The sequence below is a fragment of the Streptomyces sp. NPDC057302 genome (assembly GCF_042667685.1).
In the GTDB taxonomy this organism is placed as follows: Bacteria; Actinomycetota; Actinomycetes; order Streptomycetales; family Streptomycetaceae; genus Streptomyces.
Genome location: NZ_JBHUZJ010000029.1, coordinates 1 through 98,455 on the forward strand (window position 1 = coordinate 1; position 98,455 = coordinate 98,455).

The 98,455-nt window shown below is 70.3% G+C and carries 76 protein-coding genes; 32 read left to right on the forward strand and 44 right to left on the reverse strand.

Going from position 1 to position 98,455, the window contains the following annotated elements; genetic code table 11:
* Positions 1 to 168 precede the first annotated feature (168 nt).
* Both ACFUPX_RS20995 and ACFUPX_RS21000 read left to right on the forward strand, forming a co-directional pair.
* The gene (locus ACFUPX_RS20995; protein WP_383324435.1) at positions 169 to 1,395 is read left to right on the forward strand and encodes a thiolase family protein; all 1,227 of its coding nucleotides are present in this window, start codon (positions 169 to 171) and stop codon (positions 1,393 to 1,395) included.
* Positions 1,392 to 3,533: a 3-hydroxyacyl-CoA dehydrogenase NAD-binding domain-containing protein gene (locus ACFUPX_RS21000; protein WP_383324438.1), complete on the forward strand. Its 2,142-nt coding sequence runs from the start codon at positions 1,392 to 1,394 to the stop codon at positions 3,531 to 3,533. Before ACFUPX_RS20995 ends, ACFUPX_RS21000 begins: the two co-directional genes overlap by 4 nt.
* An 86-nt stretch (positions 3,534 to 3,619) precedes the next feature.
* Here ACFUPX_RS21000 and ACFUPX_RS21005 read toward each other — a convergent pair whose 3' ends face one another.
* Positions 3,620 to 4,750, reverse strand: a complete 1,131-nt coding sequence (locus tag ACFUPX_RS21005) for a hypothetical protein (protein ID WP_383324441.1) — start codon at positions 4,748 to 4,750, stop codon at positions 3,620 to 3,622.
* Positions 4,751 to 4,862: 112 nt separating this feature from the next.
* Here ACFUPX_RS21005 and ACFUPX_RS21010 point away from each other — a divergent pair, with 112 nt between their 5' ends.
* On the forward strand, positions 4,863 to 5,252 hold the full coding sequence (locus ACFUPX_RS21010) for an NTP pyrophosphohydrolase (protein WP_383324444.1): 390 nt from the start codon (positions 4,863 to 4,865) through the stop codon (positions 5,250 to 5,252).
* On the opposite strand, the gene ACFUPX_RS21015 is transcribed toward ACFUPX_RS21010, so the two are convergent.
* The 13 genes from ACFUPX_RS21015 to ngcE all read right to left on the reverse strand — a co-directional run bounded on the left by ACFUPX_RS21015 (position 5,228) and on the right by ngcE (position 22,145).
* A complete protein-coding gene (locus ACFUPX_RS21015; protein WP_383324447.1) occupies positions 5,228 to 6,718 on the reverse strand; it encodes an ArnT family glycosyltransferase in 1,491 nt (496 codons plus the stop codon). The genes ACFUPX_RS21010 and ACFUPX_RS21015 overlap by 25 nt on opposite strands.
* 5 nt (positions 6,719 to 6,723) lie before the next feature.
* Entirely contained in the window at positions 6,724 to 8,226 is a 1,503-nt protein-coding gene (locus tag ACFUPX_RS21020) for an amino acid permease (protein WP_383324450.1), read from the reverse strand.
* Positions 8,227 to 8,371: 145 nt separating this feature from the next.
* Positions 8,372 to 10,306, reverse strand: coding sequence for a 1-deoxy-D-xylulose-5-phosphate synthase (gene dxs / locus ACFUPX_RS21025; RefSeq protein WP_383324453.1), 1,935 nt, complete (start codon positions 10,304 to 10,306; stop codon positions 8,372 to 8,374).
* Between the two features lie 213 nt (positions 10,307 to 10,519).
* Positions 10,520 to 11,803, reverse strand: coding sequence for a sugar ABC transporter permease (locus ACFUPX_RS21030; protein ID WP_383324456.1), 1,284 nt, complete (start codon positions 11,801 to 11,803; stop codon positions 10,520 to 10,522).
* Positions 11,800 to 12,579, reverse strand: a complete 780-nt coding sequence (locus tag ACFUPX_RS21035; RefSeq protein WP_383324459.1) for an ATP-binding cassette domain-containing protein — start codon at positions 12,577 to 12,579, stop codon at positions 11,800 to 11,802. Before ACFUPX_RS21035 ends, ACFUPX_RS21030 begins: the two co-directional genes overlap by 4 nt.
* Positions 12,580 to 12,772: 193 nt before the next feature.
* Entirely contained in the window at positions 12,773 to 13,858 is a 1,086-nt protein-coding gene (locus ACFUPX_RS21040) for a substrate-binding domain-containing protein (RefSeq protein ID WP_383324462.1), read from the reverse strand.
* Between the two features lie 120 nt (positions 13,859 to 13,978).
* Positions 13,979 to 15,178 carry an ROK family transcriptional regulator gene (locus ACFUPX_RS21045; protein WP_383324465.1) on the reverse strand — a complete coding sequence of 400 codons (1,200 nt, stop codon included), beginning with the start codon at positions 15,176 to 15,178 and terminating at the stop codon, positions 13,979 to 13,981.
* 208 nt (positions 15,179 to 15,386) lie between these two features.
* Entirely contained in the window at positions 15,387 to 16,271 is an 885-nt protein-coding gene (locus ACFUPX_RS21050; protein WP_383324468.1) for a carbohydrate ABC transporter permease, read from the reverse strand.
* Positions 16,271 to 17,149, reverse strand: coding sequence for a carbohydrate ABC transporter permease (locus tag ACFUPX_RS21055; RefSeq protein WP_383324471.1), 879 nt, complete (start codon positions 17,147 to 17,149; stop codon positions 16,271 to 16,273). The genes ACFUPX_RS21050 and ACFUPX_RS21055 overlap by 1 nt, the downstream gene beginning before the upstream one ends.
* A 129-nt stretch (positions 17,150 to 17,278) precedes the next feature.
* Positions 17,279 to 18,541 carry an ABC transporter substrate-binding protein gene (locus tag ACFUPX_RS21060; protein ID WP_383324474.1) on the reverse strand — a complete coding sequence of 421 codons (1,263 nt, stop codon included), beginning with the start codon at positions 18,539 to 18,541 and terminating at the stop codon, positions 17,279 to 17,281.
* Between the two features lie 150 nt (positions 18,542 to 18,691).
* The gene (locus ACFUPX_RS21065; RefSeq protein ID WP_383324477.1) at positions 18,692 to 19,585 is read right to left on the reverse strand and encodes a carbohydrate ABC transporter permease; all 894 of its coding nucleotides are present in this window, start codon (positions 19,583 to 19,585) and stop codon (positions 18,692 to 18,694) included.
* A 21-nt stretch (positions 19,586 to 19,606) separates the two neighbouring features.
* Positions 19,607 to 20,521: a carbohydrate ABC transporter permease gene (locus ACFUPX_RS21070; protein WP_383324639.1), complete on the reverse strand. Its 915-nt coding sequence runs from the start codon at positions 20,519 to 20,521 to the stop codon at positions 19,607 to 19,609.
* Between the two features lie 190 nt (positions 20,522 to 20,711).
* Positions 20,712 to 22,145, reverse strand: a complete 1,434-nt coding sequence (gene ngcE, locus ACFUPX_RS21075) for an N-acetylglucosamine/diacetylchitobiose ABC transporter substrate-binding protein (protein ID WP_383324480.1) — start codon at positions 22,143 to 22,145, stop codon at positions 20,712 to 20,714.
* A gap of 553 nt (positions 22,146 to 22,698) precedes the next feature.
* Here ngcE and ACFUPX_RS21080 point away from each other — a divergent pair.
* Both ACFUPX_RS21080 and ACFUPX_RS21085 read left to right on the forward strand, forming a co-directional pair.
* Positions 22,699 to 26,571 (forward strand): GH92 family glycosyl hydrolase, encoded by a 3,873-nt coding sequence (locus ACFUPX_RS21080; protein WP_383324483.1) that lies wholly within the window; start codon positions 22,699 to 22,701, stop codon positions 26,569 to 26,571.
* 68 nt (positions 26,572 to 26,639) lie between these two features.
* Positions 26,640 to 27,002: a hypothetical protein gene (locus ACFUPX_RS21085; RefSeq protein ID WP_383324486.1), complete on the forward strand. Its 363-nt coding sequence runs from the start codon at positions 26,640 to 26,642 to the stop codon at positions 27,000 to 27,002.
* Here ACFUPX_RS21085 and ACFUPX_RS21090 read toward each other — a convergent pair.
* Together ACFUPX_RS21090 and ACFUPX_RS21095 are read right to left on the reverse strand one after the other, a co-directional pair.
* Positions 26,999 to 28,645, reverse strand: coding sequence for a M1 family metallopeptidase (locus tag ACFUPX_RS21090; protein ID WP_383324489.1), 1,647 nt, complete (start codon positions 28,643 to 28,645; stop codon positions 26,999 to 27,001). The two genes, ACFUPX_RS21085 and ACFUPX_RS21090, sit on opposite strands and share 4 nt — an antisense overlap.
* 127 nt (positions 28,646 to 28,772) lie before the next feature.
* Entirely contained in the window at positions 28,773 to 30,830 is a 2,058-nt protein-coding gene (locus tag ACFUPX_RS21095; RefSeq protein ID WP_383324492.1) for a trypsin-like serine peptidase, read from the reverse strand.
* Positions 30,831 to 31,005: 175 nt separating this feature from the next.
* On the opposite strand from ACFUPX_RS21095, the gene ACFUPX_RS21100 reads away from it, so the two are divergent.
* A complete protein-coding gene (locus tag ACFUPX_RS21100; RefSeq protein ID WP_383324495.1) occupies positions 31,006 to 31,722 on the forward strand; it encodes a hypothetical protein in 717 nt (238 codons plus the stop codon).
* Here the strand turns inward: ACFUPX_RS21100 and ACFUPX_RS21105 are convergent.
* On the reverse strand, positions 31,661 to 32,140 hold the full coding sequence (locus ACFUPX_RS21105) for an ATP-binding protein (RefSeq protein WP_383324498.1): 480 nt from the start codon (positions 32,138 to 32,140) through the stop codon (positions 31,661 to 31,663). The two genes, ACFUPX_RS21100 and ACFUPX_RS21105, sit on opposite strands and share 62 nt — an antisense overlap.
* Positions 32,141 to 32,252: 112 nt before the next feature.
* On the opposite strand from ACFUPX_RS21105, the gene ACFUPX_RS21110 reads away from it, so the two are divergent.
* Genes ACFUPX_RS21110 through ACFUPX_RS21135 form a run of 6 tightly spaced genes read left to right on the forward strand, consistent with a single transcriptional unit; the run spans position 32,253 to position 38,442 of the window.
* The gene (locus ACFUPX_RS21110; RefSeq protein ID WP_383324501.1) at positions 32,253 to 33,080 is read left to right on the forward strand and encodes a Scr1 family TA system antitoxin-like transcriptional regulator; all 828 of its coding nucleotides are present in this window, start codon (positions 32,253 to 32,255) and stop codon (positions 33,078 to 33,080) included.
* Entirely contained in the window at positions 33,077 to 33,331 is a 255-nt protein-coding gene (locus ACFUPX_RS21115; RefSeq protein WP_383324504.1) for a DUF397 domain-containing protein, read from the forward strand. The genes ACFUPX_RS21110 and ACFUPX_RS21115 overlap by 4 nt, the downstream gene beginning before the upstream one ends.
* Positions 33,332 to 33,337: 6 nt before the next feature.
* Positions 33,338 to 34,006, forward strand: coding sequence for a DUF7019 family protein (locus tag ACFUPX_RS21120; protein WP_383324507.1), 669 nt, complete (start codon positions 33,338 to 33,340; stop codon positions 34,004 to 34,006).
* Complete coding sequence (locus ACFUPX_RS21125; RefSeq protein WP_383324510.1) at positions 34,007 to 35,968, forward strand: HEAT repeat domain-containing protein; 1,962 nt, start codon at positions 34,007 to 34,009, stop codon at positions 35,966 to 35,968.
* Entirely contained in the window at positions 35,928 to 36,770 is an 843-nt protein-coding gene (locus ACFUPX_RS21130) for a mycofactocin-coupled SDR family oxidoreductase (protein WP_383324513.1), read from the forward strand. The genes ACFUPX_RS21125 and ACFUPX_RS21130 overlap by 41 nt, the downstream gene beginning before the upstream one ends.
* A 25-nt stretch (positions 36,771 to 36,795) precedes the next feature.
* Positions 36,796 to 38,442, forward strand: a complete 1,647-nt coding sequence (locus ACFUPX_RS21135; RefSeq protein ID WP_383324516.1) for an amidohydrolase — start codon at positions 36,796 to 36,798, stop codon at positions 38,440 to 38,442.
* A 6-nt stretch (positions 38,443 to 38,448) separates the two neighbouring features.
* On the opposite strand, the gene ACFUPX_RS21140 is transcribed toward ACFUPX_RS21135, so the two are convergent.
* The gene (locus tag ACFUPX_RS21140) at positions 38,449 to 41,358 is read right to left on the reverse strand and encodes a BTAD domain-containing putative transcriptional regulator (RefSeq protein WP_383324518.1); all 2,910 of its coding nucleotides are present in this window, start codon (positions 41,356 to 41,358) and stop codon (positions 38,449 to 38,451) included.
* Positions 41,359 to 41,534: 176 nt separating this feature from the next.
* Here ACFUPX_RS21140 and ACFUPX_RS21145 point away from each other — a divergent pair, with 176 nt between their 5' ends.
* Complete coding sequence (locus ACFUPX_RS21145) at positions 41,535 to 41,882, forward strand: hypothetical protein (protein WP_383324521.1); 348 nt, start codon at positions 41,535 to 41,537, stop codon at positions 41,880 to 41,882.
* Between the two features lie 102 nt (positions 41,883 to 41,984).
* The gene (locus ACFUPX_RS21150; protein WP_383324524.1) at positions 41,985 to 42,374 is read left to right on the forward strand and encodes a VOC family protein; all 390 of its coding nucleotides are present in this window, start codon (positions 41,985 to 41,987) and stop codon (positions 42,372 to 42,374) included.
* 1 nt (position 42,375) lies between these two features.
* Here ACFUPX_RS21150 and ACFUPX_RS21155 read toward each other — a convergent pair whose 3' ends face one another.
* The 5 genes from ACFUPX_RS21155 to ACFUPX_RS21175 all read right to left on the reverse strand — a co-directional run bounded on the left by ACFUPX_RS21155 (position 42,376) and on the right by ACFUPX_RS21175 (position 53,454).
* Positions 42,376 to 43,953, reverse strand: coding sequence for an ABC transporter substrate-binding protein (locus ACFUPX_RS21155; RefSeq protein ID WP_383324527.1), 1,578 nt, complete (start codon positions 43,951 to 43,953; stop codon positions 42,376 to 42,378).
* Positions 43,950 to 46,094, reverse strand: coding sequence for an ATP-binding protein (locus ACFUPX_RS21160; protein ID WP_383324530.1), 2,145 nt, complete (start codon positions 46,092 to 46,094; stop codon positions 43,950 to 43,952). The genes ACFUPX_RS21155 and ACFUPX_RS21160 overlap by 4 nt, the downstream gene beginning before the upstream one ends.
* Before the next feature lie 176 nt (positions 46,095 to 46,270).
* Positions 46,271 to 49,447 (reverse strand): NACHT domain-containing protein, encoded by a 3,177-nt coding sequence (locus ACFUPX_RS21165; RefSeq protein ID WP_383324533.1) that lies wholly within the window; start codon positions 49,445 to 49,447, stop codon positions 46,271 to 46,273.
* A gap of 114 nt (positions 49,448 to 49,561) precedes the next feature.
* The gene (acnA, locus tag ACFUPX_RS21170; RefSeq protein WP_383324536.1) at positions 49,562 to 52,303 is read right to left on the reverse strand and encodes an aconitate hydratase AcnA; all 2,742 of its coding nucleotides are present in this window, start codon (positions 52,301 to 52,303) and stop codon (positions 49,562 to 49,564) included.
* A 134-nt stretch (positions 52,304 to 52,437) separates the two neighbouring features.
* Positions 52,438 to 53,454, reverse strand: coding sequence for a LacI family DNA-binding transcriptional regulator (locus ACFUPX_RS21175; RefSeq protein WP_383324539.1), 1,017 nt, complete (start codon positions 53,452 to 53,454; stop codon positions 52,438 to 52,440).
* Positions 53,455 to 53,573: 119 nt separating this feature from the next.
* Between ACFUPX_RS21175 and ACFUPX_RS21180 the strand changes: the two genes are divergently transcribed.
* Positions 53,574 to 55,475: an amidohydrolase gene (locus ACFUPX_RS21180; RefSeq protein WP_383324542.1), complete on the forward strand. Its 1,902-nt coding sequence runs from the start codon at positions 53,574 to 53,576 to the stop codon at positions 55,473 to 55,475.
* A gap of 121 nt (positions 55,476 to 55,596) precedes the next feature.
* The gene (locus ACFUPX_RS21185; protein ID WP_383324545.1) at positions 55,597 to 57,126 is read left to right on the forward strand and encodes a helix-turn-helix domain-containing protein; all 1,530 of its coding nucleotides are present in this window, start codon (positions 55,597 to 55,599) and stop codon (positions 57,124 to 57,126) included.
* Between the two features lie 14 nt (positions 57,127 to 57,140).
* On the opposite strand, the gene ACFUPX_RS21190 is transcribed toward ACFUPX_RS21185, so the two are convergent.
* From ACFUPX_RS21190 to ACFUPX_RS21200, 3 genes are read right to left on the reverse strand one after another with little or no spacing between them, the layout of a single operon-like run.
* Entirely contained in the window at positions 57,141 to 58,004 is an 864-nt protein-coding gene (locus tag ACFUPX_RS21190) for an alpha/beta fold hydrolase (RefSeq protein WP_383324548.1), read from the reverse strand.
* A 49-nt stretch (positions 58,005 to 58,053) separates the two neighbouring features.
* Complete coding sequence (locus tag ACFUPX_RS21195) at positions 58,054 to 58,452, reverse strand: RidA family protein (RefSeq protein ID WP_383324551.1); 399 nt, start codon at positions 58,450 to 58,452, stop codon at positions 58,054 to 58,056.
* Entirely contained in the window at positions 58,449 to 59,687 is a 1,239-nt protein-coding gene (locus ACFUPX_RS21200) for an acyl-CoA dehydrogenase family protein (protein ID WP_383324554.1), read from the reverse strand. The genes ACFUPX_RS21195 and ACFUPX_RS21200 overlap by 4 nt, the downstream gene beginning before the upstream one ends.
* A gap of 103 nt (positions 59,688 to 59,790) precedes the next feature.
* Between ACFUPX_RS21200 and ACFUPX_RS21205 the strand changes: the two genes are divergently transcribed.
* Together ACFUPX_RS21205 and ACFUPX_RS21210 are read left to right on the forward strand one after the other, a co-directional pair.
* Positions 59,791 to 61,431 (forward strand): AMP-binding protein, encoded by a 1,641-nt coding sequence (locus ACFUPX_RS21205; RefSeq protein ID WP_383324557.1) that lies wholly within the window; start codon positions 59,791 to 59,793, stop codon positions 61,429 to 61,431.
* A 4-nt stretch (positions 61,432 to 61,435) separates the two neighbouring features.
* Complete coding sequence (locus tag ACFUPX_RS21210; protein ID WP_383324560.1) at positions 61,436 to 62,254, forward strand: PaaX family transcriptional regulator C-terminal domain-containing protein; 819 nt, start codon at positions 61,436 to 61,438, stop codon at positions 62,252 to 62,254.
* A gap of 4 nt (positions 62,255 to 62,258) precedes the next feature.
* Here ACFUPX_RS21210 and ACFUPX_RS21215 read toward each other — a convergent pair whose 3' ends face one another.
* Entirely contained in the window at positions 62,259 to 64,562 is a 2,304-nt protein-coding gene (locus tag ACFUPX_RS21215) for a bifunctional salicylyl-CoA 5-hydroxylase/oxidoreductase (RefSeq protein ID WP_383324563.1), read from the reverse strand.
* 2 nt (positions 64,563 to 64,564) lie between these two features.
* Positions 64,565 to 65,392: an enoyl-CoA hydratase family protein gene (locus tag ACFUPX_RS21220; protein ID WP_383324566.1), complete on the reverse strand. Its 828-nt coding sequence runs from the start codon at positions 65,390 to 65,392 to the stop codon at positions 64,565 to 64,567.
* A gap of 232 nt (positions 65,393 to 65,624) precedes the next feature.
* Between ACFUPX_RS21220 and ACFUPX_RS21225 the strand changes: the two genes are divergently transcribed.
* Positions 65,625 to 66,056 (forward strand): ATP-binding protein, encoded by a 432-nt coding sequence (locus tag ACFUPX_RS21225; RefSeq protein WP_383324642.1) that lies wholly within the window; start codon positions 65,625 to 65,627, stop codon positions 66,054 to 66,056.
* Here ACFUPX_RS21225 and ACFUPX_RS21230 read toward each other — a convergent pair.
* The 5 genes from ACFUPX_RS21230 to ACFUPX_RS21250 form a co-directional block, all read right to left on the reverse strand.
* Entirely contained in the window at positions 66,037 to 67,482 is a 1,446-nt protein-coding gene (locus ACFUPX_RS21230; RefSeq protein WP_383324568.1) for an amino acid permease, read from the reverse strand. The two genes, ACFUPX_RS21225 and ACFUPX_RS21230, sit on opposite strands and share 20 nt — an antisense overlap.
* Positions 67,483 to 67,594: 112 nt before the next feature.
* Positions 67,595 to 68,593 (reverse strand): ornithine carbamoyltransferase, encoded by a 999-nt coding sequence (argF, locus tag ACFUPX_RS21235; protein ID WP_383324571.1) that lies wholly within the window; start codon positions 68,591 to 68,593, stop codon positions 67,595 to 67,597.
* A gap of 81 nt (positions 68,594 to 68,674) precedes the next feature.
* Positions 68,675 to 69,901 (reverse strand): arginine deiminase, encoded by a 1,227-nt coding sequence (locus tag ACFUPX_RS21240; protein ID WP_383324574.1) that lies wholly within the window; start codon positions 69,899 to 69,901, stop codon positions 68,675 to 68,677.
* A gap of 65 nt (positions 69,902 to 69,966) precedes the next feature.
* Complete coding sequence (locus ACFUPX_RS21245) at positions 69,967 to 72,567, reverse strand: polynucleotide kinase-phosphatase (protein ID WP_383324577.1); 2,601 nt, start codon at positions 72,565 to 72,567, stop codon at positions 69,967 to 69,969.
* Positions 72,564 to 74,120, reverse strand: a complete 1,557-nt coding sequence (locus ACFUPX_RS21250) for a 3' terminal RNA ribose 2'-O-methyltransferase Hen1 (RefSeq protein ID WP_383324580.1) — start codon at positions 74,118 to 74,120, stop codon at positions 72,564 to 72,566. The genes ACFUPX_RS21245 and ACFUPX_RS21250 overlap by 4 nt, the downstream gene beginning before the upstream one ends.
* Before the next feature lie 190 nt (positions 74,121 to 74,310).
* Between ACFUPX_RS21250 and ACFUPX_RS21255 the strand changes: the two genes are divergently transcribed.
* Together ACFUPX_RS21255 and ACFUPX_RS21260 are read left to right on the forward strand one after the other, a co-directional pair.
* Positions 74,311 to 75,234 carry an LLM class F420-dependent oxidoreductase gene (locus ACFUPX_RS21255; protein ID WP_383324583.1) on the forward strand — a complete coding sequence of 308 codons (924 nt, stop codon included), beginning with the start codon at positions 74,311 to 74,313 and terminating at the stop codon, positions 75,232 to 75,234.
* A 267-nt stretch (positions 75,235 to 75,501) separates the two neighbouring features.
* Positions 75,502 to 75,723, forward strand: a complete 222-nt coding sequence (locus tag ACFUPX_RS21260) for a hypothetical protein (RefSeq protein ID WP_383324586.1) — start codon at positions 75,502 to 75,504, stop codon at positions 75,721 to 75,723.
* Between the two features lie 65 nt (positions 75,724 to 75,788).
* On the opposite strand, the gene ACFUPX_RS21265 is transcribed toward ACFUPX_RS21260, so the two are convergent.
* The 6 genes from ACFUPX_RS21265 to ACFUPX_RS21290 form a co-directional block, all read right to left on the reverse strand.
* Positions 75,789 to 76,271: a DUF6099 family protein gene (locus ACFUPX_RS21265; protein WP_383324645.1), complete on the reverse strand. Its 483-nt coding sequence runs from the start codon at positions 76,269 to 76,271 to the stop codon at positions 75,789 to 75,791.
* 195 nt (positions 76,272 to 76,466) lie between these two features.
* A complete protein-coding gene (locus ACFUPX_RS21270; protein WP_383324589.1) occupies positions 76,467 to 76,790 on the reverse strand; it encodes a nucleotide pyrophosphohydrolase in 324 nt (107 codons plus the stop codon).
* Entirely contained in the window at positions 76,787 to 77,953 is a 1,167-nt protein-coding gene (locus tag ACFUPX_RS21275; protein ID WP_383324592.1) for an AAA family ATPase, read from the reverse strand. Before ACFUPX_RS21275 ends, ACFUPX_RS21270 begins: the two co-directional genes overlap by 4 nt.
* A gap of 153 nt (positions 77,954 to 78,106) precedes the next feature.
* A complete protein-coding gene (locus ACFUPX_RS21280) occupies positions 78,107 to 78,487 on the reverse strand; it encodes a cell division protein SepF (protein WP_249587197.1) in 381 nt (126 codons plus the stop codon).
* A 118-nt stretch (positions 78,488 to 78,605) separates the two neighbouring features.
* A complete protein-coding gene (locus ACFUPX_RS21285) occupies positions 78,606 to 79,961 on the reverse strand; it encodes an enterochelin esterase domain-containing protein (protein ID WP_383324595.1) in 1,356 nt (451 codons plus the stop codon).
* 133 nt (positions 79,962 to 80,094) lie between these two features.
* Positions 80,095 to 81,258: an epoxide hydrolase family protein gene (locus tag ACFUPX_RS21290; RefSeq protein WP_383324598.1), complete on the reverse strand. Its 1,164-nt coding sequence runs from the start codon at positions 81,256 to 81,258 to the stop codon at positions 80,095 to 80,097.
* A 64-nt stretch (positions 81,259 to 81,322) separates the two neighbouring features.
* On the opposite strand from ACFUPX_RS21290, the gene ACFUPX_RS21295 reads away from it, so the two are divergent.
* From ACFUPX_RS21295 to ACFUPX_RS21310, 4 genes are all read left to right on the forward strand, one after another.
* Positions 81,323 to 82,129: an arylamine N-acetyltransferase gene (locus ACFUPX_RS21295; RefSeq protein ID WP_383324601.1), complete on the forward strand. Its 807-nt coding sequence runs from the start codon at positions 81,323 to 81,325 to the stop codon at positions 82,127 to 82,129.
* 87 nt (positions 82,130 to 82,216) lie between these two features.
* Positions 82,217 to 82,648 (forward strand): molybdopterin-binding protein, encoded by a 432-nt coding sequence (locus ACFUPX_RS21300; RefSeq protein WP_383324603.1) that lies wholly within the window; start codon positions 82,217 to 82,219, stop codon positions 82,646 to 82,648.
* Between the two features lie 78 nt (positions 82,649 to 82,726).
* Positions 82,727 to 83,527, forward strand: coding sequence for a molybdate ABC transporter substrate-binding protein (modA, locus tag ACFUPX_RS21305; protein WP_383324606.1), 801 nt, complete (start codon positions 82,727 to 82,729; stop codon positions 83,525 to 83,527).
* Positions 83,528 to 83,651: 124 nt separating this feature from the next.
* On the forward strand, positions 83,652 to 85,622 hold the full coding sequence (locus ACFUPX_RS21310) for an ABC transporter permease (RefSeq protein WP_383324608.1): 1,971 nt from the start codon (positions 83,652 to 83,654) through the stop codon (positions 85,620 to 85,622).
* A gap of 106 nt (positions 85,623 to 85,728) precedes the next feature.
* Here the strand turns inward: ACFUPX_RS21310 and ACFUPX_RS21315 are convergent, their stop codons facing one another.
* Complete coding sequence (locus ACFUPX_RS21315; protein ID WP_383324611.1) at positions 85,729 to 86,637, reverse strand: aminoglycoside phosphotransferase family protein; 909 nt, start codon at positions 86,635 to 86,637, stop codon at positions 85,729 to 85,731.
* A gap of 128 nt (positions 86,638 to 86,765) precedes the next feature.
* Here ACFUPX_RS21315 and ACFUPX_RS21320 point away from each other — a divergent pair, with 128 nt between their 5' ends.
* Both ACFUPX_RS21320 and ACFUPX_RS21325 read left to right on the forward strand, forming a co-directional pair.
* Positions 86,766 to 87,629 (forward strand): MEDS domain-containing protein, encoded by an 864-nt coding sequence (locus tag ACFUPX_RS21320; protein WP_383324614.1) that lies wholly within the window; start codon positions 86,766 to 86,768, stop codon positions 87,627 to 87,629.
* Between the two features lie 8 nt (positions 87,630 to 87,637).
* A complete protein-coding gene (locus ACFUPX_RS21325) occupies positions 87,638 to 88,165 on the forward strand; it encodes an ATP-binding protein (RefSeq protein WP_383324617.1) in 528 nt (175 codons plus the stop codon).
* Positions 88,166 to 88,236: 71 nt separating this feature from the next.
* On the opposite strand, the gene ACFUPX_RS21330 is transcribed toward ACFUPX_RS21325, so the two are convergent.
* Positions 88,237 to 89,325, reverse strand: coding sequence for a LacI family DNA-binding transcriptional regulator (locus ACFUPX_RS21330; protein ID WP_383324648.1), 1,089 nt, complete (start codon positions 89,323 to 89,325; stop codon positions 88,237 to 88,239).
* A 404-nt stretch (positions 89,326 to 89,729) separates the two neighbouring features.
* Between ACFUPX_RS21330 and ACFUPX_RS21335 the strand changes: the two genes are divergently transcribed.
* From ACFUPX_RS21335 to ACFUPX_RS21350, 4 genes are all read left to right on the forward strand, one after another.
* Positions 89,730 to 91,544 carry a coagulation factor 5/8 type domain-containing protein gene (locus ACFUPX_RS21335; RefSeq protein ID WP_383324620.1) on the forward strand — a complete coding sequence of 605 codons (1,815 nt, stop codon included), beginning with the start codon at positions 89,730 to 89,732 and terminating at the stop codon, positions 91,542 to 91,544.
* A gap of 55 nt (positions 91,545 to 91,599) precedes the next feature.
* The gene (locus ACFUPX_RS21340; RefSeq protein WP_383324623.1) at positions 91,600 to 93,510 is read left to right on the forward strand and encodes a discoidin domain-containing protein; all 1,911 of its coding nucleotides are present in this window, start codon (positions 91,600 to 91,602) and stop codon (positions 93,508 to 93,510) included.
* 227 nt (positions 93,511 to 93,737) lie between these two features.
* On the forward strand, positions 93,738 to 94,568 hold the full coding sequence (locus ACFUPX_RS21345; RefSeq protein WP_383324651.1) for a DUF1996 domain-containing protein: 831 nt from the start codon (positions 93,738 to 93,740) through the stop codon (positions 94,566 to 94,568).
* Between the two features lie 72 nt (positions 94,569 to 94,640).
* Complete coding sequence (locus tag ACFUPX_RS21350; protein ID WP_383324626.1) at positions 94,641 to 95,246, forward strand: DUF305 domain-containing protein; 606 nt, start codon at positions 94,641 to 94,643, stop codon at positions 95,244 to 95,246.
* A gap of 366 nt (positions 95,247 to 95,612) precedes the next feature.
* Here the strand turns inward: ACFUPX_RS21350 and ACFUPX_RS21355 are convergent, their stop codons facing one another.
* From ACFUPX_RS21355 to ACFUPX_RS21365, 3 genes are all read right to left on the reverse strand, one after another.
* The gene (locus ACFUPX_RS21355; RefSeq protein ID WP_383324629.1) at positions 95,613 to 96,800 is read right to left on the reverse strand and encodes a spore photoproduct lyase family protein; all 1,188 of its coding nucleotides are present in this window, start codon (positions 96,798 to 96,800) and stop codon (positions 95,613 to 95,615) included.
* A gap of 28 nt (positions 96,801 to 96,828) precedes the next feature.
* The gene (locus tag ACFUPX_RS21360) at positions 96,829 to 97,068 is read right to left on the reverse strand and encodes a DUF2945 domain-containing protein (protein ID WP_383324631.1); all 240 of its coding nucleotides are present in this window, start codon (positions 97,066 to 97,068) and stop codon (positions 96,829 to 96,831) included.
* A 99-nt stretch (positions 97,069 to 97,167) separates the two neighbouring features.
* Positions 97,168 to 98,031 carry a SigB/SigF/SigG family RNA polymerase sigma factor gene (locus tag ACFUPX_RS21365; protein WP_383324634.1) on the reverse strand — a complete coding sequence of 288 codons (864 nt, stop codon included), beginning with the start codon at positions 98,029 to 98,031 and terminating at the stop codon, positions 97,168 to 97,170.
* Positions 98,032 to 98,238: 207 nt separating this feature from the next.
* Between ACFUPX_RS21365 and ACFUPX_RS21370 the strand changes: the two genes are divergently transcribed.
* Entirely contained in the window at positions 98,239 to 98,412 is a 174-nt protein-coding gene (locus ACFUPX_RS21370) for a CsbD family protein (protein ID WP_383324637.1), read from the forward strand.
* The last annotated feature ends 43 nt before the right edge of the window (positions 98,413 to 98,455 follow it).

The following is a 98,455-nucleotide window of genomic DNA, read 5'->3' on the forward strand; positions in this document are numbered from 1 at the left end:
CTTCGACAGCCACCGGACCACCACCGCTTTTTGCGCGTCCAACGCCAAGTGTGACCTTCGCCTCCCCGAGGCAGTCCTCGGCAACCCTTGGCCGCATAGTTACCGGCAAGTAGCATGGAGCACGGAAGCGCGCCGGCAGGCGCACCCGCACCCTGGAGGAGAGCCATCGTGCCTCGTACCGTCAGGGACGTCGTCTTCGTTGATGGCGTCCGCACCCCGTTCGGCAAGGCGGGCCCGAAGGGCATCTACCACGAGACCCGTGCGGATGACCTGATCGTGAAGGCCATCCGGGAGCTGCTCCGCCGCAACCCGGCCCTCGACCCCGCCAAGATCGACGAGGTCGCCATCGCCGCGACCACGCAGATCGGCGACCAGGGCCTGACGCTGGGCCGCACCGCCGGGATCCTGGCCGGGCTTCCGCAGTCCGTGCCGGGCTACTCCATCGACCGCATGTGTGCGGGCGCGCTGACCGCCGTGACGGCGACCGCGGGCTCCATCGCGTTCGGTGCGTACGACGCCGTCATCGCCGGTGGTGTCGAGCACATGGGCCGCCACCCCATGGGCGAGGGCGTCGACCCGAACCCGCGGTTCGTGAGCGAGAAGCTCGTCGACGAGTCCGCCCTCTTCATGGGCATGACCGCCGAGAACCTGCACGACCGCTACCCGAGCATCACCAAGCAGCGTGCCGACGAGTACGCGGTGCGCTCGCAGGAGAAGGCCGCCAAGGCGTACGCCAACGGCAAGATCCAGCAGGACCTCGTGCCCGTCTCCGTACGGCGGACCAACGCGGAGGCGGGTGAGACCGGTTGGGGTCTTGCCACCGCCGACGAGCCGATGCGTCCGGGCACCACCCTGGAGAGCCTCGCCGGTCTCAAGACGCCCTTCCGTACGCACGGCCGCGTCACCGCGGGCAACGCCGCGGGCCTCAACGACGGCGCCACGGCGTCGATCATCGCCTCCGAGGACTTCGCGCGCGAGCACGACCTGCCGGTCAAGATGCGGCTGGTCTCGTACTCGTTCGCCGGTGTCGAGCCCGAGGTCATGGGCTACGGGCCCATCCCGGCCACCGAGAAGGCGCTCGCCCAGGCGGGCCTCTCCATCTCCGACATCGGTCTCTTCGAGATCAATGAGGCCTTCGCCGTGCAGGTGCTCGCCTTCCTGGAGCACTACGGCATCGCGGACGACGACACCCGCGTGAACCAGTACGGCGGCGCCATCGCCTACGGCCACCCCCTCGCCTCCTCCGGCGTGCGTCTGATGACGCAGCTGGCGCGGCAGTTCGAGGAGCAGCCGGACGTCCGCTACGGCCTGACGACGATGTGCGTCGGCTTCGGCATGGGCGCCACCGTCATCTGGGAGAACCCGAACCACAAGGACGCCGGAGGCGACAAGTGAGCAGCTCCACCAGCTCCACCACGGAGCTTCTGAAGGGCGCGGCCGAGCTGTTCCCGGACGAGGTCGTCACGCAGGCGCACGTTCGCCACCTCGACCTGCCCGCGGGCGCGGGCCGCTTCGCGCTCATCACGCTCGACAACGGCTTCGACCACACCAAGCCGACCACCTTCGGTCCCGGCTCGCTGGCGAACCTGAACACCGCCATCGACCAGGTCGAGAAGGAGGCGGCCGAGGGCACGATCGTCGGCGTCGGTGTCACCGGCAAGCCGTTCATCTTCGCCGTCGGCGCCGACCTCAAGGGCGTCGAGATCCTGGGACGCCACGAGGACGCGCTCGCCATCGGCAAGGGCGGCCACGAGGTCTTCAAGCGGCTCTCCGGGCTCGCCGTGCCGACCTTCGCGTACTACAACGGCGCGGCCATGGGCGGCGGTGTCGAGGTCGGTCTGCACTGCTCGTACCGCACCGTCTCCAAGGCGCTTCCGGCCTTCTCGCTGCCCGAGGTCTTCCTCGGTCTCGTACCGGGCTGGGGCGGCTGTGCGCTGCTCCCGAACCTGATCGGCGCCGACAAGGCCGTCTCGGTCATCATCGAGAACTCGCTGAACCAGAACCGCCAGCTCAAGGGCAAGCAGGTCTTCGAGCTCGGCATCGCCGACGCGCTCTTCGAAGGCGCCGACTTCCTCGAGCAGTCGCTGATCTGGACGGCCGACGTCCTCAACGGCTCGCTGACGGTGGAGCGCCCCGCGATCGACCGCGGCGAGGCCTGGGACGCCGCCGTGGCGCGCGGCCGTGGCATCGCGGACTCCAAGGTGCACGGCGCGGCCCCCGCCGCCTACCGCGCCCTGGAGATCATCGCGGCCGCCAAGGACGGCGACCTCCAGCAGGGCTTCGACGCCGAGGACACGGCGCTCGCCGACCTCATCATGGGCGGCGAACTGCGCAGCGGCATCTACGCGTTCAACCTCGTCCAGAAGCGCGCCAAGCGCCCCGCGGGCGCCCCGGACAAGAGCCTGGCGCGCCCGGTCACCAAGGTCGGCGTCGTCGGCGCCGGTCTGATGGCCTCGCAGCTCGCGCTGCTCTTCCTGCGCCGCCTCGAGGTGCCGGTCGTGCTGACCGACATCGACCAGGCGCGCGTGGACAAGGGCGTCGGCTACGTCCACGAGGAGATCGACAAGCTCCTCCTCAAGGGCCGTGTCAACCAGGACAAGGCGAACCGCCTGAAGGGGCTCGTCTCCGGCGTGCTCGACAAGGCCGAGGGCTTCTCCGACGCCGACTTCATCATCGAGGCCGTCTTCGAGGAGATCGGCGTCAAGCAGCAGGTGTTCGCCGAGGTCGAGGCGGTCGCTCCGGCACACGCCATCCTCGCCACCAACACCTCCTCGCTCTCGGTCTCCGAGATGGCGTCGAAGCTGAAGCACCCCGAGCGGGTCGTCGGCTTCCACTTCTTCAACCCCGTCGCGATCCTCCCGCTCCTGGAGATCGTGCGCGGCGAGCAGACGGACGACGCCTCGCTGGCCACGGCCTTCGGTGTCGCCAAGAAGCTGAAGAAGACCGCGGTCCTGGTGAAGGACGCCCCGGCGTTCGTCGTGAACCGCATCCTCACCCGCTTCATGGGCGAGATCCAGAACGTCATCGACGAGGGCACCCCGGTCGCCGTCGCCGAGAAGGCCGTCGAGCCGCTCGGTCTGCCGATGTCGCCGCTGGTGCTCCTGGAGCTGGTCGGTCCTGCCATCGGTCTGCACGTCTCCGAGACGCTCAACCGTGCCTTCCCGGAGCGCTTCACGGTCTCCCCGAACCTCGCGGCGGTCGTCAAGGCCGGCAAGCGCGGCTTCTACGTCTACGACTCCGGCAAGCCGGAGCTGGACCCCGAGGTCGCCGCTCTCCTCAAGCAGGGCGACACCGTCCTGACCGAGGAGCAGACCCGCGACCGCGTGCTGGACGCCGTGGCGCAGGAGATCGGCCTGATGCTCGACGAGGGCGTCGTCGCCGAGGCGCAGGACATCGACCTGTGCCTGATCACCGGCGCCGGCTGGCCCTTCCACCTGGGCGGCATCACGCCGTACCTGGACCGTGAGGGCGTCAGCGAGCGCGTCACCGGCAAGCGGTTCCTGGCGCCGGGCGTGGCCAGCGTGCCCGCGTAACGCCTGAACGCGTACGACGATGCCCGGCAGGCCGCGAGGTCTGCCGGGCATCGGCCGTTCGGCGGGGAGTCGTTCGGCGGGGTGTCCTACACCCGCGCCCACGCGTCGAGCGCGAGGCCCGACTCCGCCTTCTGGCGTGCGAGCCGCAGCGTGCCGTCGAGGCCGATCGTCGCCATGACCACGCGGCCCCGCGCGTCGAGCGCCAACGCCGGGGAGCCCAGGCAGGGTTCGCCCGTGGCCGCCCACCAGACGCCCGCCTTCTCGTCCTGCGTCGGATAGGCCGCTATCACCGGTCGGCCGTCCGCGCCCCGGTGCGCCAGGACCGTGCAGTCGTGGCCCTCTATCGTCGCGCGCAGCGCCGCCGTGTGGCCCGTCCCGGGAGTTCCGCCGAGGGGCAGGGTGTCCTCGGCGCGGGCGGCGTCGCAGCGGTGGGCCATGACGCCCTTGCCCCGGACGTCCGTGGCGAAGTACGTGAGGCGGTCGGGGGCGGTCTCCAGGGCCGTGCCGGAGCCGGGGGCCGGGGGCAGCGCGATGTCGTCGGCGCGCGTCAGCTCGCCGCCCTGCTTCTCCTGGGTCCAGTGCAGCGTCTTGTTCTCCGCCGGGCCGAAGACCTCAACGCGGCCGGTGGAGGTGGCCACGGCCGTGATGCCGTCCAGGACCTCGCGGACCTTGAGGTCCTTCCACCCCTCCCACTTGCCGCCCTTGCCCTCGCGCCGCAGCCGGACGCTGTTCACCGCGTCCCGTACGAAGACGTGGACCGTGCCCGCGGCGTCCACCGCGGCGGTCGGGGCGCCCAGGTGCGGGGCGCGCTCGACGAGCTTGGTGTGCGGGTTGCCGAGGGAGCGCCAGTCCATGAGCGGCCTGCCCGACTGGTATTGCACGGCGTGCACGACGTCGACCTCCGTGCCGCCGCCCTCCATGGGGAGCCCCCGCAGGGCGACGAAGTGGACGTACCCGTCGGCGCCCTGGGCCAGGGTCAGGTGGGTCAGGTGCGGTGCTGCGAAGAGCTCGGGGCCGGTCCAGTCCGGGCCTCCGGGGCGGTCCTCCGTCCAGCGCAGCAGGCCGTCGGCCGAGCGGGCGTACGCGGTGAGCCTGTCGTCCTTGCCGCGCAGCAGCCAGCGGCCGGTGGCGAGGGTGCCGCTCGCGACGTGCTCTGCGGCGGCGGCCGTCGGGCGGGAGGGCTCCCGCTGGGGCCTGGGGGCGGACCTCTGCGGCATGACTCTGCGCCGACCTTCCTACGAGCGTGCGTCTTCTCCGGCCCGCCAAGTCTACGTTTGGCGCACACCGCTCCTGTCCGGGGCTCGGCCCCCGGTGTGCCAGGGTGACGCCATGAGGACTCTTCTTGTCGTGGACGCGGCCAATGTCGTCGGCTCGGTCCCCGACGGCTGGTGGCGCGACCGGCACGGAGCCGCCGAACGGCTGCGGGACCGGCTCGTCGCGTACGCCGACGCGGGGCTCCCGGACCACCCGGGGCCGCTCGACGTGACCCTCGTGGTGGAGGGCGCGGCGCGTGGCGTGGAGTCCGTCGAGGGCGTACGGGTGGTCGCGGCGCCCGGCAGCGGGGACGACCGCATCGTGGAGCTGGTCGCCGACGAGGCCGCGGCACGGCCCTGCCTGGTCGTCACCGCCGACCGGGAGCTGCGGCGGCGCGTGGGCGAGCTGGGCGCCGAGTGTCTGGGCCCGCGCTCGGTGCGTCAGCCGGGAGCCGAGCGGGAGTAGAGCACCGCGCCGTCGACCGTCCCCACCGGCTGGTAGCCCGCCGCGAGGATGCGCCGCAGCGAGGGCACCCGCTGGGGGGCGAAGGGCTTGCCCCGGGAGTCGTCCACGATCAGCGCGGGCGGCCTCGCCGCGAGCTCGCCGCGCAAGACCGGCCAGGCGCCGTCCACCGCGTACTTCTCGCCCACCTGAGGGCCGTCACGGCCGCCGCTGTAGTTGGTCAGGAGCCCCGCCGTGAGGTAGCGGCTCGCGGGGGCGCGGTCGGCCAGCCAGTACGTCTCGGGGTGTATGCCCCACACCAGTACGCGCTCCCCCGGTGACGTGCGCGCCCGGACCTCCCCGGCGATCCGCTCGGCGTGCGCGAGCTCGGGGCGCGGGGCCAGCATCCCCCAGGCCAGGAACAGCGCGCACGCCCCGGCCGAGACCGACACGGCCGTCAGGGTGCGCTCCCGGGGCAGGATCTGGAGCGCGGCGGCGCCCAGCAGGGCCAGGGGCGGGGTGAGTTGCAGGTAGTAGTGCCCGAAGAAGTGGAAGCCGACGAGGACCGCGCCCGCCGATGAGGCGAGCCAGAGCCACAGGTCCGTCGAGCCGGTGCGGGCGATGCGCAGGACCCGTACGACCGGCGGCAGGATGCCCGCGCAGGCCGCCGCGAGGACGGCCGCGTTGGTCAGGCCCCGCAGCAGCACGTGGAGTTCGGACCCGGTGAAGGAGGCGTACGCGCCCGATCCCGTCACCGTCCAGAACAGGAACCCGGCCGGATTCGTGGCCGCGGCCACCGCGACGACAGGACCGCACAGACCGGCCGCCAGGCGCAGTGCGTCCCGTCGGGCGCCGCCCGCCTGCCAGAGCAGCCACGCCACCGGCACCAGGGCCGCTCCCCCGGTCTGCTTGGCCAGGAAGGCGCAGGCCACCGCGGCGCCCGCCGCGCCCCAGCGGCGCCGGTCGGCGCACCATATGGCGGCGGCGGTGCACGGCAGCATGAAGACCTCGAAGGTGGCCGCCTGGGCGTCCTCGGGGTTCAGGCCGACCGAGACGAGGAGGTAGAGCACGCCCGCCGTGCGGCCCGCGCCGTCGCCCCAGCGGCGCCGGGCGAGGGAGACGAGCAGGACGGCGGTCAGGAGCTGGGCCGCCACCGCGAGCACCTTCAGCGGGAGCAGCGTCGCGTCACCGAAGAGCGCGAACGCCCCCTCGTACAGCCAGGGGACGAGCGGTGGCTTGCGGTCGACGACGCTCTCGTAGAGCTCTCCCCCGTCGGCCAGCATCCTTGCCTGGACGGCGAGATAGCCCTCGTCAGGGCTCCACAGCGGCCACCGGAAGGAGGGGATCCGGGTGACGCAGGCCAGGGCGGCGAGCAGGGGGAGCAGGCGCGGCCAGTACCGCGCGGGAGGCGCCGGGGCCCGCTCCGTACGCGGGCGCGACGGCCCGAGCTCGCGTACGGAGCGTAGTGAGGCGGAGGGCTCGGCGAGCATCCTGATTACTGGACGTCACCGGTGGCGGCCTGCCTCTGCTGCTTGCCCAGCTGGCTGTGCGAGCGCCCGTAGACGAAGTAGACGACGAAGCCGAGCAGCATCCAGATGCCGAACCGCAGCCAGGTCTCGGCGGGCAGGTTCAGCATCAGCCACACCGATGCCGCCACGGACAGGATGGGCACCAGCGGCACCAGCGGGGTGCGGAAGGCGCGGGGCAGGTCCGGGCGGGTGCGGCGCAGGATGATGACGCTCAGGGCGACCACGACGAAGGCGAAGAGCGTGCCGATGTTCACCAGTTCGGCGAGTTCGTCGAGGCTGGTGAAGCCCGCGAGGATCGCGATGAGGACACCGAGCAGGATGGTCGGCCGGTGCGGCGTCCGGTACTTGGGGTGGACGTGGGAGAAGAACCGGGGCAGCAGTCCGTCGCGGCTCATCGCGAAGAACACGCGGGTCTGGCCGAGCAGCAGGATCATGCAGACGGTGGTGAGGCCGACGGCGGCGCCGAAGCTGATCACGCCGCCGTAGAAGGGATGCCCGGTGGCCTTGAAGGCGTCGGCGAGCGGGGCGTCCACGGACAGTTCGCTGTAGTGCTGCATGCCCGTGACGACGATCGATACGGCGACGTAGAGGACCGTGCAGATGAGGAGCGAGCCGAGGATGCCGCGCGGCATGTCCCGCTGGGGCATCTTGGTCTCCTCCGCGGCGGTGGCCACGATGTCGAAGCCGATGAAGGCGAAGAAGACGATGGAGGCGGCCGTGAAGATGCCGAGGACGCCGAAGTTGGTGGGCGCGTACCCGAACATCAGCTGGATGAGCGGGGAATCGATGCTGTCGCCCGCGGCCACTTCCTGCGCCTTGGGGATGAACGGCTTGTAGTTGTCCCCGTCGATGAAGAAGGCGCCCGCGATGATGACGACCAGGACGACGGCCACCTTGATGGCGACGATGACGGTGGTGACGCGGGCGGAGAGCTTCATGCCGAGGACGAGGACGACGGTGAGGATCAGCACCAGGGCGAAGGCGAGGATGTCGAAGCCGAAGCCGTCGGTGGAATCGGTCCCGGTGAGCGCTTCGGGCAGGTGCCAGCCCGCGTTGTCCATCAGCGAGCGTACGTAGCCGGACCAGCCGACGGCGACCACCGCGGTGCCGAGGGCGAATTCGAGCACCAGGTCCCAGCCGATGGTCCAGGCGGGCAGCTCGCCGAGCGAGGCGTACGAGAAGGTGTACGCCGACCCGGCCACCGGCACGGTGGAGGCGAACTCCGCGTAGCAGAGCGCCGCGAGGGCGCAGACGATGCCCGCGGCGACGAAGGCGAGCGCGGTGGCGGGCCCCGCGGTCTCCTTGGCCACCTTCCCCGTCAGGACGAAGATGCCGGTGCCGATGACGACGCCGACGCCGAAGACCGTGAGATCGAGGGCGGACAGCGACTTCTTGAGCGCGCGCTCCGGCTCCTCGGTGTCCTGGATGGACTGCTCGATGCTCTTCGTTCTGAAAAGGCTGCTTGCCACGGGCGTACCTCCACGCTTGTCGTCCCCGACATGATCGAGAGGGCGAGTACCCCATAGGCCCCGGCGCGAGCCTATTCACGCGAATGGGCCGGTTTCACCACCCGTACAGGGTGGTGAAACCGGCCCATCGGCGGTGCGCGTTGACTCAGTCGCGCGCGGGCTCCCCCGCCTCGACGGAGTCCACGGCGGCCGTGCGCTCGAAGCGCCCGTCCAGCTTGGCGACCAGGCCGGTGACCTGGCGGGCGATGTCCGGGGCGGTCAGGCCGATCTCGGCCATGATCTCCTTGCGCGAGGCGTGGTCCAGGAAGCGCGGCGGGATGCCGAAGTCGCGCAGCGGTACGTCGACGCCCGCGTCCCGCAGGGCCTGGGCGATGGCCGAGCCGACGCCGCCGGCGCGCGAGTTGTCCTCGACGGTGACGACGACGCGGTGCTGCTCGGCGAGCGGGGCGAGCGCCTCGTCGACGGGCTTGACCCAGCGGGGGTCGACGACCGTGGTCGTGATGCCCTGCTTGTTCAGGAGGTCGGCGATCTCCAGGCACATGGGGGCGAGCGCGCCCACGGAGACCAGCAGGACGTCGGGGCGGCTCATGCCCGCCTTGCGCAGGACGTCCATGCCGCCGACCTTGCCGACGGCCTTGACCGCCGGGCCGACCGCGCCCTTCGAATAGCGGACGACGGTCGGGGCGTCGTCGACCTCGACGGCCTCGCGCAGCTGGAGGCGGACCTGGTCGGCGTCGCGCGGGGCGGCGATCCGCAGGGTCGGCACGCACTGGAGGATCGACATGTCCCACATGCCGTTGTGCGAGGCGCCGTCCGTGCCGGTGACGCCCGCGCGGTCCAGGACGAAGGTGACGCCGCACTTGTGCAGGGCCACGTCCATCAGGAGCTGGTCGAAGGCACGGTTGAGGAACGTCGCGTACACGGCGAAGACCGGGTGCAGGCCGCCGGTGGCCAGGCCCGCAGCCGATGTGGCCGCGTGCTGCTCGGCGATGCCCACGTCGTAGACCCGGTCGGGGAACTCCTCGGCGAACTTCTTCAGGCCCACCGGCTGGAGCATGGCGGCGGTGATCGCGACGATGTCCTCGCGCTCGCGGCCGAGCTTGACCATCTCCTCGCCGAAGACGGACGTCCAGTCCATGCCGGAGGCCGAGATCGGCAGGCCGGTGTCCGGGTGGATGACGCCGACGGCGTGGAAGTGGTCCGCCTCGTCCTCCAGGGCGGGCTTGTAGCCGCGGCCCTTCTCGGTGATGCAGTGCACGATGACGGGGCCGCCGAAGCGTTTGGCGCGCACCAGGGCGGACTCCAGGGCCTCGATGTCGTGGCCGTCGATCGGGCCGACGTACTTCAGGCCGAGGTCCTCGAACATGCCCTGCGGGGCGATGAAGTCCTTCAGGCCCTTCTTCGCGCCGTGCAGCGTCTCGTAGAGGGGCCTGCCGACGACCGGGGTGCGCTCCAGGAGGTCCTTGCCGCGGGCCAGGAAGCGCTCGTAGCCGTCCGTGGTGCGCAGGGTCGCCAGGTGGTTCGCGAGGCCGCCGATGGTCGGGGCGTACGACCGCTCGTTGTCGTTGACGACGATCACCAGGGGGCGGTCCTTGGCGGCGGCGATGTTGTTCAGCGCCTCCCAGGCCATGCCGCCGGTGAGGGCGCCGTCACCGATGACGGCGACGACGTGGTCGTCCTTGCCCTGTACCTCGTTGGCCTTGGCGAGGCCGTCGGCCCAGCCCAGGACCGTCGAGGCGTGCGAGTTCTCGATCACGTCGTGCTCGGACTCGGCGCGCGCGGGGTAGCCGGAGAGGCCGCCCTTGGTGCGCAGCTTGGCGAAGTCCTGGCGGCCGGTGAGCAGCTTGTGCACGTAGCTCTGGTGACCGGTGTCGAAGAGGACCTTGTCCTGCGGGGACTCGAAGACGCGGTGCATGGCGATCGTGAGCTCGACCACGCCGAGGTTGGGGCCGAGGTGGCCGCCTGTCTTGGACACTGCGTCGACGAGGAAGGCGCGGATCTCGCCGGCCAGCTGGTTCAGCTCCTCCGGGCTGAGCCGGTCCAGATCGCGCGGTCCCCTGATGCGGGTCAGCAGCGGCACCCGTGCCTCCTTGCGGTAGAGCGTGCAGTAGAGCTGTTCAAGCGTTGACCGGATTGTTGCCGGGCCTGTTGAGTCTAATGTTCCGCTGCTGAAGACCGCGTCCGGGCCGTGAGTTCCGTGTCACGCGAACGGCCGTACGACGGAGGCGGACAGAGAGCTGCCCGGCACCGCTTCATTGCGGTACCGGGCAGCTCTGCTCTGGGTTCTGCCAGGTCAGGCGCGTCCTGCCGCCTTCTGGCTGCGGCGCGAGACGGAGTCGAGGACGACCGCGGCGAGGAGTACCGCACCGGTGATCATCGACTGGACCGCCTTGCTGGAGCTGCCCGACATGTACAGGCCAGTCATGATCGACTGGATGACCAGGATGCCGAGCAGCGCCGACCAGGGGGTGCCCCGGCCGCCGAAGAGGCTGGTGCCGCCGATGACCGCCGCGGCGATCGCCAGCATCAGGGTGTCACCGCCACCCAGGTTGGAGTCGGCGACGCCGGACTGGGAGGCGATGAAGAGGCCGCCCAGACCGCCGAGGAAGCCGGAGATCGTGAACACGGAGATCCGGATCCATACGACGTTGATGCCGGCCCTGCGGGCCGCCTCGACGCCACCGCCGACCGCGAAGACCTGGCGGCCGTAGTTGGTGCGGCGCAGCACGAAGCTGGCCAGGACCACGACGCCGACGAAGACGGTCAGGCCGAGCGGGAGCCCGTCTTCCTGGTTCAGGACGAAGGCGACGACGTAGGCCAGGACGGCGACGACCGCGGTCCGCAGGGTCAGCTCGCTGACCGGGCGGTGCGGCAGGTCGGCGGCCTTGCGGCGGCGGCGCTGGCTCCACTGGGAGTAGCCGTACGCGGCGACGGCGACGGTCGCGAGGCCGTAGGCGGCGGCGACGTCGGTGAAGTAGTAGTTGTTCAGGTTGTAGATGATGCCGTCGGAGAGGTTGTTCAGGCTCAGGGTGTTGCCGAGGACGTACAGCTGAAGGCCGCTCCACCCCAGGAAGCCCGCAAGGGTCACGACGAAGGCCGGGACCCCGATCTTGGCGAAGAAGAAGCCGTGCAGGGCGCCGATCGCGCCCGCGGCGGCCAGGCCGATGATGACGGCGAGGCCCTCGTTCACGTCCTGCTTGATCGCGAGCACCGAGCTGACCGCCGCGGTGAGGCCCGCGACGGAGCCGACCGACAGGTCGATCTCGCCGAGCAGCAGGACGAAGACGATGCCGGTCGCGATGAGGCCGGGGCCGACGATGTACTGCGCGATGTTGCTGAGGTTGGACGGGTCGAGGAAGCGGCCCGTCGTTATCTCGAAGATCGCCCAGATCACGATCAGACCGGTGACGACCGGTATGGAGCCGAGTTCGCCGCCCTTGATCTTGCGCTTGAACTCGGTGAGGTAACCGGCGAAACCCTGCTCACGCACGAGCAGGCGCGGGTCGACGGCCGGGATGGCGTCGGCGGCCGGGGCCTCGGCGTCCACCTTCTTCGAGGTGTTCACGGTCTCACTCACTTCGTGGCCTCCGCGTTGCGCGCCTTGCGCCGGGTCACGGCGTTCTCCGTGGCCCCGGTGATCGCGGCGATGATCTCTTCGTTGCTGGTGTCCTTGACGCTGAAGACACCGTTGTTGCGACCGAGGCGCAGGACGGCCACCTCGTCGGCGACGGCCTTGACGTCGGCCATGTTGTGGCTGATGAGGAGCACGGCGAGGCCGCGCTCGCGCAGCCGCTCCACCAGGTCGAGGACCTGGGCGGTCTGCTCGACGCCGAGCGCCGCGGTGGGCTCGTCGAGGATCACCAGCTTGGGGTTGCCGACCAGCGCACGGGCGATCGCGACGACCTGGCGCTGACCGCCGGAGAGCGAGGCGATCGGGATGCGCACGCTCGGGATGCGGATGGAGAGGGTGTCGAGGAGCTCCTTGGCACGCTTCTCCATCGCCACCTCGTCGAGGACCTTGGCGCGGCCGAGCTCACGGCCGAGGAACAGGTTGGCCACGACGTCCAGGTTGTCGCAGAGCGCGAGGTCCTGGTAGACGGTGGCGACACCAAGACCCTGGGCGTCGTGCGGGCGCGAGATGGAGACGGAGTCGCCGTCCCACTCGATGGTGCCCTCGTCGATGGGGTGGACCCCCGCGATCGTCTTGACGAGGGTGGACTTACCGGCTCCGTTGTCGCCGACCAGGGCGACCACTTGACCTGCGTGTACTTCAAGTTCGACATCGGTGAGCGCCTGGACGGCACCGAATCGCTTGGAGACGCCGCGCAACGCCAGCACGGGCGGAGCGGACATGTGAACCATCTCCTTCGTCCGCCGAGGGGGAGCGGCGGAGGGCCGTACGGGCATGGCGTACGGCGGGATGTGAGTGTGGGCTAAGGGGGGATGAAGCAGGGGTGCGAGCAGACGTACGGCGTCTTTGCCCCCGACAGCGGGGCAAGCGTGAAGAGGGCGAAGACGCCGTACGAGTCCGGTGCCTGCAACGCGGCTACTTGATGCCGGCGTCCGCGCAGGCCTTGGCGAAGTCCGGGGTGCAGATCTCGCTCGTCTTGTAGAACTTGTCCTTGACGACGGTGTCCTTGATGTCGTCCTTCGTCACGACGAAGGCCTGGACGAGCGCCGACGGGATGCCCTTGTCGCTGGGGCTGTCGAGCTTCGCCGTCACCAGCGAGTCGATCTTCTCGCCCTTGAGGAGCTTCACCGCGACCTCAGCGGTCTTCTCCGCCTCGGGCTTGTACGGCTTGTAGATCGTGAAGGCCTGCGTGCCCTTCAGGATCCGCTGGATGCCCGCGAGTTCGGCGTCCTGGCCGCCGACCGGGATCCCCTTGACCTTCGCCGACTGCAGCGCCGCGACGATGCCGCCCGCCATGCCGTCGTTGGCCGAGTAGACGGCGTCGAAGCCGTCCTTGCCCAGGGAGGTGATGGCGGTGCCCATCTTCTCGCCCGCGATCTTCGGGTCCCACTCACCCGTCTGCTCGTAGACGACCTTCTTGACCTTGCCGTCCAGGACGGAGTGCGCGCCCTTCTTGAAGAGGGCGGCGTTCGGGTCCGACTCCTTGCCGTTGATCATGACGACATTGGAGTCCTTGGCCTTGTCCCCCAGGGCGTTGATGATGCCCTGGCCCTGGAGCTTGCCGATCTTCTCGTTGTCGAAGGAGACATACGCGGAGACCGGACCCTCGGCGAGGCGGTCGTACGCCACGACCTTGATGTCCTTCTTCTTCGCCTCCTGCACCCACGCCTTGGTGGCACCGGAGTCGACCGCGTCCAGAACGATGACCTTGACGCCGGAGTCGACGAGGTCGTCGAACTGCTGCTTCTGGGTCGAGACGTTCTCGGAGGCGTTCTTGTAGTTGACCTTGCAGTCGGAGCAGAGCTCCGTGACCTTCGCCTTGATCAACGGGTAGTCGAAGGACTCGTAACGCGTGGTCTTGCTCTCGGGCAGCAACAGACCGATGGTCTTGTTGTCCTTGTCATCGCCCTTGTCACCACCGGCCTCGCCACAAGCGGCAAGGGATACGGCCATCGCGGTAGCGGTCATGGCTATCGCGGCACGACGCAGATGGGTGTTCACTGTCCAACCTCCCTGACGTGGCCGCGTCGTTGCGGCCGAGGTGGCTCGAAGTCAACTCGGCCGCCACACCATCGTCAAGGAGTAAATCCTTAACGAGATGACAACGGTGCCATGCGTTATCTAAGTGAAGGCAGGTGCGCTCGCGGGCAACGAGCCGTCCAAAAGGGTTGAATCGCCCATTTCGCTGAGTGCGAGAGCCAGTGCGCCGAGGACTTCGGCGCGACCCCCGAGGGCCCCTGGGAGGACGGACAGCTGCCGGGCGGCGCTGGGGATGGCGTACCGCCCCACGGACTCCCTGATGGGCCCCAGGACCAGCTCACCGGCCTCCGCGAGGTCGCCGCCGAGGACGACCCGGCTGGGGTTGAGGAGGTTGCACAGGTTCGCGACGCCGCTGCCGATGTGCCGGCCGACGTCGGCGATCACACGGCGGCAGCCCGGGTCGCCCTCCCGCGCGAGCGCCACCACGCGCTCCATGGTCAGCTCGGTGCCGTGGCTGGACTGGAGCAGCGGCAGCACATAGCGGGCCGCCGCGAAGGTCTCCAGGCAGCCGCGGTTGCCGCAGCGGCAGACCGGGCCCGACTCGTCCAGGGTGATGTGGCCGATCTCGCCGGCCGTGCCCCCGGGGCCGCGGTAGATCCGCCCGCTGATCACCAGACCGGCGCCGACACCGCTCGCGACCTTGATGTACGCGAGGTCCTTGACCCCGCGGCCGCTGCCCCAGACCAGCTCGCCGAGCGCGCCCAGGTTGGCGTCGTTGTCGACGTGCACGGGGACGCCGAGGCGGTCCTTGAGCTCCTCTGCGGGCTTGGTGCCCGTCCAGCCCGGCAGGATCGAGGTCGAGCCGAGGGTGCCCGACTCCACGTCGATGGGGCCCGGCACGCCGAGGCCGATGCCCGCGATCTTCGCGCGGTCCACGCCGGTGACCGCGATCAGCCTGCTGACCAGCTGCTCGGCGCGGTCGAAGCCCTGCGCGGCCGACGCGTCCACGTCCAGCGGCTCGGCCTCCTCGGCGAGCACCTGGTGGGCGAGGTTGCCGACGGCCACGCGCAGGTGCGTGTGGCCGAAGTCGACGCCGATGACGATGCCCGCGTCGCCGCTGAGCGAGACGCTGCGGGCCCTGCGGCCGCCTGCCGAGGTGGGCGTGACCTCGACCGTTCCGCCGTCCTTGAGCTCCCGGACGATGTTGGAGACCGTGGCCGCGGACAGACCCGTCGTCCTGGCGATCTCCGCCTGAGTGAGCGACCCGGCGAGCCGTACGGCACGTACGACCCGCTCGAGATTGGCCCGGTGCAGCGACGACTGCGACCCCGGAGTCTCCATTGACTCAGCCACCCTTATTCCGTATGCCGAAATGTCGAAGCAGCACCTTCGCCGCCCGTACAAGTTGTGAACTCCAAGCTCTGCTGAACGGGTTGGCGCAGTCAAGTCCTTGACCCAAATCAGCACTCCTGAGCAGCGGGACAGGCCGGGTCCAAGTGGCGAGGATGCACCCCAAACCACCCAGACCCGGCCTGAGAGGGCCGATCCGTTACTTGACCGATCCCGCGGTGAGACCCGAGACGACATGCCGCTCGATGAAGGCGAACAGCACGATGACCGGCACGATCGCCACCACGGACGCCGCGAAGAGGTAGTTCCACTCCACGGTGTAGGCGCCGATGAAGTTGTTGATGCCGACGGTCAGCGGCTGCTTGTCGGGCTCGGTGGTGAGCGTGAGGCCCATCACGAACTCGTTCCATGAGGTGATGAAAGTGAAGATCACCGCGGTGACCACGCCCGGCAGCGCGAGCGGCAGGGTCACCTTGATCATGGCGCCGAAACGGCTCGTGCCGTCCACCATGGCGGCCTCTTCGAGCTCCGGCGGGATGGAGCTGATGTAGGCCGTCAGGATCCACACCGCGAACGCGAGGTTGAACGCCGCGTTCGTGATGATCAGCGTCCAGACCGAGTTGAGCATGTCCAGCTGGTGGAACTCGCGGTAGAGACCGACCAGCAGGGCCGTGGGCTGGAACATCTGGGTGATCAGGACCAGGAGCAGGAAGGCCTTGCGTCCGCGGTAGCGCATGCGCGCCGTGTAGTACGCGGCGGGCAGCGAGACCAGGAGCACCAGGAGCGTCGCACCGCCCGCGACCAACAGGGTCACCTGGAGGTTCTGGCCGAGCTCCGACTCCTTCCAGACCTCGATGAAGTTCGACCACTCCAGGTCCGTCGGCAGATACGTCCGGTCCCGCAGCTCGCTCTTGGGACGGAGCGCGGTGATCACCATCTCCAGGTACGGAGCCAGGAAGATCGCCGCGAGGGCCCAGGCGACCACCGTGATGACCAGCGTGCGCGGCCTGAACGTGCGCTTGGGTTTGCGCTGGGGCGCGGAGCCCTTCGGGGACCCGGTGCGGGGCGCCGTCGCGGTGGCCATCAGTCCTCCTCGTTCCACCGGCTGACCTTCAGGAAGATCAGCACGAGCACGACGACCATCGCGAAGTTGACCACGGACATGGCGGCGGATTCGCCGATGTCGGTCTCCTTCAGCTTGTACATGAACACCATGGTCGTGGAGGTGTCATAGCCGGGACCGCCCTGCGTCATGGCCCAGATGATCGGGAAGGAGTTGAAGACGTTGATGAGGTTGATGACCACACCGACGAGGAACGCGGGCCGCAGCATCGGCAGCGTGATGTGCCGGTACGTCTGCCCGGGGCTCGCCCCGTCGATCCGCGAGGCCTCGTAGACCTCGCCCGGGATGGTCTGGAGACCGGCCAGCAGCGTGTACGTGGTGAAGGGCAGCGACACGAAGATCGCGACGGCCATCATCCACGGCCAGGCGGTCTCCGGTTTGCCGAGCCAGTCCTTGGAGCTGTCGATGAGGCCGAGGTCCAGCATCACGGTGTTGAGCACGCCCGCGGTCTGGTTGAGCATCCACTTGAAGCCGATGGCGGTCATCAGGACGGATGCCGCCCAGGGCGCGATGAGCGCCCAGCGGGTGACGGTGCGGCCGGGGAACTTCTGGTTGAACAGCTGGGCGAGGGCCAGCGAGAGGAGCATCGTCACGCTCACGACGACGACGGTCCACACGACCGTCCAGAGCAGGACGGCCCCGAAGTCGGTCTCGTCGAAGAGCTTCTTGTACTTGTCGGTCCCCGCGCCGCCGCGCACGATGCCGGCGATGGAGATGTTGAGGAACGAGGTGCGGATCAGCTCGACGACCGGCCAGATGACCACGGCGAGGATCAGCAGGATGACGGGCGCTATCCAGGGCAGCGGGCCTAGTCGGGCGATGCCGCTGCGACGGCTCACCGGCCTGGGTGCGCGCCCGCTCCGTCCCCGGCCGGTGTCGGCCGGGGGCGGAGGGGCCTTCAGTGACACGAGGTCTCCTAGCGAACGGGACGTACGAGAGGGACGGAACGAAGAGGCACTGCCCGACGGCTACTTGGCAGCGGCCGCGGCGTCTTCCGCCTTCTTCTGGAGGTCACCGAGGACCGACTTCGGGTCGTCGCTCGCGGCCTTGCCGCCGGTCTTCTTCATCTCGGCGGAGATGACGTCCCACGAGGTGTCGCCGAGCGGGTAGAACTTGGCGTTCGGCAGGACCTCGAAGAACGGCTCCAGGTCCTTGTGCTTGCCGTTGGTCTGCATCGTCTTGAGCGTGTCCTGGGTGACGGGCATCAGGTTGTACATCTCGTCGAACTCCAGCATCTTCTTGGAGTACGTGAAGTCCAGGAACTTCTTGACGCCTTCCTTCTCCGCGCCACCGTCCTTGAACGCCATCATCCAGTCGGCCACGCCGAGGGTGGAGTCCAGCGGGCCCGTCTTGCCGGGGATCGGCGCGACGCCGTAGTCGACCTTGCCGCCCTTGGCCATCTGGATCAGGCTCGGGTGGCCGTTGAGCATGCCGACCTTGCCGGCCGCGAAGTCCGCGAAGGCCGTCTTGCGGTCGGTGGAGGCCGGGTTGGAGTACGTGAGGCCGGGCTTGACCAGGTTCTTCTGCAGCCAGTCGAAGGTCTCGACGTTCTTGGCGCTGTCGAGCGTGTACTTGCCGCTCGCGTCGGTGTAGCCGCCGCCGTTGCCGAGCTCCCACATCATCGTCTCGCCCTGGGTCTCCTCCGGGCCGAGCGGGAGGGCGTAGGGGGTGTCGGCGGCCTTGGAGGACTTGATCTTCTTTGCGGCCGCCGCGACCTCGTCCCAGGTCTTGGGCGGCGTCTTCACGCCCGCCTTCTTGAGGACGGCCTTGTTGTAGAACATCACGCGGCTGGAGGAGACCCACGGGATGCCGTACTGCGTGCCCTTCACCTCGCCGGCCTTGGCGAAGGTGGGGATGATGTTCTCCTGCGTCTTGGGCGAGAGGACCTCGTCGGCCTTGTAGAGCAGGTCGTCGGCGACCTTGTCCGCGTAGCCGCCGGTCTGGAGCAGGTCGGGCTGGTTACCCGCCTGGATCATGTTCTTGACCTGCTTGTCGATCTCGTTCCAGTTGATGACCTGGACGTCGACCTTGTAGTCCTTGTTCTCGGCCTCGAAGTCCTTCTTCACGCCGTCCCAGTACTTCTTGGAGGCGTTCGAGGCCTTGTCGCCGTAGTCGGCGGCGACGATCTTGATGGTCTTGCCGTCGCCGCTGTCGCTGTCACCGCCGCAGGCGGTAAGTCCCATGGCCATCGCGAGCGTTGCCGCACCGGTGGCGATTACTCGATTCCTCATGCTGTTCAACCCTTCGACATCGGTGTCGACTTGAACGCGGGCAAAAGGTTCCCCCCGCGGCGCCGTGGGGCCGACATTACTCACGGCCGGAATTGGCGCAACAGGCCTAGACCACTTTCGTGGCCAAGCTGAAATCACCGGCGCTCAGGGTCACTTGAGAGCACCCGCGGTGAGGCCTGCCTGCACCTGGCGCTGGAACACCGCGTACACGACGAGCACGGGAACCATCGCGATCGTCAGACCCGCGAAGAGCGCTCCCCAGTCACCCCGGTAGCCCTGCGAGACCGCCAGCGTGGCGAGCCCCTGCGGCAGCACGTACCTGCTCTCCTCCTCGTTGTTGAGCAGCAGCGGAAGCAGGTACTGGTTCCACTGGCCGAGGAAGTTGAAGATGCCGATGCTGACCAGGCCCGGCTTGGCCATCGGCAGCATGATCTGGAAGAACGTGCGCGTGTGCGAGGCCCCGTCGACCATCGCCGCCTCCTGCACGCCGGTCGGCAGCGTGCGGAAGAAGGACGTCAGGAAGAAGACGGTGAAGGGCAGCGAGTACGCGATGTACGCGATCATCAGGCCCGGCCTGGTGTCCAGGAGACCGAAGTTCTCCATGACCGCGAAGAGCGGGACGAGGGCGAGGATGACGGGGAACATCATGCCGCCCGCGAAGAGCATGAAGATGAACCGGTTGCCCGGGAAGGTGAAGCGGGCGATCACATAGGCCGCCATCGAGCCGAGCAGCATGGTGCCGGTCAGCGAACCCGCCAGGATGATCACCGAGTTGATGGCGTACTGGCCGATGTTCGCCTCGGTCCACGCGTTGGTGAAGTTCTCCCAGTGGAAGGAGGTCGGCCAGCCCATCGGGTCGCTGAGGATCTCGACCGAGGGACGGAACGCGGTGAGGGCGACCCAGATCAGGGGACCCGCCGCGAGGACCACCCACAGGACGAGGAAGGCGTGCGAGAAGACGTTCAGGGTCGCGCCGCTCGCCGAGTCGCCCTCCCGGCGGGATGTGTCGGCGGACTCGGCGCGGGGTGCGGTGGTCGTGGTCATGATGCAGGGCTCCCGCGGTCTTTAGTATTCGATCCGGTCGCGGTTCCCGATCCTCATGACGATCAGCGAGAACGCCATGCTGAGGACGAGGAGGACGACGCCGATGGAGGTGGCATAGCCGTACTGACCGTCACGGAACCGTTCGTAGAGGAAGACCGGGGTGACCTTCAGGACGTGTTCGGGAACCATGACCAGGACGATCGCGAACGAGTCGAGTGCCTGGATGCCCATGTAGATCCAGCCGGTCCGCACGGTGTCCCAGATCAGCGGGAGCGTCACGCTGAAGAAGGTCCGCCCCCGGCCCGCGCCGTCGAGCAGCGCGGCCTCGTAGATGTCCTTGGGGATCGCGCCCATCGCGGCGGAGAAGAGCACCACGTAGAAGCCGACGAAGCTCCAGGAGAGCACGATCATCACCGCGATGAGGGCGAGCGAGCGGTCGCCGCCCAGCCAGGCGGGTCCGTCGAAGCCCACCTTGTCGAGGCCGCCGTTGATCAGACCGCTGTTGGTGTTGAAGACGCGGCCCCAGACCACGGCGATGATCGCGACGGACAGGACCTGGGGGAAGAAGTAGACGACTTTGTAGACCGATGAGCCCGCGACGCCCGCGATGGCCTGGCCCTTCCGGTGCCTGCCGCCCGACGTGATCATGTACGCGAAGAACATGCCGAGCACGAGCGTGATCACCGGGGCGACGACCGCCAGCGTGACGCTGACCTCCAGGGAGTCCCAGAAGCGCTCGTCGTCCCACATCTTGGTGAAGTTGTCGAAGCCGATGAAGTTCGCCACCGGACCGCCGGACCAGTCCGTGAACGAGTAGTAGATCGCCTGGATGAAGGGCGAAATCACGAACAGGGCGTAGAACGCGAGCGGCAGCGCCAGGAAGCCCGCGATGAAGCGGTACTTGTCGAGCGTCCGGTAGCGCCGGTCGTAGCGCACGCTCTGCGGCGTGAAGCGGGGCGGCAGCAGCACCGCCAGGAGGAACAGCAGCCCGTTCGGCGGCTTGGGCCGTCCTGCCGGGTCCGGTGCCTTCTTCGAAGGTGGTGAATCGTCCACCCGGGTGTCACTCTTCACGCCACTCCGCCCCGCCTCGTTCACGTGCCCGCGTTCTCGGTCGATCCGCCGCTGATCAGGACTTCTTGACCTTGACGACGTCAGGGTCCTTGAGGATCCGGGCCCCGGCCTTCTCCATGATGTCCATGGCCTGCTTGGTGCCGATCTGGCCCAGCATGAACTTGGCGATCATGTTGTTGAAGTCCTCGCGGAACAGCTCGTTGTACCAGTCCATGTGCTTCGCGATGACGACGTTCTTGCCGGCGGCCTTGATCGCCGCCTGCACGCTCGCCACGCCGTGCGGCATTTCCTGGCCGTCGATGGCCCCCTTGACCACCGGCAGAGCGGAGAGCTCCTTGAAGTTGTTCAGGGCGGCTTGCTTGCTGTACATCGCCCGCAGCCACTCCAGGCCGCCCTGCCGGTTCTGCGCCTTCTCGGGGACGACGTAGAACTCACCGGCCGGCGCGTTGATCGTGCCGAACGGCATCTTGTCGCCCGAGTCCAGGGACGGGCTCGGGCCGAACGACATCCCGAAGTCCTTCGGAGTGGTGTCCTTGGCCTCGTTCTCCACCCAGGAGCCGTTGGGCACGAAGACGCACTTGCCCTCCTTGGTCCAGGCGGTCTGCATCTCCGTGTGCGCCTCGGTGCCGTCGAAGCCGGTCAGGACGTACTTCTTGGCGACCAGTTCCTCCCAGGCCTCGAAGACGTCCTTGACCGCGTCGTTCTTCCAGGCGCCCGGCTCCAGGTAGTCCATGGCCGTGGTGATCTCGCGCCCGCCGCGCTGCGCGAACATCGTGTAGATGCTGAAGAACATGTACCGCGGGTGGCCGCCCGGGTAGCTCCAGCCGTGGATGCCCTTGGCCTTGGCCTTCTTGCAGACGGCCAGCATCTCGTCCCAGGTCTTGGGGTACTCGGAGTCCAGGCCCTCTTCGAGGAGCTTCTTGGAGTAGAAGGTGCCGTAGACCGTCAGCGAGATGCCGGCCTGGAAGGTGCCAGGACCACCGAAATTGCCGCTCGCCTCGACCGCAGGTTCGAGGATGTCGCGCACCTTGACGCTCGGGTCGTCCCACGACGGCGCGTCGAGCAGCTCGGTGAGGTCCGCCACCTGGTCGTTGGAGACCAGCTTGCCGGGGTTCATCTGGTCGGCGCCGGAGTTGTTGATGACGTCGGCCGTCGGCTTGCCGCGGACGATCTTCGGCTGTACCTGAGTGGCGACCTTCGTCGTCGACTTCTGGCCGGCGTCCGAGTCCGGGTACCGCTTCTTGTACATGTCGGTCACGAACTGGGCGTACTTGTCGCCGTAACCGCCGTTGAAGACGACCACGGCGAGGCCGGCGTCCTTCTTCACGCCGAGCGGATTCTTCTTCGACTTGTCGCCCTTTTCCGCCTTGTTCTCATCGCCGCCCCCGCTCGCGCAGGAACTCAGGGCGCCTACGGCCGGCACTGCGAGAAGGCTGGTGGCCGCCGCCCTCTTCATCACGTCACGACGGTTGATGCTGGTGGATCCCATGCTCAAGTCCTCGCCTTCTCCAGGACTCAGGCGGCGTGCGGGGCTCCCGACAGCTCGCCAGTGGCGAAGGGCCCGACACCGCGGGTCAGTTGAAGCTTTGGTGGTGCGTTACGTGTGCGACAACTACATGGCAAGGGCTTGCACCCGCCACTCAGGGTGCCGATAGGTATAGTCCACTTCTCGGCGGCAGAGCAAGATCGAATGCAGCTTGGGCCAGCAGTCTTTCCCGAGTTGAGACCTCGCGGAGATGTGGACTGGTTCGTTCACGGTGTTGGCAAATGCGGCCAGGGTTCTGGACAGTGTTTCCTGAGGTAATGCGGGTGTTTGGGGCCCGCCGCCTCGCCCACCGATCTTGCCTCTCCCTTCCTCGCTCCTCGTTGGACTTTCCCCAGGCTCCCCTTGGACTTTCCCCCTGGTCCCGCCGCCTCCACCGTCCCCTTCCGTCCTCCGCCGACCCTTCCAACAGCCTTGACACCACCGGCAACTTGGCGCCCTACTGGACCTTGCGCAGCGATATGACAACGTTGTCCAACTCGCAGGGAGGGGCTCGGGGATGCCGCACAGATCACGCAGACCTCGCTTCAGACACCACCGTTCGGCCGCGGTCCTCGGAGCGGCCGCGTTCACGCTCGTCGCGACAGCGCAGGGAGCCGCCGTCGCCAAACCGGATAAACCACCCAAAGCCACCGCGGAGTTCGTCTCCTCCTTCGAGGAGGGTGAGGCCCAGCCCGACTGGCTGAACACCGTGGAGACCGGCCCCGACGGAAAGAAGCGGACCGCCGGTGTCAACGGCGCGTTCAGTTCGGGCATCCCCGGCAGTGTGAACGACCACGTCACGGAGGTCCGCGCCAGCGGCGAGAACTCCGGGAGCGGCGAGGTCAAGGAGAACCTGATCGACGGGGAGCCGACCAGCAAGTGGCTCACCTTCGAGCCCACCGGCTGGGTCGAGTTCGACCTGGACGAGCCGGCCAAGGCCGTGACGTACGCGCTGACGTCGGCGAACGACCACGACGAGCGCGACCCCAAGGATTTCACCCTCAAGGGTTCCACGGACGGCAAGGACTGGAAGGTCCTCGACACCCGTAAGGGTGAAGCGTTCGACAAGCGCCACCAGACGAAGAAGTACGACTTCGAGAACGACACGGCGTACGCGCACTACCGCCTGGACGTCACCGCCAACAACGGCGCGTCCGACGCCCTCCAGCTCTCCGACGTCCAGCTCTCCGTCGGCGGCAGCGAGTCGCCCGTCCCCGAGGACATGCTCTCCCTCGTGGACCGGGGCCCCAGCGGCTCCCCCACCGCGAAGTCGGGCGCCGGGTTCACCGGAAAGCACGCACTGCGTTACGCGGGCACGCACAAGGCGGACGCACGCGGCTATTCGTACAACAAGGTCTTCGACGTGAACGTCGCGGTGCGGCGTGACACCGAGCTCTCGTACCGGGTCTTCCCGTCCATGGCGGAGGGCGACCTCGACTACGACGCCACGAACGTGTCCATGGACCTGGCCTTCACCGACGGCACCTATCTGAGTGACCTCAAGGCGATGGACCAGCACGGCTTCCAGCTGACCCCGCAGGGTCAGGGCGCCGCGAAGGGTCTCTACGTCAACCAGTGGAACAACGTGGCCTCGCGGATCGGGCAGGTCGCGCGCGGCAAGACCGTGGACCGCGTGCTCCTCGCGTACGACTCCCCCAAGGGTCCGGCGAAGTTCCGTGGCTGGGTGGACGACGTGTCCCTGAAGGAGAAGGCTCCGGCGAAGCCGAAGGCCCACCCTTCGGACTACGCGGACACCACGCGCGGCACCAACTCCAGCGGCGGCTTCTCGCGCGGCAACACCTTCCCCGCGACGGCCGTCCCGCACGGGTTCAACTTCTGGACGCCGGTGACCAACGCGGGCTCCCTGAGCTGGCTCTACGACTACGCGCGCGGCAACAACGCGGACAACCTGCCGACGATCCAGGCGTTCAGCGCGAGCCACGAGCCGAGCCCCTGGATGGGCGACCGGCAGACCTTCCAGATGATGCCGTCGGTGGACAAGGACACCCCGTCGGCGTCCCGCACCAAGCGCGCGCTGCCCTTCAAGCACGAGAAGGAGACGGCGAAGCCGCACTATTACGGCGTGACCTTCGAGAACGGTCTGAAGGCCGAGATGGCCCCGACCGATCACGCGGCGATGATGAAGTTCACCTATCCGGGTGACGACGCCAGCGTCATCTTCGACAACGTCTCGGAGAAGGGCGGCCTCACCCTCGACAAGGAGAGCGGTGTGGTGAGCGGCTTCTCGGACGTCAAGTCCGGCCTCTCCACCGGCGCCACCCGCCTCTTCGTGTACGGGACCTTCGACGCCCCCGTCACCGCGGGCGGCAAGCTGGAGGGCGGTGGCGGCGGTGACGTCACCGGCTATCTGCGCTTCAAGGCGGGCAAGGACCGCACGGTCAATCTGCGCCTGGCGACCTCGCTCATCAGCCTCGACCAGGCCAAGGCCAACCTGAACAGCGAGATCCCCTCGGGCACCTCCTTCGACCGCGTGAAGAACCGCGCGCAGAAGAGCTGGGACGACATCCTCGGCAAGGTCGAGGTCCAGGGCGCGAGCGAGGGCCAGCGGACCTCGCTCTACTCCAGCCTGTACCGCCTCTACCTCTACCCCAACTCGGGCTTCGAGAAGGTCACTTCGGGCGGCAAGTCGAAGTACCAGTACGCCTCGCCGTTCTCGCCGCAGACGGGACCCGACACCCCGACGCACACCGGCGCGAAGATCGTCGACGGCAAGCCGTACGTCAACAACGGCTTCTGGGACACGTATCGCACGACCTGGCCCGCGTACTCCTTGCTCACGCCGAAGAAGGCGGGTGAGCTGGTCGACGGCTTCGTACAGCAGTACAAGGACGGCGGCTGGACGTCCCGTTGGTCGTCGCCGGGCTATGCGGACCTGATGACGGGCACCTCGTCGGACGTGGCGTTCGCCGACGCGTACGTCAAGGGCGTGGACTTCGACGCCAAGGACGCGTACGACGCGGCGCTGAAGAACGCGACGGTCGTGCCGCCGAGTTCGGGCGTCGGCCGCAAGGGCATGGAGACCTCGCCCTTCCTCGGCTACACCCCGAGCGAGACCCACGAGGGCCTGTCCTGGGCGCTGGAGGGCTACCTCAACGACTACGGCATCTCGCGCATGGGCACGGCCCTCTACAAGAAGACGGGCGAGAAGCACTACAAGGAGGAGTCCGAGTACTTCCTCAACCGCGCCCGTGAGTACGTGAAGCTGTTCGACGACAAGGCGGCAGGGGGAGGCACCGCGCCGGGCTTCTTCCAGGGCAAGGACAAGAAGGGCGAGTGGCGCGTCCCGTCGGAGAAGTTCGACCCGCGCGTGTGGGGTCACGACTACACGGAGACGAACGCCTGGGGCTACGCCTTCACCGCCCCGCAGGACTCGCGCGGTCTGGCGAACCTGTACGGCGGCCGCAAGGGCCTCGGCGACAAGCTCGACACGTACTTCGCCACTCCGGAGACCGGGTCCGCCGAGTTCGCGGGTTCCTACGGGGGCGTCATCCATGAGATGACCGAAGCACGCGACGTACGCATGGGCATGTACGGGCACTCCAACCAGGTCGCCCACCACGTCGCCTACATGTACGACGCGGCCGGGCAGCCGTCCAAGACGCAGGAGAAGGTCCGCGAGGTCCTCTCCCGCCTCTACACCGGCAGCGAGATAGGGCAGGGCTACCACGGCGACGAGGACAACGGCGAGCAGTCGGCCTGGTACCTCTTCTCCTCGCTCGGCTTCTATCCGCTGGTCATGGGCAGCGGTGAATACGCCATCGGCTCACCGCAGTTCACCAAGATGACCGTGCACCTGGACGGCGGGCGCGACCTGGTCGTCAAGGCGCCGAAGAACAGCGCGAAGAACGTGTACGTGCAGGGCCTGAAGGTCAACGGCAAGAAGTGGACCTCAACTGCCCTGCCGCACAAGGAGATCGCCCGCGGCGGTGTCCTGGAGTTCGACATGGGACCCAAGCCCTCGGCGTGGGGCACGGGCAAGAACGCCCAGCCCTCGTCCATCACGCAGGACGACAAGGTGCCGTCGCCGCGTGGTGACGCCATCAAGGGTGATGGCGCGCTCTTCGACAACACCTCGGAGACGGACGCCACTTCGTCCGCCGCCGTGGACCTTCCGGTCGCCAAGGAGACCAAGGCCGTTCAGTACACGCTGACGTCGGCGGCCGACAAGGCGAAGGCGCCGCGCGGCTGGGTCCTCCAGGGCTCCGCCGACGGCGAGAAGTGGAAGGACCTGGACAAGCGCTCCGGTGAGTCCTTCGCCTGGGACCACCAGACCCGGGTCTTCACGGTCGACAAGCCGGGGGCGTACGCGCACTACCGGCTCGTGCCGGACGGCTCCGCGACGCTCGCGGAGGTCGAGCTCCTGAGCTGACCGGGCGCGGCGAACACAGGGGCGGGAGTGGCTGGTCCACTCCCGCCCCTTTCACGTGTGTCACCTCGTTGGCCGGAACACACCCTGGCCTCTCCCTCCCCGCGGATAGAGACTCATCCCGTGAGACACCTGCCAGGAGGGCCACGACGGACTACCGCATCGAGGTCGCCGACAGCGGCAAGCTGCTCACCGGCTCCGACACCAAGGCCATGAACGGCGCGGACGACGTGACGGCCGTCTGGGACACCTGCCCGGCGGCGGGCGCCGAGGTCACCGTCACCGCGACGCCGTCCGACGCGAGCCAGGACGCGGAGCTGTTCCTGATGGACTCCGACCCGGCCGACGCCAAGACCGCCGTGCGCGGTCAACAAGGCGGGGTCCGGCACGTACACCGTGACCGCGTCCTGACGTCAGGGGCCGGAGCCGGCTAGGGCCGGCCCGCCGAGAAGAGCCACGTCCCGAACAGGTCCGAGAGGTCCTGCCCCGACTCCTTCTCGCACAGCGCGATGAACTGCTCGGTGTCGGCGTTCTTGTGCCGGTGCTCGCGCGTCCAGGTGCGCAGGACGGTGAAGAAGGTGCGGTCGCCCACGGCCTTGCGCAGCTGGTGCAGCGTCATGGCGCCTCTGCCGTACACGGGTGAGTCGGAGACGCGGGTGGCGCTCGGCGGGTCGGCGGCCGGGAAGTCCCAGATGCCCTCGCTCTCCGGGTGCGTGCCGTCGTAGAAGGAGTCGAAGGTCTCCTGGGCGCTGCGGTGCCCGTGCTCCTCGTCCCACAGCCACTCGGCGTAGGTGGCGAAGCCCTCGTTCAGCCACATGTCCTGCCAGGCACGCGGCGTGACGGAGTTGCCGAACCACTGGTGGGCCAGTTCGTGGACGACCAGGCGTGCGTCCGGCGCCTCCTGGAAGTACGGCTTGGTCTGCGTCTCCAGGGCGTAGCCGAGGTCGGGGAGGTGGTCGACGACCGCGCCTGCCGAGGAGAACGGGTAGGGGCCGAAGCGGTCACTGGCCCAGTCGATGACTTCGGGCAGCAGCTCGGGGACGTCGACGGGCCCCTCGGCCTCGTCGGGGTCGACGGCCGTGTAGAGGGGCAGGCCGTCGTCCGTCGTGCTGGTGGAGATGTCGAAGACGCCGGTGACGACGGACGCGGCGTGGCTCGCCATGGGCTCGGAGTTGCGCCAGCTGAAGGTGGTGCGCTCGCCCCGCTGCCGCGTCCCGCGCAGCGTTCCGTTGCTGACCGCGGTGTAGTCGGACGGCACGGTGACGTCGATGTCGTACGTCGCCTTGTCGGAGGGGTGGTGGTTGCCGGGGAACCAGGTCATGGAGCCGGTGGGCTCGCCGAGCGCCGCCACGCCGTCGTCCGTCTCGATCCAGCCCTCGTCGCCGCCGTCGGCCGCCGTGAGCATCCGGGGCGTCCCGTCGTACCGGACGGTGGCCTTGAAGGTCTTGCCCTTGCCGATGGGCCGGGCGGGCGTGAGCGTCAGCTTGTTCTTCTTCCTGCTGAAGCGCGCGTCGGAGCCGTCCACGCGGGCCCCGCGCACGTGCAGGCCCGCGAAGTCCAGGCCGAAACGGGGCAGGTCGCGGGTCGCCCGCGCGGTGATCACGGCGGTGCCCGCGAGCCGGTTGCCGTCCGGGGTGTAGTCGAGGGTCAGGCCGTAGTGCTGGACGTCGTAGCCGTCGTTGCCGAGCGCCGGGAACAGGTGGTCGTGGGTGAGGCGGTCTCCGCGTACGTCCAGCAGGACGAGGTCTCTCGCGGTGCCCTCGCCGTCGTCGCCGTCCCACCAGGTGCGGAAGAGCTCGGTGAACTCCTTGGCCCCTGCCGACTTCGGGGACAGATCGGTCCTCACCTCGACGTCGTAGGCGTGCTCGGCGTCGGCGTCGGTGTCGGTGAGTTCGACCGTGTACAGGGCCTGGGCGTGGCGTGCGGTGCGGGACTCGTCGGTGTCCCGGGCCCAGGAGCGGAACTGCTCCAGGAGGCGGTGCTCCGACTTCCGGGCGGGGGCGGCGTCCTGGGGCTTCGTGTCGCACCCCGACAGGACGAGGCAGAGGGCCACGGCGCCTGCGTACACGCGTTTCATGGTGTGGTGATCTCCGTGTGTCGTCTCCGTACGGTCGTCCGCAGAGGAAGAGGGGCGGCGGCACCCCGAGGTTGCCGCCGCCCCTCGCGCCCCTCGCGCCCCTCGCTCAAGAGGCTCTGCCCACGGGTTACGCGGGCGCCACGAGCTGGTTCTCGGCGCCGATGCCGGAGGCGTTGCCGTCGGTGTAGAGGGTCAGCTCGCCGTCCGACCAGCGCACGACGGTGTCATCGGCCCATGCGTTGTCGGTGAAGTCGCCGCCGCTGACGATCAGGGCGTGCTTCCAGAGGCCGTTCGGAGCCTGCCACTTGTTCTCGCCCCAGGACGAGCCGGTGCCGGTGAAGTCCTGATACTGCGTCAGCTCACCGTCCGACCAGCGCACGATCAGATCCCAGGTGTCGTCGCCCGAGTAGTCGCCCGCGGTGATCTGCGTGGCGTGCTTCCACGTGCCGGCGTCCGGCGTGCCCGGCGAGACGACCTTGATCTCCTTGCCTAGCCGCCTGTTGTCGCCGGTGTTCTGATAGAGCGTCACTTCACCGTCCGACCAGCGCACGACGAGGTCGTCCTGCCACTTGTTGCCGCCGAAGCGGCCCGAGGTCATCGCCTCGGCGTGCTTCCAGGTGGCGTTCGGCGCGGCCAGCTGGACCTCGCCGTGGAAGCCCTGCTCGTCGACCGACGGGTAGAGCGTCACCTCGCCGTCCGACCAGCGGACGACGAGGTCGGAGCCGTTGTCGCCGGTGAAGTCGCCCGCGACGACCTGCTTGGCGTGATCGCGCCACAGAGCGCTCGGGCCCTGGACCTTGAACTCCTTGTCGAAGTGGTTCTTGGCCTTGCCCGCGCCGCGGTAGACGCTCAGCTCGCCGTCCGACCACATGACGAACATGTCCATCCGGTCCTCGGAGACCGGGCCGTCGAGGGCGAAGTAGCCGTTGGCTATGGACTTGGCGTGCTTCCAGGTGCCGCCGCCGGGCAGGACCGGGTCGGCCATCGGCGGCGGGTTGATGCTCGCGGACTGCCTGCCCGCCTTCGCGGCGTCGTAGATCCGCTTGACGTCGTCGTCGAAGTACGACGAGTACGAGGTGTTGGCGCTGTGGCCGCCGGTGAGCCAGCCGCCGGTGACGCCGATCAGCTTGGCCGACTCGCCGCCCGCGGTGATGAAGGGACCGCCGGAGGTGCCGCCGACGTAGCCGTCGCAGTTGATCTCGGTGAAGGTGCCGCCGCGCCAGAGCCGGCCGCCGCTGTCCTTCGTGTTGCCGGTGGTGTACTTCTTCGTCGGCGTGGTGCAGCTGAGCGGGTCCTGCTTCGGCTTGTAGTTGCCGCCGCCGTACAGGTACGGGTAGCCGATGGCGTGCGCGGTGTGGTGGAAGCCGGTGTTGAAGCCCATCGGGACGGCCCCGACGACGCTCTCGACCTCCTTGCCGTCGCTGCGCGGCTCTGTGGCGAGGAACGCGACGTCGACGTCGGTGAAGTCTTCCTCGCTCTTCTTGGACCCGGTGTAGCCGGGGTCCTTGAAGATGTGGCCCTTCTTGATGGGGTACATGCCGTGCGGCATCGGGCTCTTCGCGCTGTGCTGCGGCACGAAGACCAAGTTCGACTTCTGGTCATTGCTGTCGAAGCAGTGCGCTGCCGACGCGACCAGGTTCTTGCCCGGGGACGGGACGACGGTGCCGCCGCAGAAGCGGTAGTCGTAGCGGTCCGGGTAGTCGTTGCCCGCCTTCTGCGCCCAGTAGAAGGTGCCGACTTCCTTGATGCCCTTGAAGGTGTGCGAGGGCGAGCGCAGCATGCCTTCGCGGGGCGCGGCCTCCTCGTCGCTCCCCCCGGAGCCCTCCTCTGCGTCCGTCTTGGCGTCCTCGGCCGCCGCGGCCTCACGGACCTGCTGCTCCTCGACCGGCTTGGCCTGGGCCATCCGCTCCGGCGTCCAGAACTTCTCGAGCTCGCGGGCCAGGTCCTGGTCAGGGTCCTGGGACGGCGACTTCGATGTCTTGGACGGGGTCGGAGTCGGCGTCGGGGTCGGGGTCGGGGCCGAGACTTCCGACGGGACCGAGGTCGGCGTCGGAGTCGGCGTCGGCGTGGCCGCGGTGGTCGTCGGCGCCGGGGTCGGGTCCGGGGCGGACCAGGCCGGTCCCGCGGCGGTCAGGAGCGCGGCGACTGCGGTCGCCGCGGCTGTCGCAGTCAGGCTGCGTTTCATTCTCACGGTGGTGTTCCCCCACAAAAACGGACCCCGGCCATCCGGGGTCCGATTGGTACAGATCAATCGAGAAGGTACGTTACGCACAGATCGAACGATGTGTCGATTGGGGGCGAAACTTGCTACTTGCCCCGTAAGTGTTGTATTGCACCGGCCGGTTGATCGGAGAGAAGCAGTGGGGAAGACGGGGCGATTCACTCGAACCGGAAGGCGCGCGGCGGCGCTCACGGCGGGAGCGCTGCTCCTGACGGTGGGGTGTTCCGGGGATGACGGCGACAGCGGGTCCGCGCGCGAGTCGAACCCCAACCTGCTGCTCGGGTTCCGTACGTGGCTGAAGACGAACGACTCGGAGCGCGACGACGCCCTGGCGGGCCACGCCCTGAACGTCAGCCTCGACTACCGCTCCGGTGACCGCGACGGGGTCGTCTCGGTCCTCACCGACTACGGACCCTGGGGCGAGGCCGAGGACCAAGTCGAGCCGCTCGCCGAGGCGTTCACGACATGGTGGGACGCGGACCCGGCCGCCAAGAGCGCACACTTCCTCGGGCAGGGCGGAAAGACAGCGACGAAGACCACGCTCTACGACGGCGACAAACCGTCGAACCTCCTCAAGGAATTCCGCTCCTGGGCCGCGAAGAACTCCCCGAGCGGGGAACGCCTCACCCCGCACATCACCGCACTCGGCATCGGGTACGGGGCGAAGGGCTCCGGCGCCGCCACCGTCTCGACCGACTACCTCACGCGCAAGGACGACGAGACCCAGAAGAAGGTCGACACCCTCAGCGGGGCTTTCGCGGAGTGGTGGGACGGTGACAAGAGCGCGGAGACGGTCACCGTGACCAGCGAGGACCAAGGCAGCCGTGCGGAACGGAAGTTGACCGCGCCACGATGAGCGGGGCACAGGCAGCGGCCGGAGTGAACTCACACCAGACGACCTTGCCGGGATCGCGCTCCTCGACTCCCCACTTGTCGGCCAGTGCCGCCACCAGCAGCAGTCCGCGCCCCGACTCGTCGGCGTCATCACCCTCACCGCCGCCCCGGGGCCATCCGCCTCCACTGTCGTGCACTTCGACACGAAGTACGTCACCGGAGAGGGCCAGGCTCAGCCGGAACCCACGACCCGGCGGCACCCCGTGCAGGAGAGCATTCGTCGCCAACTCGCTCACGCAGAGCGTGATGTCGTACGCGCGGTCACCGACCCCCCAGTCGGCGAGCGCGTCGGCCGCGAAGGCGCGGGCGGCGGGGACGGACTGGCGTTCGCGCCGGTAGAAGCGTTCGCGCGGGGACGGGGGTGGAGTTTCGTCGTTCACGTGACGAGAGTCACTCTCCGTGGCCATCATGAAGCAGTACGTGCACCCGTACAGCCGGGCTGTACGGGTTTGGCCGCGTGAACGTGCGGCTTCTGGTGGGGAGTTGCACCGTATGAACAGCCCAAAGCGACGGTCACGGCGAAATGCCTCGGCGATGCGCATGGTGGGGGCGCTGCTCGCCGTCCACCGGGAGGCCGCCGGGTACACACAGAGGTCGCTGGCCGAGCGGTTCGTCATCAGCGAGGAGCTGATCGCCTCCATCGAGCAGGGGCGGCGGCCGCTGAAGATGGACCTGGCGGTGCAGCTGGACCAACTCCTCGGCACCAACCGGACGTTGGAGACGGCCGTCGAGAATATGCCGGAGGTGGATCTGGTTCCTCGGTGGGCCGAGGAGTACATGGACCTGGAGCGCGAGGCGCTCGCACTGTCCTGGTACGACAACCAGGTCCTGCCGGGGCTGCTTCAGACACCGGTCTACGCGCGGGGCGTGTTCCAGAACGACGTTCCGGCTCTCACCGAGGACGAGATCGAACTACGCGTGGCGGCCCGCATGGAGCGCCAGGAGATCCTTCACCGCAAGGAGCCGCCGACGATCTGCTTCATCATCTCCGAGGTGACCCTGATGGACCGCCTGGGCGGTGACGAAGTGTACGTCGAGCAGATGCTGCACCTGCGCGAGTTGGCCGGCCTGCCAGGCGTCACGCTCCAGGTCATGCCGGTCGGCCGCAGCTTTCACGCCGGGCTGTCCGGGCCGTTCATCCTGATCGAAACCCCGGACCACCAGCGGCTGGGCTACACCGAGGCTCAGCGCGGCAGCCAGTTGATCACCAACCCGGACGAGGTATCCATCCTGGAGCGCAAATGTGCGATGCTGCGGACACAGGCCCTCAACCCCCATGAGACCAGAGGCCTGTTGGACCGATTGCTAGGAGAGCAATGAGCGGCAGCATCGCGCTTGAGTGGTTCAAGTCCAGCTACAGCAGTGAGCAGGGCGGCGCCTGCCTCGAAGTCGCCTACGCCTGGCGTAAGTCCAGCTATAGCAGCGAGCAAGGCGGCCAGTGCCTGGAATTCGCCGCGCACCCCGCCGCCGTACACATCCGCGACTCCAAGAACCCGGACGGCGCCCCGCACCTCACCGTGGCCCCGGACGCCTGGACCGCGTTCCTGTCCCTCCCCCAGGCCCGCGCCTGACCGCCCGTGCGGTACTACCTGTACCTGTCCGCCGCCAAGCTGGACATGCTGTACGGACAGATCCCGCAGAAGCTCCTGAAGCGGCTCGCCGTGGAGGCGAAGGTCGACCTGAAGGTGCTGAGCGTCGCCGTGCAGTCGCCGCGCGCGGATGCCACCACGTATGACCAGCTCGACATCGTCGAGAAGTACCTGGAGCGGGAGTTCGACGTCAGCTGGATGACGGAACCGAGGTCCTGGTTCCGCGGTGACATGGCGTTGCGTACCGGCGGCTACGGGTCCTCGGAGGGCCCGGTGCTCATGACGGGTCGCGAGGGTGACACGGTCGTGGCGCTCATCGGGTCGGCGCACCACCTGATCGGACAGCGGCCCGCTCCGGACGTGATGGTGCGTGCCTTCTCCGCACTGCCCGCCCTCTTCCAGCTCCTGCGGGACGCCCCGGAGGACTGGCCTCTCGGCCTTCCCTCGGTAGTGCGAACGCATCCGACGCATGAGGAGGGCGCGCTGCACGACGTGCTTGAGATGTCGGAGAGGTTGATCGTGCCCGGCGTCTTCTGTGAATTCCTCGCCCGGCGGCTGTTGCGCGGCAGCATCACGCTGGACGACGGGCGGGAGCTGAACATCGTCATCGGCACGCCGCTGTACGTGGCAATGGCGGACGACGACCAGGAGTCCTGAATGGAGCAGCCCCCGCCACAACCCGACCTGGCCCGGATGCGGGTGGACGGTGATGCCGAGGGCCTGTGCGAGGCCCTGCGGTCGGGTGACGACATGACCGCGTCGATGGCCGTCGCGTTGCTCGGCGATCTCGCGGACCCGTCGGCCGCGGACGCTCTCATCGCGTACCTGGAGTCGCCCGGCAAGGCGCGCGGCTGGAACTTCGAGGTGACCGTCACGGCCTTGGGGCGGCTGCGTGAACCCCGTGCGGTCCCCGCGCTCCTGCGATCCCTCGGCACGGAGCGGGAGGTGGAGCAGGAAGCCGCCGTGCTCCGGGCCTTGGCCGCCATCGGCGGACCGGAGGCCGTCCGCGCGCTCGTCGACCGGCTGACCGATGAGCCCGCTTCACCTGCGGTCCTCGACGCGCTGGCCGAGCTGCGCCCTCCAGAGGCGGTGCACCCGCTCCTCGTCGCGCTGTGGGTGCTGCTGCCCGGCGACGCGGTGCGGGCCGTGCAGGTCCTCGGCGAACTGCGCGATCCTCGCGCGGGACCTGCCCTGCTCTTCCTCGCCCACGCGCAGGACTCACCCGTCGACCTGCGCAGGGCGGCGGTCGAGGCGCTGTGCGCACTTCCCCGGATCAATCAGCTGTCCCGGCCCGGTCGACACCACGAACACCTGCTGCTGCGGGCGCTGTGCGATCCGGACCGCGAAACCGCCCACGCAGCAGCACAGTTGCTGTCCCGAACGCACGAAGGCCGACATCAGCTGTGGGGCGTGCTGCGGATTGCCGTATACGACCCCCGCAGTCCTCACGCACCGCCCTCCGCCGTCCTGGCCGTCTGCGGCCAGGTGGTGAAACGGCCCAAGCTGGGCGACTCCAGGTCCGGCGAGGACAACGCCGCCCTGGTCAAGCTGCTGCGTGCGGCGCCGACGACCACCGTACGCAGGGCGTCGGCCGCGGCCCTCGGCGCGCTCGGGGGCGAGCAGACGGTCGACGCCCTGCTGGCCGCCCTCGGCGACGAGAGGATCGTCGAGGCCGTCGCCAGCGAGGTGTCCCGCCTTCGCGCCCCGCCCGTCGGGGAACTGCTCACCCTGCTGGCCGACGGGGGTGAGGGCCCTCAACGCTGGGGAGCAGCCGTAGCGTTGGGACTCCTGGGCAGCGAGGAAGCCACCCCGCTCCTGCTGGCCGCACTGGACGAGGAGGAGCCGCCGAAGCTGCGTACCGCCGCCGCGGACGCGCTCGGCGCCCTGCGTCACCGTCCGGCCGCCGAGCGGCTCGCGGCGCTGGCGGCGGACGAGGCGGAGCCCGGCACCCTGCGCGCGCACGCCGTGCGCGCCCTGGGTCTGATCGGCGCCCCGGAGTCGCTTCCCGTGCTCCTCGCCTGCGCGTGCTCTGCGAAGGAACCGGTGCGGCTGCGTGCGGTGGACGCCCTGGGCGAGTTCCCGTCGCCCGAGGCGGCCGAGGCGCTCGGGGTGGTCGTGGCGCGCGACGCGAACCGCGAAGCCGCGCGGGCCGCGCTCCACGCCCTGGGCCGGATCGGCGCTCCGGCCGCACCTGTCCTCGTATCGCTCTCCGGGCAGCTTCGGACGGACGTCGCGGGTGAGCTGATCGCCGCGCTCGCCGGGTGTGAAGGGCCTGAAGTGGACGCCGCCCTGGGCCAACTGGCCAGGACGCCTCACCCGGATGAGATCCACGCGGCGGTGGCCGATGCCCTCGGCGGTCGGCACTCGCCGGAGAGTGCCGCTTCGTTGGGGGTGCTGCTGGCCGACGAGCACCGGTACTTCTGCACCCGGGCCGCGCTCCGAGCCCTCGCCCGGCTCGGAACCGAGGAAGCAGCCGAGCATGTACTGGCGTACGGCCTGTCAGCGGGCTACTACTTCGAAGAGGAGGTGCGGGAGGCGCTCAGCGCCCTCGCGGAGGGATCCAGCAAGGAGCCACGTCATGCCGGACGAGGAGACTCAGCGGGTCAAGGGGCGTCTTGACGGCAAGGTGGCCTTCGTCACCGGGGCGGCCGGGGGGCTCGGCCGCAGCCATGTGCGGCGGATGGCCGAGGAAGGCGCCGACCTGGTCATCGTGGACATCTGCCGGTCGGTCGACACCGTGCCCTATCCGCTGTCGACGCCGGAGGACCTGGGCGACGCCGTCGAGGAAGTCGAGGCCCTGGGGCGCCGCGTCGTGGCACGGCAGGCGGACGTGCGTGATCGGGCCGCGCTCCAAGAGGCGTACGACGCGGGCCTTGAGGAGTTCGGGCGGATCGACGTCGTCGTCGCCAACGCGGGCATCGCGCCGCTGCTGGTGGAGGACAGGGTGCAGGCGTGGCACGACGCCATCGACGTGAACCTGACCGGCACCTTTCACACCATCGAGGTGGCCGTCCCCTCGATGGTCGCCGCCGGGCAGGGCGGCTCGATCGTGATCGTCAGCTCCACCGCCGGGCTCGTCGGCATCGGCGGGGCCAGTAACGGCGGGCTTGGTTACGCCGCCTCCAAGCACGGTGTGGTCGGGCTGATGCGTACGTACGCCAACAACCTCGCCCCGCACAGCATCAGGGTGAACTCCGTGCACCCCACCGGAGTTGCCACCGCCATGGTCGCCGATCCGGCCATGGTCGAGTTCGTCGCCCAGGACCCGATTCTCTCCGCGGGGTCGCCGAACGCCCTGCCGGTGGCCACGATCGAACCGGGTGATGTGTCCCATGCCGTGCTGTGGCTGGCCTCGGACGAAGCCCGCTACGTCACCGGTGTGACGCTGCCCGTCGACGCCGGATTCATCAACCGCCACTGAGCCGCCCAGCGAGAGGTGGAGCGCCATGACCGAGCAGTACGCGGACACGATTCTGGTGGGCGGGCAGGTCAGGACGCCCACGGGCTGGGCTCAGGGGCTCGCCGTGCGCGCCGGTGTCGTCGAAACGGTCGGCGGGCGCGAGGACGTACTGCACCGGCGCGGTCCGGACACCCGGGTGGTGGAACTGGCCGGCGACACCGTCCTTCCCGGCCTGCACGATCTGCACGTGCATCCGATCTACGCCGGAATCCGCGAACGCCGCTGCAAGGTCCCCCAGGGGTCGAGTCTGGCCCACACCCTGCGCATCGTGGCCGAGCACGTGGCACGGGCCGCCCCCGGCACCTGGATACTCGGCGGCCAGTGGGACACGTCCGCGCTCGGCACCGTCCCGGACCGGACCCTGCTCGACGCGGTCGCCCCCGACCATCCGGTACTCCTGGAGGACACCAGCGGGCACAGCTCCTGGGCGAACAGCGCGGCGCTCGCCGCTGCCGGGATCGGCCCCGGCACGCCCGACCCGGCCGGTGGCATCTTCGAGCGGGACCTCGCGGGCAACCCGAGCGGCATCCAGCGCGAGACCGCAGCCGATCTGCTCGCCGCCTCGGCCCCCAAACCGGCCGACGACGCCGTCGAGGCGGCTCTGGAGTGGGCCCTCAAGGAGATGCTGTCCCACGGGATCACGTCGTTCACGGAAGCCGCGGTCGGGTTCACCGCGGGGCCGCGGGCCGAGCTGCGCGCCTACACCCGGCTCGCCGCGCGCGGGGCCGTCAAACAGCGCGTACGCCTCAGTCTCGTGTGGTCCCCCTACGACCCCACGTGCGAGGACGTGATCGGGGCTCGGAACCTGCACGCGAGCGGCCACATCGCGCCCGACTGCGTGAAGATCTTCCTCGACGGGGTGCCGACCGACAGCCACACGGCGGCGATGATCGAACCGTACAAAGACACCGTGGAGGGGCGGGACGGCGGGGCCGGTCGGCACGGAATGCTCGCGATCGCGCCCAAGGTCCTCAATCAGGCGGTGACCCGCTTCGACCGGATGGGCATCACGGTCAAGTTCCATGCCGCCGGGGACGCGGCGGTCAGGGCGGCCCTGGACGCCATCGAGGCCGCCCGCACGGCCAACGGACACGGCCCGCACATGCACAACGTAGGACACTGCACGTTCGTGGCGAAGAGCGACATCGAGCGCGCGTCGCGGATCGGCGCGACGTTCGAGGTCTCTCCCTACCTGTGGCAGCCCTCCCCGATCTGCTCCGACATCGCGGCTGCCGTCGGCCCGGCGGCGATCGAACGCGTGTGGCCGGTGCGCGAGATGCTCGAAGCGGGCGCGCTGGTCGTGGCGGGGTCGGACTGGTGCGTCGTGCCGTCGGTCAACCCGTGGTCCGCCATCGAAACGCTCGTCACCCGGCAGGAGCCAGGGGGCAGCGCCGACTCCTTCGGCCCGTCCCAAGCCATCACCCTGGAGCAGGCCTTCGACCTGTTCACGGTCAACTCCGCACGCCAGGAGGGGATGTCGCACCGCGTCGGCCACATCGCCCCGGGCATGCTCGCGGACATCATCGTCGTCGACCAGAACCCCTTCGAGGCGCCCATCACCCAAGTGCACGCCACCCGGGTCAAGATGACGTTCGTCGAGGGCGAATCGGTCTTCGACGCGGCGGCTCGCTGAGAGCGTTCACCCTGCCGCACTCCCGCCCAGCGCGAACCGCATGGGATCCCGCGTCCCCTCCCCCTCCGCGAACGCGGCCGCGTAGGCCCGCTCGCCGAGGGCGTGACGCACCCGGCGCTCGGCCTCGACATGGGCGCCGTGCAGCGGCCGCAGGCCCGTCAGCACGACGCCCGTCGTCCGCAGGAGCCGGCACGCCGCCCCTATCAGCCGGGCGGCCCTGGCGTGGTCGCCGGTCGCGGCGACGGCCCACGCCAGGCCCTCCAGACCCCACACGGGACCCCACCGGTCGCCGATGGCCCGCTGCCCGCGCAGGGAGTCGCGGAACAGCCGCACCGCCCGGTGCGGGTCGCCGTGCCGGAGCTCCGCGAGCCCCATGCCCCAAACCCCCCAGGAGCATGCCCAGCCCGCGCCATGGGCGTCGGCCTCGGTCATGTACTCCCGCCCGGCCGCGAGGGCGGGCTCCCGTTCGCCGAGGAAGGCCGCGGCCATGGCCCAGAGCATGGTGGCCATATGGGCGTCGCCCACCTGGCCACCCGCCCGGAAGCGCTCCCTGGCACCCGACAGGAGCGCGATGGCCCCCGCGTCCTCGTGCACGAGGAAGGCGAAGGCGCCCTCCATGTAGGCGAGTACGGCCGACGACGCGCCGTCCGCGAGGCCGTCGCCGAGCCGCACGCCCTCCGCCAGGAAACGCTCGGCGGCCGACTGGTCCCCCTGGCACAGCGCGATCCAGGCGGCGAGCGCCAGACAGCCGACGCGCAGCGGTGCGGGCGCCTGGGGAGCGAGGTCGAGCGCGCGGGTCAGCCAGTGCCGCCCTTCCCCGAGCGAGCTGCTGAAGAACCAGTAGCGGGTACGGGTGAGGCTGGCGGCGATCGCGAGGCCGGCCGTGGCGTCGCCCTCCCCCGTGACGCAGAAGTCCAGGGCCGCCCGCAGGTTCGCTGACTCCAGGCGCAGCCAGGACAGCCACGCGACCTCGTCGGGACCGCACCACCGCGCCGCCGCCCGCCCGGTCATGTCCGCGTAGTACGCGCAGTGGCGCCGCCGCAGCGCGATGTCCCCGCCGAGCTCCCGGAGCCTGCACTGCCCGTACTGACGCAGGGTCTCCAGCATGCGGTAGCGGGCCCGGGGCCCTGTCGTGTCGACGGTGAGCACCGACTTGTGCGCCAGCGCGGCAAGGACGTCCACGATGTCCTCGCGGGTGGTGCCCTCGTCCGGGCACACCGCCTCGGCCGCCGCGAGGTCGAAGCCGCCCGCGAACACCGACACCCCTGCCCACAGGCTCCGTTCGCGTGCGTCGCACAGGTCGTGGCTCCAGTCGACGACGCCGCGCAGGGTGCGCTGGTGCCGGGGCCCGGTGGGTGCCCCGGCATCGGAGAGGAGCCGGAACCGGTCGTCGAGGCGCTCCAGGATCTCCTCGGCCGAGAGGGCGCCCAGACGCACCGCGGCCAGCTCGATCGCCAGCGGAATGCCGTCGAGGCGCCGGCAGAGACGGCCCACCGCTTCTTCGTTGCGCCCGGTGATCCGGAAGTTCGGGGCGCAGGCCTCGGCACGGTCGGCGAGCAGCCGCACGGCCTCACACCGGGTCAGGGCCGCGGGTGCGCCCCGGTCCTGGGGGACGGCCAGCGGCGGTACGGGCAGGAGGTACTCCCCGGGGACGCGCAGCCCTTGGCGGCTGGTGGCCAGCACGCGCAGGCCCGGGGCAGCGGCGAGGAGCGTACCCACGAGGTGTCCGGCCGCCTCGGCGACGTGCTCGCAGTTGTCGAGCACCAGCAGCAGCCGCCGCTCCCGCAGGTGCTCGACGAGCACCTGCGTGCCGGGGCGCAGCGACTGGTCGGGGATGCCGAGCGCCTCGGCGACCGCGCGGTCCAGGAGCTTCGGTTCGGTGAGCGGAGCGAGGTCGGCGAGCCATGTCCCGTGCGGGTGGGCCCACGAGGCCTCGGCGGCGGCGCGCAGGGCCAGGCGCGTCTTGCCGACGCCGCCCGGTCCGGTGAGGGTGACGAGGCGGGCGCTCTCCAGGAGCTTGTGCGTGCTGCGGAGCATGCTCTCGCGGCCGATGAACGTCGTCGTCTCGGCGGGCAGGTTCCCTTCGGCCCGTGGGCCGCCCGGCGCCGAAGAGGCCGCCACGGCGGGTGAGGCCGCCGCGATCGGTGCGGGCGGTGCGATCAGGGAGGGGTCGGCGGTGAGCACCCGCTGATGGAGCTGCCACAGCTCAGGACCCGGGTCGACGCCCAACTCGTCGAGCAGCAGGGCGCTGACGGTCCGGTAGCAGTCCAGGGATTCGCCCTGTCGGCCCGAGCGGTAGAGGGCCAGCATGCGCTGGGCCCAGAAGCGCTCCTGGAGCGGGTGGGCGGCGGTGAGTTCGCGCAGCCGCGGCAGGACGTCCGTGTGCCGTCCGAGCTGGAAATCGGCGTCGGTGCGCAACTCCAGGGCGCCGAGGCGGCGTTCGTTCAGCGCGGGAGCGACCTCCAGGCGCAGCCGCTCCGACGGTACGTCCGCGAACGGCTCTCCGCGCCACAGCGCGAGGGCCTCGCCCAGGAGCGCCGAGGCCCGCTCCGCCGCCCGCGCCGCCGCGGCGGCCCGCGCACGCACCACCAGGGCATCGAACCGGTGCAGGTCCAGGGCGTCTTCGGGAACGTCGATGCGATAGCCGTCGGGGCAGGTGCGGATGGGTCCGCCGGACGGCCGGCTCAGGGCGTGGCGCAGCCGCAGGACGTAGTTCTGAAGGGCGTTGCGGGCGCCGTCCGGTGGTGCGTCCCACAGTCTGCCGATGAGGGTGTCGGTGGGGACGGCCTTGTTGGCGTCCACGAGCAGCGACGCCAGAAGCGCCCGCTGTTTGGCCGCCCGCATCGCCACGGGCCTGCTGCCGGACAGCACTTCAAGCGGCCCGAGAAGCCTGTACTCGAACTCCGTGATCCTCACCCCCGTAACCCAGAGTCATCATTCCAGCACGAGGGGTGAGTGTCGAGTGACCGTCGCGAGACCGGCACGACAGCGGCGCCCGGAAACATCACTGGAGTGCGGACGGCGGTGCACGAGCGGTGCACCGCGACGCCGACGCAGGAAACACGATCCAGGATCCAGAAGGAGACCAGCGCATGAACAAGTCTCACCGCCTCACCGGGTTCGCCCTCAGGCTCGCAGCGGTGGCTGCCGCCGCACTGCCGGTGTTCGCCGTCGCGCCGGGCGCGGCGGCGGCGGAGCGGGTACCGGCCGCGGCGGCCAAGGTGCTCAACTGCACGACGGACACCGACGGTTACTGGGGTCACGCGCACTGCACCAACAACACCGGGGTCGTGACGGCCTTCCGTGTCACGGTGGTCTGCGGGGAGTGGCCCGACACCGCCGGGGAGTGGAAGACGCTCAACCCGGGTGCGTCCGACGTGTCGAGTGCCCGCTGCATCGCCGGCACGGGTGTCGGCAGTGTGGGCTGGGAAGAGGGGTGACAGCGTGGTGTCGCCGTGCCTAAGATCGACGGCGACATCGCGTGTCGGTCACCGGCTGGGTGAGGCATGGAGGTGTCGGGAGATGCCTTCTGGAGGCATTCCTTGCCGGTCGAACTGAACCACACGATCATCCATGCCCGGGACAACCGGGAGTCCGCCGAGTTCTTCGCGGACCTGCTGGGCCTTGAGATCACCTCGGAGTGGGGCCCGTTCATCGCGGTGGAACTGAGCAACGGAGTCACATTGGACTTCGCCGCTGTCCCCGCGGAGAAGATCACCCCGCAGCACTACGCGTTCCTGGTCTCCGAGTCGGAGTTCGAGGCCGCGTACGAGAAGATCAAGGCGCGCGGCGTCGAGCACTGGGCCGACCCGCACCAGAAGTTGCCGGGCGAGTTCAACACGAACGACGGCGGCCGGGGGGTCTACTTCCTGGACCCGTCGGCGCACGCGATGGAGATCATCACGGTGCCGTACGGCGGCTTCCCCGCGTAGTTCACGACGGGCAGCTCTTCTCCTTGTCCCCCCGGTACGTCCGGTACAGCGGCAGCTTCTCCTTGCCGCCGGAGCGGGCCACCGGGGGGAACTCGATGATCGGGACGGGCTTGCAGACCGCCCACTGGTTGTTCTCGCCGGGGCCGGTGAAGCCGTACGTGCCGCCCGCCCCGACGAGGCAGCCGGTGCACGTGCCGCCGCTGATGGTCGAGAAGGTGAGCGTGCTGTACACGTCCTTGACGGAGGGCATCCGCGCCGGATCGGAGGTCTCCTTGTCGCCTTCGGTGATCTCGCTGTACGAACGGTCGACGGCGGACGCAAGGAGCGCGAACCCGTCGTAGTACATGGCCGCGTACCCGTCCGCCAGGGCCTTGGTCCCCAGTTCGTGCTCGCTGTCGATCTTCTTGAAGCGCGCGTGGAAGGGGGAGAAGCCCGAGGGCGCCGCGCCGGGGTCCTTCCCCCAGGCGGGGTCGTAGGCCGAGGCGTCGACGATCGTGGCCCTGGCCCTGTCCAGGCTGCGTTCGATGTCGGGGGAGGTGAGCGTCGGCTCCAGGCCGATGCCGACCTTGAGGATCCGCAGCTTGCCGCTGCGCTCACAACCGCCCTCGTTGGCCAGGCGGTTGATGAAGGCGGGCAGATCCTGGTCGCGCCCCGCGAAGAAGACCGTGTCCGCCTGGTCGCGGCAGATCCTCGCGACGGCGTCGGCGAAGCGCTGCGGTATGCCCTGGTCCTCGCCCGACGAGCCTATGTAGTGGGAGTTGTGGTTCTTGAGGTCGTAGGTCTTGCCGAAGTGCCGGTCGAAGACCTTGCGCAGGTTCTGGGAGTACACGTCGCCCTCGCGGCTGTCCCAGAGCAGCAGGCCCTTCTCCTTCTGCGGATAGCGGTCGAGGTAGCGGGAGAGGGCCTTGGCGAACTGTTCGTTGTTGGGCGAGGTCTTGAAGAAGTACCGGAAGTTCATGGAGGCGGCGGTGATCACCGGGCCGACCGTGGGGATGCCGCGCCTGGTGAGCTCGGCGACCGACTTGCGGGTCTCCGTCGTACTGCTCGGGATGCCCGTCACACCCACCAGCGGGGTCTCCTTGTCCCGTGTCATCTCGGCGAGGCGGTCGACGACGGGCTTCCACTCGCCCAGGTGCTTGCCGTCGGGGGCGAAGAGCAGTTGGTAGTGCGGCCCGCTCGCGCTGTTCGCCTCCAGTTGCGCGGCGAGGGCGCCGGCGAGCGCGCGGCGGATCATGTCGCCGGTCATCGCGCTGGACGCGTTCGAGGTGAAGGGCATCATCAGGGCGACCCGTACGTACGGGACCGGGGCCTTGTCGCCCGACGGGTTCTCCCAGTCCTGCCGGACCCGGTCGTTCTCGTCCGCCACGGCCTCGATGAGGCTCTTGGTCTTCTCGTCCGCGTCGAAGGCCTGGTCGGTGACGCCGACGCACTCCCCCGCGATCTCCTCGAGGCCGTCGCCGCACGGGCCGGGGCGCGAGCTGTTCCAGGTGAGGAGGCCCGCGACGAGGGCGATGACCACCACCGCGGTCACGAGCCATTCGAGGGGGCCCCACTCCTTGGGCGGGTGGTTGAACATCATGACCCCTCACTGGCGGGGACGGGCAGGACCTGCCGTTTGCGGGCCGCCACCGGCCAGTCGCGGGCGGCTCGGCCGAGGGCCGCGTACCAGGTGTGGTGGCGTCGGGAGAGATATCCGAGTTCGTCGCCCACGGCCTGGCACAGGGTCTCGGCGTCCGTGTCGATCGCCGCGTCGGCGTACGGCTCGGAGAGATACCACAGGGCGTGCAGGAGCCGGTTGATGGAGCGGCCCGCCTCGTCGAGGTGGGCGAACCGGGCGGCGTGCTCGCCCAGGGCGATCTCCACCCGGTGATCGATCCAACCGCCGGTGTCCTCATGGGGGTTGACGGCATCCGGGGCGTTGCGTGGCGGCGGGGTCGGGGCGGTGGCGCAGTGCCGCAGGCATTTCAGCCAGTGCTCGACGCTCTGCACCGCCTCCTCCGCGCCGAACTCGTCCGCCAGCATCTCGACCACCCCTGCCGCGTTCCCCGCGGCCAGGTTGTGCCGCAGCGCGTCCGCCTCGCCCATGGCGGAGCGCTGCACGTGGTAGCGGTGCAGGAAGCGGTGGATCTCGTGCCAGCTGTGCGGGTCGTCGGGGGGCGGCGAGGTGCGGCGGGCCTCATGGACCAGGAGCGCCTGGAGCAGCCTGCTCTCGACCAAAGGGCCCTCGACGGGCACGGACTGCTGCCACTGCCGCTCCACCAGGTACTGCGCCGCCGCGTTGGCGGGCAGTTGCTCGGGCCCGTCGAGCCGCAGGTCCTCGGCGAGGGCCTCCGCGGTCGCGTTGTCCCGTGCCAGGCAGAGCACGAGGAGCCGGTCGCGCTGACGCCGGTCCGGCAGCAGGTCTTCCAGGAGCACCTGGGTGACCGGGCGGCCCTGCGGGGTGGGCAGGTCGAGCAGGTCCCTGGGGGCCACCGTGCGGTTCTGCCGGGCCGCGTGCACCACGGCGTCGCACAGGAGGGTGCCTGCCGCCGGGTGCCCGCCGGTCAGGGAGTGCAGCGCCGACGCCAGGTGCGGGTGGAGCAGTCGCGCGGAGGCCCGGTCGAGCATCGACAGGACGTCGTCCCTGCCCAGGGGCGTGAGCGGCACGACGAGCAGTCCGGCGGAGGGGTCGTGTCCGGTGCGCTGCCAGATGGCGGCGGCCTGCTTGCGCCGCGCGCCGCCCACGGTCGGCAGCAGGTCGGTCAGTTCGCGGCGCACGGCCTGCGGCGCCTCCTCGTGGGGTACGTCCCCCAGGCGGGTGGCGACGACGGTGATCCGGTCGCGGTACGGCCGCCGCACGGTGGCGCGGTGTTCGAGGAGCAGGTCAAGGAAGCGCTGCCCGGCGGGGGCGTGCGCCTCGTCGAGGAGGATCAGCGGCCAGGGCTCGCGGTTCAGGTGCCGCACCAGGCCGTAGGCGCCTGCCACCTCCTCCAGGAAGGCGGCCATGAGGGTGTTCTCGACGGCGTTGCGGTAGTCGCCGCCCCGGTGGAAGCGCCGGCCGAGCTCCAGCAGGGCGTCCGGTTTCCCGGTGGCGCCGTCCGGAGTGGTGTGCCGCCGGCCGTACCAGGTGCGGGCCGCGGCGAGCACGCGCAGGGACTGGAGCTCGCGCAGAATCGCCGCGGTGACCGGCTGCGAGCCGTCGTCGTCCTGGACCTCGATACCGGCGGCGGTCGCGCCCGCCGCCTCGGCGACGGAGGCCTCGACCCGCTCCGACCACTGCCGTGCCACATCCCGCTCGCCCCCGGCGAGGAGACCGCAGGCGATGAGGAGCCGGGCGTGCCGGGCGCACACGGCGTCCCGGCCGTCCGCGTCGTCGACGGACCAGCCGGACACCGCGAACAGGCCGGGCACCAGGACGGGGAACAGACCGAGCCCGGGTGCCAGCGCGCACACGATCCGCTCCAGGACCTGCACGAAGTCGGCGGCCCGCGCGGCGTGCACACTTCCCGGCTCCGCGGGGACGACGGGCACGGCGGCGGACTCCCCCGGCACGACGACCCGCACATGGGCCAGCGGGAGCCTCTTGTGGTAGTGGCGCGCGAGCCCGTCCAGGACGGCGCTGCGGCCGAGGCCGTGCTGTCCGGTGAGCAGGACGACGGGCACGTCGTCCCCGAACTCCCGTTTCCTGCGCGCCCGTTCCTCGTACGCCAGCCCTGTGAGGGACGGAATGAGTGAGCCCACCAGAGGACCGCGACCGTACAGCAGTGGTGTTTGCGGCTTGCCCATCCCTCGATTTCCCGCTTCCCCCTGGGAGCTCGCCGGCCGCCACCGGGGCGAGGCGCAGCGCTCCCCCGGTCACCAGCCGCTGACTACTGCTCCTACTCCCCTCGGAACAGTGGAACTTACCCCCGTTCGCTTCAGGGTTGCGGGTAAATCTCCAGATCGACCCGGTCAGGGAGGTTCGCCGCCGCACGAACCTCCCCCGGGTACGCGAGTCTGACCCGCCGCAGCCCGGACAGTCCGGCCAGATGCGAGAGATCGATGTCGGTGCCCTGGGTCAGATGGATCTCGACAAGGCCCGGCAGCCTGCGGGCGATGCGCCGCAGCGACACGGGCGCGCCCGGCTTGGCGTACACATAGAGGTGGGTGACCTGCGAGACCTGCGCCTTGGGGTCGAAGAGCAGTGTGCTCAGCTGCTCCGGGGAGAGGGTCAGGGTGCGCAGTTCGGGCAGTCGGGCGAGCAGGGCGCCCCACCCGTCCGGCAGCAGCCGCTCCCCCGCTTCGTGCAGGCGCAGTTCCTCCAGTGCCTGGAAGTGGCCGATCTCCGCCAGGTCGACCGTGCCCAGCGGCAGCGTGAGGACGCGCAGGCCTCCGAGGCGGGACAGGTCGGCGAGCCCACGCCAGGGCACTTGGAGCCCCAGGTGCAGGGCGCTCAGACGCGGACACTCCGCCAGCTTCGCCAGTGGTTCGAACTGCGGGAGGTCTTCGAGTACGAGGGTGTGCAGCTGGGGCAGCAGGGTGAGCGGCGCGGGCTCCCTGACGTTGCGGCAGCCTTGCAGGGTGAGGCTCTCCAGCGCGGGGAAGTCCGCGAGCAGATCGAGGTCGTCCAGCCGGAGCACGCCGCGCAGCCGCAGCTCGCGCAGGCGCCGGGGGTCAAGCGCCGCCCGTACGGCCTCGGGGGCGAAGTCGCCGTGGATGCCGACGCGTTCGCATCCGGGCAGGGTGGCGAGGGCGTCGAGTTCCGCGCCCGAGCGCACGGTGACGGGCTGCGAGGGGTCCGCGGTGAGGAGCGGGCGGATGATCTCGTCGGCGTACACATTGGTCTCGAACCGGTCCCAGTGGCCCAGGAGTTGGGCCCGGACCACCGGCTGGCGGGTGTCCAGGAACTCCGTGAGGCGCGGGATGGCTGCGTCGCCGCCGATCTGGCAGATCGCGTGGACGGTCGCGAGCTCCTCGTCGCCCTCCAGGTCCTGGGCCCCGGGCAGCAGGCCGAGCAGCAGCGGGCCCGTGCGCGCCAGGACCCTGGCCTGGCGCAGGCTGCGCGGCGGGACCATGCGCGCCGCCTCGGTCTCGATGGTCTGCCGCACGCCGGGGTCCAGGCGGGTGGCCTGCTCCAGCGAGGCGAGGGCGAGCAGCCGCAGTCTGGCCTGGATCGTCGCGTCCTTCTCGCGGTTGCCGCGTTCGTTGAGCCGCATGAGCAGATCGGCGCGTCCGTTGTGATCGCTCTGCGCGACGGCCATCTGCACCACGTCCTCCCACTGCTCGGCGTGTGCGTTCTTCACCAGAATGCCGAAGTCCCGCTCTTCGAGCACCGCCTTGGCCCCGAGATAATCCAGAAAGGTGCGGTGGATGAAGTCCACCGATCCCGGGGCGGGTTCGCGCAGCACTCCGGTGCGTTCGATGAGGTACTGCAGGGCGTCTTCGGGTTCGCCCATCCTCTGGAGGCTCGGCACCTGGGGCTGAAGCCTGCGAAGCAACTCCACGGCGTCCGCGTGTTCGATCTGGGTGCGTTCGTTGCGGATCAGCCAGTACGCCAGGCGCTTGAGGGGTTCGGCGGCGGCCTCCTCGTCGAGCTTGAGGCCGCGCAGTCCGCGCTCCACGTCGCGCCGTTCGAGCAGCATGGTCAGGGCCGCCTTGTAGAGGGCGGCGCGCCCCTGGGGCAGATAGCCGCCGCGCTCCGCGTGCAGGGCGCAGATCAGGGTGCACATCAGCGGGTTGGTGGCGAGCCTGCTCAACTCCGGGCGTGCACGCAGTGATTCGATCAGCCGGCCATCCTGACCCTCGCGTTTCGCGGCCGTGTGCCACCGCTGGATGAAGCGCCGGAGGTCGTCGGGGCGCAGGGCGTTGAGGGTGAACTCGTAGAAGCCCTCGCGCTCCAGCCAGCCGGGGGCGAGCGCGGAGGGGCGGGTGGTGGCCAGCCACAGGTTGCCGGAGAAGGCGGCGAGCAGCCTGCGCAGCCAGTCGCGGGTGCGCATGCGGTCGACCTTGGGAATCTCGTCGAGGCCGTCGACGAGCAGGACACCACGGCCGTTCTGCAGCACGCGCGCCGCCCAGCCGTCGGGTTCGGTGCCCGCGTGCGGGCAGCCCGTCCGGCGCAGGAAGTCGTCGGGCAGCGGCAGTTCGGTGCCCTCGCGGACCAGGGTGCGCAGCGGCAGCACGAAGGGGACGCGGCCCAGGAGCTGGGGCAGATGACCCGGCACCGACTCCTGCCGCGCGGTGGTCAGGGCAAGCCATTGGACGAGCGTGGTCTTGCCCGTACCCGCATGCCCGTTGAGCAGAACGCGTCCGTGTCCGACGAGGACGGTCTCGACGCTCTCCTCGATCTCCGGCGCCCTGCCCTCGCCCGCCACGTCCGGTTCGTCGTCCACGGCGGCCGTCGCGACGGCCCGCTGGCTCAGATAGGCGCTCTCCAGGGGCCACTCCTTGCCGCTGGGGTCGCGCAGATCCACTCCATAGAGGGTGAGGCTGCCGTACCGCTCGACGACGTAGTGCGCGTACTTCTCCTCGAAGCGGGCGTCCGCCGCCGTCCAGTCGTCGCCCGAGACGCGGCGCAGGATGACCTCCAACTGCTCGCGCTGGCGCCGCAGTTCCCGGGAGTCCTCCAGTTGGGCGCGGGCGGCGAAGCCGGGCCGCTGGGTGAAGAACCGCACGAGGTGCACGCACGCCGTCTGCAGGAGTACGTCGTGGAAGAGGGCCGCGTCGCGGGTGAGCAGCCTGCGGGTGCTCGGCCCGGCCTGCCGGGACAGCTCCCTGGCCAGCTCCTCGGGCCCGAGCACGAAGACCTGCACGTCGTCCATGTCGAGCTCGCCGAGGGCGAAGAGGGTGCGGGTCAGGGCCTGCCCGACGGCGTCGTGCTCGTCGTCCGCGATCGGCCGCTCGTGCGGCCCCGCGGACCGTACCGCCCGGCGCACCAGCTCGCGGGCGAGCCGGTGCATGTCGTCCTTGCTGAGCGTGGGGTGGTCCCCCGCGAAGGACAGCAGCCCCTTGATCCGGACGGGCCGTTCGCCGTACTCGGCTCCGGGCGCCTTGGGCGGCGGAAGCAGCAGCCGTTTCAGCAACGGCACCACGACCGAGGAGGCGACTTTGATGCCCACTGCTCCAGCGTCCACAGAATCCCCCGTCGCCGCCGCGCGCTCCCTGGTACACAAAGCGTAGGGCCCGCACCCCCCGGTATGGGGGATGCGGGCCCAACTGCCCTACGGCAATGCCTACTTGCGGATCAGCGAACGCAGTACGTACTGCATGATGCCGCCGTTGCGGTAGTAGTCCGCCTCACCGGGGGTGTCGATGCGGACGACCGCGTCGAACTCCACGCCGGTGTCGGTGGTGACCTTGACCGTGCGGGGGGTCGTGCCGTTGTTCAGCTCGGTCACGCCGGTGAAGGAGAAGGCCTCTTCGCCGGTCAGGCCCAGGGTCTCGGCGCTCTGGCCCTCCGGGAACTGGAGCGGCAGGACGCCCATGCCGATGAGGTTCGAGCGGTGGATGCGCTCGTACGACTCGGCGATGACGGCCTTCACGCCGAGCAGCGCGGTGCCCTTGGCGGCCCAGTCGCGGGACGAACCGGAGCCGTACTCCTTGCCCGCGAGGATCGCGAGGGGGGTGCCGGCCGCCTGGTAGTTCTGCGAGGCGTCGTAGATGAAGGAGACGGGGGCGTCAGCGGCAGCGTCGGCCTTCGTGAAGTCGCGGGTGAAGCCGCCCTCGGTGCCCGGCGCGATCTGGTTGCGCAGGCGGATGTTGGCGAACGTGCCGCGGATCATGACCTCGTGGTTACCACGGCGCGAGCCGTAGGAGTTGAAGTCGCGACGCTCGACGCCGTGCTCCGTGAGGTACTTGCCGGCCGGGGTGTCGGCCTTGATCGCACCGGCCGGGGAGATGTGGTCGGTGGTGACCGAATCGCCCAGCTTGGCCAGGACGCGGGCGCCCGTGATGTCGGCGACCGGGGTCGTCTCCATCGTCATGCCCTCGAAGTAAGGGGGCTTACGGACGTAGGTCGACTGCGGGTCCCACTCGAAGGTGTTGCCGGTCGGGATGGAGAGCGCCTGCCACTGGGCGTCGCCCGCGAAGACGTCCTGGTAGGACTTGTTGAACATGTCCTCGCCGATGGAGTTGGCGACGACGTCGTTCACCTCGGCCTCGGTGGGCCAGATGTCCGTCAGGTAGACCGGGTTGCCGTCCTGGTCGGCGCCCAGCGCGTCCTTGGTGATGTCCACCTTCATCGAACCCGCGATGGCGTACGCGACGACCAGCGGCGGGGACGCCAGGTAGTTCATCTTGACGTCGGGGTTGATGCGGCCCTCGAAGTTCCGGTTGCCGGAGAGGACGGACGTCACGGCCAGGTCGGCGTCGTTGACCGCCTTGGAGACCTCCTCGGGCAGCGGGCCCGAGTTGCCGATGCAGGTGGTGCAGCCGTAGCCGACGAGGTTGAAGCCGACCTTGTCCAGGTAGGGGGTGAGCCCCGCCTTGTCGAAGTAGTCGGTGACGACCTTGGAGCCCGGGGCGAGGGTGGTCTTGACCCACGGCTTGCGGGTCAGGCCCTTCTCGACGGCCTTCTTCGCGACGAGCGCGGCGGCGACCATCACGTACGGGTTCGACGTGTTGGTGCAGGAGGTGATCGCGGCGACGGTGACGGCGCCGTGGTCGATCTCGTACGTCGAGCCGTCGGGGGCGGTGACCGTGGTCGGCTTCGACGGGGTGCCGTTGGAGACGGCCGGGGCGTCGGAGGCCGGGAAGGACTCCTTGCCCGCCTCGGAGTCGTCCGAGACGTAGTTGCGCACGTCCTGGGCGAACTGCTGCGAGGCGTTGGCGAGGACGATGCGGTCCTGGGGACGCTTCGGGCCGGCGATGGAGGGGACGACCGTGGAGAGGTCGAGCTCCAGCTTCTCGGAGAAGTCGGGCTCGGCGGCCGGGTCGAGCCAGAGGCCCTGCTCCTTGGCGTACGCCTCGACGAGCGCGACCTGCTGGGCGTCACGGCCGGTCAGGCGGAGGTACTTCAGCGTCTCGTCGTCGATCGGGAAGATCGCGGCGGTGGAGCCGAACTCCGGCGACATGTTGCCGATGGTGGCGCGGTTGGCGAGGGAGGTGGCGGCGACGCCCTCTCCGTAGAACTCGACGAACTTGCCGACGACGCCGTGCTTGCGCAGCATCTCGGTGATGGTCAGCACGAGGTCCGTGGCGGTGGTGCCCGCGGGCAGCTCACCGGTCAGCTTGAAGCCGACGACGCGCGGGATGAGCATGGAGACCGGCTGGCCCAGCATCGCGGCCTCGGCCTCGATGCCGCCGACGCCCCAGCCGAGCACGCCCAGGCCGTTGACCATCGTGGTGTGCGAGTCGGTGCCGACCAGCGTGTCGGGGTAGGCCTGGCCGTTACGGACCATGACCGTGCGCGCCAGGTGCTCGATGTTGACCTGGTGGACGATGCCGGTGCCCGGGGGGACGACCTTGAAGTCGTCGAAGGCGGTCTGGCCCCAGCGCAGGAACTGGTAGCGCTCCTTGTTGCGGCCGTACTCCAGCTCGACGTTCTGACCGAAGGCGTCCTTGGTGCCGAACTTGTCGGCGATCACGGAGTGGTCGATGACCAGCTCGGCCGGGGAGAGCGGGTTGACCTTGTCCGCGTCGCCACCGAGCTCCTTGACGGCCTCACGCATCGTGGCGAGGTCCACGACGCAGGGCACGCCGGTGAAGTCCTGCATGATCACGCGGGCCGGCGTGAACTGGATCTCCTGCGAGGGCTGGGCCTGGGAGTCCCAGCCGCCGATCGCACGGATGTGGTCGGCGGTGATGTTCGCGCCGTCCTCGGTGCGGAGCAGGTTCTCCAGCAGCACCTTCAAGCTGTAAGGGAGGCGCGCGGAGCCCTCGACCTTGTCCAGCTTGAAGATCTCGTACGACTCGTCGCCCACGCGCAGCGTGCTGCGGGCGTCGAAGCTGTTCGCCGACACGACAGTCTCCTTCATATATGTGCGCGTTTCCGTCACATCCTGCCGCCACGACTCCTCGTCGATCCGCTAAGGTAAGGCTTAGTTAGGTAACCCTTACCGAGTGGCGGCTTCTGGTGCGCCTCGGCAGATATCTCGATGTCGAGATAACTCTAGTACATCCCCCGGCGTCGCGACGAGGCGCGGGGCCTCAGACCGGCGGGCACCAGCACCGGACCGGGCACTTCGGCCTGTCGATTTCCCGCTTGCCCCGTCACTGGCTGCTCTCCTTCGATCAGGTCGACGAGGAGGGACACGGCCGTGCGCGCCGTGCGTTCCGGGTCGAGGGTCACCGTGGTGACCGGCGGTTCGGTCTGTGCGTAGCCCGGATCCTCGCTCGCGCACACGAGCAGCAGATCGTCCGGGACGCGCAGGCCGTGCCGGGCCGCCGCGGCGAGGAGCTGGCGGCCGCCGGGGTCGTAGACGGCGTGGACGGCGTCGATCCGTCCGAGCACCTCGTCGAAGGCGTGACCTTCATCGTCGTCCTCATCGAAGGGGATCACCAGCGGGGACATCGCGTGGTCGGCGCACCAGGTGACGTACGCCGCCGTCACCATGCGCGCGTAGTGCTCGCCGCCGCTGCCCGACTGGAGCGCGATCCGGCGCGCGCCGGACGCGGCGAGGTGGTCGAGCACCTCGTGGGTGGTGGCCACGTGGTCGTTGTCGACCCAGCGGTCGCCGGGGCGCGCGTCGCCCGGGGCGCCGTCGAAGACGAGCGGGATGCCGCGGGCGCGCAGCGCCTGGACCATCGGGTCCCCGCGCGGGCTGTCCATGATCAGCATGCCGTCGACGGCCAGGCCGTGCCAGGTGTCCTGCGCGACGCGGTCGGCGGGGAAGGCGGTGAGGGCGTAGCCGCGGGCGTGGGCCGCGGTGGTCGCCGCCGCGATGGCGCGGGAGAAGTAGGCGACCTCGGTGTAGCGCCATGCTCTCGGGTACGTGGTGACGGCGACGCCGATGGTTCTTGTTCCGGCGGCGGCGCCGTACCCCAGGGCGGTGGCGGTTTCCCGCACCCTGCGGCGAGTCGATTCGCCCACGCGGCCCGTGCCGTTCAGGGCGTGCGAGACCGTCGCGGTCGATACCTCCGCTGCGCGGGCTATGTCGGCGAGGGTGGGCCTTGGCACGGGGCACATCGTACGGATTCCGTGGCGGGCGGTGGGTTCTGGTTAACGGGTTACGCGGCGAGTCTTCGTACCGCCCGCTTCGCGGCGGATCTTTCCCGCCCACCCACTCGATCACCCCGGAGTGCCCTATGCCGTCTCCGCTCCGCCCTTCCCTCTCCTCCCTCTCCTCCCTCTCCCGCCGAAACCTCATCGCCACCGCGGGCGCCACCGGGCTGCTCGCCGCCGTAGGCGCCGCGCCCGCCGTCGCCGCACCCCGGCGATCCGCCGCCCTCGTCGTGCACAACGCCCGCGTCTTCACCGGCACTCGGCGGCACGACCATGCGCGGGCCGTCGCCGTCGGGCGGGACGGGAAGATCCTGGCCGTCGGGAGCGACGCCTCGCTGAAGCGGTTCATCGGGCGGGACACCGAGGTCGTCGACGCGCGCGGCGGGACCCTCATGAGCGGCATCCACGACGGTCACGCCCATCCGATGGACGCCGCGAGCCGCTCGCTCAAGCCGTCCCTCGCCGGCGCCGAGCAGACCGTCGCCGATCTCCAGAAGACCCTGACGGACTTCCTGAAGGACTCCGCCGACCAGGAGCCCGACGGGTGGCTCGTCGTGGAGGACTGGAACCCCGTGGGTCTCCTTCCGCACGGGACCGCCCCGCACCACTCCATGCTGGACGCGCTGCCGACCCGGCGCCCCGTCGTCCTGCGCGGCGGCGACGGGCACAACATCTGGGTCAACCAGCGCGCCCTGGACGTCGCGGGCGTCACCGCCTCGACGCCGGACCCGGTCGGCGGAAAGATCGTCAAGGGCTCGGACGGCAAGCCCACCGGCGTGCTCAAGGACGACGCCCAGCCGCTCGTCACCCGGCACATACCGGAGCCCGACCAGGCCCAGCTCGTCGCCGCGGCCGAGAAGACCCTGGCCGAAGCCGCCGCCTCCGGCATCACCACCTTCATGGAAGCCGTCGTCGGCAAGAGCGAGTTGGCCCTCTACAAGGCGCTCTCCGAGAGCGGGAAGCTGCCGCAGCGCATCGTGCCCGCCCTGCGCATCGAATCCGGCATGACCAAGGACCCGGCCGCCGCCCTCGCCTACGCACGCGGCCTGCGCGACACGTTCGGCGGCGTACGGGGACTCCGGTTCGGCACGGTGAAGGTCTTCCTCGACGGGGTCATCGAGTACCCCGCCCAGACGGCCGCGCTGCTCAAGCCCTATCTGGACGGGGAGGGCAAGCCCACCGGCCACCGCGGCGAGCTGTACGTGTCCGCGGCGGACTACGGCCGGCTCACCGCCGCCTTCAACAAGGACGGCTGGCAGATGCACGCGCACGCCATCGGCGACCGCGCGGTCCGTACCTCCCTAGACGGGTACGCGTACGCCCTGCGCACGACCGGAGCGCGCGGTCTGCGCAATACCACCGCCCATCTCCAACTCGTCGACCCCGCCGACCTGCCGCGCTTCGCCCAGCTCGGCGTCACCCCCTGCATGCAGCTCCAGTGGGCCACCCGCAACACCTGGACCATGGACGCCCTGCTGCCCTACATCGGAGCCGGGCGCCACCGCTGGCAGTACCCGGCGCGCAGCCTGGAGCGGCACGGGGCGCGGCTCTCCGGTGGCTCGGACTGGCCCGTCGATCCGCTCCAGGTGTGGAACCAGGTGCGGACCGCCGTCGACCGGTTCGGGAACGAGGGCGAGGGCGATCTGTACCGCGAGCAGGAGGGCCTGAGCCGCTCGTCCGCCCTGCTCATGCACACCCTGGGCACGGCGCGCCAACTCCGTATGGACCATCTGACCGGGACCGTCGAAACGGGAAAGTCGGCCGATCTGGTGCTGCTGGACCGCGATGTGACGCGGTGTCCGGTGGCCGATATCAGTTCCTCCGAGGTGCGTCTGACGTTGACCGGAGGCACAGTGGTGCACGACGCCGACTCGTCGGCCGGGCGCGCTGCCGCCGCCCGGGTGACGCGCGCGGCGGCGGGACCACGGCCCGCGGCGCAGGCCGCGGTGCACGGTGGGCGGCATGCCTCGTGCGGATGCGGCTGACCCCGTACGGGCATCTGGCGTACGGAAGCGACGTACGGGAACTTCCGCACTGAATCGGTCGTTTCCCGGATGGCCTACCCCAGCGCGTGCGTCATCTCATATCTGAGATAACCTGCGGAACATGGCAGACGATTACCTCGTACGTATCGGCAAGCTCATCCGCGACGCCCGTCAGCACCGGGGCTGGACGCAGTCGCAGCTTGCCGAGGCGCTCAGCACAAGTCAGAGCGCCGTGAACCGCATCGAGCGCGGCAACCAGAACATCAGCCTTGAGATGATCGCCCGTATCGGCGAGGCGCTGGACAGCGAGATCGTCTCCCTCGGGTATGCCGGGCCGATGCACCTGCGCGTGGTCGGCAACCGCCGGCTCTCGGGCTCCATCGACGTCAAGACGAGCAAGAACGCCTGCGTGGCGCTGCTCTGTGCCTCCCTGCTCAACAAGGGGCGCACGGTGCTGCGCCGCGTGGCGCGCATCGAGGAGGTCTACCGCCTCCTCGAAGTGCTCGGCTCGATCGGCGTCCGCACCCGTTGGATCAACGACGGGGTCGACCTGGAGATCGTGCCGCCCGCCAAGTTCGACATGGAGGCGATCGACGCGGAGGCCGCCATCCGGACCCGCTCGATCATCATGTTCCTCGGCCCGCTGCTGCACCACATGGACCGCTTCAAGCTGCCGTACGCGGGCGGTTGCGACCTCGGCACCCGCACGATCGAGCCCCACATGATCGCGCTGCGCCGCTTCGGGCTCGACATCGCCGCGACCGAAGGGCTCTACCACGCGGAGGTCGCGCGTGACGTCGTCCCGGACCGCCCGATCGTGCTGACCGAGCGCGGCGACACGGTGACGGAGAACGCGCTGCTCGCCGCGGCCCGCAGCGACTGCACGACCGTCATCCGCAACGCCTCGTCGAACTACATGGTCCAGGACCTGTGCTTCTTCCTGGAGGCGCTCGGCGTGAAGGTCGAGGGCATCGGCACGACGACCCTCACCGTGCACGGCGTCCCGACCATCGACGTCGACGTCGACTACTCCCCCTCCGAGGACCCGGTCGAGGCGATGAGCCTGCTCGCCGCGGCGGTCGTCACGGAGTCCGAACTGACGGTCAACCGCGTCCCGATCGAGTTCCTGGAGATCGAGCTCGCGGTCCTGGAGGAGATGGGGCTCGACCACGACCGCACGGCGGAGTACTTCGCCGACAACGGCCGTACGCGCCTGATCGACCTCACCGTCCGGCCCTCCAAGCTGGAGGCGCCGATCGACAAGATCCACCCGATGCCGTTCCCCGGCCTCAACATCGACAACGTCCCCTTCTTCGCGGCCATCGCGGCGGCGGCGCAGGGCAAGACCCTGATCCACGACTGGGTCTACGACAACCGCGCGATCTATCTGACCGACCTGAACCGCCTCGGCGGACGCCTCCAACTCCTGGACCCGCACCGGGTACTGGTGGAGGGCCCGACCCGCTGGCGCGCCGCCGAGATGATGTGTCCGCCCGCGCTGCGGCCCGCCGTGGTCGTGCTGCTCGCGATGATGGCCGCCGAGGGCACGTCCGTCCTGCGCAATGTGTACGTGATCAACCGTGGCTACGAGGAACTGGCCGAGCGGCTCAACTCCGTGGGCGCGCAGATCGAGACGTTCCGGGACATCTAGCCCCGAGACCGCGCCTACGTGGTCTTCACGAACTCGCGGATCGCCCCGGCCAGCGCGTCGGGGCGGTCCAGCGGGATCAGGGTGCGGCAGTCGTCCAGTTCCACCAGGCGGCTCTTGGGGAGCAACTCGGCGAATCTGCGGGCGTGTTCCGGGGGCATCATCTTGTCCTGCTTGCCCCAGACGACCAGGGCCGGCCTGTCGTACGTACGCAGCCCCTCCGCCGCCTCCCGCATCTCCGCCTTGCGGGCCGAGCGCAGATAGCGGACCAGGATCCGGCGGGCCGCCGGGTCGGTGAGCAGCGGCCCCAGCCACCGGTCGATCAGGTCGTGCGGGACCGGGCGGTGGGCCATGACCGCGAAGCCCGTGCCCGGGACGCGGCGCAGGGCGCGTACGGAGAGGATGCGGACCAGGAGCGCGATGCCGCCGGGGATCCGTGCGGCGGCGTCCATCATCTTGCCGCCCGCGCGCGGCGGGTAGTTGTCGAAGGCCTCGCAGCCCGCGATGACCATCCGGCCGACGCGGTCGGGGCGCTCGGCCGCCAGCTGCTGGAGCCGTCCGGCGTCGTTCTCGACGAAGACGGCGTCGTCGCCGAGTTCCAGCGCGTCGGCGAACTCGCCGATCAGCCGGGCCATGGACGGCGGCGTCAGCTCGGCGCCCGGCTTCAGCGGCACGCGATGGCTGCCGTACGGGAGAGTCGGCACCAGGCAGCGGAACTCGTCGCCCAACTCCTCGACGACATGGCGCCATACGCTGCCGTCCTGGACGAGCCCGTGCAGGAGGACGAGCGGCGTGCCCGTCCCGCCCGTGTCCTCGTACTCGATCGGTCCCACGCTGAGCTCGATCTGCTTGAGCTGCTTGATCTGCTCGCTCCGTGCCATGGCCGCCCGCCCCGTTCCGTCGTAGATCGTCGGCCCGACGCTATGCGGATCAGTCGAGCACCGCCACCCCGTCCAGCTCCACGAGGCACTGCTCGTCCCAGAGGCGGACCGCGCCGATCACCGCCATGGCGGGGTAGTCGCGGCCCGCCAACTTCCGCCAGATGCGCCCGAGTTGTGCGGCCTGGGTCCGGTAGTCGGCGACGTCCGTGGCGTAGACGGTGACGCGGGCGAGGTCGGCGGGGGCGCCGCCCGCGTGGCGCAGGGCGGTGAGGAGATTGGTCAGCGCCTGCTCGAACTGCTCGGGCAGGGTTTCGCCGGTGACCTTGCCTTCGGCGTCGAGCGCGGTCTGGCCCGCGAGGAAGACGAGACGGCTGCCGGTCGCGGCCACGGCGTGCGAGAAGCCGGTGGGCGGGGAGAGTTCGACGGGGTTGAGGCGTTCGATGCTCATACGGAGGGCTCCTCACGGGGTTCACGGGTGTCAGGGGCGGCGGACCGCGCCGCGTACAACTCCTTGGCGATGATGGTCCGTTGGACCTCGCTCGCCCCTTCGTAGATGCGGGGCGCCCGCACCTCCCGGTAGAGGTGCTCAAGGAGGTGCCCCCGCTGGAGGGCGCGCGCTCCGTGCAGCTGGACGGCGGCGTCCACGACGTACTGCGCCGTCTCGGTGGCCAGCAGCTTGGCCATGGCGGCGCGTTGGGCGATGTCCGGTTCCCCGCGGTCGTACGCCGCCGCTGCCGCGTGCACCATGAGGCGGGCCGCCTCGGTCCGCGTCGCCATCTCCGCCACCTGGTGGGCCACCGCCTGGAGGTCCTTCAACTTGCCGCCGAACGCGTCCCGTTGAGCAGTGTGCGCGAGGGTGGCGTCCAGTGCCGCGCCCGCCATGCCGACCGCGAAGGCGCCGACGCTGGGGCGGAAGCGGTTGAGGGTGGTCATGGCGACACGGAAGCCGCGGTCGGGTTCACCGAGTACGTCGTCGCCGGTGACCGTCACGCCGTCGAAGGCGAGGGCGCCGATCGGGTGCGGGGAGAGCATGTCCAGGGGGGTGCCGGTGAGGCCCGCGCGGTCGGCGGGGACGAGGAACGCGGTCACCCCGCGGGCTCCCGCGCCGGGGGTCGTACGGGCGAAGACGGTGTAGAAGTCGGCCTCGGGGGCGTTCGAGATCCAGCACTTCTCGCCGGTGAGCCGCCAGGACGAGGGGCCGTCCGGTGCGGCGCTCAGGGCGAGGGCCGCGGCGTCCGAGCCCGCCCCGGGTTCGGAGAGCGCGAAGGCCGCGACGGCGTTGCCCGCGCGGGCGGGGGCCAGCCACTGCTCGCGCTGGCGCACGGAGCCGTACGCGGCGACGGGGTGCGCCCCGAGCCCTTGCAGGGCGAGCGCGGTCTCGGCCTCCGTGCACGCGTAGGCGAGGGACTCGCGCAGGAGGCAGAGGCCCAGGGCGCCCGACGTGCCGCGCGGGGCGTGTGAGGCGTGCGGAGCGTGTGAGGCGGAGAGTTTGCCGGGTTCGCCCTGGCCCTCCCCCGCGAACAGGCGGTCCAGGAGCCCCAGTTGCCCGAGCGCCTCCACCAGCGGCCGGTTCACCCGGCCCGGCTCGCCCTTCTCCGCCAGCGGGCGCAGCCGCTCGTCGGCGAGGGTCCGTAGCTCCGCACACCAGGCGGATTGTTCCGGATTGAGCGAGAATGCCGTCATGCCGGGCCCCTCCTCTATCGCGCACCGTTGACTGTCGTCACCATCACGATACGCTCGTTGCGCGAGCTCACCACAAGCCCGAACGGCAAGGGGGCGACCCGCTGTGGACGCCAAGAGTGCACTGCGACTCCACCCGTCAGCTCACGTCGACACCTTCGCCCGGGATCATCTCCCGCCGCCGGAGCAGTGGCCCGCGTTCGTCCTCGACCGGCCCGAACTCCACTACCCCGACCGTCTGAACTGCGGCGCCGAACTCCTGGACCGGACCGTGGAGCGGCTCGGCACCGAGCGGCCCGTGTTCCGTTCGGGCTCCGGCGAGGTGTGGACGTACGGCGAGCTGCGACGGCACGTCGACCGGATCGCGCACGTCCTGACCGGCGAACTGGACGTACGGCCCGGTCAGCGCGTCCTGCTGCGCGGCCCCACCACCCCCTGGCTCGCGGCCTGCTGGCTCGCGGTGATGAAGGCGGGCGCGGTCGCGGTCACCGTCCTGGCCCAGCAGCGCCCGCACGAGCTGGCCACGATGTGCGAGATCGCGGAGGTCGGGCACGCGCTGTGCGACGCCCGGGTGGTGGACGACCTGATCAAGGCGGGCGTCCCCGGGCTCGCTGTCACCCCCTTCGGCAGCGACGCGGACTATGACCTGCTGGCCCGCGCCGCCCGGCAGCCGGATGTCTACGAGGCCGTCGACACCGCCGCCGACGACGTCGCCCTCATCGCCTTCACCTCCGGCACGACCGGGCGCCCCAAGGGCTGCATGCACTTCCACCGTGACGTGCTCGCCATCGCCGACACCTTCGCGCGGCACGTCCTGAAGCCGGGGCCCGACGACGTGTTCGCGGGCAGCCCTCCGCTCGGCTTCACCTTCGGGCTCGGCGGCCTCGTCATCTTCCCGCTGCGGGTCGGCGCCTCCTCGCTGCTGCTCGAACAGGCGGGCCCCAAGCAGCTGTTGCCCGCGATCGCCGAGCACGGCGTGAGCGTGCTCTTCACGGCGCCGACCGCCTACCGCACGATGCTCGACGAGCTGCGCAAGCCGGACGCCTGCGACGTCTCCACGCTGCGCCGGTGCGTCTCCGCCGGGGAGAATCTGCCCGCCGCGACCTGGCAGGCCTGGCACGAGCGCACCGGGATCCGCATCATCAACGGCATCGGCGCGACCGAGCTGCTCCACATCTTCATCTCGGCCGCCGACGAGGCGATCCGCCCCGGCACCACGGGCCGCCCCGTCCCGGGCTGGCACGCGCGCGTGGTCGACGACTCGGGGGCTCCGCTGCCGGACGGCGAGCCCGGTCTGCTCGCCGTGCGCGGGCCCGTCGGCTGCCGGTATCTCGGCGACGAGCGGCAGCTCCAGTACGTACGCCACGGCTGGAACGTCACCGGCGACACCTATGTCCGCGACGCCGACGGCTACTTCACCTACGTGGCGCGCGCGGACGACATGATCATCTCCGCCGGGTACAACATCGCGGGCCCGGAGGTCGAGGAGGCGCTCCTGCGCCACCCCGACGTCCTGGAGACGGCCGTCGTGGGGCGCCCGGACGAGCTGCGCGGGCAGAGCGTCGTCGCGTACGTCGTTCCGCGCGCGGGCACGGAACGGGACCCCGACCGGCTGCGCGCCTTCGTGAAGGGCGAGCTGGTGCCGTACAAGTGCCCGCGCGAGATCGTCTACCTCGACGCGCTGCCGCGCACCGCGACAGGCAAGCTGCAACGGTTCCGGCTGCGGGAGTCCGGGCCCGTAGAGTGATCACGTGTCCGAGCAGCACACTCCACGGTCCCTGATCGTCACCTTCTACGGCGCCTACGGGCGCGCGGCCCCCGGCCCGGTGCCCGTCGCCGATCTCGTCAGGCTCCTCGCCCCGGTCGGCGTGGACGCCCCGTCCGTGCGCTCGTCCGTGTCGCGCCTCAAGCGGCGCGGGCTCCTGGTCCCCGCGCGGACTGCGGCGGGCGCGGCGGGGTACGCCCTGTCGCCGGACGCGCGCCAGCTCCTGGAGGACGGCGACCGGCGCATCTACGCGGCTCCCCCGGCCGCGCGGCAGGGCGGCGGCTGGGTGCTCGCCGTCTTCTCCGTACCGGAGTCGGAGCGCCAGAAGCGGCACGTCCTGCGCTCCCGCCTGGCCGGGCTCGGCTTCGGCACGGCCGCGCCCGGGGTGTGGATCGCCCCGGCGCACCTCTACGAAGAGACCCGGCACACCCTGGAGCGCCTCCAGCTCTCCTCGTACGTCGACCTGTTCCGGGGCGAGCACCTGGGCTTCGCCGCGACGGCGGACGCGGTGGCCCGCTGGTGGGACCTGACCTCGATCGCCAAGGAGCACGAGGCGTTCCTCGACCGGCACGAGCCGGTGCTCAGGTCCTGGCAGGGCCGCGGCGACACCCCGCCCGACGAGGCGTACCGGGACTACCTCCTGGCTCTGGACTCCTGGCGGCGGCTGCCGTACGCGGATCCGGGGCTGCCGGGGGAACTGCTCCCGCCGGGGTGGCCCGGGGACCGGTCCGCCGAGGTGTTCGCGGCGCTGGACAGGCGGCTGCGGGACGCGGGGGCGCGGTTCGTGACGCCGGACGGCATCTGAGGCGTCAACTTCCGAGCTTGAGGCGGGGCTTGGGGGCGTCCGTGCGTCCCGTCTGCGGGCGGCGGCTGCCCGCCCCGTACTGCCGGGGCCAGCCGACGCCCGGTCCCGCGTATCCCTGCTCGGCCGCCGCGTGCAGCGTCCAGTGCGGGTCGTACAGATGGGGGCGCGCGAGTGCGCACAGGTCCGTACGGCCCGCAAGGACGAGGGAGTTGACGTCGTCCCAGGAAGAGATGGCGCCGACCGTGAGGACGGGAATGCCGGTCTGGTTGCGGATGCGGTCGGCGAACGGGGTCTGATAGGAGCGGCCGTACGCGGGGCGTTCGTCGGAGACGACCTGGCCGGTCGATACGTCGATCGCGTCGGCTCCGTGCGCGGCGAAGGCACGGGCGATCTCGACGGCGTCGTCCGCGGTGGTGCCGCCGTCGGCCCAGTCGGTGGCCGAGATGCGGACGGTCATGGGCTTGCCCTCCGGCCACAACTCCCTGATCGCGTCGAAGACTTCGAGGGGGAAGCGCAGCCGGTTCTCCAGCGGACCGCCGTACTCGTCCGTCCGGTGGTTGGTCAGCGGCGAGAGGAAACCGGACAGCAGATAGCCGTGCGCGCAGTGCAGTTCGAGGAGGTCGAATCCGGCGGCCTCGGCCCGCAGGGCCGCCGCGGCGAACTGCTCGCGGATCTCGGTGAGCCCGGCCCGGTCCAGCTCGTGCGGGCGCTGGCTGTTCGCCTTGTACGGGAGGGGCGAGGGGGCCACGAGCGGCCAGTTCCCCTCCTCCAGGGGTTCGTCGATGCCCTCCCACATCAGCTTCGTCGAGCCCTTGCGGCCCGAGTGGCCGAGCTGGACGCCCATCGCGGTGCCCGGCGCCTGCGCGTGCGCGAAGTCGGTGATCCGGCGCCAGGCGTCGGCCTGCCCTGCGGTGTAGAGCCCGGCGCAGCCCGGCGTGATCCGGCCCCGCTCGCTGACGCACACCATCTCGGTCATGACCAGGCCCGCGCCGCCGAGCGCCCGCGCGCCCAAGTGGACGAGGTGGAAGTCGCCGGGGACGCCGTCCACCGCGGAGTACATGTCCATCGGGGAGACGACGACGCGGTTGCGCAGGGTCAGGCCGCGCAGCCTGAAGGGCGTGAACATCGGCGGTGCGCCCTCTGGGCAGCCGAAGTCGCGCTCGACGGACTCGGTGAAGTGGGCGTCGCGCAGCCGCAGGTTGTCGTGGGTGACGCGGCGGCTGCGGGTGAGCAGGTTGAACGCGAACTGGCGTGACGGCTGGCCGAGATAGTCCGGGAGCCGCTCGAACCACTCCAGGCTCGCGCGGGCCGCGCGCTGCGTGGACTCGACCACGGGCCGGCGTTCCGTCTCGTACGCGGCGAGGGCCTCGGGGATGCCGGGCCGCTCCTCGAGGCAGGCGGCGAGCGCGAGGGCGTCCTCGACGGCGAGCTTGGTGCCGGAGCCGATGGAGAAGTGCGCGGTGTGCGCGGCGTCTCCCAGAAGCACCGTATTGCCGTGCGACCAGCGCTTGTTGACGACCGTGCGGAAGTTGATCCAGGAGGACTTGTTGCCGCGCAGGGTCCGGCCGCCGAGCGCGTCGGCGAAGACCTTGGCGCAGAGGTCGGTCGAATCGCGCTCGTCGAGCTCCGCGAATCCGGCCGCCTCCCACACCTCTTCGCGCATCTCGACGATGACGGTGGATTCGCCCGTCCCCTGGGTCGAGAAGGGATAGCCGTGCAACTGCATCACGCCGTGCTCGGTCTCGGCGATCTCGAAGCGGAAGGCGTCGAAGGCGAAGTCGGCCGCGAGCCAGATGTAGCGGCAGCGGTGCGCCTCGACGCTCGGCCCGAAGGCTTCGGCCTGCGCCTCGCGCGTGAGGCTGTGCACGCCGTCCGCCGCGATGACCAGGTCGTACGCGGTGGAGAGCGCGTCGGCGGGCGGCGCCTCAGCGCGAAAGCGCAGGTCGACGCCGAGTTCGCGGCACCGTTCGTGCAGGATGCCGAGCAGTCTGCGCCGCCCGAGGGCCGCGAAGCCGTGCCCGCCCGAGGTGTGGCGGCTGCCCCGGTGCACGATGTCGATGTCGTCCCAGCGCACGAACTCCGCCTGGAGCGCCGCGTAGACGACGGGGTCGGCGTGCTCGATGCCGCCGAGCGTCTCATCCGAGAGGACGACGCCAAAGCCGAACGTGTCGTCCGGTGCGTTGCGCTCCCAGACGGTGATCTCGCGCTCCGGGTCGAGCCGCTTGAGGAGGGCGGCGGCGTAGAGCCCACCGGGGCCGCCGCCGATGACGGCGATGCGGTGGGCGGGGCCGCGGGCGGGGGTGGCCATCGTCAGCGCCCCTGCCACTTGGGCGGGCGCTTCTCCGTGAACGCCGCGTGGAACTCCTTGTAGTCCTCGCCCGTCATGAGGAGCGCCTGCGTAGCCGCGTCCATCTCCACGGCCGCGGCGAGCGGCATGTCGAGCTCGGAGGTCAGCAGCGCCTTGGTCTGCGCGTACGCGAGGGCGGGTCCGTCGGCGAGGCGGCGGGCCAGGGACTGTGCGGCCTCTGCCGCCTTGCCCTCGTCGGTCAACTCGCTGATCAGGCCCATGCGTTCGGCTTCGGGGGCGCGCACCGGGTCGCCGAGCATCAGGATCCGGGTGGCGTGGCCGAGGCCGACGACGCGGGGCAGCAGATACGCGGCGCCCATGTCGCCGCCCGACAGGCCGACCCGCGTGAAGAGGAAGGCGAACCGCGCCGAGGGGTCGGCCACGCGGAAGTCCGAGGCGAGGGCGAGCACGGCGCCGGCGCCGGCGGCCACCCCGTGCACGGCGGCGATCACCGGGAAGGGGCACTCGCGCAGCGCCCGTACGACCTGTCCCGTCATGCGGTTGAAGTCGAGCAGCTGCGCGGTGTCCATGCCGAGGGTCGCGCCGATGATCTCGTCGACGTCACCGCCCGAGCAGAAGCCGCGCCCCTCGCCGCCGAGCACCAGCGCGCGCACGGACTTGTCGCGGGACAGCTCGGCCAGGAGATCGCGCAGGTCGGCGTAGGCGCCGAAGGTGAGCGCGTTCAGTTTGTCGGGGCGGGCCAGGGTGACCGTGGCGACCCCGTCGTCCACCTCGAAGCGCAGGTGCTGCCAGTCGGGGGTGCGGGGGGCGGAGCCGGTGAAGGGACTCATGACGACGTGCGGCCTCCTCGGTCGGGGCGGCGGCGGTCTGCCTCGTACTACCTCGTGAAGTTGTCTTCCTGTCGAATTTATCACTCATCCGTGACTGTCGTCACGAGTGCGCGATAGATGCCCCTGCGGGGCAGGCCACCCAAGGGCCGGACGTCCCGGACATACCCGACCCTCGACCCTGTCGACATAGCGCTTAAGATTCGTACGGTTGAAAGCAGGACCTCCTGCTGCCCTGAACGGACCCGCCTTGCCCGAACCTTCCGCTCCTGCCTCGTGGCGCATCGCACTGCCGCACACCACCGCGGCCGTACCGATCGCCCGCGCACTGGTGCGTACCGCACTCGCGGAGATCGAGTCGCCCGCCGACAGCGATACCGCCGAGCTGCTGACGGCCGAGCTGGTGGCGAACGCCGTGGAGCACACCTCGGGGGACGACCCGATAGAACTCGTCATCGAGCTCCTGCCGACCGGCTGCCAGGTCGAGGTCCACGACTCGAACCCGCTGCCGCCCGGCGATCTCACCGATCCGGCGCCGATGAGCGAGCCGGACCCCTGGCAGGAGCACGGGCGCGGCCTGCTCCTGATCCGCACCCTCAGCTCGTCCTGCGGTCACCGCTCCACCGGCTCCGGCAAGGCGGTCTGGTTCACGCTCCCCGCGGCGTAGGCGCGTCGGCTTCGACGCTCTCGCCGAACCGGGAGTGACGGCGCCCGTACAGCGCGTACACCAGCGAGCCCACGACGAGGAAGACCGCGAACTGCACCCACGTCGTCCACCCCGTGCCCCAGATGAGGTAGAGGCAGAAGCCGACGCCCAAGATCGGGCTCACGGGGTACAGCGGCACCCGGAAGGTGCGCTTGAGCTCCGGCGCCGAGCGGCGAAGGGCGAGCACCGCGACATTCACCACGACCATGATCGCCAGCGTGCCGATCGTCGTCAGGTTGACCACCACGTCGAGCGAGGAGAAGGCGGCGGGGACGGCGAAGACCGCCGCGACGATCCAGGTGTTGGCGACCGGCGTCGAGGTCTTCGGCGAGACGCGCTCGAAGACGCGCGGGATGAGTCCGTCGCGGGACATCGACATCAGGATGCGGGTCTGCCCGTACATCACGGCGAGTACGACGGAGGCGATGGCCACGACCGCGCCGAAGGCGATGATGCCGCCGCCGACGGTCGAGTCGGTGACCTGGTTGACGACGAGCGAGAGCGCGGCGGGCTTGTCGGCGACCGCGTCCGCGCCCAGTGCGCCGATCGCTCCGAGGGCGACGGCGACGTACAGCAGAGTGGCGACGCCGATGCAGATCAGGATGGCGATCGGGATGTTGCGCCGGGGGTTCTTGACCTCTTCGCCGGCCGTGGTGATCGCGTCGAAGCCGATGAAGGAGAAGAAGGCGAGCGAGGCGCCCGCGGTGATGCCGGAGACCCCGGCGCCCGCGAAGGGCGTGAGGTTGCCGGCCTTGAACGCGGTGAACGCGATCGCCAGGAAGAGCAGCAGGATCCCGATCTTGAGGATGGCCATGGCGGCCGTCGCCCGCGCGCTCTCGCGGATACCGCGCACGAGCAGCACGGCGGCGAGCAGGATCACGACGACGGCGGGCAGGTTCACGACACCGCCCTCGCCGGGGCCCGAGGAGAGCGCGTCGGGCAGGTGCCAGCCGGTGAGGCTTTCGAGCAGCTCGTTCAGGTACTGGCTCCAGCCGACCGCCACGGCGGAGACGGAGACGCCGTACTCCAGGAGCAGACACCACCCGACGAGGAACGCGGTGCGCTCGCCCAGCGAGGCGTACGCGAAGGAGTACGAGCTGCCGGAGACCGGGATCGCCCCGCCCAGCTCGGCGAACGAAAAGGCGGTGAAGATGCAGGTCACGGCCGCCAGGAGGTAGGAAACGGCGACCGCGGGGCCCGCCTCGGCGACACTGTCGGAGAGGCCGACGAAGATGCCGGTGCCGACGATCGCGCCGACACCGAAGCAGACCAGCTGGAACAGGCCCATGGTGCGCTTGAGGCCATGGCCTTCGAGGTCGGCGCCCGATTCGGCGACGAGGAGTTCGGGGGACTTGATGCGGAGTCCTGCCGGACCGGTCGGGCGCATGCGGTGGTTCTCATTTCGGTGGTGCTGGGGCGCGGCGGGGTATGCCGCAAAGAAATGGGGCCGGGGGAAGGTGTTCCCCGGCCCCACCAGTGTGAGCGTGCTGGTAACGCGTTCAGGCGAGCGTGGCCACGAGGATCGCCTTGATCGTGTGGAGCCGGTTCTCCGCTTCGTCGAAGACGACGGAGTGCGCCGACTCGAAGACCTCGTCGGTGACCTCGAGAGAGCTTAGACCGTGCCGCGCGTGGATCTCGCGCCCGACCTGCGTGCCCAGGTCGTGGAAGGCGGGCAGGCAGTGCAGGAACTTGACGTCGGCGTTGCCCGTGGCGCGCAGCACGTCCATGGTCACGGCGTAGGGCGCGAGCGCCGCTATGCGCTCGTCCCAGACCTCCTTGGGCTCGCCCATGGAGACCCACACGTCGGTCACGACGAAGTCGGCGCCCGCGACGCCCTCGGCGACGTCCTCGCTGAGCGTGATCCGCGCGCCGCTGGTCTCGGCCAGCTTGCGGGCCTGGGCGACGATCGCTGCGGCGGGCCAGTAGGCCTGGGGCGCGACGATGCGTACGTCCATGCCGAGCAGCGCGGCGGTGATCAGGTACGAGTTGCCCATGTTGAACCGGGCGTCACCGAGGTAGGCGAAGGAGATATCGGCAAGCGGCTTCGAGCTGTGCTCGGTCATCGTGAGCACGTCGGCGAGCATCTGGGTGGGGTGCCAGTCGTCCGTCAGGCCGTTGTAGACGGGCACGCCCGCGTGGGCGCCGAGCTCCTCGATCCCGGGCTGGCTGTCCCCGCGGTACTCGATGGCGTCGAACATCCGGCCAAGCACGCGTGCGGTGTCCTTCACGGACTCCTTGTGCCCTATCTGCGAGCCCGAGGGGTCGAGGTACGTGGTGGAGGCGCCCTGGTCGGCGGCGGCGACCTCGAAGGCGCAGCGCGTGCGGGTCGAGGTCTTCTCGAAGATCAGCGCGATGTTCTTGCCCCGCAGCGACTGCGTCTCGGTGCCCGCCTTCTTGGCCGCCTTCAGCTCGGCGGCAAGATCGATCAGGCCGCGGAACTCCTCGGCGGTGAAGTCCAGCTCCTTCAGGAAATGGCGGCCGGTGAGGTCGATGGCCATGATGGCGCTCCAGGGGTACGCGTACGAAGACAGGAATAACTGGAAGTCTATACGACGCTCCACATTTCTATTCAGTGTCGTTCACTCGACGGGATCCCGCTGCACGGGGCAGCTCATGCACCGCGGACCGCCCCGGCCGCGCCCCAGCTCGCTCCCCCGGATCTCGATCACCTCGATGCCCTCCTTGCGCAGATGGGTGTTCGTGGTCGAGTTCCGCTCGTACGCCACGACGACGCCCGGCTCGACCGCCAGCACGTTGCAGCCGTCGTCCCACTGCTCGCGCTCGGCCGCGTGCACGTCCTGGGTGGCCGTGAGGACCCGGATCCGGCTCAGGCCGAGGGCCGCGGCGATCGCCCGGTGCATGTGCTCGGGCGGATGGTCGGTGACCTTGAGCTCCCTCCCGTCGACGCCCGGTTCGATCGTGTACGAACGGAGCATGCCGAGGCCCGCGTACTGCGTGAAGGTGTCGGCGTCGACCATCGTCATCACCGTGTCGAGATGCATGAACGCGCGTCTCTTCGGCATGTCCAGGGCCACGATCGTCTGCGCGGAACCCGCCGCGAAGAGCTTGTGCGCGAGCATCTCGACGGCCTGCGGCGTGGTGCGCTCGCTCATGCCGATGAGGACCGCGCCCCGGCCGATCACCAGGACGTCACCGCCCTCGATGGTCGAGGGGTAGTCCGACTGCCCCTGCGACCAGACGTGGAAGTCCTCCGCCCGGAAGAGCGGGTGGTGCCGGTAGATCGCCTCGAAGTGCACGGTCTCGCGCTGGCGCGCGGGCCAGCGCATCGCGTTGATGGAGACGCCGTCGTAGATCCACGCCGAGGTGTCGCGCGTGAAGAGGTGGTTGGGCAGCGGGCCGAGCAGGAAGTCGTCCAGGTCCATGCAGTGGAAGCGCACGGATGTCGGCTCGGGGTGGCGCTCCAGGAACTCCCGCTTCGTCATCCCGCCGATCAGCGCGTCGGCGAGCTCGGCGGACGGCAACGTCTCGAACGCGGCCCGCAGATGGTCCGTCGCGAGCGGCCCGTACTCCTTCTCGTCGAAGACCCGGTCCAGGACGAGGAGGCGCGCGCCGGGCACGTCCATCGCCTCGGTCAACAGGTCGCCGAAGAGATGGACGGCCACCCCGCGGTCGCGCAGCACGTCCGCGAAGCCGTCATGCTCCTGGCGTGCCCTGCGGACCCACAGCACGTCGTCGAAGAGCAACGCGTCCTTGTTGGTCGGCGTGAGCCGCTTGAGCTCCAGATCAGGGCGGTGCAGTATCACGCGGCGCAGCCGCCCGGCCTCGGAGTCGACATGGAATCCCATGGAGTCCATCTTTCCCCGGCCGGACGGCCGACGCCCGCTGTTGGCGAAAGGACGCCCGCTGTCGCCTAGAGCCGCGGGTCCACCGGCTCCGACTCCAGGGCGAGCACCGCGAACACCGCCTCGTGCACCCGCCACAGCGGCTCGCCCGCCGCGAGCCGGTCCAGCGCCTCGAGTCCCAGTGCGTACTCCCGGATCGCCAGCGAGCGCTTGTGGCCCAGGAAGCGGGCGCGGAGCTTGTCGAGGTGGTCGGGGCGGGTGTACTCCGGGCCGTAGATGATCCGGAGGTACTCGCGTCCGCGGCACTTGATGCCGGGCTGCACGATCCGGCCCTTGCCGTCGCGGACCAGCGCCTGGACCGGCTTGACGACCATGCCCTCGCCGCCCCGGTTGGTCATCTCCAGCCACCAGTCGATGCCTGCCTGGACCGAGGCCTCGTCGCCGGTGTCGACGTAGAGCCGCCGGGTGGTCTGCAGCAGGCCCGTGCCGTCGTGCTCCACCATGCGGTCGAGCAGGCCGAGCTGTTCGTCGTGCGGGAGCGCGGCGAGGCTGCGGCCCTGGACGGCCAGGACCTGGAACGGCGCGAGGCGCACCCCCTCCAGGCCTTCGGTCGGCCAGCAGTAGCGGCGGTAGGCGTCGGTGAACGCGGCGGCGTCCACGGCCCGTTCGCGCTGCTTGGCCAGGAGCCCTCCGGTGTCCACGCCACGTGCCGTCGCCGCTTCCAGGGCGGCTATCGCGCCGGGGAAGACGGCCGCGGACGCGGCGCCCACGGCCGCGTACTGCGTGCGGAGCAGGCCGGACGCCTTCAGCGACCAGGGCATCAACTCCGCGTCGAGGAGCAGCCAGTCCGTGTCCAGCTCCTGCCACAGGCCCGCCTCGGTGACGGCGGTGCGCACGCGGTCGAGTATCTCCTCGGTGACCTCCGGGTCGTCGAAGAAGGGGCGGCCCGTGCGGGTGCAGAGCGAGCCGGTCGGGCCGTCCACGCCGAAGCGCTCGCGGGCCGCGTCCACGTCACGGCACACCAGGACGACGGCGCGCGAGCCCATGTGCTTCTCCTCGCACACGACCCGGGCCACACCGTCCTTGGCGTACGACGCGAAGGCCTCGGCCGGGTGCTCCAGATAGCCCTCGCGCTGCGACGTCGCGGTCGGCGCCATCGTCGGCGGGAGGTAGGGAAGGAGCCGGGGGTCGACGGCGAAGCGGCTCATGACCTCCAGGGCCGCCGCCGCGTTCTCCTCGCGCACGGCGACGCGTCCCGCGTGCCCGGTCTCCACCGCGCGGCGGCCGTGCACGTCGTTCAGGTCGAGCGGCCGGCCGTCGTGACCGCCGGGCGCCTCGGTGCGCAACGGCCTGGACGGCTCGTACCAGACCTCTTCCGCCGGTACGTCGACGAGCTCGCGCTCGGGCCAGCGCAGCGCGGTGAGCCTGCCGCCGAACACGGCGCCGGTGTCCAGGCAGATGGTGTTGTTGAGCCAGGTCGCGGTCGGCACGGGGGTGTGGCCGTAGACGACGGCGGCGCTGCCGCGGTAGTCCTCCGCCCACGGGTAGCGAACGGGCAGGCCGAACTCGTCGGTCTCGCCGGTGGTGTCTCCGTAGAGCGCGTGCGAGCGCACCCGGCCCGACGTGCGCCCGTGGTACTTCTCGGGCAGACCCGCGTGGCAGACGACGAGCTTGCCGCCGTCCAGTACGTAGTGCGAGACGAGCCCGTCCACGAACTCCCGCACGCTCTGCCGGAACTCCTCGCTCTGGGCCTCGAACTGCTCGACGGTCTCGGCGAGTCCGTGGGTGAGCTGGACCTTGCGGCCCTTGAGGTGGCGGCCGAGCTTGTTCTCGTGATTGCCCGGTACACACAGGGCGTTGCCTTCGCCGACCATCGACATGACGCGGCGCAGCACACCCGGCGAGTCGGGGCCGCGGTCGACGAGGTCGCCGACGAAGACCGCCGTACGCCCTTCGGGGTGCGCGCCGTCCACATAACCGAGCTTGCCGAGCAGGGTGTCGAGCTCGGTGGCGCAGCCGTGGATGTCGCCGATGATGTCGAAGGGTCCCGTGAGGTGCGTGAGGTCGTTATAGCGCTTCTCGGTGACGAGGGTGGCGCCGTCGATCTCCTCCACTCCCCTCAGGACGTGGACCTTTCTGAACCCCTCGCGCTCCAGGTGCTTCAGCGAGCGCCGCAGTTCGCGCTGGTGGCGCTGGATGACGCGGCGGGGCAGGCCTGCCCGGTCGGCCCGCTCGGCGTTGCGGGCGGCGCAGACCTCCTCGGGCACGTCCAGGACGATCGCGATGGGCAGTACGTCGTGCTGCCTGGCGAGCTCGATCAGCTGCTTGCGGCTCTCGCTCTGCACGTTCGTGGCGTCGACGACCGTACGGCGGCCCGCGGCGAGGCGCTTGCCCGCGATGTAGTGCAGGACGTCGAAGGCGTCGCCGCTCGCGCCCTGGTCGTTCTCGTCGTCGGCGACGAGGCCGCGGCAGAAGTCGCTGGAGAGCACCTCGGTGGGCTTGAAGTGCCTTCGCCCGAAGGTGGACTTGCCGGATCCGGTGGCGCCGACGAGGACGACGAGGGAGAGGTCGGTGACGGGCAGCACGCGCCCCGCGCGAGCGGCTTCGGTACTTGAGCCGGAGCTGGAGCTGGTACTGGAGCCGGTGCTGGTGCTCGTCTCATTCGTCATGCCGCCTGCACCTCCTTCGCGTTCTCGTCGGTCCTGCTGTTCTTGTCGGACGTGCCGCTGTTCTTGTCGGCCTGCGTGAACACGGCCATCTGGGTCGGCGGCCCCACCTCGGGGTCGTCGTCCCCCACGGGTATGAACTCCGCTTCGTAGCCATGCCGTTCGGCCACCTGCCGGGCCCAGTCCCGGAACTCCTCGCGCGTCCACTCGAAGCGGTGGTCGCCGTGCCGGACGTGCCCGGCGGCGAGCGTCTCCCAGCGGACGTTGTACTCGACGTTCGGCGTCGTCACGAGCACCGTGCGCGGGCGCGCGGAGCCGAACACCGCGTACTCCAGGGCGGGCAGCCGCTCCACGTCGAGGTGCTCGATCACCTCGCTGAGCACGGCGGCGTCGTACCCCTTGAGCCTCTTGTCGGTGTACGCGAGCGAACCCTGGAAGAGCTTGACGCGACCGGCCTGCCGCTCGCCCATGCGGTCGAGCTTCAGCCGCCGCGAGGCGATGGTCAGCGCGCGCATCGACACATCGACACCGGCGATCTCCGTGAACCGCGTGTCCTTGAGCATCGCCTGCACCAACTGGCCCTGCCCGCAGCCCAGATCGAGCACGCGCCCTGCCCCGGCGCCGGCCAGCGCCGCGAGGATCGCCGCACGCCGCAGCACGGCGAGCGGCACGGGCTTGTCCGAGTCCTCTTCGGAATCGGGGTCGGGGGCGGAGTCGGAGCCAGAGTCGGCGCTCTCGTCGTCGACCGCGTTGTCGATGTCGTCGACGTCCGTGTCGTCCGCGTCGGCGAGCCGCACCAGTTCGAGCCGCTGCATGGCCTCCTGGGTCAGCGACCAGCGCCGCGCCAGATAGCGGCTGGTGATGAGATTCTGCTCCGGGTGGTCCGCGAGCCAGCCCTCACCGGCGCGCAGCAGCTTGTCGACCTCGTCCGGCGAGACCCAGTAGTGCTTGGCGTCGTCGAGCACGGGGAGCAGGACATAGAGGTGCCGAAGCGCCTCGCCCAGGGTCAGCCTTCCGTCCGGCACGTCCAGTACGAGATGGACGTACCGCGAGTCGCCCCACTCCGGAAACTGCTCGTCCAGCGGGATCCGCGTCACCGTGGCCGTCCAGCCGAGCGGCTCGAACAGCTTGCGCACCAGAGCGGCGCCACCGCGCGCGGGCAGCGCGGGCACCTCGATGCGCAGCGGCAGCGGCTGCCCCGCCCGCTCGGGCCGCGCGTTGCACACCCCGCGCATCGCACTGGAGAACACCGCGCTGAGCGCCACGGCGAGCAGCGACGAAGCGGCGTAGGGCCGGTCGTTCACGTACTGCGCGAGCGCCGCGTCGGGCGCACCGCCGCGCCCCTTTCCCTTGCCCCGCTTCACCAGCGCCACGGGGTCCACCTCGAGCAGCAGCGCGGCGGTGCAACGCTCCACGGACGCCTCGGGGTAGAGGACGTGCGCGGTGCCGTAGGAAGTGGAGAACGCCTGCGCTTTCTCGGGATGCTTGTGCAGCAGGAAGCCGAGGTCGGTCGCGGGGTTCTCAGGGGTACCGGAGGTACTGATCGTCAGGAACACGGGTATGCCTCGAAACGCAATCTGAACTGCGGAAACTTATGGTTGCGGCTCCAGCGCGCCTCTAGACCGTACAGCCAACATCACTGACGCACTCAGGGGTTTTCGCTCCCCCTGGGTCCCACCGGCGGACCGTGGCAACACGGCCTGTACGGGAGTGAGACTGGCTGCGGCGTGCGGGCAAGATAGCTGCATGGACCTTCGAATCTTCACCGAACCGCAGCAGGGCGCGACCTACGAGACGCTCCTGCGGGTGGCCAAGGCCACCGAGGACCTCGGCTACAGCGCCTTCTTCCGCTCCGACCACTATCTCGTGATGGGCTCCTCCGACGGTCTGCCCGGCCCCACGGATGCCTGGATCACCCTCGCCGGACTCGCCCGTGAGACCTCGCGGATCCGGCTCGGCACCCTGATGACCGCGGGCACCTTCCGGCTGCCGGGTGTTCTCGCGATCCAGGTCGCGCAGGTCGACCAGATGTCGGGCGGCCGCATCGAGCTCGGCCTCGGCTCCGGGTGGTACGAGGCGGAGCACTCCGCGTACGGAATTCCCTTCCCGAAGGAGAAGTTCGGACGCCTGGAGGAGCAACTCGCCATCGTCACCGGCCTGTGGGAGACCCCGGTCGGAGAGCGCTTCACTTTCGACGGCACCTACTACCAGCTCTCCGAGTCCCCCGCCCTTCCCAAGCCCGCGCAGCCCAAGGTGCCCGTCCTCATCGGCGGACACGGCGCCAAGCGGACGCCCGCCCTCGCGGCCCGCTACGCGAGCGAGTTCAACATTCCCTTTGCCTCTCTTTCCGATACCGAGCAGCAGTTCAAGCGCGTGCGCGCCGCCGCCGACGAGCACGGCCGCAAGGCGGACGACCTCACCTACTCCAACGCCCTGGTCGCCTGTGTGGGCAAGACGGACGCGGAGGTGAAGCGCCGCGCCGACGCGATCGGGCGCGAGGTGGAGGACCTGAAGGCGAACGGGCTCGCGGGCTCCCCGGCGGAGGTCGTCGAGAGGATCGCCGCCTATCAGGCCGTCGGCTCGCAGCGCATGTACCTCCAGATGCTCGACCTGGACGACCTGGACCACCTGGAGCTGATCTCCTCGCAGGTCATGCCGCAGCTGAGCTGACCTGCCGCGACCGGTCCCCGGTGGAGCCGACTTCGATCGCACTCCCGTCAACTCCACCGGGTGCGCCGGTCCCGCGCGGCCCCTGCCGGGTGAAATTCCGTCAACCCGGCATCCCGTGCGGCTCCTCCCCAGTGACCCGCCGCCGCAAGTGATCGTTGGCTCGGGCGGAGCCGGACCGCCCGGCACCCGCACCGGCGGCCACTGCTGGTGCGTCGCTTGCATCAGCTGCCCTCCGCCACCCGGAGGGCGAGGGCCGAGGAGGCCGTCATGTCCCAGGAAGCCGTACCCGAGCAGGAGGCCACGCACGAACCGTCCGTGCCCGAGCAGTGCCCACCCAAGGGCCTGCTCCAGCAGATGGAGGAGCTGATGGCCGCGCTCAACGCGGATCTGACGCAGCTCGACGCGGATCTCCAGCAGTCCACGGCGGCCGGCGACACCGCGCCCCCGGCGCCCCGTCCCCCCGTCGGCGACGGGCCCACCCGCTTCTGACGGCGCCCGCACTCCCCCGGCGGCCGTGCGCCCCGGCCGCCCGCGGCCCCCGCCACAGCGCCGGATCATGACGGCCCCGCCGCCGAGTCGGTCTCGGGCAGGCTCTGTTCGCGCACCGCGAGCCTGCGCAGCATCTCGAGCACCCGGTCCCTCGACTCGTCGGCGGCGTCGATCGCTTCCATGCACTGCCAGTACACCCCCTCGTCCTCCGCGCCCATGGCCACGCCGACGAGCGCGATGCCCACCTCGCCGAGCAGTTCGTCGAGACCTCGCAGCACCTCGTACGCCTGGCCGATGCCTGTCAGCCGCGCCGCCCGAATCCCCTCTGTCCCGAGGCCCGGGGTGCCGAGCACCCCGCAGCCCCTGCCGCCGACTTCGCTCAGGCCCAGCGCCTCGCCCCGTAACTCCGGCGGGCCCGCGATCGCGAACCGGCTGCCGATCGCCTGCGCGAGGGCCTGGGACTGCCACACCTCGGCCACGATGTGCGCCGGATCCTGGCTGCGCGCCAGAGCACGCCTGCTCGCCTCGATGAGCCGCATCGCCTCCATGCGCACCCCCACCCATCCCGCGCGCATCCGCCGCACGATCGCCCGACCCGCTGTGCCCACTACCCAGAGTGAGTGCCAGCGGGTCGAAAAGCCAGAGCAACCGGGAAATCTGTGGACAAGCTATCGACTGTGGACAACTCGTCCACTCCGGAGAGTGACGGATCTGTCCATGAAGCACGGCACAGCGGGGGGGATTTACTTCGGCGGAAAACGCCGCTCGTTCCGTTCGATCTTCGCGGCGAGCGCCGCGAGCGCGTCGATGCCCAGCACCTCGCAGAACTGCAGCAGATAGGCGAGCACGTCGGCGACCTCGTCCGTCACCCGGTGCGCCGATTCCGGGTCGTCCATCACCCGTGCCGATTCGTCGGGCGTCAACCACTGGAAGATCTCGACCAGTTCGGAGGCCTCCACGCTGAGCGCGGCGGCCAGGTTCTTGGGGGTGTGGTACTGGTCCCAGTCCCGCTTCGCCGCGAAGTCGGCCAGCCGCTGCTGCAGTCCTTCTACATCAAGTTCAGTCACGGCCCCAGGTCTACCACTGCGGCCCCGCCCACTTCAGCGGCCCATGACGCGTCGTTCACCGTCGCGACGAGACGGATGTGCCCGCGCTCGCAGGTGCTGGCCGCCAGCTCGGCCAGTGCGCGCTTCTGCCGCAGGTCCAGGAAGTGGTCGAGGCCGTCGGCCAGCACGGTGAGGCTCTGGTAGGCCGACGGCACCTCGGCCACCGGGTCCACCTCCAGCACTCCGGGGCCGGTGAGCAGCACCAGGGCCAGCGCCACGAACCTCAACTCCCCGTCCCCGAGCCGCCCGACCGGTGTCCTGATCCCGCCGCCCCGGTCGATGAGCGCGTGCACCGACCCGTCGTCGGCCACCTCGGCGAACACGTCGGCGACCGGCCCCGCACACCCCGCGCGCACCGCGGCGACCAGCCGCGCATGGCGGTTGCCGCACTCCGACCTCGTCCGCAGAAGGACCTCGGCGATGTTGTCGCAGCCGCTCAACAGGTTGCCGGAACCGATCAGTCCAGGGGGTACCGGCAGCCGCATCGGTCCGGGCCGTGGCGCGCACGGGAACACCGAGCGCAGCGCGACCACCACCTGCTCGGCCGCCGCGAGCACCAGGCGCTGCCCCTCGGTCTTGCCCGCGACGCGCAGCGGGAGCAGCGCCGTGCCGAGCCGGTCGTCCGGCAGCGGGCCGCGCGTCACCGGTGTCATGCCCGCCGTGTGCCAGGCGGCCTGCACCGCGCGGCGGCCCGGATCGCGCAGCGCCGTCTCCAGGAGGGTCAGCCCGCCCCGGGTCAGCCGCTCGCCCACGACGCGCAGTTCGGGCTCGGCCTGTACGGCGATGTCGAGCCGCACCGCTCCGACGGGACCGTCCACCGTGCAGCCGATCCGGAAGCCGCGCCGCTGCTGGCCGTCGCCCCGCGCGAGTTCGGGCACGCAGGCCACGGGATCGGCGAAGACATCGACGAGTTCCTCACCGGCCCCGAGCCTCGCCAGTGCTTCGTACGCGGCGAGCGCGGTGGACTTGCCGCTGCCGCTCGGCCCCGTGACGAGGGTCAGCGGGCCGAGCGGGAACACGGCGCTCCGGTGCGAGGCGTAGGCCGAGAGCCTCAGTTCGGTGACGCGGCTCCGGTCCGGACCCGACGACGGCTCGGCGGCCGCCTCCGGCAGGTGCACAGTCATGTCCGGACCGTAGGCGGGCACGGATCCGGCGAACCGTTCCGCCCGAGTGACCTTCCTACGAATGAGGGATTCCGGGCGGAGCGGCTCCGGCGCCGTCCGCGAGCGGCTAGGCGGCGGGGCCGCACCGGAGGCCGTGCCGGGGAGGGCCGTGCCCTACGACTGCGCCGCCTCCACGAGCCCCTGCACCTCGGTGCCGGGCGGTGCGAGCAGGAAGACGTTCTTGTCGACCCGGTGCATCCCGCAGCCGAGGCCGAGGACCACACCGCTGCTGAAGTCCAGGACGCGCTTGGCGACTTCCGTCTCGGCGCCCGTCAGGTCGAGCAGCACCGGAATCTGCGCCATCACCGTCTCGGCGACCTCGCGGGCGTCCGCGAAGATGTTCACCCGCATCACCACAAAACGCCGCCGCGCCTCGGTCTCCGCGTCGGGCATCGCGCGGTGTCCGGGCCAGGACGGCCATTCGTTGCGGCTGCGCAGTGGTACGACCTGGGCGAGCCCTTCCCACTGTTCATCTGTGACGTCGTGGCTGTTCAACGCTCCACCCCGTCCTGGCTCGCACTCGATATCTGCACTGGCTCATTCTTACGCGACCTCACCCGTTCGGCCCAACAGCGACACGGGGCGGGCGGACCAGTCTGCCAGGGCCGGCGGGTCAGTGTCCCAGGAGTCCCACAAGCCCTTCGGTCAGGCAGCCGCGCCAACAGGCCCAGTCATGACCGCCGTTGTACTCGCCCAGGGTCACCGGACAGCCTCGCGAGCGCAGGGTCTCGTACAGATCGCGGTGGTGATCAAGAATTTCGTCCTCGCGCAGACCGACGTCCAGGCGCACGGTGACGGGCCGCGACGGGGCGATGTCGAGGCGTGAGACGGGGGCGGACTGGGCCAGGACGTTGCCGAACCGCTCCGGCCGCAGGAACCCCGCGTACAGGGAGGCCAGCCCGCCAAGTCCCTGCCCCGCGACGAGCGTGCGCGCGGGGTCGGTGGTGAGGGGCCAGCGGCCCGCCGCCCAGGGCAGCAGTTCGTCGGCGAGGAAACCCACGTGGCGCTCGTGCGCGGCCAGTTCACGGCGGCGCGTGTCCCTGTCGACGGCGTCCGGGGCGAGGACGGCGAGCGGGGGCAGGGCGCCTTCGGCGATGAGGGCGTCCAGCGTGTCCTGGAAGGCGAGCCGCCCGAACCACATGTCGCCGTCGGCCAGCACGAGTACGGGCAGCTTCGTCGGCTCGCCACCCTTTGTCGGCTCACCACCCATTGTCGGCTCGCCACCCTTTGCCGGCCGGCCGCTCTTCGTGGCGTGGCCGTCCGGCGGGAGGTACGTCCACACGTCCCGCTCGGCGCCGAGCACCCCCGCGGCGAGGCGGTGCCGCTCGACCCTCCCCCGGGGCGCCCCCGCGCGCCGGTCGGTCCACGCCCGCGCGGGCGCCTGCGGGAGTTCGAGGACGGAGGCGGGGCGGTCCAGCCAGCGGTCCGCGATCCGGCGGGGGTTGAGCGGGTCGGGGGCGGCGTGCGCGGAGAGGGAGAGCAGCCGTTGCTGGAGCAGCGCGGCGGATGCGGGCGGCCCGCCTGGAGAGATGTCGGCGGCCATGCGGTAGGAGGCACGGTGGTCGGCGCGCAGCCGGTAGGTGAGGTGCCAGATGTCCGTGCCGGGCAGCGGGCTCAGCCGGGACGCGGCGAGGTCGGCGTGGTCCGCGATGCCTTCGGCGACCAGCAGGACCTGCCGGGTGGCGCGGTGGCCGCGCCACAGGAACGTGGCGGTGCAGTGGTCCGGGTCGCCGTCGACGGCCTCGATCAGGGGGGTGCCGCGGCGCGCGGCATCCGCCCAGAACTCCTCTAGGACGACGGCCCGTTCGGCTTCAACTTCAGCTTCGGCTTCAGCTTCGGTGGCGTCAGCCGCGGCGGCCACGGCTTGGGCGAGGCGGGCGGTGACGCGGTCGACGCAGGGCGCCGCCGCGGCGCCCGGGAGCCTGCGGGGCGCCGCGGCCGCCGCGAGCACCCCCGTGGTCACACTCATCCGCACACGAAGAGGACCCGCATCGTTCCCGCCTTCCTGGTCCAGCACACGACAACATCAACTTAGCTTAGCCTAACCTAAGCGATAAGTTGCTTCCTGGTAGCCGTGGTGACCCCAGAGACCCCAGCGGCCCCTACGCCCTCAGCGGCCTCAGCGGCCGGAAGAACGCCCGCAGCTCCTGAGCCACCTGCTCGGGCTCCTCGTGCGCCATGAAGTGCCCGCCCCGCTTCGGCACGCTCCAGTGGCGCAGATCGGTGAGGGTGCGCTCGGCCAGGCTCCTGGGGAAGCCCGCGAACGCCGGTTCGTGGCTGAGGGTCACGGCGCCGGGGACGGTGATGGGCGGCACCGGCTTGTTCCGCGGGTAGTCGTAGTACTGCCGGAAGGACGAGCCGATGCTGCCGGTGGCCCAGTACAGGGTCGCGACGGTGAGCAGGGTGTCCTTGTCCCAGCGGGCCTCCAGGTCGCCGCCGCAGTCGCTCCAGTCGCGGTACTTGTCGGCGATCCAGGCGACGAGTCCGGCCGGGGAGTCCATCAGGGCCGCGGCGAGGGTGTCCGGGCGGGTGCACATCATCTCGCTGTAGCCCTGGTCGCCCACGTCGTACGCGGCCAGCGCGTCGAGGAACGCCCGCTCCTCCGGGGTCGCCGGCTGCTCCCCGAACTCTTCCGTGATGACCGCGGAGGTGAGGTGCACCCCGGCCACGTCCCGCGGGTGGAGCGCGCCGAGCCACTGCGTCACCCCGCCCCCGATGTCCCCGCCGAACGCCCCGAAGCGCTCGTAGCCCAGGGTCCCGGTCATCAGCTCGTGCCAGATCTCGGCGACGCCCCTGCGCGTGAAGGGCTCGCGCGGCAGCTCGGAGTGGATGAAGCCGGGCAGCGAGGGGATCACCACGTCGAAGGCGTCGGCCGGGTCACCGCCGTGCGCGGCCGGGTCGGCGAGGCGCCCGGCGACCCGCAGCATCTCCACGAAACTGCTCGGCCAGCCATGGCTCAGGACCAACGGCAGCGGCGCGGGGGCGCCTTCGGGGCGCCTGCCCCGCAGATGCACGAAGTGCACCCGCCGTCCGGCGACTTCGGCGACGTACTGGGGAAAGGCGTTGAGCCCGGTCTCGGCGGCGCGCCAGTCGAAGCCGTCCGCCCAGTAGGAGACGAGTTCGCGCAGATAGCCGGGGTCGACGCCCGCCGCCCAGTACGTGGAGTCGGACGGCTGGGTGAAGAGGGTGCGCTTCAGGCGCGTACGCAGGTCGTTCAGTACGTCGTCGGAGACGGAGGTCCGGAAGGGGGTTGGCTCGACGGTCATGATTCCTTCGGTGTGAGAGGCAGACAGGCAGAGGCCATGATGCGCGTCGCGCAAGAATCTGCCCATGGATTTTGATCAGACGGATGCCTACCTCCGCCGCATCGGCGCCGAGCGCCCCACCGCCCCCACCACCCGGGCCCTGCACGACCTGCAGCTCGCGCACCTGCGAGCCGTGCCCTTCGAGAACCTCTCCATCCACCTCGGCGAGGACATCGAACTCACCGATGACTCCCTGGTCGCGAAGGTCGTCGGCGCCCACCGGGGCGGCTTCTGCTATGAACTCAACGGAGCCTTCGCCACACTGCTCACCTCCCTCGGCTTCGAGGTCACGCTGTTGCAGGCCCGTGTGTACGACGCCTCCGGGCACCCCGGGATCCCGTACGACCACCTGGCGTTGCGTGTGCGCACCGGCGACGGAGGCGACTGGCTCGCGGACGTCGGCTTCGGCACCCACAGCCACTTCCCGCTGGCCTACGGCGAGCGCGGCGACCAGGCGGACCCCGGCGGCACCTTCCGTGTCACCCGGACCCCGGAAGGCGATCTGGACGTCAGCAGGGACGGCAAGGCGCAGTACGTGGTCGACCAACGCCCGCGCGCCCTGGGCGACTTCACGTCCGGCGCCTGGTGGCACCGCACGTCGCCCCGGTCCCACTTCACGCAGTCGCTGGTCTGCTCGCTGCTCACCGGGACCGGCCGGATCACCCTCAGCGGCCGCACCCTCACCACGACGACGGACGGTGAGCGGCACGTCGTCGAGCTGGCCACGGACGCCGACGTGCTCGACGCGTACGCCACGCACTTCGGCATCGCACTCCAGCAGGTGCCGCATGTGAAGAAGACCGTGTCCCCCGGAGGCCATGCCACCCCTTGACGCTTCCTCCAAAGGGGCTGGCATCTGCCATGGACAATCGCCCATACGTGTTGTAGATGCGAGGCAAGGCGGCTTATCGTGTCGCGCATGCAGTCCTACACGATCGGGCAGGCAGCGCGTCTGCTCGGCGTCAGCCCCGATACCACTCGTCGCTGGGCGGACGCCGGACGGGTCACCACCCACCGGGACGAGAGCGGCCGTCGGCTCATCGACGGCCGTGCTCTCGCCGCGTTCTCCGTCGAGGTCGCGCAGGGCCAGGCATCAGGGCAGGCACCAGGGCAGGCGCAAGGGGGCAACGGCGAGGACGACGTCCCCTACACCTCCGCCCGTAACGCCTTTCCCGGCATCGTCACCGCCGTGAAACTCGGCGACGTCGCGGCCCAGGTCGAGATCCAGGCGGGTCCGCACCGGCTCGTCTCGCTCCTGACCCGGGAGGCCGTGGAGGAGCTGGGCCTGGAGGTCGGCATGCGGGCCACCGCCCGCGTGAAGTCCACCAGCGTGCACATCGACCGCACCTGACCCCTGGTCCGCACCCCAGGGTCCGCAACCACGGGCCGGACCGCGCCGCCGGCCTCGCCCCCAAGGAGTTCCACGCTCATGTCTCTCGCTCCGACCCCCGCCCGGCGCCGCACCGCCGCCGTGCTCACGGCCGCCCTGCTCGTCCCGCTCGCCGCCTGCGGCAGCGACGACAAGGACGACAGCGGCAAGAAGCCCGCGGGCTCCGCGGCCCCGAAGGCCAATCTCACGGTGCTCGCCGCCTCCTCGCTCACCGACGTCTTCGAGACCGCAGGCGCCGCGTACGAGAAGGAGAACCCGGGGACGAAGGTCACCTTCTCCTTCGCCGGTTCCCAGGAACTGGCCACCCAGGTCAAGCAGGGCGCCCCGGCCGACGCCCTGGTCACCGCCGACACCAAGACGATGGACGGGCTCGCGTCCGACACCGGCACCCCGTCCGTCATCGCCAAGAACCGCCTGGTCATCGCGGTCGGCGAGGGCAACCCCAAGAAGGTCGCCGAGCTGAAGGACCTCTCCGACAGCAAGCTGAAGGTCGTCCTCGCCGCCTCCGAGGTGCCGGTCGGCCGTTACAGCAAGCAGATCCTGGACGACCAGAAGATCGACGTGAAGCCGGTCTCGCAGGAGCCCAACGTCCGCGCGGTCCTGAGCAAGGTCGAGCTGGGCGAGGCGGACGCCGGACTCGTCTACAAGACCGACGCCGCCACCGCCACCGAGAAGGTCGACGCGGTCAAGATCCCCGACAACCAGAACGCGATCGCCGAGTATCCGGCGGCCACACTGAAGACGTCGAAGCACGCGGAGGCCTCGGCGGCGTTCGTGAAGTGGCTGTCCACGCCCGCCGCGCAGAAGATCCTCCGGGACGCGGGCTTCGAAAAGCCGTAGCCCCCACCCGCCGAGGTGGGGGAGCCGACCGCCTCCCCGGTCGGGGTGTTCCGGGCCGTCCCCCGCAAGACCCCGTACGCTCCCTCACCTCGCGACACACCCCGAGCGCACCCCAGGGACCACGATGAAACGCCTGCGAGGCCGCACCCCAGGCCCCCGCACCCCGATCGCCCTGGCGATCCCCGCGCTGCTGGCCATCGCGTTCCTGATGCTGCCGCTGCTCGGGATCCTCGTCCGCACCGAGTGGGGTGCGCTCGGCTCCCATCTGACCAGCGAAGGAACGACGCAGGCACTGAAGCTGTCCCTCGTCGTCTCGTTCTGGGCGCTTGGCCTCTCCCTGCTGCTCGGGGTGCCGCTTGCCTGGCTGCTCGCCCGCGTCGACTTCCCCGGCAAGGCGGTCGTCCGTTCCCTGGTCCTGCTCCCGATGGTCCTGCCGCCCACCGTGGGCGGCGTCGCCCTGCTGCTCGCCTTCGGGCGGCGCGGGCTGCTCGGCCCGTGGCTGGAGGACACGTTCGGGATCACCCTGCCGTTCCAGACGTCCGGCGCTGTGCTCGCGGCGACCTTCGTCGCGATGCCCTTCCTCGTCATCAGCCTCGAAGGCGCGCTCGGCGGGCTGCGCCCTCGCTACGAGGAGACCGCGGCGTCCCTCGGGGCCTCGCCGGTCCGGGTGTTCTGTACGGTCACGCTGCCCATGGTCGCCCCCGGGCTCATCGCCGGAGCGGCCCTGACCTGGGCGCGGGCCCTGGGCGAGTTCGGCGCGACCATCACCTTCGCCGGCAACCTGCCCGGCACCACGCAGACCCTGCCCCTCCAGGTGTACCTGCTGCTCCAGGACTCCCCCGAGGCCGCGACGTCCGTGTCGCTGCTGCTGCTCGCCATCGCCATGGCGGTGCTCGTCGCCCTGCGCGGGCGCTGGATGAGCACTCCGGGCAACCGTCGCGAGGGCCGGTCCGAGCAGCCGCCGGACGACTCGCCCCTACCCGCGCCGCCGGTGTCCGGCTCGGCTGACTCGTCCGGATCCGCCGCGGCCGAGCCCGCGCCGGTGCCCGCGCCCGAGGAGCGCTGGGCCCTGCACGCCGAGGTCACCGGCTTCAACCGGCTCACCCTGGACGCCGAACCGGGCACCACCATCGCCGTCGTCGGGCCCAACGGCGCGGGCAAGACCACGCTGCTGCGCGCCCTCCTCGGCCTGACCCCGCGCGCCCACGCCGAGCTCCGCCTCGGCGACACCGACGTCACCGGGCTTCCGCCGCACCGCAGGCACGTCGCCTGGGTCCCGCAGGACGGCGCCCTGTTCCCGCACATGAGCGCCCTCGCCAACACGGCGTACGGGCCGCGCGCCCTCGGTGTCCCGCGCGCCGAGGCCCGGCGTCGCGCGCAGGAGTGGCTCGACCGGCTCGGCGTCGGTCACCTCGCGCACCGCAGGCCCGCCCAGGTCTCCGGCGGTCAGGCCCAACGGGTCGCGCTGGCAAGGGCGTTGGCGGCGAGCCCCCGGCTGCTCCTGCTGGACGAACCGCTCGCCGCCCTGGACCAGACGACCCGGGCCCACGTCCGCCACACCCTGCGTACGCACCTGGCGACCTTCGGCGGCGTCTGCCTGATCGTCACGCACGACCCCGTCGAGGCGGTCTCCCTGGCCGACCGGGTTCTCGTACTCGACCAGGGGCTCGCCCTCCAGGACGAGGCGCCCGCCGAGGTGACCCGGCACCCGCGCTCCCCCTGGGTGGCCAGGATGCTGGGCCGCAACGCCTGGCCCGGCACCGCGGGGCCCGAGGGGCTCGCCCTGCCCGGCGGGGGCACCCTGGTGATCGCGGACCCGCTGCCGCCGGGCACCGAGGCCCTGGCGATCATCGCGCCGGAGGCGGTGTCCGTGCACCGCGACCGGCCCACCGGCAGCCCCCGCAACGTCTGGCCCGGCACCATCCGCGAGATCACCACCAGCGGCAGCCGCCTGCGGCTCCTGATCACCTCGCCGCAGGCCCCCGACCTGGTCGCGGAGATCACCCCGCAGGCCGCCGCCGAACTCGGCCTCGCCGACGGGACGCCGGTGTGGACCAGCGTGAAGGCGACGGAGGCGACGGTCGTACCCACTTGAGCCGTGGGCCCCCTTGAGCCGTGGGCCCACTTGAGCCGTAGGCCCACTTGAGCCGTGGGCCCCCGCCGTATCCGGCTGCATCCGGCCGCACCCGGCCGCCCCGGTGTCAGCCGAAGAGGTCGTGGTCGTCCAGGACCTCGGCGATCAGGCGCCGGTCGACGGCCGCCCGCCCGGGATCGGTGTCGATGTTCCCGCTCAGGGTCAGCAGGCACTTCCACAGCAGCCAGCCGCGGGCGCGCGCCCAGGTGCCCTCGTCCTGGCCCACCGCGCGCCGGAACGCCTCCCGGCTCTCGCCCGAGAACATCCCCCACGCGATCACCAGATCGCAGGCCGGGTCGCCGACGCCCGAGGTGCCGAAGTCGATGACGGCGGTCAACTTGCCGTCCGCGACCAGGAGGTTGCCGGACGCGATGTCGCCGTGGAACCACACAGGCGCCCCGTGCCACCGCGCGGCGAGCGCGGCCTCCCAGACCGCCGTGGCCCTGGCGGTGTCGACGCGGCCGTCGAGAGCGGCGAGGCACCGCCGCGTCTCCTCGTCGTAGTACGCGGGAGACGCACCCCGGTACCAACTGTGCTCACCGGCGAGCGGGCCCCCGGTGGTGTCGCAGCGCTGCAGGGCGAGGATGAAGTCGGCCACGGAGAGCGCGAACTGGCCCAGGTCGCCGATGCGTTCGGGCGCCGCGGTCTCGCCGTCGAGCCAGCCGCGGACGGACCACGGGAAGGGATATCCCTCGCCGGGGACGCCCTCGCCCATGATCGGCGGGACGGCGAACGGCAGGGACGGCGCGAGCCGGGGCAGCCACTCGTTCTCCTTGGCCACCGCGGGGACATAGCCGGCCGCGGTGGGCAGCCGGGCCGTCAGCGCGTCGCCCAGGCGGTACGTGCGGTTGTCCCAGCCGTCGATCTCCACCGGCCGCACGGGCAGGCCGCTCCACTGCGGGAACTGCGCGGCGACCAGACGTGTCACCAGGGCCGCGTCGATTCCGGCGCGGCCGTCGGGAGGAGTCGGAACCATGCGGGGATCATCGCCTCCGGCGATCGCGCCCCGCAAGGAATTATCGAGTTGTCGAGGGATTGGAACGACTTCAGTCAACAGTGATCACCGCTACCGTCGCGCGGCGCGTGAACCCTAAGGTCTGCCCCATGGATGCCAGGTCTGTGACCAGGACGGTCTCTGTCACCCGTATGAACCCCGGAGACCACGCCTGCCTCGGATTCGACGACGACGAAACGCGCTGGGAACTCCGCGCCGCGTACGCCGACATCGGCCTCTCGCGAGGCGAGCAAGTGGTGTTCTTCACCGACCGGGCGACCACCCCCGCCCTGGCGGCCGAGCGCTTGAGTTCCAGTGGCTTCCCGCTGAGCTCCGCGCTCATGGACGGAAGGCTGGTCGTGGTCAACGAAGTCCCCGGCTACGACCCGGTCACCGGCTTCGACCCCGTCGAACGAGCCCAGGCCTGGGTGGAGTTGACCGACAAGGCACGCCACGACGGCTTCTCCGGGATCAGGGTCGTCGGCGACATGGGCTGGGCCGCCGAACCGCGCGTCGACCACGACCTCCTGGTCGAGTACGAGACCGGACTCTCGCCGCTCTTCGCGGAGATCGGATTCACCGCCATCTGCGAGTACGACCGGCGCAAGTTCGACGACGGCCTCCTGGGCCGGATCCGCCACGCGCACCCCAAGCGGGTGCTGCGCCGCCTCGGCGCCCTGGACGTCACCCGGACAGGCGCCGAACTGCGGATCGCCGGAGACATCGACCTCGCGACGCGCGAGGAGTTCGACTCGGCGCTCGCGTACGCCTTATCGGCCCCCGACCGTCCCGGCGTACTCGACCTGTCCGAGCTGTGCTTCATGGACGTACACGGCGCGTCGACCCTGGTGCGGCTCGCGGGCGGGCTGCCCTGCGACCACCTCATCGCGGTGCGGTGCCGGCCCGAGCAGGACAGAGTGATACGGCTCTGCGGAGCCTCCGAAGTGCCTCAACTCGTCCTGGGCGAAGGGTGATCCGCGAAGTGATCCTCAACCGCGGCATCGGCAACGACGACAACGGCGGTGACCCGGCTCCGCACCGGGAGCGCCTCGACGGCGCCCTCGGCCCCGCTCCCGGCAGGAGCACGCTGCTCGAACTGCCCTTCACCATGGCGGACTTGGCGCGCGTGCGGCATCACGTCACCCGTCGGGCCGAGGACGCGGGCCTCTGCGACCCCCGGCTCAGCGACTTCGTGCTCGCCGTGCACGAGGTCGCGAGCAACGCCGTCGTACACGGCGGCGGCAAGGGCCGCATCCACCTCGCGCACACGGACGAGGGACTGCGGTGCGCCATCACGGACAGCGGCCCCGGGCTGATCCAGCAAAGGCGGTGCGAGTCGGCCACGCTGCCCGAGGCCACTGTGCCCGAAGCCACCCTGCCGGAGGGGCCGGAGGGCGACGAGGCCGAGGACGGGCGGGGCCTGTGGCTCGCCCAGGCCCTCACGGACCACTTCCACGTCACGGTCCACGAGGCCGGGACCACGGTCACCCTGGTGACCCTGCTGGGCTGAACGGGCAGCCGCCGGGCTTCGGCCCCGGCCCCATCCGGAGCGCGGTCACGCCGAGGCCCCCGCCGCCAGCGTCACGCCGACGCCCGCTCGACCAGCGTCGGGCGGAACACCATCGACAGCGGCGAGCTCCCTGGCTGCTTGATCCTCCCCAGGAGCAGCCGGGCCATCTCGGCGGCCATTTCCTCCACCGGCTGCCGGACCGTGGTCAACGCGGGCTCGCAGGCCCCGGCGGCCTCGCTGTCGTCGAAGCCGACCACCGCCACGTCCTGCGGCAGCCGTCTGCCCGCCCGCAGGAGGGTCTGCAGCGCGCCCTGTGCCATCAGGTCCGACGCGACGAACACGCCGTCCAGGCCGGGGTGTTCGGCCAGCAACCGCCTCGTCGCATCGGCGCCGCCCACCCGCGTGAAGTCCGCCTCCGCCCAGGGTGCGTCGGTGATGCCGTGCGCGGCCAGCGCGTCACGGAAGCCTTCGAGGCGCTCCTGGGCGGCCCGCATGTCCTGCGGTCCCGCGACGGTGCCGATCCTGCGGCGGCCCTCGGAGACCAGCCGGTCGACGGCCAGCCGCGCCCCGGCCCGCTGGTCCACCTCCACGTACGGCAGCGGGACCGCCTGGGCCGGGCGCCCGGCGAGCACGGCGGGCAGGCCGGTCTCCGCGAGCAGCCGGGGCAGCGGATCGGAGGCGTGCGAGGAGACGAGCACCGTGCCGTCCACGTGCCCCTGCCGCAGGTAGGACAGGAACTGGCGGCGCGAGGCTTCGTCGTCCACCAGCATCAGGACCAGTTGGACCCCGGCCGGGCGCAGCACCTCCAGGAGCCCGCCGACCACGCGCCCGAAGTGCGGGTCGGTGAACATCCGGCCGACGAAGGGAGCCTCGGCCGGCCGCCGCTCGCGCCCCGGCGCCGCCAGGGATTCGGACACCACCGGCGCCTCGGACACCACCAGGGCGATGGAGTCGGTCCGCTGGGTCACCAGGGAGCGGGCGGCCTGGTTGGGTACGTAGCCGATGGCCTCGACGGCCTCCTCCACCTTGCGGCGCAGCGCCGGGTCGACGGTGGGCGCGCCGTTCACGACCCGGGAGACGGTGGCGCGCGACACCCCAGCCGTCCGGGCCACGTCCTCCAGGGTCACCGGACGGGCGGGGCGCGGGGCGTCGGCAGTCACGGGGTCTTTCACGAGGTCTTTATAGCAACCACGCGGGGCGGACGTTCGGACCTTTTCCCTGATGGGACGTCAACTGGACTTGTACGCAGGGTCGTTGCCCGCTCGCGCGTACCCCGGGACATATCACCCACGCGCGAGCGATTGACGTCAACTTTCCCACACAGTCACCTAGTTGACTTCTCCCCACCGAGTCAGCGCGACATCGTGCGCACCCCCTTGACGCGCCTTCCCGTAGACACAACTATCCAACGCGAGAGAGCGCTCTCTCAGCGATCACCGTTCACGTTCTGAACTCGGACCGCGTACTTGCGGCACCGCTCTGCCCCAGCCGTTCCGGGGCGGCGCCGCCCCCACCACCAGTACCTCCCGGCGATTCAACCGCCCTGCCAACAGGAAGACTTGCCATGTCTGAGCACCTGCCCGCGCCCGCCGCCAGATCCGCCCTCTCCCGCCGCAGCGCCCTGGCCGCCGCTCTGGCCGTCCCGGCCACCGGTCTGCTCGCGTCCCAGGCCGTCGCCGCTCCCGACGCGCCCCCGGCGCAGGCCGCCGCCGCAGGCCGCCCGCAGCCTGCCAACGCCCTCGCGCCCGACTTCGGCCCGAACGTCATCATCTTCGACCCGTCCACCGGGGGCATACAGGCGAAACTGGACGAGATATTCAAGAAGCAGGAGTCGGCGCAGTTCGGCACGGCCCGCTACGCCCTGCTGTTCAAGCCCGGCACCTACAGCGGCCTCAACGCCCAGATCGGCTTCTACACCTCGATCATGGGCCTGGGCCTGACCCCCGACAACACGCACATCAACGGCGACGTCACCGTGGACGCCGGCTGGTTCAACGGCAACGCGACGCAGAACTTCTGGCGTTCGGCGGAGAATCTCTCCCTCTCCCCGGTCAGCGGCGCCAACCGCTGGGCCGTCTCCCAGGCCGCCCCGTTCCGCCGCATGCACGTGCGCGGCGACCTGAACCTCGCGCCCAACGGCTACGGCTGGGCCAGCGGCGGCTACATCGCCGACAGCCGGATCGACGGCACCGTCCAGCCGTACTCCCAGCAGCAGTGGTACACCCGCGACAGCTCGATCGGCGGGTGGCTCAACGCGGTGTGGAACATGGTCTTCTCCGGGGTGGAGGGCGCGCCCGGCGACACCTTCCCCAATCCGCCGTACACCACCCTGAACAACACCCCGTACTCCCGCGAGAAGCCCTTCCTCTACCTCGACGGCGCGGAGTACAAGGTCTTCCTCCCCGCCCTGCGCACCAACGCCCGCGGCACCAGCTGGGGCAACGGCACCCCCCAGGGGCAGTCCCTCTCCCTCTCCGCCTTCTACGTCGCCAAGGCGGGGGACAGCGCGGCCACCCTCAACGCCGCCCTCGACCGGGGGCTCCACCTCCTGCTCACCCCCGGGATCTACCACCTCGACCGGGCGATCGAGGTCAAGAAGGCCAACACCGTCGTCCTCGGCATCGGCTACGCCACCCTCATCCCGGACAACGGGGTGACCGCCGTGAAGACCGCGGACGTGGACGGGGTGCGCCTGGCCGGGTTCCTGGTCGACGCCGGGCCGCAGAACTCCAAGACGCTCGTCGAGATCGGCCCGGCGGGCGCGAGCGCCTCGCACGTCGGCAATCCGACCACCGTCCAGGACGTGTTCATCCGCATCGGCGGCGCGGGCGCGGGCAAGGCCACCACCAGCATGGTGGTCAACACCCGTCACACCATCGTCGACCACACGTGGGTCTGGCGCGCCGACCACGGCGACGGCGTCGGCTGGGAGACCAACCGGGCCGACTACGGCGTGGTCGTCAACGGCGCCGACGTCCTGGCGACCGGTCTGTTCGTGGAGCACTTCAACAAGTACGACGTGCAGTGGAACGGCGAGCGCGGGCGCACGATCTTCTACCAGAACGAGAAGGCGTACGACGCCCCCAACCAGGCCGCCATCCAGAACGGCAGCATCCGGGGCTTCGCCTCGTACAAGGTCGCCGACTCCGTCAACACCCACGAGGGCTGGGGCCTTGGCAGCTACTGCTACTACAACGTCGCCCCGTCCATCGTGCAGGAGCACGGCTTCCAGGCGCCGAACAAGTCGGGGGTGAAGTTCCACCACCTGCTCGTCGTCTCGCTCGGCGGCAAGGGCCAGTACGCGCACGTCATCAACTCGACGGGCAACCCCACTTCGGGCTCCGACACGGTGCCGTCCACGGTGGTCTCCTTCCCCTGAACCGCCCGACCTCCCAGGCCAGTTGTTTTTCCCGTCCACCCGCAAGGAGAGCACCATGCGCTCCGGCACCTCCCGAAGAAAGAGACTCACCTCCGGACTCACCACCGCCCTCGCGCTGGCCACGGCCTGCGCCCTGACCCTGCTCACCGGCCTGGCGTCCGCCGTGCCGGCCGACCCTCCCGGCGCGGTCGCCGCAGCGGCCTGGGACACCGACCGCGCCGCCGAGGCGTACACCGCGAACCCGGCGTCGGCGACCGCGTCGGGCAACGAGGCGGGCACGCCCGGCCCCGGCGCCGCCTTCGACGGCAACGCGTCGACCCGCTGGTCGAGCCAGTTCGCCGACGACGCGTGGATCCGGCTCGACCTCGGCGCCACCCTCCGCGTCGATCGCGTCGTCCTGGACTGGGAGGCCGCCTACGGCAAGAAGTACGTCCTGGAGGTGTCCGGGAACGGCACCGACTGGGCCCCCTTCTACACGGAGACGGCGGGCACGGGCGGCTCCGTCACCACGCACACGTATCCCCAGGAAGTCACGGGCCGCTACGTCAGGATGCGCGGCGTCGAACGCGCCACGCCCTGGGGCTACTCCCTGCACGCCTTCAAGGTCTACGGCGGCGCGCCCGCCCCGGCCTCGACGACCCGCGCCAACCTCGCCCTGCACCACCCCGCCCACACCAACCGCTACCAGCACGCGGGCAATGCGCCGTCCTTCGCGACCGACGGCGGCTGGCCGGCCGACCTCAAGGCCGATCAGACCCGCTGGTCCAGCGACTGGAACGCCAACCGGTGGATCTCGGTCGACCTGGGCGCGAGCTCCACCATCGACACGGTGGACCTGTACTGGGAGGCGGCCTACGCGGTCGACTACGAGCTCCAGGTCTCCGACGACAACCAGACCTGGCGCACGGTGCACAAGCCCTCCGCCGCGGAGGTCGCCGCGCGCCGGGCCGACGTGAAGTCCCCCGCCGACGCGGTGGGCCGGCACGACAGCGTGCGGCTCTCGCAGCCTGCCACCGGCCGCTATGTACGGATGCTCGGCAAGGAACGCCGGTCCTTCTACAACCCGGCTCCGGCCACCGCCCAATTCGGCTACTCCCTCTACGAGTTCCAGGTATGGGGCACGGGAGGCAGCGCGTCCGCCGCGTATCCCGCGCTGCCGGGCGAGCAGTCGGGGACGTACAGGACGACGTTCTTCGACGACTTCACCGCCGGGAGCCTTGACCGCTCCAAGTGGCGTGTCGTCAGGACGGGCCAGGAGATGGGGTCGGTCAACGGCGAGTCGCAGGCGTACGTCGACTCCACGAACAACATCCGCACCGAGAACGGCAGTCTGGTCCTGGAGGCCGACTACTGCGACAACTGCACCACCGCGGGCGGCGGTACGTACGACTTCACCTCGGGCCGCATCGACACCAACACCAAGTTCGACTTCACGTACGGCAAGGTCAGCGCCCGGATGAAGCTGCCGGTCGGCGACGGATTCTGGCCCGCGTTCTGGATGCTGGGCAGCGACGTGGACGACCCGAACGTCTCGTGGCCCGCCTCCGGCGAGACCGACATCATGGAGAACGTCGGCTACGCGGACTGGACGAGCTCCGCCCTGCACGGCCCCGGCTACTCGGCGGACGGCAACATCGGCGCCCGCCAGACCTACCCGAACGGCGGCACCGCCGACCAGTGGCACACGTACGCGGTCGAGTGGACGCCGACGACGATGCGGTTCTACGTCGACGACCGCGTGGTCCAGGAGACGACGCGCAACAAGCTGGAGTCCACGCGCGGCGAGTGGGTCTTCGACCACGACCAGTACGTCATCCTCAACCTCGCCCTGGGCGGCGCCTACCCGGCGGGCTGGAACAAGGTCACCCAGCCGTACTGGGGTCTGCCGCAGTCCAGCGTCGACAAGATCGCCGCGGGTGGGGTCAAGGCGGAGATCGACTGGGTGCGGGCGGAGCAGAAGGGCTGAGCCTTCCTTCTCTTCCCCCCTCCCGGCTCCCCCCCCTGTCTTCTCTCGCCTCCCCTTCCTCACGCCTCACGTCTCACACCTCACACCTCACGCCTCACGCCTCACGCCTCACGCCTCACGCCTCACCGATCGGAGTTCCCGTGACCGGACATCCCGCTCCCCCGAAGCCGGAACCTCCCCGCCACCGGCGCCGCCGACTGCAGCTGCCCATCGCGCTGTTGGCGCTGGTGCTGCCGCTGCTCGGCGTCACGCTCCCCGAGAGCGGCGCGCAGGCGGCGACCGCGCCGAAGGCGGACGTCGTGCGCGTGGCCGAGTTCCTGGCCGAGTGTCCCGCGAGCCACCGCGCGCCCGACGACCCGATCATCTTTCCCGGACTGCCCGGCGCCTCCCACATGCACAGCTTCTTCGGCAACACCTCGACCGACGCCCACTCCGACCTGAACAGCCTGGACGGCTCGGCCAGCACCTGCGCCCCCGACACCGACCTCTCCGCCTACTGGGTGCCGACGCTGTACAAGGGCAACACCCCGGTCGAGCCGACCGGAACCACCTTCTACTACCTCGGCGAGGGGGTCAGGGACGACATCATCGCCAGGACCAAGCCGATCCCCCGCGGCCTGCGCATCGTGGCGGGCAACGCCAAGGCCACCGGGCCCAACGACAACACGATCTCCCGCTGGTCCTGCCTGCACCACGGCGAGGTCGGCTCGTCGCCCGACTTCGTCAACTGCCCCGCCGGATCGATGCTGGAGTCCTACCTCGACTTCCCGCAGTGCTGGAACGGCAAGGATCTCGACTCCGCCGACCACAAGAGCCACATGTCCTACCCGGTGAACGGCGCCTGCCCCGCCACCCACCCGGTTCCGGTGCCCAAGCTCCGTCAGGTCCTGCGCTACCCCGTCAACGGCAACCCGTCGGACCTTCGGCTCGCCTCTGGGGCGGGGTACACGATGCACGGCGACTTCATCAACGTATGGCCCGAGGCGGAGATGGAACGCCGGGTGCGGGACTGCATCAACCCGATCATCAAGTGCGGCGCCGACGGACACCCCTCCTGATCCGACCTCAAACCCCGTGCCCGGCCGGACTCCCCTCCGGCCGGGCACGGGCCCGCCCACCCGGAAGCCCTCATGAAGCCGGCACCCACACGCGCCCTTCCCCTCGCCCTTCCCCTCGCCCTTCTCCTGTCCCTCGCCCTGCTGCTCGGCGGCTGCTCGGAGCCGTCGTCCGCCTCGGGGACCCCCACCGCCTCGGGGAGCCCCTCCCTTCCCGGGGCCACCGCCACCGACACCGGCTGGATCCAGCTGGTGATCCCGATGGACGACCAGGCCGAGCAGCTCCTCGCGCTCGCCGTCGACCGCGCTTCGGCACCGGATCTGGCGACCTGGGCGGCAGCGAGCAGCAAGCAACACCGCACCGAACTCTCCCTGCTACGACCCCTGTTGCGCCGCATGGGTCTGCCCGGCACCAATGTGCACGAGGGCCACGACATGCCCGGCATGGTCACCGAAGCCGACCTCGCCCGGGGGCGGCGGCTGACCGGTCCCGCCTTCGACCGCTTCGTCCTGCGGCAGCTCCGCGACCACCTCAGCCACTCGCGGCGCGTCTCGCGCTCCGCGGCTCGCTCGGCAGGCAGCGGCGAGGTCCGGCGCCTCGCCGCCCGCATCGCCGACACCCGGGCCGACCAGTTGAAGGCGCTGCCCGGCGGGCGGGGCGAGTCCGACCAGGGCCACTAGGGCTACCAGGGCCCACAGGGTGCAACGCTTCGTACCAAGTCCGCACTTGTGTGCGGACGGTGAAGGAAAGACGGAGTACCGTCGTGGCTGTGCGATCGGAGCGGCTGGTTGTTGGCCGCCGCGCACTGGGCGGCGACGGCCGCCCTGGGCGCGAGGAACGAGGCTCCCCCTCGTCGCTTCCTCGCGCGATGCCCTCCATGGGTGAGATGCGGGATTTCCCACCACGAAGGGCTCTGGCAGGAGCCGCGTCGTCGGTGATGCGGCTCCTGCTGGCCCCAACGGCCGGGGCGGGCGAGGCGGGGCGCGTCATCGCGCACGGACGTGGACACACTGGACGCGCAACGACCGACCGCCGCCCTCAGGTCCTCAGAAGGCGTACCGCACGCGCAGCCAGGGCGCGCGGTCAGCCAGCAGCTCCTGGATGCGCACCAGGGACTGCCGCTTGATCTCCTGGGAGTAGCGCACGTTCAGGGCCCCGTTCTGGGACCGTTTGGTCTCCTGGGCGGCCGGCTGCCACAGCACGTCCTCCGCGCGGGGGTGCCAGCCCAGGTTGACCTCGTGGAGCGACTGGTTGTGGGTCAGCATGATGACCTCGGCCGCCGCCTGCTCCTTCACGCGGGCAGGCAGGACGTCGTCGAGGTGGTCGAGCAGCTCGGCCCAGTCCCGCTGCCACCCTTCGCGCAGTACGACGGGCGAGAGGTTGAAGTGAACCTCGTACCCGGCATCGAGGAAGTCGGCGGCCGCGGCGATCCGCTCGTCGACCGGGCTGGTGCGGATGTCCAGCAGCCGGGCGTCGTCGGGCGGCATGAGGGAGAAGCGCACCCGGGTACGCCCCTGCGGATCGAGCGCGAGCAGGTCCGGATTGACGAACTTGGTCGCGAAGGACGCCTTCGCCGTCGGCAGGGTGCGGAACGCGGCGACGAGATCCGCGGTGTTGTCGCAGACCAGGGCGTCGACGGAGCAGTCTCCGTTCTCGCCGATGTCGTAGACCCAGGCCTCGGGATCGCACTGGTTGGGTTCCGTCTTGGGACCCTGGGTCCTCACGTGGCGCCTGACGTGGGCGACGATCGCCTCGATGTTGGTGAACAGCGTGATGGGGTTGGCGAAGCCCTTGCGGCGGGGGACGTAGCAGTAGGCGCAGGCCATCGCGCAGCCGTTCGAGGGACCTGGGGCGATCCAATCGGCCGACCTGCCGTTGGGCCGCGTCGCGAGGGTGTGCTTGACGCCGAGAACGAGCGTCTCCGTCTTGATGCGGACCCAGCGCCCGATGTTGCCGTCATTGCCGTGCAGGGAGGGAATCCGCCAATGACTGTCGACCTCGGTCACGCGCGCGCCCGGCAACCGGGCCATGATCTGCTGGCCGCGCGGGGAGTCGAGGGCGGCGGGCTCGGCGTACACCTCCCGCACATCGAGCATCCGACGGGCCTGCGGACTGTCCCGGAAGGCTCCGTGCGCAACGGCTGGCGCCGGAGTGTCCGCCCACCCGAAGAGGGCCTCCTGCCGAGCCCCGCCCGAATCAGCCCCCGCATCAGCCCCTCTACGCAACCGGGTCATGCCCCATGCTCTCAGCCAGTCTCCCCGCTCACGACCCGCCGCTCTTCTTGCGCGGGGACTTGTGCAGGGACTGGGGTTTGTGGACGGCCCTGCGGCCGGTCTTGTCGCTCTCGGCCTCGTACTGGGGTTCGTCCTTCGAGGCGTCGACGGTACGTCCCGCCACTTCCCCGCGCCGCGTGATCTTCTTCTTCACTTCTCCCGGGACGGTGTGCCCGTGGCTGCTCCAGGAAACCTGATCACCCTTGCCGAGCTTCTTTCCCTTGGCCACGGTCCGCACGCTCCCTCGGTTTCGACCCCCGATGGACGACGTTCCTCACTGTCCCGCGCTTCAGGGCTCGACGCATGTCGACGGACCGTGCCACCCCTGCTATTCGCTCGTCATCAGACCGGCACGCAGCTTGCCCACCACGCGGGTGATCAGCCGCGACACGTGCATCTGCGAGTAGCCCAGCTCGTCGGCGATCTGCTGCTGGGTCCGCTCCTCGACGAAGCGCAGATGGATGAGGGTGCGATCCCGCTCGTCGAGATCCGCGATCAGCGGGGCCAGGGAGTGGAAGTTCTCCACCAGCTCGAAGCTCTGCTCGTCCACGCCGATGAAGTCGGCCAGCATCGTGTCGGACTCGTCGTCGCGGCCGTTGACCGCGGCGTCCAGGGAGACGGCGTTGTAGCCGTTGGACGCCTTCTGCGCTTCGGCGACCTCGGACGGCTCCAGCTGCATCAGCTCCGCGAGCTCGGCCGTGGACGGCAGCCGCCCCAGGCGTGAACGCAGCTCCTCCGTCGCCTTCGTCAGTTCGATACGTGCTTCCTGCAGGCGGCGCGGCACGTGCACGGCCCAGGAGGTGTCGCGGAAGAACCGCTTGATCTCGCCGGTGATGTAAGGGACGGCGAAGGAGGTGAACTCGACCTCGCGGGTGAGCTCGAACCGGTCGATCGCCTTGATCAGGCCGATGGTGCCGACCTGGACGATGTCCTCCATCTCCTGCGGACCACGGTGCCTGAACCGCGACGCCGCGTACTGCACGAGAGAGAGGTTCATCTCGATCAGGCAGTTACGCACGTACTGGTACTCGTGCGTGCCCTCTTCAAGCTGGTCCAGGCGGTCGAAGAACCGCTTGCCGACCTCACGCGCGTCCCTCGGCGCGATGGAGGAAGGGTCCGTGTACGCGCGCTCGACGAGGTCCTCCTGGGCCTGGATGGCCTGTGCCTGTTCCTGCGCCGCCACGGTGATCATGGAATCCGCCTTCCGGATCGAGCTCGACTGTCAATGCCTGCTGCCCGCGAGTACCCCGCAAACAGCCACGCACACATGGGACATGGCGTCCGCCGCCAGCCGGCTACTCGCTCCGATACTCGCTCCGACCGCGGATGTTTACGAGGCTGATGATCGGCCAGGCGGAGTGAAGCACCTGATGTCGATACCGAGGAGCGTGAACGAACAATGACCGCCAACGAGAAGGCCAAGGCGAAGTTCGAGCAGGCTACCGGTGCCGCCGCCCAGGCGGCCGGCCGTGCCGTGGGCAACGAAAGCCTCACGGCCAAGGGCCACGCCCAGCAGATGAAGGGCGACGCACGCGAGGCGAAGGAAAAGACCAAGGACATCGGCAAGCACTGACTGCCGCACCGCATAACGCCGTTGGGGCGACCCGTATGTACGG

Bases quoted from the DNA above. Each gene is read 5' to 3' on its own strand.
- ACFUPX_RS21005 (WP_383324441.1), bottom strand. From the start codon at position 4,750: ATGCCGCAGAGGTCCGCCCCCAGGCCCCAGCGGGAGCCCTCCCGCCCG.
- ACFUPX_RS21010 (WP_383324444.1), top strand. From the start codon at position 4,863: ATGAGGACTCTTCTTGTCGTGGACGCGGCCAATGTCGTCGGCTCGGTC.
- ACFUPX_RS21015 (WP_383324447.1), bottom strand. From the start codon at position 6,718: ATGCTCGCCGAGCCCTCCGCCTCACTACGCTCCGTACGCGAGCTCGGG.
- ACFUPX_RS21035 (WP_383324459.1), bottom strand. From the start codon at position 12,579: ATGTCCGCTCCGCCCGTGCTGGCGTTGCGCGGCGTCTCCAAGCGATTC.
- ACFUPX_RS21045 (WP_383324465.1), bottom strand. From the start codon at position 15,178: ATGGAGACTCCGGGGTCGCAGTCGTCGCTGCACCGGGCCAATCTCGAG.
- ACFUPX_RS21050 (WP_383324468.1), bottom strand. From the start codon at position 16,271: ATGGCCACCGCGACGGCGCCCCGCACCGGGTCCCCGAAGGGCTCCGCG.
- ACFUPX_RS21060 (WP_383324474.1), bottom strand. From the start codon at position 18,541: ATGAGGAATCGAGTAATCGCCACCGGTGCGGCAACGCTCGCGATGGCC.
- ACFUPX_RS21065 (WP_383324477.1), bottom strand. From the start codon at position 19,585: ATGACCACGACCACCGCACCCCGCGCCGAGTCCGCCGACACATCCCGC.
- ngcE (WP_383324480.1), bottom strand. From the start codon at position 22,145: ATGGGATCCACCAGCATCAACCGTCGTGACGTGATGAAGAGGGCGGCG.
- ACFUPX_RS21080 (WP_383324483.1), top strand. From the start codon at position 22,699: ATGCCGCACAGATCACGCAGACCTCGCTTCAGACACCACCGTTCGGCC.
- ACFUPX_RS21090 (WP_383324489.1), bottom strand. From the start codon at position 28,645: ATGAAACGCGTGTACGCAGGCGCCGTGGCCCTCTGCCTCGTCCTGTCG.
- ACFUPX_RS21095 (WP_383324492.1), bottom strand. From the start codon at position 30,830: ATGAAACGCAGCCTGACTGCGACAGCCGCGGCGACCGCAGTCGCCGCG.
- ACFUPX_RS21110 (WP_383324501.1), top strand. From the start codon at position 32,253: ATGAACAGCCCAAAGCGACGGTCACGGCGAAATGCCTCGGCGATGCGC.
- ACFUPX_RS21115 (WP_383324504.1), top strand. From the start codon at position 33,077: ATGAGCGGCAGCATCGCGCTTGAGTGGTTCAAGTCCAGCTACAGCAGT.
- ACFUPX_RS21125 (WP_383324510.1), top strand. From the start codon at position 34,007: ATGGAGCAGCCCCCGCCACAACCCGACCTGGCCCGGATGCGGGTGGAC.
- ACFUPX_RS21130 (WP_383324513.1), top strand. From the start codon at position 35,928: ATGCCGGACGAGGAGACTCAGCGGGTCAAGGGGCGTCTTGACGGCAAG.
- ACFUPX_RS21135 (WP_383324516.1), top strand. From the start codon at position 36,796: ATGACCGAGCAGTACGCGGACACGATTCTGGTGGGCGGGCAGGTCAGG.
- ACFUPX_RS21145 (WP_383324521.1), top strand. From the start codon at position 41,535: ATGAACAAGTCTCACCGCCTCACCGGGTTCGCCCTCAGGCTCGCAGCG.
- ACFUPX_RS21155 (WP_383324527.1), bottom strand. From the start codon at position 43,953: ATGATGTTCAACCACCCGCCCAAGGAGTGGGGCCCCCTCGAATGGCTC.
- acnA (WP_383324536.1), bottom strand. From the start codon at position 52,303: ATGAAGGAGACTGTCGTGTCGGCGAACAGCTTCGACGCCCGCAGCACG.
- ACFUPX_RS21175 (WP_383324539.1), bottom strand. From the start codon at position 53,454: ATGTGCCCCGTGCCAAGGCCCACCCTCGCCGACATAGCCCGCGCAGCG.
- ACFUPX_RS21180 (WP_383324542.1), top strand. From the start codon at position 53,574: ATGCCGTCTCCGCTCCGCCCTTCCCTCTCCTCCCTCTCCTCCCTCTCC.
- ACFUPX_RS21185 (WP_383324545.1), top strand. From the start codon at position 55,597: ATGGCAGACGATTACCTCGTACGTATCGGCAAGCTCATCCGCGACGCC.
- ACFUPX_RS21190 (WP_383324548.1), bottom strand. From the start codon at position 58,004: ATGGCACGGAGCGAGCAGATCAAGCAGCTCAAGCAGATCGAGCTCAGC.
- ACFUPX_RS21195 (WP_383324551.1), bottom strand. From the start codon at position 58,452: ATGAGCATCGAACGCCTCAACCCCGTCGAACTCTCCCCGCCCACCGGC.
- ACFUPX_RS21200 (WP_383324554.1), bottom strand. From the start codon at position 59,687: ATGACGGCATTCTCGCTCAATCCGGAACAATCCGCCTGGTGTGCGGAG.
- ACFUPX_RS21215 (WP_383324563.1), bottom strand. From the start codon at position 64,562: ATGGCCACCCCCGCCCGCGGCCCCGCCCACCGCATCGCCGTCATCGGC.
- ACFUPX_RS21220 (WP_383324566.1), bottom strand. From the start codon at position 65,392: ATGAGTCCCTTCACCGGCTCCGCCCCCCGCACCCCCGACTGGCAGCAC.
- ACFUPX_RS21230 (WP_383324568.1), bottom strand. From the start codon at position 67,482: ATGCGCCCGACCGGTCCGGCAGGACTCCGCATCAAGTCCCCCGAACTC.
- argF (WP_383324571.1), bottom strand. From the start codon at position 68,593: ATGGCCATCGACCTCACCGGCCGCCATTTCCTGAAGGAGCTGGACTTC.
- ACFUPX_RS21240 (WP_383324574.1), bottom strand. From the start codon at position 69,901: ATGGGATTCCATGTCGACTCCGAGGCCGGGCGGCTGCGCCGCGTGATA.
- ACFUPX_RS21245 (WP_383324577.1), bottom strand. From the start codon at position 72,567: ATGACGAATGAGACGAGCACCAGCACCGGCTCCAGTACCAGCTCCAGC.
- ACFUPX_RS21255 (WP_383324583.1), top strand. From the start codon at position 74,311: ATGGACCTTCGAATCTTCACCGAACCGCAGCAGGGCGCGACCTACGAG.
- ACFUPX_RS21260 (WP_383324586.1), top strand. From the start codon at position 75,502: ATGTCCCAGGAAGCCGTACCCGAGCAGGAGGCCACGCACGAACCGTCC.
- ACFUPX_RS21265 (WP_383324645.1), bottom strand. From the start codon at position 76,271: ATGGAGGCGATGCGGCTCATCGAGGCGAGCAGGCGTGCTCTGGCGCGC.
- ACFUPX_RS21275 (WP_383324592.1), bottom strand. From the start codon at position 77,953: ATGACTGTGCACCTGCCGGAGGCGGCCGCCGAGCCGTCGTCGGGTCCG.
- ACFUPX_RS21285 (WP_383324595.1), bottom strand. From the start codon at position 79,961: ATGAGTGTGACCACGGGGGTGCTCGCGGCGGCCGCGGCGCCCCGCAGG.
- ACFUPX_RS21290 (WP_383324598.1), bottom strand. From the start codon at position 81,258: ATGACCGTCGAGCCAACCCCCTTCCGGACCTCCGTCTCCGACGACGTA.
- ACFUPX_RS21295 (WP_383324601.1), top strand. From the start codon at position 81,323: ATGGATTTTGATCAGACGGATGCCTACCTCCGCCGCATCGGCGCCGAG.
- ACFUPX_RS21300 (WP_383324603.1), top strand. From the start codon at position 82,217: ATGCAGTCCTACACGATCGGGCAGGCAGCGCGTCTGCTCGGCGTCAGC.
- modA (WP_383324606.1), top strand. From the start codon at position 82,727: ATGTCTCTCGCTCCGACCCCCGCCCGGCGCCGCACCGCCGCCGTGCTC.
- ACFUPX_RS21310 (WP_383324608.1), top strand. From the start codon at position 83,652: ATGAAACGCCTGCGAGGCCGCACCCCAGGCCCCCGCACCCCGATCGCC.
- ACFUPX_RS21315 (WP_383324611.1), bottom strand. From the start codon at position 86,637: ATGGTTCCGACTCCTCCCGACGGCCGCGCCGGAATCGACGCGGCCCTG.
- ACFUPX_RS21320 (WP_383324614.1), top strand. From the start codon at position 86,766: ATGGATGCCAGGTCTGTGACCAGGACGGTCTCTGTCACCCGTATGAAC.
- ACFUPX_RS21335 (WP_383324620.1), top strand. From the start codon at position 89,730: ATGTCTGAGCACCTGCCCGCGCCCGCCGCCAGATCCGCCCTCTCCCGC.
- ACFUPX_RS21340 (WP_383324623.1), top strand. From the start codon at position 91,600: ATGCGCTCCGGCACCTCCCGAAGAAAGAGACTCACCTCCGGACTCACC.
- ACFUPX_RS21350 (WP_383324626.1), top strand. From the start codon at position 94,641: ATGAAGCCGGCACCCACACGCGCCCTTCCCCTCGCCCTTCCCCTCGCC.
- ACFUPX_RS21355 (WP_383324629.1), bottom strand. From the start codon at position 96,800: ATGACCCGGTTGCGTAGAGGGGCTGATGCGGGGGCTGATTCGGGCGGG.
- ACFUPX_RS21365 (WP_383324634.1), bottom strand. From the start codon at position 98,031: ATGATCACCGTGGCGGCGCAGGAACAGGCACAGGCCATCCAGGCCCAG.
- ACFUPX_RS21370 (WP_383324637.1), top strand. From the start codon at position 98,239: ATGACCGCCAACGAGAAGGCCAAGGCGAAGTTCGAGCAGGCTACCGGT.